Annotated in this window: 103 protein-coding genes (2 of these 103 cut by a window edge); 51 read left to right on the forward strand and 52 right to left on the reverse strand. The window is 75.0% G+C overall.

All coding sequences use genetic code 11. The annotated features are described in order from the left end of the window. From K1J57_RS26170 to K1J57_RS26185, 4 genes are all read right to left on the reverse strand, one after another. On the reverse strand, positions 1–494 hold the 5' portion of the coding sequence (locus K1J57_RS26170) for a glycosyltransferase family 2 protein (RefSeq protein ID WP_255646613.1). Its footprint begins 1,153 nt before the window's first position; only the first 494 of its 1,647 coding nucleotides appear in the window; its start codon is at positions 492–494; its stop codon lies beyond the left edge, outside the window. 219 nt (positions 495–713) lie between these two features. Continuing rightward, positions 714–1,718, reverse strand: a complete 1,005-nt coding sequence (locus tag K1J57_RS26175) for a C40 family peptidase (protein WP_220561381.1) — start codon at positions 1,716–1,718, stop codon at positions 714–716. A 474-nt stretch (positions 1,719–2,192) separates the two neighbouring features. Next, positions 2,193–4,091, reverse strand: a complete 1,899-nt coding sequence (locus tag K1J57_RS26180) for a S9 family peptidase (RefSeq protein ID WP_220561382.1) — start codon at positions 4,089–4,091, stop codon at positions 2,193–2,195. A gap of 186 nt (positions 4,092–4,277) precedes the next feature. Next, a complete protein-coding gene (locus K1J57_RS26185) occupies positions 4,278–4,799 on the reverse strand; it encodes an Rv3235 family protein (RefSeq protein WP_220561383.1) in 522 nt (173 codons plus the stop codon). A gap of 154 nt (positions 4,800–4,953) precedes the next feature. Between K1J57_RS26185 and K1J57_RS26190 the strand changes: the two genes are divergently transcribed. From K1J57_RS26190 to K1J57_RS26210, 5 genes are all read left to right on the forward strand, one after another. Then, positions 4,954–5,766, forward strand: a complete 813-nt coding sequence (locus K1J57_RS26190; protein ID WP_220561384.1) for a glycerophosphodiester phosphodiesterase — start codon at positions 4,954–4,956, stop codon at positions 5,764–5,766. A gap of 12 nt (positions 5,767–5,778) precedes the next feature. Continuing rightward, on the forward strand, positions 5,779–7,167 hold the full coding sequence (locus K1J57_RS26195; protein WP_220561385.1) for an MFS transporter: 1,389 nt from the start codon (positions 5,779–5,781) through the stop codon (positions 7,165–7,167). A 111-nt stretch (positions 7,168–7,278) separates the two neighbouring features. After that, positions 7,279–10,284 carry a DEAD/DEAH box helicase gene (locus K1J57_RS26200; protein WP_220561386.1) on the forward strand — a complete coding sequence of 1,002 codons (3,006 nt, stop codon included), beginning with the start codon at positions 7,279–7,281 and terminating at the stop codon, positions 10,282–10,284. Further along, positions 10,281–10,961, forward strand: coding sequence for a hypothetical protein (locus K1J57_RS26205; RefSeq protein WP_220561387.1), 681 nt, complete (start codon positions 10,281–10,283; stop codon positions 10,959–10,961). Before K1J57_RS26200 ends, K1J57_RS26205 begins: the two co-directional genes overlap by 4 nt. A gap of 343 nt (positions 10,962–11,304) precedes the next feature. Continuing rightward, complete coding sequence (locus K1J57_RS26210; protein ID WP_220561388.1) at positions 11,305–12,144, forward strand: SAM-dependent methyltransferase; 840 nt, start codon at positions 11,305–11,307, stop codon at positions 12,142–12,144. A gap of 42 nt (positions 12,145–12,186) precedes the next feature. Here K1J57_RS26210 and pcaD read toward each other — a convergent pair whose 3' ends face one another. Further along, the gene (gene pcaD / locus K1J57_RS26215) at positions 12,187–12,960 is read right to left on the reverse strand and encodes a 3-oxoadipate enol-lactonase (protein ID WP_220561389.1); all 774 of its coding nucleotides are present in this window, start codon (positions 12,958–12,960) and stop codon (positions 12,187–12,189) included. A 164-nt stretch (positions 12,961–13,124) separates the two neighbouring features. Between pcaD and K1J57_RS26220 the strand changes: the two genes are divergently transcribed. After that, positions 13,125–13,928, forward strand: coding sequence for an IclR family transcriptional regulator C-terminal domain-containing protein (locus K1J57_RS26220; protein ID WP_220561390.1), 804 nt, complete (start codon positions 13,125–13,127; stop codon positions 13,926–13,928). A gap of 13 nt (positions 13,929–13,941) precedes the next feature. Here K1J57_RS26220 and K1J57_RS26225 read toward each other — a convergent pair whose 3' ends face one another. The 4 genes from K1J57_RS26225 to K1J57_RS26240 form a co-directional block, all read right to left on the reverse strand. Next, complete coding sequence (locus K1J57_RS26225; protein ID WP_255646615.1) at positions 13,942–14,628, reverse strand: response regulator transcription factor; 687 nt, start codon at positions 14,626–14,628, stop codon at positions 13,942–13,944. 23 nt (positions 14,629–14,651) lie between these two features. Then, positions 14,652–15,830, reverse strand: coding sequence for a sensor histidine kinase (locus K1J57_RS26230; RefSeq protein ID WP_220561391.1), 1,179 nt, complete (start codon positions 15,828–15,830; stop codon positions 14,652–14,654). Beyond that, positions 15,827–16,051 carry a DUF5957 family protein gene (locus K1J57_RS26235; protein ID WP_220561392.1) on the reverse strand — a complete coding sequence of 75 codons (225 nt, stop codon included), beginning with the start codon at positions 16,049–16,051 and terminating at the stop codon, positions 15,827–15,829. Before K1J57_RS26235 ends, K1J57_RS26230 begins: the two co-directional genes overlap by 4 nt. A 123-nt stretch (positions 16,052–16,174) precedes the next feature. Further along, complete coding sequence (locus K1J57_RS26240) at positions 16,175–16,696, reverse strand: CGNR zinc finger domain-containing protein (RefSeq protein ID WP_220561393.1); 522 nt, start codon at positions 16,694–16,696, stop codon at positions 16,175–16,177. A gap of 25 nt (positions 16,697–16,721) precedes the next feature. On the opposite strand from K1J57_RS26240, the gene K1J57_RS26245 reads away from it, so the two are divergent. Beyond that, a complete protein-coding gene (locus tag K1J57_RS26245) occupies positions 16,722–16,859 on the forward strand; it encodes a hypothetical protein (protein WP_220561394.1) in 138 nt (45 codons plus the stop codon). A gap of 15 nt (positions 16,860–16,874) precedes the next feature. On the opposite strand, the gene K1J57_RS26250 is transcribed toward K1J57_RS26245, so the two are convergent. After that, positions 16,875–17,456 carry a TetR/AcrR family transcriptional regulator gene (locus K1J57_RS26250; protein WP_220561395.1) on the reverse strand — a complete coding sequence of 194 codons (582 nt, stop codon included), beginning with the start codon at positions 17,454–17,456 and terminating at the stop codon, positions 16,875–16,877. 69 nt (positions 17,457–17,525) lie between these two features. On the opposite strand from K1J57_RS26250, the gene K1J57_RS26255 reads away from it, so the two are divergent. Next, positions 17,526–18,392 (forward strand): NAD(P)H-binding protein, encoded by an 867-nt coding sequence (locus K1J57_RS26255; protein WP_220561396.1) that lies wholly within the window; start codon positions 17,526–17,528, stop codon positions 18,390–18,392. 118 nt (positions 18,393–18,510) lie between these two features. Continuing rightward, positions 18,511–19,389 (forward strand): aldo/keto reductase, encoded by an 879-nt coding sequence (locus tag K1J57_RS26260; RefSeq protein WP_220561397.1) that lies wholly within the window; start codon positions 18,511–18,513, stop codon positions 19,387–19,389. A 68-nt stretch (positions 19,390–19,457) separates the two neighbouring features. On the opposite strand, the gene K1J57_RS26265 is transcribed toward K1J57_RS26260, so the two are convergent. Beyond that, positions 19,458–19,979 (reverse strand): GNAT family N-acetyltransferase, encoded by a 522-nt coding sequence (locus K1J57_RS26265; protein WP_220561398.1) that lies wholly within the window; start codon positions 19,977–19,979, stop codon positions 19,458–19,460. Positions 19,980–20,269: 290 nt separating this feature from the next. Beyond that, complete coding sequence (locus K1J57_RS34060; RefSeq protein ID WP_220561399.1) at positions 20,270–23,464, reverse strand: bifunctional cytochrome P450/NADPH--P450 reductase; 3,195 nt, start codon at positions 23,462–23,464, stop codon at positions 20,270–20,272. A gap of 121 nt (positions 23,465–23,585) precedes the next feature. On the opposite strand from K1J57_RS34060, the gene K1J57_RS26275 reads away from it, so the two are divergent. Beyond that, positions 23,586–24,197: a TetR/AcrR family transcriptional regulator gene (locus K1J57_RS26275; protein ID WP_220561400.1), complete on the forward strand. Its 612-nt coding sequence runs from the start codon at positions 23,586–23,588 to the stop codon at positions 24,195–24,197. Between the two features lie 81 nt (positions 24,198–24,278). On the opposite strand, the gene K1J57_RS26280 is transcribed toward K1J57_RS26275, so the two are convergent. Next, positions 24,279–25,031, reverse strand: coding sequence for a thioesterase II family protein (locus K1J57_RS26280; protein ID WP_220561401.1), 753 nt, complete (start codon positions 25,029–25,031; stop codon positions 24,279–24,281). 195 nt (positions 25,032–25,226) lie between these two features. On the opposite strand from K1J57_RS26280, the gene K1J57_RS26285 reads away from it, so the two are divergent. Beyond that, positions 25,227–25,616: a very short patch repair endonuclease gene (locus tag K1J57_RS26285; protein ID WP_255647253.1), complete on the forward strand. Its 390-nt coding sequence runs from the start codon at positions 25,227–25,229 to the stop codon at positions 25,614–25,616. 37 nt (positions 25,617–25,653) lie between these two features. Here the strand turns inward: K1J57_RS26285 and K1J57_RS26290 are convergent, their stop codons facing one another. Continuing rightward, a complete protein-coding gene (locus K1J57_RS26290) occupies positions 25,654–25,947 on the reverse strand; it encodes a hypothetical protein (protein ID WP_220561403.1) in 294 nt (97 codons plus the stop codon). Positions 25,948–25,979: 32 nt separating this feature from the next. Between K1J57_RS26290 and K1J57_RS26295 the strand changes: the two genes are divergently transcribed. Next, the gene (locus K1J57_RS26295; RefSeq protein WP_220565804.1) at positions 25,980–26,663 is read left to right on the forward strand and encodes a hypothetical protein; all 684 of its coding nucleotides are present in this window, start codon (positions 25,980–25,982) and stop codon (positions 26,661–26,663) included. A gap of 4 nt (positions 26,664–26,667) precedes the next feature. On the opposite strand, the gene K1J57_RS26300 is transcribed toward K1J57_RS26295, so the two are convergent. Beyond that, the gene (locus K1J57_RS26300) at positions 26,668–27,675 is read right to left on the reverse strand and encodes a LacI family DNA-binding transcriptional regulator (RefSeq protein ID WP_220565805.1); all 1,008 of its coding nucleotides are present in this window, start codon (positions 27,673–27,675) and stop codon (positions 26,668–26,670) included. Positions 27,676–27,875: 200 nt separating this feature from the next. On the opposite strand from K1J57_RS26300, the gene K1J57_RS26305 reads away from it, so the two are divergent. The 10 genes from K1J57_RS26305 (at position 27,876) to K1J57_RS26350 (ending at position 36,743) form a co-directional block, all read left to right on the forward strand. After that, entirely contained in the window at positions 27,876–29,165 is a 1,290-nt protein-coding gene (locus tag K1J57_RS26305; protein WP_220561404.1) for an ABC transporter substrate-binding protein, read from the forward strand. After that, positions 29,162–30,070, forward strand: a complete 909-nt coding sequence (locus tag K1J57_RS26310) for a carbohydrate ABC transporter permease (RefSeq protein WP_255646616.1) — start codon at positions 29,162–29,164, stop codon at positions 30,068–30,070. The genes K1J57_RS26305 and K1J57_RS26310 overlap by 4 nt, the downstream gene beginning before the upstream one ends. Next, complete coding sequence (locus K1J57_RS26315; RefSeq protein WP_370634519.1) at positions 30,067–30,978, forward strand: carbohydrate ABC transporter permease; 912 nt, start codon at positions 30,067–30,069, stop codon at positions 30,976–30,978. The genes K1J57_RS26310 and K1J57_RS26315 overlap by 4 nt, the downstream gene beginning before the upstream one ends. A 121-nt stretch (positions 30,979–31,099) precedes the next feature. Next, on the forward strand, positions 31,100–31,723 hold the full coding sequence (locus K1J57_RS26320; protein WP_220561405.1) for a GTP cyclohydrolase II: 624 nt from the start codon (positions 31,100–31,102) through the stop codon (positions 31,721–31,723). Continuing rightward, positions 31,716–32,450 (forward strand): CDP-alcohol phosphatidyltransferase family protein, encoded by a 735-nt coding sequence (locus tag K1J57_RS26325; RefSeq protein WP_220561406.1) that lies wholly within the window; start codon positions 31,716–31,718, stop codon positions 32,448–32,450. Before K1J57_RS26320 ends, K1J57_RS26325 begins: the two co-directional genes overlap by 8 nt. Before the next feature lie 50 nt (positions 32,451–32,500). Next, positions 32,501–33,475: a zinc-binding alcohol dehydrogenase gene (locus tag K1J57_RS26330; RefSeq protein WP_220565936.1), complete on the forward strand. Its 975-nt coding sequence runs from the start codon at positions 32,501–32,503 to the stop codon at positions 33,473–33,475. A gap of 10 nt (positions 33,476–33,485) precedes the next feature. Beyond that, positions 33,486–33,869: a 6-carboxytetrahydropterin synthase gene (locus tag K1J57_RS26335; protein WP_220561407.1), complete on the forward strand. Its 384-nt coding sequence runs from the start codon at positions 33,486–33,488 to the stop codon at positions 33,867–33,869. Then, positions 33,866–34,897 carry a glycosyltransferase family 4 protein gene (locus K1J57_RS26340; protein WP_220561408.1) on the forward strand — a complete coding sequence of 344 codons (1,032 nt, stop codon included), beginning with the start codon at positions 33,866–33,868 and terminating at the stop codon, positions 34,895–34,897. Before K1J57_RS26335 ends, K1J57_RS26340 begins: the two co-directional genes overlap by 4 nt. Beyond that, positions 34,894–35,679, forward strand: a complete 786-nt coding sequence (locus K1J57_RS26345; RefSeq protein WP_220561409.1) for an SAM-dependent methyltransferase — start codon at positions 34,894–34,896, stop codon at positions 35,677–35,679. Before K1J57_RS26340 ends, K1J57_RS26345 begins: the two co-directional genes overlap by 4 nt. After that, the gene (locus K1J57_RS26350) at positions 35,676–36,743 is read left to right on the forward strand and encodes a lysylphosphatidylglycerol synthase domain-containing protein (RefSeq protein WP_255646617.1); all 1,068 of its coding nucleotides are present in this window, start codon (positions 35,676–35,678) and stop codon (positions 36,741–36,743) included. Before K1J57_RS26345 ends, K1J57_RS26350 begins: the two co-directional genes overlap by 4 nt. Here K1J57_RS26350 and K1J57_RS26355 read toward each other — a convergent pair. Next, positions 36,630–37,355, reverse strand: coding sequence for a creatininase family protein (locus tag K1J57_RS26355; RefSeq protein WP_220561410.1), 726 nt, complete (start codon positions 37,353–37,355; stop codon positions 36,630–36,632). The genes K1J57_RS26350 and K1J57_RS26355 overlap by 114 nt on opposite strands. Before the next feature lie 10 nt (positions 37,356–37,365). Next, entirely contained in the window at positions 37,366–37,971 is a 606-nt protein-coding gene (locus K1J57_RS26360; RefSeq protein WP_220561411.1) for a TetR/AcrR family transcriptional regulator, read from the reverse strand. 181 nt (positions 37,972–38,152) lie between these two features. On the opposite strand from K1J57_RS26360, the gene K1J57_RS26365 reads away from it, so the two are divergent. Both K1J57_RS26365 and K1J57_RS26370 read left to right on the forward strand, forming a co-directional pair. Further along, a complete protein-coding gene (locus tag K1J57_RS26365) occupies positions 38,153–39,685 on the forward strand; it encodes an MDR family MFS transporter (protein WP_220561412.1) in 1,533 nt (510 codons plus the stop codon). Between the two features lie 143 nt (positions 39,686–39,828). Then, on the forward strand, positions 39,829–40,380 hold the full coding sequence (locus tag K1J57_RS26370) for a dihydrofolate reductase family protein (RefSeq protein ID WP_220561413.1): 552 nt from the start codon (positions 39,829–39,831) through the stop codon (positions 40,378–40,380). 54 nt (positions 40,381–40,434) lie between these two features. Here the strand turns inward: K1J57_RS26370 and K1J57_RS26375 are convergent, their stop codons facing one another. Then, positions 40,435–41,034, reverse strand: a complete 600-nt coding sequence (locus K1J57_RS26375; protein WP_220565809.1) for a LysE/ArgO family amino acid transporter — start codon at positions 41,032–41,034, stop codon at positions 40,435–40,437. Positions 41,035–41,131: 97 nt separating this feature from the next. Here K1J57_RS26375 and K1J57_RS26380 point away from each other — a divergent pair, with 97 nt between their 5' ends. Next, the gene (locus K1J57_RS26380; protein ID WP_220561414.1) at positions 41,132–42,019 is read left to right on the forward strand and encodes a LysR family transcriptional regulator ArgP; all 888 of its coding nucleotides are present in this window, start codon (positions 41,132–41,134) and stop codon (positions 42,017–42,019) included. A gap of 15 nt (positions 42,020–42,034) precedes the next feature. Here the strand turns inward: K1J57_RS26380 and K1J57_RS26385 are convergent, their stop codons facing one another. Both K1J57_RS26385 and K1J57_RS26390 read right to left on the reverse strand, forming a co-directional pair. Then, on the reverse strand, positions 42,035–42,946 hold the full coding sequence (locus K1J57_RS26385) for a serine hydrolase (RefSeq protein ID WP_220561415.1): 912 nt from the start codon (positions 42,944–42,946) through the stop codon (positions 42,035–42,037). After that, positions 42,943–43,869 (reverse strand): LysR family transcriptional regulator, encoded by a 927-nt coding sequence (locus K1J57_RS26390; protein WP_220561416.1) that lies wholly within the window; start codon positions 43,867–43,869, stop codon positions 42,943–42,945. The genes K1J57_RS26385 and K1J57_RS26390 overlap by 4 nt, the downstream gene beginning before the upstream one ends. A gap of 147 nt (positions 43,870–44,016) precedes the next feature. On the opposite strand from K1J57_RS26390, the gene bla (K1J57_RS26395) reads away from it, so the two are divergent. Together bla (K1J57_RS26395) and bla (K1J57_RS26400) are read left to right on the forward strand one after the other, a co-directional pair. After that, on the forward strand, positions 44,017–44,931 hold the full coding sequence (gene bla, locus K1J57_RS26395) for a class A beta-lactamase (protein WP_220561417.1): 915 nt from the start codon (positions 44,017–44,019) through the stop codon (positions 44,929–44,931). Positions 44,932–45,018: 87 nt separating this feature from the next. Further along, entirely contained in the window at positions 45,019–45,948 is a 930-nt protein-coding gene (bla, locus tag K1J57_RS26400) for a class A beta-lactamase (RefSeq protein WP_220561418.1), read from the forward strand. Positions 45,949–46,032: 84 nt separating this feature from the next. Here the strand turns inward: bla (K1J57_RS26400) and K1J57_RS26405 are convergent, their stop codons facing one another. From K1J57_RS26405 to K1J57_RS26425, 5 genes are all read right to left on the reverse strand, one after another. Then, the gene (locus K1J57_RS26405; protein ID WP_220561419.1) at positions 46,033–46,494 is read right to left on the reverse strand and encodes a S26 family signal peptidase; all 462 of its coding nucleotides are present in this window, start codon (positions 46,492–46,494) and stop codon (positions 46,033–46,035) included. Continuing rightward, positions 46,491–48,497 carry an ABC transporter ATP-binding protein gene (locus K1J57_RS26410; RefSeq protein WP_220561420.1) on the reverse strand — a complete coding sequence of 669 codons (2,007 nt, stop codon included), beginning with the start codon at positions 48,495–48,497 and terminating at the stop codon, positions 46,491–46,493. Before K1J57_RS26410 ends, K1J57_RS26405 begins: the two co-directional genes overlap by 4 nt. After that, positions 48,497–49,048 carry a hypothetical protein gene (locus K1J57_RS26415; protein ID WP_220561421.1) on the reverse strand — a complete coding sequence of 184 codons (552 nt, stop codon included), beginning with the start codon at positions 49,046–49,048 and terminating at the stop codon, positions 48,497–48,499. Before K1J57_RS26415 ends, K1J57_RS26410 begins: the two co-directional genes overlap by 1 nt. Positions 49,049–49,062: 14 nt before the next feature. Continuing rightward, positions 49,063–49,629 carry a MauE/DoxX family redox-associated membrane protein gene (locus K1J57_RS26420; protein WP_220561422.1) on the reverse strand — a complete coding sequence of 189 codons (567 nt, stop codon included), beginning with the start codon at positions 49,627–49,629 and terminating at the stop codon, positions 49,063–49,065. A gap of 66 nt (positions 49,630–49,695) precedes the next feature. Next, the gene (locus K1J57_RS26425) at positions 49,696–49,908 is read right to left on the reverse strand and encodes a hypothetical protein (protein ID WP_220561423.1); all 213 of its coding nucleotides are present in this window, start codon (positions 49,906–49,908) and stop codon (positions 49,696–49,698) included. A 627-nt stretch (positions 49,909–50,535) separates the two neighbouring features. Between K1J57_RS26425 and K1J57_RS26430 the strand changes: the two genes are divergently transcribed. After that, a complete protein-coding gene (locus K1J57_RS26430; RefSeq protein ID WP_220561424.1) occupies positions 50,536–50,829 on the forward strand; it encodes a hypothetical protein in 294 nt (97 codons plus the stop codon). Positions 50,830–50,912: 83 nt separating this feature from the next. On the opposite strand, the gene K1J57_RS26435 is transcribed toward K1J57_RS26430, so the two are convergent. After that, positions 50,913–51,725: a siderophore-interacting protein gene (locus K1J57_RS26435; RefSeq protein WP_220561425.1), complete on the reverse strand. Its 813-nt coding sequence runs from the start codon at positions 51,723–51,725 to the stop codon at positions 50,913–50,915. 56 nt (positions 51,726–51,781) lie between these two features. Between K1J57_RS26435 and K1J57_RS26440 the strand changes: the two genes are divergently transcribed. The 3 genes from K1J57_RS26440 to K1J57_RS26450 all read left to right on the forward strand — a co-directional run bounded on the left by K1J57_RS26440 (position 51,782) and on the right by K1J57_RS26450 (position 54,628). Continuing rightward, a protein-coding gene (locus tag K1J57_RS26440) for an IS5 family transposase (RefSeq protein ID WP_255647210.1) occupies positions 51,782–52,578 on the forward strand; the annotation gives its coding sequence in 2 pieces (ribosomal slippage) (positions 51,782–52,118 and positions 52,118–52,578; 798 coding nt in all). 589 nt (positions 52,579–53,167) lie between these two features. Further along, positions 53,168–53,515 carry a DUF3817 domain-containing protein gene (locus K1J57_RS26445; RefSeq protein ID WP_220561426.1) on the forward strand — a complete coding sequence of 116 codons (348 nt, stop codon included), beginning with the start codon at positions 53,168–53,170 and terminating at the stop codon, positions 53,513–53,515. A 318-nt stretch (positions 53,516–53,833) separates the two neighbouring features. Further along, positions 53,834–54,628 carry a peptidoglycan recognition family protein gene (locus tag K1J57_RS26450; protein WP_220561427.1) on the forward strand — a complete coding sequence of 265 codons (795 nt, stop codon included), beginning with the start codon at positions 53,834–53,836 and terminating at the stop codon, positions 54,626–54,628. Here K1J57_RS26450 and K1J57_RS26455 read toward each other — a convergent pair. Continuing rightward, positions 54,618–57,731, reverse strand: a complete 3,114-nt coding sequence (locus K1J57_RS26455; RefSeq protein ID WP_220561428.1) for a BTAD domain-containing putative transcriptional regulator — start codon at positions 57,729–57,731, stop codon at positions 54,618–54,620. The genes K1J57_RS26450 and K1J57_RS26455 overlap by 11 nt on opposite strands. Before the next feature lie 101 nt (positions 57,732–57,832). Here K1J57_RS26455 and K1J57_RS26460 point away from each other — a divergent pair, with 101 nt between their 5' ends. Further along, positions 57,833–58,585, forward strand: coding sequence for an SDR family oxidoreductase (locus K1J57_RS26460; protein WP_220561429.1), 753 nt, complete (start codon positions 57,833–57,835; stop codon positions 58,583–58,585). A 75-nt stretch (positions 58,586–58,660) separates the two neighbouring features. On the opposite strand, the gene K1J57_RS26465 is transcribed toward K1J57_RS26460, so the two are convergent. Together K1J57_RS26465 and K1J57_RS33730 are read right to left on the reverse strand one after the other, a co-directional pair. Next, positions 58,661–59,122: a GNAT family N-acetyltransferase gene (locus K1J57_RS26465; RefSeq protein ID WP_220561430.1), complete on the reverse strand. Its 462-nt coding sequence runs from the start codon at positions 59,120–59,122 to the stop codon at positions 58,661–58,663. Positions 59,123–59,163: 41 nt separating this feature from the next. Further along, positions 59,164–59,478, reverse strand: a complete 315-nt coding sequence (locus K1J57_RS33730) for a hypothetical protein (RefSeq protein ID WP_255646618.1) — start codon at positions 59,476–59,478, stop codon at positions 59,164–59,166. 331 nt (positions 59,479–59,809) lie between these two features. Between K1J57_RS33730 and K1J57_RS33735 the strand changes: the two genes are divergently transcribed. Further along, positions 59,810–60,124: a hypothetical protein gene (locus K1J57_RS33735; RefSeq protein WP_255646619.1), complete on the forward strand. Its 315-nt coding sequence runs from the start codon at positions 59,810–59,812 to the stop codon at positions 60,122–60,124. Between the two features lie 157 nt (positions 60,125–60,281). After that, positions 60,282–63,227 (forward strand): BTAD domain-containing putative transcriptional regulator, encoded by a 2,946-nt coding sequence (locus K1J57_RS26475; protein WP_220561431.1) that lies wholly within the window; start codon positions 60,282–60,284, stop codon positions 63,225–63,227. Here the strand turns inward: K1J57_RS26475 and K1J57_RS26480 are convergent. From K1J57_RS26480 to K1J57_RS26495, 4 genes are all read right to left on the reverse strand, one after another. Beyond that, positions 63,190–63,804: a YHS domain protein gene (locus tag K1J57_RS26480; RefSeq protein WP_220561432.1), complete on the reverse strand. Its 615-nt coding sequence runs from the start codon at positions 63,802–63,804 to the stop codon at positions 63,190–63,192. The two genes, K1J57_RS26475 and K1J57_RS26480, sit on opposite strands and share 38 nt — an antisense overlap. Before the next feature lie 81 nt (positions 63,805–63,885). Then, positions 63,886–64,659 carry a GntR family transcriptional regulator gene (locus K1J57_RS26485; protein ID WP_220561433.1) on the reverse strand — a complete coding sequence of 258 codons (774 nt, stop codon included), beginning with the start codon at positions 64,657–64,659 and terminating at the stop codon, positions 63,886–63,888. Between the two features lie 56 nt (positions 64,660–64,715). After that, the gene (locus K1J57_RS26490) at positions 64,716–67,670 is read right to left on the reverse strand and encodes an FAD-binding and (Fe-S)-binding domain-containing protein (protein ID WP_220561434.1); all 2,955 of its coding nucleotides are present in this window, start codon (positions 67,668–67,670) and stop codon (positions 64,716–64,718) included. A 38-nt stretch (positions 67,671–67,708) separates the two neighbouring features. Then, positions 67,709–68,875, reverse strand: coding sequence for an alanine--glyoxylate aminotransferase family protein (locus tag K1J57_RS26495; RefSeq protein ID WP_220561435.1), 1,167 nt, complete (start codon positions 68,873–68,875; stop codon positions 67,709–67,711). A 328-nt stretch (positions 68,876–69,203) separates the two neighbouring features. On the opposite strand from K1J57_RS26495, the gene K1J57_RS34065 reads away from it, so the two are divergent. Continuing rightward, on the forward strand, positions 69,204–70,598 hold the full coding sequence (locus tag K1J57_RS34065) for an SLC13 family permease (RefSeq protein ID WP_220561436.1): 1,395 nt from the start codon (positions 69,204–69,206) through the stop codon (positions 70,596–70,598). Positions 70,599–70,647: 49 nt separating this feature from the next. Here the strand turns inward: K1J57_RS34065 and K1J57_RS26505 are convergent, their stop codons facing one another. From K1J57_RS26505 to K1J57_RS26520, 4 genes are all read right to left on the reverse strand, one after another. Further along, positions 70,648–71,493, reverse strand: coding sequence for an amidohydrolase (locus K1J57_RS26505; protein ID WP_220561437.1), 846 nt, complete (start codon positions 71,491–71,493; stop codon positions 70,648–70,650). Positions 71,494–71,866: 373 nt separating this feature from the next. Further along, positions 71,867–72,364, reverse strand: a complete 498-nt coding sequence (locus K1J57_RS26510; RefSeq protein WP_220561438.1) for a DUF4352 domain-containing protein — start codon at positions 72,362–72,364, stop codon at positions 71,867–71,869. 392 nt (positions 72,365–72,756) lie between these two features. Then, positions 72,757–73,404, reverse strand: coding sequence for a DUF4352 domain-containing protein (locus K1J57_RS26515; RefSeq protein ID WP_220561439.1), 648 nt, complete (start codon positions 73,402–73,404; stop codon positions 72,757–72,759). A gap of 520 nt (positions 73,405–73,924) precedes the next feature. Continuing rightward, positions 73,925–76,468 carry a M14 family zinc carboxypeptidase gene (locus tag K1J57_RS26520; RefSeq protein ID WP_220561440.1) on the reverse strand — a complete coding sequence of 848 codons (2,544 nt, stop codon included), beginning with the start codon at positions 76,466–76,468 and terminating at the stop codon, positions 73,925–73,927. 423 nt (positions 76,469–76,891) lie between these two features. Between K1J57_RS26520 and K1J57_RS26525 the strand changes: the two genes are divergently transcribed. From K1J57_RS26525 to K1J57_RS26535, 3 genes are all read left to right on the forward strand, one after another. Then, on the forward strand, positions 76,892–78,241 hold the full coding sequence (locus K1J57_RS26525) for a multidrug effflux MFS transporter (protein ID WP_220561441.1): 1,350 nt from the start codon (positions 76,892–76,894) through the stop codon (positions 78,239–78,241). Positions 78,242–78,311: 70 nt separating this feature from the next. Next, positions 78,312–78,830 (forward strand): pyridoxamine 5'-phosphate oxidase family protein, encoded by a 519-nt coding sequence (locus K1J57_RS26530; protein ID WP_220561442.1) that lies wholly within the window; start codon positions 78,312–78,314, stop codon positions 78,828–78,830. Positions 78,831–78,922: 92 nt separating this feature from the next. Continuing rightward, entirely contained in the window at positions 78,923–79,129 is a 207-nt protein-coding gene (locus tag K1J57_RS26535; protein WP_220561443.1) for a hypothetical protein, read from the forward strand. Between the two features lie 64 nt (positions 79,130–79,193). Here the strand turns inward: K1J57_RS26535 and K1J57_RS26540 are convergent, their stop codons facing one another. Then, entirely contained in the window at positions 79,194–79,805 is a 612-nt protein-coding gene (locus K1J57_RS26540) for a TetR/AcrR family transcriptional regulator (RefSeq protein ID WP_255646620.1), read from the reverse strand. Between the two features lie 144 nt (positions 79,806–79,949). On the opposite strand from K1J57_RS26540, the gene K1J57_RS26545 reads away from it, so the two are divergent. Further along, a complete protein-coding gene (locus K1J57_RS26545) occupies positions 79,950–80,582 on the forward strand; it encodes an FMN-dependent NADH-azoreductase (RefSeq protein ID WP_220561444.1) in 633 nt (210 codons plus the stop codon). Between the two features lie 61 nt (positions 80,583–80,643). Here the strand turns inward: K1J57_RS26545 and K1J57_RS26550 are convergent, their stop codons facing one another. From K1J57_RS26550 to K1J57_RS26560, 3 genes are all read right to left on the reverse strand, one after another. Continuing rightward, positions 80,644–82,935, reverse strand: a complete 2,292-nt coding sequence (locus K1J57_RS26550; protein WP_220561445.1) for a glycoside hydrolase family 3 N-terminal domain-containing protein — start codon at positions 82,933–82,935, stop codon at positions 80,644–80,646. 205 nt (positions 82,936–83,140) lie between these two features. Further along, positions 83,141–83,608: a hemerythrin domain-containing protein gene (locus K1J57_RS26555; protein WP_220561446.1), complete on the reverse strand. Its 468-nt coding sequence runs from the start codon at positions 83,606–83,608 to the stop codon at positions 83,141–83,143. A 67-nt stretch (positions 83,609–83,675) separates the two neighbouring features. After that, the gene (locus K1J57_RS26560) at positions 83,676–84,623 is read right to left on the reverse strand and encodes a PHB depolymerase family esterase (RefSeq protein ID WP_220561447.1); all 948 of its coding nucleotides are present in this window, start codon (positions 84,621–84,623) and stop codon (positions 83,676–83,678) included. Between the two features lie 217 nt (positions 84,624–84,840). Here K1J57_RS26560 and K1J57_RS26565 point away from each other — a divergent pair, with 217 nt between their 5' ends. Both K1J57_RS26565 and K1J57_RS26570 read left to right on the forward strand, forming a co-directional pair. Further along, a complete protein-coding gene (locus tag K1J57_RS26565) occupies positions 84,841–86,286 on the forward strand; it encodes a hypothetical protein (RefSeq protein WP_220561448.1) in 1,446 nt (481 codons plus the stop codon). Beyond that, the gene (locus K1J57_RS26570; protein WP_220561449.1) at positions 86,283–87,494 is read left to right on the forward strand and encodes a hypothetical protein; all 1,212 of its coding nucleotides are present in this window, start codon (positions 86,283–86,285) and stop codon (positions 87,492–87,494) included. Before K1J57_RS26565 ends, K1J57_RS26570 begins: the two co-directional genes overlap by 4 nt. A gap of 96 nt (positions 87,495–87,590) precedes the next feature. On the opposite strand, the gene K1J57_RS26575 is transcribed toward K1J57_RS26570, so the two are convergent. Beyond that, entirely contained in the window at positions 87,591–88,328 is a 738-nt protein-coding gene (locus K1J57_RS26575; protein WP_255646621.1) for a TetR/AcrR family transcriptional regulator C-terminal domain-containing protein, read from the reverse strand. 72 nt (positions 88,329–88,400) lie between these two features. Here K1J57_RS26575 and K1J57_RS26580 point away from each other — a divergent pair, with 72 nt between their 5' ends. Together K1J57_RS26580 and leuE are read left to right on the forward strand one after the other, a co-directional pair. Next, on the forward strand, positions 88,401–90,170 hold the full coding sequence (locus K1J57_RS26580; RefSeq protein ID WP_220561451.1) for a type II CAAX prenyl endopeptidase Rce1 family protein: 1,770 nt from the start codon (positions 88,401–88,403) through the stop codon (positions 90,168–90,170). Between the two features lie 58 nt (positions 90,171–90,228). Beyond that, the gene (leuE, locus tag K1J57_RS26585) at positions 90,229–90,888 is read left to right on the forward strand and encodes a leucine efflux protein LeuE (RefSeq protein WP_220561452.1); all 660 of its coding nucleotides are present in this window, start codon (positions 90,229–90,231) and stop codon (positions 90,886–90,888) included. 24 nt (positions 90,889–90,912) lie between these two features. On the opposite strand, the gene K1J57_RS26590 is transcribed toward leuE, so the two are convergent. The 6 genes from K1J57_RS26590 to K1J57_RS26615 all read right to left on the reverse strand — a co-directional run bounded on the left by K1J57_RS26590 (position 90,913) and on the right by K1J57_RS26615 (position 98,421). Beyond that, entirely contained in the window at positions 90,913–92,433 is a 1,521-nt protein-coding gene (locus tag K1J57_RS26590) for a fatty acyl-CoA synthetase (protein WP_220561453.1), read from the reverse strand. Positions 92,434–92,567: 134 nt separating this feature from the next. Further along, on the reverse strand, positions 92,568–93,440 hold the full coding sequence (locus tag K1J57_RS26595) for a carbohydrate ABC transporter permease (RefSeq protein ID WP_255646622.1): 873 nt from the start codon (positions 93,438–93,440) through the stop codon (positions 92,568–92,570). After that, positions 93,437–94,423: a carbohydrate ABC transporter permease gene (locus tag K1J57_RS26600; protein WP_220561454.1), complete on the reverse strand. Its 987-nt coding sequence runs from the start codon at positions 94,421–94,423 to the stop codon at positions 93,437–93,439. The genes K1J57_RS26595 and K1J57_RS26600 overlap by 4 nt, the downstream gene beginning before the upstream one ends. Further along, positions 94,420–95,682, reverse strand: a complete 1,263-nt coding sequence (locus K1J57_RS26605; protein ID WP_220561455.1) for an ABC transporter substrate-binding protein — start codon at positions 95,680–95,682, stop codon at positions 94,420–94,422. Before K1J57_RS26605 ends, K1J57_RS26600 begins: the two co-directional genes overlap by 4 nt. A gap of 187 nt (positions 95,683–95,869) precedes the next feature. Beyond that, entirely contained in the window at positions 95,870–97,687 is a 1,818-nt protein-coding gene (locus K1J57_RS26610; protein WP_220561456.1) for a hypothetical protein, read from the reverse strand. 89 nt (positions 97,688–97,776) lie between these two features. Next, positions 97,777–98,421: a VOC family protein gene (locus K1J57_RS26615; RefSeq protein WP_220561457.1), complete on the reverse strand. Its 645-nt coding sequence runs from the start codon at positions 98,419–98,421 to the stop codon at positions 97,777–97,779. A gap of 266 nt (positions 98,422–98,687) precedes the next feature. Here K1J57_RS26615 and K1J57_RS26620 point away from each other — a divergent pair, with 266 nt between their 5' ends. The 4 genes from K1J57_RS26620 to K1J57_RS26635 all read left to right on the forward strand — a co-directional run bounded on the left by K1J57_RS26620 (position 98,688) and on the right by K1J57_RS26635 (position 106,084). After that, a complete protein-coding gene (locus K1J57_RS26620) occupies positions 98,688–99,968 on the forward strand; it encodes a serine hydrolase (protein WP_255646623.1) in 1,281 nt (426 codons plus the stop codon). Between the two features lie 129 nt (positions 99,969–100,097). Continuing rightward, entirely contained in the window at positions 100,098–101,018 is a 921-nt protein-coding gene (locus K1J57_RS26625; protein ID WP_220561458.1) for a ketopantoate reductase family protein, read from the forward strand. Positions 101,019–101,080: 62 nt separating this feature from the next. Then, positions 101,081–102,484 (forward strand): VCBS repeat-containing protein, encoded by a 1,404-nt coding sequence (locus K1J57_RS26630; protein WP_220561459.1) that lies wholly within the window; start codon positions 101,081–101,083, stop codon positions 102,482–102,484. Positions 102,485–102,709: 225 nt separating this feature from the next. After that, positions 102,710–106,084, forward strand: coding sequence for a pyruvate carboxylase (locus K1J57_RS26635; RefSeq protein ID WP_220561460.1), 3,375 nt, complete (start codon positions 102,710–102,712; stop codon positions 106,082–106,084). A 370-nt stretch (positions 106,085–106,454) separates the two neighbouring features. Here K1J57_RS26635 and K1J57_RS26640 read toward each other — a convergent pair whose 3' ends face one another. The 4 genes from K1J57_RS26640 to K1J57_RS26655 are packed head-to-tail and all read right to left on the reverse strand — an operon-like array spanning position 106,455 to position 109,922. Continuing rightward, positions 106,455–107,474: a pyridoxal-phosphate dependent enzyme gene (locus K1J57_RS26640; RefSeq protein ID WP_220561461.1), complete on the reverse strand. Its 1,020-nt coding sequence runs from the start codon at positions 107,472–107,474 to the stop codon at positions 106,455–106,457. Then, positions 107,432–108,394: a GHMP kinase gene (locus K1J57_RS26645; RefSeq protein ID WP_220561462.1), complete on the reverse strand. Its 963-nt coding sequence runs from the start codon at positions 108,392–108,394 to the stop codon at positions 107,432–107,434. The genes K1J57_RS26640 and K1J57_RS26645 overlap by 43 nt, the downstream gene beginning before the upstream one ends. After that, positions 108,391–109,200 carry a Rossmann-like domain-containing protein gene (locus tag K1J57_RS26650; RefSeq protein WP_255646624.1) on the reverse strand — a complete coding sequence of 270 codons (810 nt, stop codon included), beginning with the start codon at positions 109,198–109,200 and terminating at the stop codon, positions 108,391–108,393. The genes K1J57_RS26645 and K1J57_RS26650 overlap by 4 nt, the downstream gene beginning before the upstream one ends. Beyond that, on the reverse strand, positions 109,197–109,922 hold the full coding sequence (locus K1J57_RS26655) for a methyltransferase (RefSeq protein WP_220561463.1): 726 nt from the start codon (positions 109,920–109,922) through the stop codon (positions 109,197–109,199). Before K1J57_RS26655 ends, K1J57_RS26650 begins: the two co-directional genes overlap by 4 nt. Before the next feature lie 298 nt (positions 109,923–110,220). On the opposite strand from K1J57_RS26655, the gene K1J57_RS26660 reads away from it, so the two are divergent. The 4 genes from K1J57_RS26660 to rpmB form a co-directional block, all read left to right on the forward strand. Continuing rightward, entirely contained in the window at positions 110,221–111,501 is a 1,281-nt protein-coding gene (locus K1J57_RS26660; RefSeq protein WP_220561464.1) for an MFS transporter, read from the forward strand. Positions 111,502–111,747: 246 nt separating this feature from the next. Next, positions 111,748–112,833, forward strand: a complete 1,086-nt coding sequence (locus tag K1J57_RS26665; RefSeq protein ID WP_220561465.1) for a GTP-binding protein — start codon at positions 111,748–111,750, stop codon at positions 112,831–112,833. 11 nt (positions 112,834–112,844) lie between these two features. Next, complete coding sequence (rpsR, locus tag K1J57_RS26670) at positions 112,845–113,090, forward strand: 30S ribosomal protein S18 (RefSeq protein WP_220561466.1); 246 nt, start codon at positions 112,845–112,847, stop codon at positions 113,088–113,090. Between the two features lie 17 nt (positions 113,091–113,107). After that, positions 113,108–113,171 carry the beginning of a 50S ribosomal protein L28 gene (rpmB, locus tag K1J57_RS26675; protein WP_220561467.1) on the forward strand. Its footprint extends 173 nt past the window's final position, so 64 of the gene's 237 nt are visible here — the first part of the coding sequence; the start codon lies at positions 113,108–113,110; its stop codon lies beyond the right edge, outside the window.

The following is a 113,171-nucleotide window of genomic DNA, read 5'->3' on the forward strand; positions in this document are numbered from 1 at the left end:
AAGGCCACCCGTCCCAGGGTGACGGCCTCGGCGTGCACGTGGTGCCAGCGGGCCTGGGCCTCGATGAACTCCCGGCCCACCACCGTGTCGGCGTCCAGCCACACGAGGATGTCGCCGGTCCCGGCGTGAGCGCCGTAGGCGCGGGCGTACCCGGCCCCCCAGGTGCCGTCGGGCACGGTGAGGACGCGGCACCGGCGGGGGCGCAGCTCCGGCAGGCGCAGGGGCGGGCGGGAGTGGTCGTCGACGACCAGGACCTCCACCAGGTGCTCGGGGTAGGTCTGTCCGGCCAGGGCGGCCAGGACCAGGTCGAGCCGGTCCTGTCCGCCGCGCGCCGGGATGACGACGCTGACGCTCAGGTCGGGGGTCCACCCGCCGATGTCGGGGGGCGTCAGCGCACTCCAGTCGTTGCGGAAGACCCGGGTGAGGACGCGCTCGACCCGGCCGCGGTGCGATACCCCGTCGACATGAGACCCTACGTGTTTATTCAGTGACACAGAGTCACTATAGCCCTGTTTCGCGTCACCGTGGGGAGCCTTGCCCCGGTGTCCCCCGTCCGTTCCGACCTCCCCGTATCGACACGGAACCGCCCTCGGACGCACGAGACGCCCCGCGGTCCGGAGACCGCGGGGCGTCCGCGCCCGCCGCCGGCACCCGGCAGGGGCGCCGGCGGCCCCGGGCGGAGGGCGCTCCAGGGGGCGGAAGGGCGCGCCCGGTCAGCCGACCCGGACGGCGGCCGTGAACACACCGTCCCAGTACGCCGCCAGCGACACCTCTTCCAGCGGCTTGGACGGGTTGGAGCCGTGGATCATCATGCCGTTGCCGGAGTAGATCCCCACGTGGCTGGGCGCCGACTCGCTGTAGAAGAACAGCAGGTCGCCGGGCTGCACCTGGTCGCGGGAGATCCGCGTCCCGGCGTTCACCTGGTCGTAGGTGGTGCGCGGCAGGTTCACCCCGGCCTGGGCCCAGGCGGCCTGCACCAGGCCCGAGCAGTCGTACCCGTCCGGGCCGGTGCCGCCCCACACGTAGGGCTTGCCGATCTGGGCGCGGGCGAAGTCCAGGACCGCCTGCACGTCGCCCGAGGCAGCGACCTCGGTCCCGCCGCCGCCCGAGCCGGCGACCTCCACCGACGTGGGGTCCACCCCGCCCAGGCTCTCCAGCACCTCGGCCTGCTCCTCCAGGGCCGCCTCGCCGTCCTCCTGGGCGGTCTCGGCCTCCTCGAGCGCCTCGGCCGCCCGCTCCTCGGTCTCGGCGGCCTCGGCGTGCAGCCTCTCGCTGTGCTCGACCTCCTCGATGTACCCGGCCAGCACGTCCTGCTGGCCCTCGGAGAGGTAGTCGAGGTCGGCGACGTTCTGCAGCGCGGCGTCGGGGACGCCCCCGAACAGGACGGTGAACATGCTGTAGGGCGAGCCGGTGTAGGCGACCTGCGCGATCCCGGCGACCTTGCCGGACATCTCCTCCAGCTCGTCCTCGGCCGCGGTCAGGCGCTCCTGGATCTCCTCCAGCTCGGCCTGGGCCGCCTCGTGGTCCTCCTCGGCCTGGTTGAAGGCCTCGTTGAGCCCCGACAGCTCCTCCTGGAGCTGCTCGTACCGTTCCTGGGCCTCCTCGGCGGTCGGCTCGGCGGCGGCGACGCCGGACGAGAGCACGACCGCGCCCAGCGCGGCGAAGCCGACCGTCGCGAAGCGGCGGCGGGCACCACCGGTGACAGGGTTGCGAGTCAAGGGACCGACTGCCTTCCTCCCACACCCGCCTACCGGCGCAGGGCATCCCGAGGGCGCGCCGGAGGGGCGCGCAGGGGATGCGGGAGCGAGGGGGTCCCGGCGTCGGGGGCGCGAGGGATCGCGCGGGTGCCGGGCGTTCTGCGGCGGCCTCCGCTCGTGGGAAAAGGACTCGGAGCGAGCGGAGCGCGGCGGCACCGGGTGCCGTCGCCCTGGTGGCGACTCACGGGGGCGACCCGGTCTGAGGGAACAGTAATCCACCCCCTGGACCGGACGCGACCCTTTCGTTACTTTTCCTTGGGCAACCTTCCGACCTGCGGGGTTGCTTCACGAATGCGGCAAAGCCCGCCGGTGCGCGGGAACGGCACCGTTTTCTGCCCCGGAGAAGAGCACCAAAACGGGGTCAAGTCAGCAGAAAATGTGACGTGCATCATGCGAACCGCGGGCGGGGGAGGCGGACCTCCCCCGCCCCGTGCGTCACAGGTGGCGCGACCACCACTCCAGGATCGCCTCGAACCGCGCGACCCGGTGGCTGGGCAGCCCCGATCGCGACAGCTCGTGGCCCTCACCGGGGAACAGCAGCATCTCCGTCTCGGCCCCGCGCGCCTTCAGCGCCGCGAACAGGCGCTGGGCCTGCTCCACCGGGCACCGCCAGTCCTCCTCCGAGTGGATGATCAGCACCGGGATACCGATCCGGTCCGCGTACGTGAGCGGGCTCTGCTCCGCCCACTTCTCCGCCGGCCCGTACAGCGGCTCGGGGAACAGCGACCCGATGTCGGAGGAGCCGCTGAAGCTGTCGATCGCGTTGACCGCCCGCTCGCTGATCGCCGCCCGGAACCGGTCGCTGTGGTGGCCCGCGATCCACGTGGTCATGAACCCGCCGTGCGAACCGCCCAGCACCCCCACCCGGGAGGCGTCCAGCCGCTCGTCCTTCAGGGCCTCGTCCAGGAAGGCCAGCAGGTCGGTGGCGCTCACCTCGCCCACCGCCCCGATGATCGCCCGGCCGTGCTCCTGCCCGTACCCGGAGGACCCGCGCGGGTTGCACATCACCACCGCGTACCCGGCGGCCGCGTACACCTGCGTCTCGTCGAAGACCTGGTGGCCGTAGGGCGCGAAGGGCCCGCCGTGGATCATCAGCAGCACCGGGTGCGGGCCCTCGCCCTCGGGGACCGCCACCCACCCGTGCACCGGGTACCCGTCGGCGGTGTGCGCCACCAGCTCCGTCATCGGCAGCGGCTCGACCCCGGCTGCCAGCGACGTCAGCGCGCGGGCGCCCGCCGCCTCCACCGCCACCAGCTCACCGCTGCTGCGCCCGTCGGCCACCGCGGCCACGGTCACCCCGGCCGCCGCGTCGAACGCCTGCACCTGCACCTTGTCGGCGAGCACCACCGCGGGCTCCCCGCCCCCGAACGGCACCAGCAGCAGGTCGACCGCCCCGCGCCGCTCGGCCGTGGCCAGCACGCCCTCCTGTGTCACCGCCAGGGAGCCGACGAAGCGCGGGTCCTCCTCGGGGGTGAGCCGGGTCGGGGCGGCCGAGCCGTCCGCGGGCACCGACCACACCGCCGTGGTCCGGCCGACGAAGTCGCGCAGGTCCTCGCCCAGCCGGTCGGCGAGGAAGAACACCGTCGCCCCGTCCGCGGAGTACACCGGCGCCCCGGCGCTCAGGGTGCCGTCGGTGACCCGCCGCGGCTCGGCCCCGGCCTGCGGCGCCACCGCCCACAGGTCCTCCACCAGGTCGGTGTCGTGGGTCTCGTGGCGGGCCGCGGAGAACACCAGCTCGCCGCCGTCGGGGCTCCAGGCCACCCCGGAGTGGTCGAAGTCGCCCTTGGTGACCTGCACCGGCTCCCCCGCCTCCGCGGCCGGGTCGATCGGCGCCGACACGAACACGTGCGAGTGCCGGTCGGTGAGGTAGCCCAGGCCGTCCAGCTTGTGCTTGAGGCGGGTGATCCGGCGCGGCGGCTCCTTGCCCGGCTCGCCGTCCACGTACCGCTTCTCCTCGGGGATCCGCGCCGTGTACGCCACCCGGGTCGAGTCCGGGCTCCACACCGGGGTCCCGGCGCCCAGCGGGTGCGCGGTGATCTTCCACGCCTCGCCGCCGTCGGCGGGCAGGACGTGGATCTGCGGCCGCTTGTCCCCGTCCGGGCGCAGGAACGCGATCCAGCGGCCGTCGGGGGAGAACACCGGCGACCGGTCCCGGTCGCCGCGGGTCAGCCTGGCCGGCGCGGCCGAGCCGTCGGTGGGGACCGACCACAGCGACCCGAGGTAGGCGTCCTCCTCCAGGTCGGGGCGGACCACGGAGAACACCGCGCGCGAGCCGTCGGGGGACAGGGTCGGCGCGCCGACGGTGTGCAGGTGAACGATGTCGGTGGGTTTCATGCAGATGTCGGCGTCCCGGCGCGGGGCCCGGGGGCGCCCCTCCTCGCTCGTCGGGCGGCGGGCCCGTGTGTCCGGGACCGCCGCGGTCCGGGCGCGACCGTGGGGGTGCGGTCGGCCGTGTCCGTCAGGGGCGGATCCCGCCCCTGACGGACCCTATCCGCGCACTCCAGGGAATATCCAGGGCATTTACGGCATCGGTCGGCGGAGCGAGCCATCGGTCTCCAGGTCGGTACAGATCCATACCCCGTCCCGGCGCCGGGCCCGGAACGCGAACACCCGCGCCCGCAGGTCGCAGGCGATCACCGCGCTGGCCTCCAGGCCCTCGCCCACCCGCTGGTGGAACACCCGCTCCAGGCGGGGCGCCGACCGGCAGGGCAGCGCGCCCCGCAGCCGCCGCAGCTCCTCGCGCACCGCCACCCCCACCCGGTCCCGCATCGCCTCGGGGGTGCGCCGCCCCGCCAGGACCTCCGCCATCTGCTGGGCCAGCAGGTGGACCTCCCCCGGGGTGCGGTGCCCCTCCAGAGGTGCGTGGCAGCGGCCCCGCGGCGTCCGCCGCGGCGGGGTCCGCGCCGGGGTGGCCGCCGGACGGTACGGGTTCGCCGGGGGCGGCGCGGCGGTGCGCCGGACGTGCGGGTCCTGCGCGCCGGAGCAGATCGGGCGGGGGCAGGCCCCGCGGGGCCCGTGGTGACGGTCGGGCGAGTGGGACATGAACGTTTCCCTTCCCAGGGGACGACATCCGGTCACACCCCCTCACAGAGCCCCCTCGTACGGCCCCGATCCACCTGGCATACCAGGTTTCGGTTCGGCCACCGCCCGACCCGCCCCCCGCCACGGCCTCCCCCGCAGGCGGCATACTGCCTGAGTGACTCACGCGTACCTTTCCTCCCCCGTGCCGCTGGCCCTCGCCCACCGGGGCGGGTGGATCACCGACGACCAGGGCGTGCGCCGCACCGAGCTGGAGAACACGGCCGTCGCCTTCCAGCACGCCGTGGACCTGGGCTACACGTACCTGGAGACGGACGTGCACGCCACCGCCGACGGCGTCCTCATGGCGTTCCACGACGACACCCTGGACCGCGCCACCGACACGGCCGGCGCCATCGCCGACCTCCCCTACCGCGAGGTCGCCCGCGCCCGGGTCGGCGGGCGCGAGCCCGTCCCCCTGCTGGAGGACCTGCTCGGGAGCTGGCCGCACGCGAGGTTCAACATCGACCTCAAGGCCGACAGCGCCGTCGCGCCCCTGATCGACGTGCTGCGCCGCACCGGCGCCTGGGACCGGGTGTGCGTGGGCTCCTTCGACCAGCGGCGCCTGGACCGCGCGCGGGCCCTCTTCCCCCGTCCGGTCGCCACCTCCTGCGGCCCGGTGGACGTGGCCCGGCTGCGCGTGGCCTCCCTGTCCCCGCTGCTGCGGCCGCTGGCCCCCCGCGCCCCGCTGTGCGCGCAGATCCCGATGTGGCAGGGGTCGTTCCCGGTGCTGAGCCGCGACCTCATCCACACGGCCCACCGGCTCGGGATCCAGGTCCACGTGTGGACCGTCAACGAACCCGAGGTGATGGAACACCTGCTCGACGCGGGCGTCGACGGGATCGTCACCGACAACACCACCGCGCTGCGGGACGTGCTGGTCCGCCGCGGCCGCTGGACCGGCGGCCCCGTCAGAGCGCACAACGGATAGGAAACCCCCACCATGACCGACCCCGCCCCGGAGGCCACCGCGCACTCCGAACCCTCCCCCGACCCGGCGCAGCGCCGCCGCGAACAGCGCGGCTGGTACCTGTACGACTGGGCGAACTCGGTGTTCATCACCTCGGTGGTGACCGTGCTCATCGGCCCCTACCTGAGCGGCCTGGCCTGCTCGTCGGTGGGCGCCGACACCTCGCAGGCGTGCCTGGACCCGGACCTGTCGCTGGGGCTGTTCGGCCTGCACCCCAACGCGCTGTACCCGGCGCTGACCACCGCCGCCATCCTCGTCCAGATCGTGCTCCTGCCGGTGTTCGGGGCGATGGTCGACCATTCGCAGAACAAGAAGCGGTGGCTGTTCTGGACCGCGTTCGGCGGCTCGGCGGCCACCGTCGGCCTGTACTTCGCCTCCGACGGCTACCTGGCGGCCTCGGTGCTGTTCCTGCTGGCCAACCTGCTGTACGGCTTCTCGATCGTGGTGTACAACGCGTTCCTGCCCGAGGTCTCCACCCCCGACGAGCGCGACCGGGTGTCGGTGTCCGGGTGGGGCATCGGCTACCTGGGCGGGGCGCTGCTGCTGGTCGTGCACCTGGTGCTGGTGCTCAACACCGACGCGCTGGGCATCGGCGCCGCGGACGCCGCCCGGATCGCGTTCGCGTCCTGCGGCGTCTGGTGGCTGGGCTTCACCGTCCTGGCGCTGCGCCCCCTGCGCAACCGCTACGGGGCGCTGGCCACCGGCGGGCCGCCCAGGATCGGGCAGTCGGTCAGGCAGTTCGGGCGCACGCTCAAGGACATGCGCAAGTACCCGAACACCATCCTGTTCCTGCTCGCGTTCATCTTCTTCAACGACGGCGTGCAGGCGGCCATCCGCTACGCCGCCCCCTTCGCCACCCAGGACCTGGGCCTGGAGCAGGGCACGCTGATCCTGACGATCCTCATCATCCAGTTCGTGGCCTTCGCCGGCGCCTTCGCCACCGGGTGGCTGTCCCGGTACCTGGGGTCCAAGCGCACGGTCCTGGTGACGCTGGTGGTCTGGGGCGGCCTGGTGTCGGCCGCCTACTTCCTGCCCGCGGGCGACGTACCGCTGTTCATCGCCCTGGGCGTGGGCATCGGCCTGGTGCTGGGCGGCACCCAGTCGCTGGCGCGGTCGCTGTTCTCCCAGCTCATCCCCAAGGGCCGGGAGGCCGAGTACTTCAGCCTCTACCAGATCTCCGACAAGGGCTCCACGTTCCTGGGGTCGCTGGCGGTGACGGTCGCGGTGTCGATCACCGGCGGCTACCGGGTGGCGGTGGTGTCGCTGATCGCGTTCTTCATCATCGGCGGCGTCCTGCTGTGGCGCACCCGCATGCGCGAGGGCATCCTCGCCGTCGGCAACGAGGTCCCCGAACGCCTCTGACCTCCCCGCGCACCCGAGGGCCCCGGCGTCCGCCGGGGCCCTCGTGCGTCCCCCCGCCCGGGGTGTCGGCGGGGACCGGGATACTGGGGCCCGACGGGAACGGGGGGACGGATGCGGGTGCTGCACGGGGTGTGGGACAGGGACGCGCTGGTGGTGTGGGGTGAGGGCGAGGCCCCCGGCACCGGGCGGGCCGGGGACCGGCCGCACCCGTTCGCGCTCGGGCACCGGGCGCTGGAGGCCCTGGCCGCCGGGGCGGAGGACCCGTCGCCCGACGCTCCCGGGGGAGGCGGCGGAGGGCGGGCGGTGCCGGAGCGGACCGTGCTGGAGCTGCGGCTGCCCGGGACGACCGCCGCCCCCGACCACTCCGCCCGGGCCTCGGGGGAGCCCGCCGCGTTCCACACCTGGACCGTGCCCGGCCTGCGGCTGCCGCCCGCGGCCGCCGACCGGCTGCTCGGCTCCCCGCCCGACGGGGCGGGCCCGTCCCTGCGCCACCTGGCCGCGGTGGACGCCTTCGCCCGCGCGCTGGTGGACGCCGGGTGCGTGCTGCCGGACCTGGTGGGCGCACCGCCCCGGGCGCGGTGGCGGCCCGCCCCCGCCTCCTGGGCCGAGGAGCACCTGGCCGCGCTCACCGCCTCCCTGCCCGCCTCCGCGCGGGCCCACCTGCCCGGCGCCTCCGCCGACGCCGTCGCCCGCGCCTGCGTGCTGGCACCCGTGGAACTGCTCACCGACGCCGTGGCCCGCCGCACCGCCCGCCCGTCGCCCTCCACCGCCCTCAACGGACGCCTCCGGCGGCAGAGCACCAGCCCACCGGGCACCCCGGAGGCGCTGCTGGCCGCCGCGCTGACCGGGGACGACCCCGTGCTGGACGCCGAGGCCGCCGCCCGGCTGCGGCCGGCCCTGAGGGAGTGGCGCTCCCGGGTGCGCGGCGCGGGCCGCGCCGGGCTGCTGTTCCTGCTGCGCGAACCCGAACGCGGCACCCCCTGGACCGTCGAGTTCTGGGTCCGCTCGGTCGCCGACCCCGGCCTGCGCCTGCCCCTGGAGCAGGTGTGGTCCGGCGAGGGTGCCGCCTGGCTGCCCCCCGACGTCTCCGTCACCGCCCTGGCCGACCTGCGCCGCGCCGCGCGCCACCACCCGCTGGTCGGCCGGGCACTGGGCGACCTGGCCCCCTCCCGGCTGCTGCTCGGTGTGGAGGACGCCCAGCGGTTCGTCGCCGAGGCAGCGCCCGCGCTGGCCGCCGCCGGTTTCGGGGTGGTCCTGCCCGAGCTGCGCAAGGGCCCCCGGGTGGGCCTGCGCATGACCGCCGAGCCCGTCAAGGGCCGCAAGGGCGTCGGCGGCATCGGCCCCTCCGACATCGTCGCCGTGTCCTTCGAGGCGGTGCTGCGCGGCGACCCCGACGGCGAGACCGCTCCCCTCACCGAGGAGGAGCTGGCCGAACTCGCCGAGCTGGCCCGCCTCAAGCGCTCCCTGGTGCGGGTGCGCGGCCGCTGGACCCAGCTGGACCCCGAGCGCCTGGAGGCCGCGCTGGAGTGGATCTCCACGCGCGGGCGCCGGATGCGCCCCGACGAGGCGGTGCGCACCGCGGTCGGCGCCGGCCAGGCCCCGCCGCTGCCGGTCGAGGAGGTCGTCGCCCCCGGCCCGCTGGGCGCCCTGTTCGACGGCTCGGCCGCCGCCGACCTGCGCCCCCTGGGCACCCCCGACGGGTTCAAGGCCCACCTGCGCCCCTACCAGGAGCGGGGCGCCTCCTGGCTGCGGTTCCTGGGCGAGCTGGGCCTGGGCGCGGTCCTGGCCGACGACATGGGCCTGGGCAAGACCGTCCAGCTGCTGGCCCTGCTCGCCGACGCCCGTCCGCTGGACACCGGCCCCACCCTGCTGGTCTGCCCGGTGTCCCTGGTCGGCAACTGGCGGCGCGAGGCCGAGCGCTTCGCCCCCGACCTGCGCGTCCACGTCCAGCACGGCCCCGACCGCCCGCACGGCAACGACCTGGCCCGCCTGGTCGGCCGCTGCGACCTGGTGATCACCACCTACGGGGTGGTCTCCCGCGACACCGGCGAACTGGCGGGCCTGCCCTGGCAGCGCGTGGTCTGCGACGAGGCCCAGGCCCTGAAGAACCACGACACCCTCCAGGCCAGGGCGGTGCGCTCCCTGCCCGGGCGCACCCGCATCGCGCTCACCGGCACCCCGGTCGAGAACGACCTGGAGGAGCTGTGGTCGATCATGGACTTCGCCAACCCGGGCCTGCTCGGCTCCGCGGCCGCCTTCCGCGAGGCCGTGGCCGGGGAGGACGGCCCCGACACCGCCCGGGTGCGGCGGATGACCGGCCCGTTCGTGCTGCGCCGCCTCAAGACCGACCGGTCGATCATCGCCGACCTGCCGGAGAAGGTGGAGATGCGCACCTGGTGCACCCTCACCCCCGAGCAGGCGTCCCTGTACAAGGCGGTCGTGGAGGAGATGACCGAGCGCCTGCGCGAGGCCGACGAGCGCGAACGCAAGGGCCTGGTGCTGGCGACCATGACCCGGCTCAAGCAGATCTGCAACCACCCCGCCCAGTTCCTGGGCGACGGCTCGGCGCTGGCGGGCCGGTCGGGCAAGCTGGACCGGCTGGAGTCGATCCTGGGCGAGGCCGCCGCCGAGGGCGACAAGGCCCTGTGCTTCACCCAGTACGCCCGCTTCGGCGACCGGCTGGCCCCCTACCTGCGTTCGCGGCTGGGGGTGCCGGTGCTGTGGCTGCACGGCGGCACCCCGCGCGCCGAGCGCGAGGAGATGACGCACCGCTTCCAGACCCTGGACGGCCCCGCGGTGTTCCTGCTCTCGCTCAAGGCGGCGGGCACCGGCCTCAACCTCACCGCGGCCAACCACGTGGTGCACGTGGACCGGTGGTGGAACCCGGCGGTGGAGGACCAGGCGACCGACCGGGCGTTCCGGATCGGGCAGCGGCGCGACGTGCAGGTCCGCAAGATGGTGTGCGTGGGCACCATGGAGGAGCGGGTGGACGAGATGATCGAACGCAAGAGCGCCCTGGCGCGGGGCGCGGTGGCCACCGGCGAGGCCTGGCTGGCCGGGCTGTCGGTGGACGACCTGCGCGAGGTCGTGCGCTTGGCCCCGGAGGCGGTGGCGTGAGCTGGTCGGAGCAGGTGGAGCAGTGGCTGGGCCCGTCGGTCCCGGGCCCGGTGGACCGGCTGTCGGTGCGCCCGGGCGAGGTCACCGCGCGGGTCGGCGGGTTCGAGGTGAGCCTGATCCGCGCGGTGCCCGACGACGCCCTGTGGGACCGCGTGTGCGAGGCCCTGGCCTCCCAGGAGGTGTTCCGGGCCCGGGTGCTGGCCGGCGAGCTGCCGGTACCGGTGGGGCGGGTGTGCACGATGTTCGGGGTGGACCTGGTGCCGCGGGGTTGGGACGCCCTGGTGGCCACCTGCTCCTGCGACCGCTGGGACGGGGTGTGCGCGCACCTGCGGGCGGCGGCCGCGGCCCTGGCCGCGCAGGCGGACCGGGACCCGTTCACGCTCACCCGGTGGGCGGGCATGGACAGGGGCGCGCTGCGCACCCGGGTGATGGCGGCCGGGCGCATAAAAGGACCTTCGGTCCCAGAGGAGACAGCTCGGGATAATGCCTCCGAGGCGATAATCGAAGACGTCACCGACCCCTCCGATCACGCACCGGACTCGGCGGCCGCGTTCTGGTCGGCGCCTTCCCCGCCGGGGCCGGTGGATATACCCTCGGGTTCCGGGGACCGCATCAGGGCCGCCGCTCCGGGCGCGCTGGCCGACGAACTGCCGCCATTCCCGCGCCCGGGAACATGAACACGGGCCGATCGAATACGCGATTTGCGATTTCCTCGGGAAAACGCCCGTGGGAAGTGACCGGGGCGGTTACGATTCGGCTCAAGATCACGTCGCACGGCGTGGCGGATTCCCGCACGGGAAAACGGGAACCCGTTCGGCGCGCGCGTCCCGCGCCGCCCGAGCACAGGAGGTCGACGATGCCGGTCCGCAGCCCCGCACCGCCCGTCCTCCGCCCCGTCCGTACGGGCCCTCTCTTCCTCACCGCCGCCCCCGCGCGCGACGACCGCACCCACACGACGAAGGAGGCAGGGGCGCCCTCTGCCCGGCGGTGTCGCCCGCCGGGTGCCGCCCCGGACCGCACATGGCCGACCGCTTCCCCCCCGACATCGACATGGAGACCCCCAGCGTCGCCCGGATGTACGACTACCTGCTCGGCGGCAAGGACAACTTCGAGGTGGACCGCAAGGCCTGTGACGTCCTCCTTGCGCAGCTACCGGAGTTCCTCACGCTCTCCCACCAGAACCGGGCGTTCCTGACCCGGGCGGTGGAGTACGCGGCCTCGCAGGGCATCGACCAGTTCCTGGACCTGGGGGCCGGGCTGCCCACGGCGGACAACACCCACCAGGTCGCCCAGCGGGTCTCACCGGACGCCCGGGTCCTGTACGTGGACAACGACCCGATCGTCATCGCCCACGGCCGGGCGCTGCTGGCGGGCGGCCGGGGCGCCGGGTTCCTGATGGCCGACATCTCCCAGGGGGTGGAGTCCGTCCTGACCGCCCCCCTCACCCGCGACCTGCTGGACACCGACCGGCCGCTGGGCGTCATGCTGGTGTCGATGCTGCACTGCATCCCCGACAGCGCCGACCCCTTCGGCATGGTGTCCCGGCTGATGGAGCGCGTGGCCCCGGGGTCCTTCCTGATCTACTCGCACATCGTGTCCGACGACCCCGAGACCGCCGCGTGGGTCACCGACAAGATGCTGTCCTTCGGCACCCCGTGGGGGCGGGTCCGCTCCCCCAAGGAGGCCGCGGCGGCCTTCGAGGGGCTGGACCGGGTGAGCGCCTGGTCCGACGACCGCGACGAGGAGCCGCGGGCGGTCGACTGCGCCAGCTGGCGCCACCCCGAGATCGCGCCGCGGACCCGGCCGGGCGACCTGACGGTCAAGCTGTGGGAGTACTCGGGGGTGGCGGTCAAGCGGTGAGGCGCCGGGTCCCGCCGGAGCGCTCCGGCGGGACCGGGCCCGTCACCCCTGCGCGGAGAAGTGCCGCAGGAGCAGGGCGTTCACCTCGTCCGGGCGCTGCCAGGACACCAGGTGCGCGGTGGCGGGCAGCGTCGTGTACCCGGCACCGGGGACCAGCCGGGCGATGACGTCCGCGTGCCGGTCGGCCGGGGTGGAGGGGTCCTCCGCCCCGGCCACGACCAGGGTGGGGGCGGTGACGCCGGGCAGGTCCCCGCGCACGTCGTAGCCCGCGACGGCCTCGCAACAGCCCGCGTAGCCCTCCGGGTCGGTGGCGGCGACCAGGTCGCGCAGGAGCGCGACGTCGCCGGGGTGCTCCCGGGCGAAGTCCGGGGTGAACCAGCGGCCCACCACGGTGTCGGCGACGGCGCCGGTGCCCCGGTCGCGCACCAGGGCGGCGCGTTCGTGCCAGGGCCCGGCCGGGCCCGCGTAGGGCGAGGTGGCCAGCAGCGCCAGGCGGTCGAGGCGCTCCGCGTGGTGGACCGCCAGCCACTGGCCCACCATCCCGCCCAGGGACAGGCCGGCGTAGTGGGCGCGCCCGATGCCCAGGCGGTCCAGCAGCGCCACCACGTCCCCGGCCAGGTCGGCCATGGTGAAGGGGCCGGCCGGGACCGGGGAGCGGCCGTGGCCGCGGTGGTCGAAGCGGATCACCCGGAACGCGGCGGACAGCGCCTCGACCTGGGGCTCCCACATCTCGGTGGTGGTGCCCAGCGAGCCGCCCAGCAGCAGCGGGGGCGCGTCGGCGGGTCCGCTCTCGACGTGGTGCAGGTCGACGCTCATGGGTCCGGTGTCCCCTTCCGTGGCGGTGTCCAGGTGCGGGCCCATCATCGCAGCGGCCCCGGGGGGACCGGGGCACCGGCACGGTGTGCGGTATGAGAACATCGCCGGGGGCCCTGTCGCCCGCTCCGGCCCTTTTCCCGTGCCCTCGTCCCCAGGAAGAGCAGATGCCCACCGAAGACGAACCGGAACGCGGCGCACACTTCGTGCAGTCGCTGGAACGCGGCCTGCTGGTGATCCGGGCGTTCTCCGCCGAGCGCCCGTCGATGACCCTGAGCGACGTGGCCCGCGAGACGCACCTGACCCGGGCCGCGGCCCGCCGCTTCCTGCTGACCCTGGCCGACCTGGGGTACGTGCGCACCGACGGGCGGCTGTTCTCGCTGACCCCGCGGGTGCTGGAGCTGGGGTACGCCTACGTGGCCTCGGCGGGGCTGCCCGACGTGGCCCAGCCGCACCTGGAGGACCTCTCGGCGCGGGTGCACGAGTCGGCGTCGGTGTCGGTGCTGGACGGCGACGACGTCCTGTACGTGGCCCGCGTGGCGACCTCGCGCATCATGACCGTGTCGATCCGGGTGGGCACCCGGTTCCCGGCGGTGGCCACGTCGATGGGGCGGGTGCTGCTGGCCGACCGCGACGGGGCCGAGATCGACGCCTTCCTGGAGCGGGTGCGCCTGGAGCCGCTGACCCGGTTCACCGTCACCGACCCGGAGCGGCTGCGCGCCGAGCTGCTGCGGGTGCGCGAGCAGGGGTACGCGATCGTGGACCAGGAGCTGGAGGAGGGGCTGCGGTCGATCGCCGCCCCCGTCCGCGACACCGCGGGCCGGGTCATCGCGGCCGCGAACGTGTCCGCGCAGGCCAACCGGTCCTCGATCGAGGACGTGCGCCGCGACCTGCTGCCCGCCCTGCTGGAGGCGACCGCGCGCATCGAGGCGGACCTGGCGTCGGTCTCCCGCCGCGACGCGGGCCTGTGACCCGTCGGCGGGGTCAGGAGAGCCAGCCCGGGCGGACCACTCCGGTCTCGTAGGCGATCACCACCAGCTGGGCGCGGTCGCGGGCCCCGAGCTTGGTGAGCACCCGGCTGACGTGGGTCTTGGCGGTGGCCGGGGAGACCACCAGGCGGGCGGCCAGCTCCTCGTTGCTGAGCCCGGCCGCGACGGCGGCCAGCACCTCGCGCTCGCGCTCGGTGAGACCGGCCAGGCGGGTGGCGGGCGGCGGCTCCTTGATGCGGTCGGCGAACTCCGCGATGAGCCTGCGGGTGACCGCCGGGGCCAGCAGGGCGTCGCCCCGAGCGGCCACCCGCACGGCGTGCAGCAGCTCGGCGGGCTCGGTGTCCTTGAGCAGGAACCCGCTGGCCCCGGCGCGCAGCGCCGAGTACACGTACTCGTCGAGGTCGAACGTGGTGAGGATGACGACCCGCACCCCCGCCAGGCGCGGGTCGGCGGCGATCCGGCGGGTGGCCTCCAGCCCGTCCGTGCCCGGCATGCGGATGTCCATCAGCACCACGTCGGGGCGGGTGCGCGCGGCGGCCTCCACCGCCTGCGCCCCGTCCCCGGCCTCGGCGACCACCCGCAGGTCGGGCTCGCCCTCGACGATGGAGCGGAAGCCCGCCCGCACCAGGGTCTGGTCGTCGGCGATGAGAACGTCGATGGTGTCGGGGCCGGCGTCGTGCACGCTGCGGTTCCTCTCCGGGGCGGTCAGTCGTCTCGGTCCACCGGCAGGCGGGCCCGTACCCGGAAGCCGCCCCCGGTCCCGGGGCCGGCCTCGAAGGTACCGCCCAGGGCGGTGACGCGCTCGCGCATCCCGGTCAGGCCGTTGCCCTCGACCGGTTCCGCGGTCGCCGACCCGTCGTCGGACACCCGGACCGTGACCGCGCCCGGTTCCGTGGTGAGGGCGACCTCGACGGCGGTGGCGTCGGAGTGGCGGCGCACGTTGGTGAGCGCCTCCTGCACGATCCGGTACAGGGCGGCCCCCACCGGAGCGGGCACCGCGGGCATCTCCGCGGGGCCGCCGGCGGGGGCGCCGTCCACGGTCAGGCGCGCCGGCGGGCCGCCCTCGGCGGCGGCGCGCACCAGGTGGGGCAGCCGGTCGGTACCGGGCACCGGCGCGTTGCCCTCGGCCTCGTCGACCTGGCGCAGCACCCCCAGGGTGGCGCGCAGCTCGCGCAGGGTGTCCTTGGTGATGGCCTTGATGGCCTCCAGCGCCTCCAGGGCCTGCTCGGGGTCGCGTCGGTGCACGGCCGCCGAGGCCTGCACGTTGACCAGGGAGATGTCGTGGGCGATGACGTCGTGGAGCTCGCGGGCGATGCGCAGCCGCTCCTCGGTGGCGCGCCGGCGGGCCTCCTCCTCACGGGTCCGCTCGGCCTCCAGGGCGCGTTCCTGGGCGGCGCGCAGGTGCGCGGCGCGCTGGTGCAGGACCGCGGCCACCGCCGCGATCGCCACCGTCCAGGCCAGCACCAGCAGGGCCCGCCACGGGTTGAACGCGAACGCCTCGGCGACGGCGAACAGCCCCAGCGCCACCGCGACGGTCACCACGGGGGCGGTCCGCAGCCCCACCGCGGCCATGCGCAGCACCGCGACCAGGAGCAGCAGCCACGCCGCCCACGTGTCGGCGGTGCCGGCCACGTAGTAGAGGGGCAGGCACAGGCCCACCGCGACCGCGGTGACCAGCGGGCGGCGGCCGACCAGCGCCAGCGAGGCGGCGCCCAGGGCGAGCACGGCCAGGGACTGCGGCTGCGGCGCCGACCCGCGGTCCAGCGAGAAGAAGGTCTCGGCGCCGAGCAGGGCCAGGGCGGTCACGGCCGCGATGGCGGCGTCCGCGCCGGCGCCGAAGACGTGTTCGCCCGTGTCCCGTTCGCCCGTGTCCCGCCGTGTCATACGTCCTGTCGCCCCCCGCGCGCCGCCAGCAGCGGTCCGCCCACCAGGCCGGCGGCGGCGCCCACCACGATGAGGTACTTGACTCCGGGTGCCCACGAGGGCAGGTCGCCGCCGCCGAACAGGAGCAGCGAGACGGCGACCACCTCCGACAGGACGAATCCGGCGACCGTGCCGACGACCAGCCCGAGCAGGGACGCGCCGAGTGCCTTCCAGCCGTTCAAGGGCCTCTTCCTTCCTCCTTGTACCACAGGTGCCCCCTCATCCTGCGGGGGCGGGAGGGGGCACGGCGTCGGCCCCGGGTGGACACCCCGCGTCCGCCGGGGGATGTACGCCGCCCGGGGCGCCTACGCCCGGCGGCGGGCGCGGTGGCGGCGCACGGCGTCGCGGTTGCCGCAGGCGGGCGAGCAGTACCGCTGGCGGCCGTTGCGGGAGAAGTCGGCGAAGACCCGGTCGCAGTCGGGCGCGGCGCACCGGCCCAGCCGGTCCATGCCCCGCCCGGTCAGGTGCAGGGCGGTGCCCACCGCGATGAGCGCGGCGATCTGGCGGTGGGCCGGCAGGTCGTCGGGGCGGTAGTGCAGGTGCCAGCCGTCACGGGTGTGGTCGGTCAGGCGCGGCGCGGACGCGAACTCGACGAGCAACGGGTTGAGGCGGTCGGCCCGCTCTGGGGGGTCGGCGGCGTCGACCACGCCGGTCCACTCCCGGAGGAAGGCGCGGACCCGGGCGAGGTCGTCCGCGCCGACCTCGCGTTCCAGGACGAACCCCACATCGGCGCAGCGCCGCGCGAGGTCGTCGGTGTCCTCCGGTGGTTGGTTGACCAGGTCGACGGCGAGCCCCACCGGATCCTGGCCGTAAGGGTTGATATGCATAATGCCATTACATCAGACTGGCGGCATGCGTACCGAGCACGAACACCTCTGGACCACCGAATCCGCCCACACCACCAGCGAGGGCCTGGTCTCCTACCAGCACTGCGCCTGCGGCCGGCGCCGCGTCACCCTGACCCCGCCCGTCACCGTGGCCGCCCCCTGACGCGCGCACGGGGCCTCACCGGCGGGCGGTGACGCCGTTCTCCAGGGTGCGCAGCACCAGGGGGGCCACGGCCTGCGGGGAGATCCGCCCGGCCCGGGCCCGTTCCAGGCCGGTGAACAGCAGGGCCCACATGACGTGCACCAGCCAGGCCGGGTCGGCGTCGGGGTCGAAGACCCCCTCGGCCTGGCCCCGCTCGAACAGCCGCACCAGCACCTCGGGCTCCTCGGGCTCGCCGGAGCGGAGCCCGCCGTAGCGGCGCACGGTCGCGGTGTCGCCGAAGGCGAACAGGATCCGGTCGCCGACCTCGACGTGCCCGTTCACCACCCGGCACAGCGCCTCCTCCGCCGGACCCTCCTCCGGACGCACCTGCTCCATGACCCGGCCGAGTTCGGCGATGGAGTCCTCGAAGGTCGCCTCGACGAGCTTCTCCCGGTCGGGGAAGTAGCGGTGCAGGGTACTGCGGCCCACGTCGGCGGCCTCGGCGACGGCGGCCATCGGGGCGTTGCGGTCCCGGCCCAGGACGGAGGCCGCGGCGGCCAGGATGGCGCGCCGGGTCCGGTTGCGGGCCCCTGACCTCGGGTTGTCGGTGGTCGTCATGGCGCCAACCTACCCCCTCCTCCCATAACGGACTTGCACACTTCCATAGTGGGACACTACTGTCCCACTATGGATAACAAGAATTCCGAAAAGATCGAACACGTCCTGGTGACCGGCGCCGGCGGCACCGTGGGCGGGCTGGTCGTGCCGGGGCTCCGGGAACGCGGACTGCGCGTCCGCGCCCTCACCCGCGACCCGTCCCGCCGCACGTTCCCCGCCGGGGTCGAGGTCGCGGCGGGCGACCTCGCCGACCCCGCGACCCTGGACGGGGTCTTCGACGGCGTGGACGCCGTGTTCCTGTTCCCCGTCGCCGAGACCGCCGCGGCGGTGGTGGACCTGATGCGCCGGGCCGGGGTCCGGCGCGTGGTCGTCCTGTCCTCGACCTCGGTCTCCGACGGCGACGACACGGACTTCGGCTACCGCCACCACCGCCCGGTCGAGGAGGCGGTGGAACGTTCCGGCCTGGAGTGGACCCACCTGCGCGCGGGCGAGTTCATGGCCAACGACCTGGACTCCTACAGCGGATCCGTGCGCGCCGAAGGCGTCGTCCGCGCCCCGCACGGCGACCGCCCCTGGGCCCCGGTCCACGAGGCCGACCTCGCGGACGCCGCCGTCGCCGCCCTCACCGGGTCCGGCCACCACGGGAAGGCGTACACCCTCACCGGCCCGGAGACGGTCACCGCCGCCGAACGCGCCGCCGCCATCGGCGCGGCCCTGGGCCGCGAGGTCCGGTTCGTGCACCTGAGCGACGAGGAGGCCCGGGAGCTGTGGATCTCCCAGGGCGTCCCGCCGGAGATCTGCGACTGGCTGCTGTGGGAGGCCCCCGACGGCTGGGACCCCTCCGGCCTGGTCTCCGCCGACTACGAGAAGGTCACCGGCCGCCGGGGGCGCACCTACGCGCAGTGGGCCGTCGACCACCGCTCCGACTTCTCCTGAGCCCGGTCCGGGCGGGGCTTCCGTGGCGCCTTGCGGGCACCGCCGCCTCCTGAGATCCTGCCCGGAACACCGGCCCGGCCGCGTTCCCGGCGGTGGGCCGCACACGAAAGGGACATCCGTGACCGACCAGTACGACGCGGCGGAGCCCGCCGCCCTCTCGGGGACCCTCGCCCTCGGCGGCGACCTGCCGATCCACCGGCTCGGCTTCGGCGCCATGCGGATCGTCGGCGAGGGGGTGTGGGGGCCGCCCCGCGACCGCGACGAGGCGCTGGCGGTCCTGCGCAGGGCCGTCGAACTGGGCGTCACCTTCATCGACACCGCCGACTCCTACGGCCCGCAGATCAGCGAACAGCTCATCCGCGAGGCCCTGCACCCCTACCCCGAGGGCCTGGTCATCGGCACCAAGGCCGGGTTCGTGCGCACCGGTCCGGGCCTGTGGCACCGGCTGGGCCGCCCCGAGTACCTGCGCCAGCAGGTGGAGATGAGCCTGCGGACCCTGGGCCTGGAGCGCATCGACCTGTTCCAGCTGCACCGCATCGACCCCGAGGTGCCGCTGGCCGACCAGCTGGGCGAGCTGGCCGACCTGCGCGCCGAGGGCAAGATCGGCCACATCGGGCTGAGCGAGGTGAGCGTGGACGAGCTGTCGGCGGCCCGCGCGATCACCCCGATCGCCTCGGTGCAGAACCAGTACGCCCCCTCCTTCCGGGAGTCGGAGGACGTGCTGGAGCAGTGCGAGAAGGACGGGATCGCGTTCCTGCCCTGGGCCCCGGTGGACCGCGGCGCGCTGGCCGGGCCGGACTCGCCGCTGGCGGCGATGGCCGCTGAGCGCGGGGTCACCCCGGTGCAGCTGGCGCTGGCCTGGCTGCTGCACCGCTCGCCGGTGATGGTGCCCATCCCCGGCACCTCGCGGGTGGCGCACCTGGAGGAGAACGTGGCGGCGGCCGCGCTGCGGCTGTCCGAGGAGGAGACCGAGCGCATCGGCAGCCACCTCGGCTGAGCCGGCGCGCGCGGGCGGCCCGCCGGGACCCTGCTCCGGTCCCGGCGGGCCGCCCGCGTCCCGATCCGTCAGCTCGGCCGCAGGCGGAAGACCTGGAGGCGCATGTCGTAGTACTTCTCGGTCTCGCCCACCCACTCCATGCCCAGCCGCCGGGCCACCCCGACGGCGCGCACGTTGTTGGGCCGGGCAACGGCGAAGATCTCCTCGATGCCCTGCCCGAAGGCCCAGGTGATGACGGCCCGGCTCGCCTCGGTGGCGTACCCCTGCCCCCACACGTCGGGGCGCAGCGCCCAGGTGAGCTCGAAGTCCTCCTCGTAGGGCGGCAGGAGTTTGAGGGACAGCCCGCCCACCAGCTCGCCGTCCTCCTTGCGGACGATGGCCCAGCGCCCGGCGGGCGGGATGAGGTTGGGTCCGGCCTCGATCCAGGCGTGCAGGACCGAGCGCATCGCGTTCGCGTCGTTCACCGGTTGCCATTCCGGCGTGAGCCAGTGCGCCACCTCGGCGGCCCCGTAGATCCTCAGGGCGGCTTCGGCGTCGTCCAGCTCCCACTCCCTGATCTGGAGTCGTTCGGTCGGCAGCTCAAGGCTCATACCACAACGGTAGCGGCCGTGCGAGCACCGGGACAGGGGTCGGGGGACAAGAGTGGGCATCCGTTGGGGCAGGGCGCCGGGTCCCGGCCGGGGTCCGGCCTACCCGCTCCGGCCCAAGCCGGGGGAAACGGTTCGTCATCCCCTCTTTACCCAGGGTCTTCGGATCGCCTATCGTGGAATCCCGGCCTGGGAGCGCTCCCAGTCGTGGGGGGCGCCGCGGCCGACTCCCCCGCCACCCGGCCGGGACCGCGCCCGGGTCCGCCGTGGGGGACGGGCCCGGGCGCCCCGTTTCACCCGGCCCACACATCCTCGGTGTGGCGGCCCCGCCCGATCAGCCCGTCCAGCCAGGCCCGGGCCTCCTCCTCGCCGCACCCGGCGGCCTCCCGGCGGATCCGGACGAAGGCCGCCCGCACCCCCGGCGCCATGGCCCGGCCGTCACCGCACACGAACACGCGCCCGCCCGCCTCCAGCAGCCCCAGCACCTCGTCGGCCTCGGCCAGGATCCGGTCCTGCACGAACCGCGCGCCCTCCCGCGGGGCCGCCGAGAACACCGGGCGCAGCCGCACCGCCCCGGCCCGCTCGGCGGCCTCCAACTCCTCGCGGTACAGGTAGTCGGCGTCGGGGTGGTCGCAGCCGAAGTACAGCAGCGCCCTGCCGCGCACCCCGCGGTGCACGCGGTCGGCGACCGCGCCGCGGAAGGGGGCCAGGCCGGTGCCCGCGGCGACCATGATCACCGGCACGTCCGGTTCCTCGGGGACCCGGAAGGCGTCGGCGGCGGGCAGGACGCGCGCCCGCACCTCGTCCCCCGGTTCCAGGGCGGCCATGAAGTGCGAGGCGGTGCCGAGGTAGCGGCCCTTCCCCGAGCGGTGCGGGGCGGTGAGCGGGGAGACCATCAGGTCCACCGTTCCGGGGGCGGCCGCCGCGCCGGAGGAGACGGAGTAGGAGCGCGGGGCCAGGGGCGCGAGCATGCCCAGGTAGTGCTCGAAGGGCAGCGCGCAGGCCGGGTGCTCCTCCAGCAGGTCCAGGACGCTGCGCCCGGCGATCCGCTCCGCGGCGTCGGGGGCGCCGGCCAGATCGGCCAGGGCCCGGGAGGTGAAGGGGCAGGGGGTGTGGTCCGCCAGGGTCCGCACCTGCTCGCGGGTGGCGGGGGCCTGGAGTTCGACGGCGCCGGCGAGCAGTTCGCCCAGGGCGACCGGCCGGTCCACCGGGAGCGGGGACCGCGTGCCCCCGCGGGGCTCCAGCCGGACGGTGCGGCCGGGGTCCACACCGAAGCGGGCGGCCACCCGGCCGACGAGGGCGTCGGGGTTGCGGGGCAGCACGGCCAGGTGGTCGCCGGTGCGGTAGGAGGTCCCGGCGGGTAGTTCCAGGCGCACGAACCGCTTGGGCCGCCCGGCGGGGTGGGCGGTGTCGGCGAGGTCGCCGGTCTCCAGGACCCTCATGGGCCGCAGCCCGTAGCGTTCGGCCAGGCCGTCCAGGGCGGTGGCGGGCGCGTCGACCAGTGTGTAGGGCGGGGCGCCGGCGGCCTCCGGGTCCGCGGCCGCGCCGGGTCCCGCGCCGGGGCCGGCGGGCTCCCCGTAGGCGTCCAGCAGGGCGCCCAGGGCCCGGGCGGACCAGTCGGCGACGGCGGTGGTGAAGTCGCCGGAGGTGTCGGCGGCGGCCCGGTCGGCCAGGCGCTCGGCCCCCGCCGCATGCAGCAGGTCGTCCACCAGGGCGGGGACCCGCTGGTAGGTGGCCGACCAGTTGCGGTCGCCCACGCCCAGGACGGCGTACCGCACGCCCTCCAGCCCGTCGGCCGGCAGGGTGGGCAGCCACTCCAGGAAGGCGGCCGCGTCGTCGGTGGGGCGGCCGTTGTAGGAGGCGGTGACGATCAGGACCGGTCCGGGGCCGAGGTCTCCGACGGCCCCGTCCAGGGAGGCCACCCGGGGCGTGAAGCCCGCCTCGGCGGCGTCGGCGGCCAGGTCGCGGGCCAGCCCGGCGCAGGTGCCCAGGTTGGAGCCGTACAGGACGTTCAGCGCCGTGCCGGGTGCGCGCCGCGCGGCGCCGCCGGCCGCCGCCGGGGCGTCGGCCGCGGGCGCCGGGGCCCGGAGGCGGTCGGCCGCGGTACGGCGGCGCAGCCGCAGGGTGAACCCGTCCGGCTTGATGGTGAGGGTCTCCTTGACCTTCAGCCGGTAGTGGGCGTGGTCCAGGAACCGGAACCGGTGCACCAGCAGCCCCAGCACCAGGACGGCCTCGTGCAGCGCGAACTGGCGGCCGATGCAGGCGCGCTCGCCGCTGCCGAACGGTTTGAACAGGTGGGCGGGGCGCTCGCTCTCGCGCTCGGGCGAGAACCGCTCGGGGTCGAACAGCTCGACGTTGTCGCCCCAGCCGGGGTCGCGGTGCAGCCCCGGGGTGAGGACCAGCAGGGTCTCGCCCCTGGAGACGCGGTGGCGTCCGCCGATGACGGTGTCCTCCAGGGGTTCGACGGCGTAGGCGGGGGCGGTGGGCCACAGCCGCAGCGACTCGTTGAGGACCTGGCGCAGGTAGCGCAGCCGCCCCACGTCGTCGTGGCCGGGGTCGGGGCGGTCGGTGTCGCCCCACAGGGCGTCCGTCTCGGCGCGGGCACGGGCCAGCGCCTCGGGGTGTTTGACCAGGTGGTACAGCGCGAAGGACAGGGCGCCGCTGGTGGTCTCGTGCCCGGCCACCAGGAAGGTGATGACCTGGTGGCGGATGTTGACGTCGTCCAGGGGCTCACCGGTCACCGGGTCGGGGGTGTGCAGCATCCGGCCGAGCAGGTCGTCGGTGGAGGTGTCGCCGGAGGCCCGGCGGGCCCGGACGACCTCGTCGACGACCTCCCCCATGTAGGCGATGTCGCGGTGGAAGGCCCGGTCGGCGCCCGCGAAGAGCAGGCCGGTGCCGGGCGGCCGGGCCGAGTGCTTCTGGGCGTGCTCCAGGGCGCGGGCGAGGGCGGCGACGAACGGGTGGGGGTCGGGGGCGCCGAAGGAGTCGAAGTCGAAGCCGAAGCCGCACAGGCCGATGGTGTCGAAGGTCAGCCGGGTCATGTCGGCGGCGACGTCGACCTCGGTGCCCGCGGCGGCGGCCCGGTCCCAGGAGGCGGTCAGGCTCCGGGCGACGCCGAGCATGGTGGCGTGGTAGCCGCGCATGGCGCCCAGGGAGAAGGCGGGCAGCAGGACGTCGTGGGCCTTGCGCCAGTTGGGCTCGTCGCCGTAGGCGGTGAACAGGCCGTCCCCGGCCAGGGCGCGCAGGTACTCCAGGTCCTGGTGGACGTTCTTGCGGAACCGGGTCTGGTCGGACAGCTCGGCGACCAGGTCGCCGCCGGTGACCACGATCAGGCTCTGGCCGGGCAGGCGCATGCGCATGATCGGGCCGGTCCGGCGGGCCAGCTCCACGAGCTCCCCCAGGTCGGAGGAGAGGTCGAGCAGGTGTCCCAGCAGCGGCAGGCCGGGGGGTTCGGGGATGGGCAGGGTCTCCGGGGTGGTCGTGGTCACAGCGTGCCCCTTCGGTTCGGCCGGCCACGCCTTCCCGAGAGGCGTGCAACCAACTTTGTCACATGACCAAGTTAATCAACTATGTCAAGCGACCAAGTCACGTGTTCGGTAGCATGGGGGCATGGCCCACGTTCCCGCCGCCCAGCGGCGCCCCCAGCTCATCGACGCCGCGATCGACCTCATGCGACGCGAGGGGGCGGCGGCGGGGAGCACGCGCGCCGTCGCCGCGGAACTGGGCGTGGCGCAGATGACGGTGCACTACGTATTCGGCTCCAAGGCGGAGTTCACCCGGGCCGTGTTCGAGGAGCTGGGCCGCCGCATCGTCGACCAGGTGCGGCCGTTCGCCGAGCACGCGGCCGGCGGCGGGTTCGCCGGGTCCCTGGCCCACACGGTGCGGGTGCTGTGGCGGGTCAGCACCGAGGACCGGGGGGTGGCGATCCTGTGGGACGAGCTGTCGGTGCAGGCGCTGCGCGACCCGGTGCTGCGGGAGGCCTACGGCGAACACGCCATGGACATGCTCCGGGTGACCACCGAGCTGCTCACCACCCTGGCCGAGCGCAACGGCACCGCGCTGGCGGCCCCGGCGCCGGTGGTGGCGCGGTTCTTCCTGGCCGCGTTCGAGGGGCTGCTGTCCCAGCACCTGGCCGCCCCGGACGAGGCGGCCGAGCAGCGCTGCCTGGAGCAGGTCATCGCCGCCACCGTCGCCCTGGCCACGGGCGACCTGCCCTCCTAGACCGCGTTCTCCCGAACCGCCGCGGACGGCCCGCGGCCGCGGTACCGCCCGGCGCCGCGGTAGAGCACCCGGGAACGGACTCTAGGCGTCGGCCCCGACGGCGGCGCGGACGTCGGCGGTGATCAGCCCGGCCACCTCACCGATGCGGCCGACGAAGTAGAAGTGCCCGCCGGGCAGGGTGTGCCGCGCCAGCGGACCGGTCACGTGCTCGCGCCAGGCGTCCATGCGCGCGGGCGGCATCCCGGTGTCCTCGGCCCCGGCCAGCGCGGAGACCGGTATCGGCAGCGTCGGGGTGTCCGGGCGCGGGCGCCAGGTGTCGACCAGTTCCAGATCGGCGCGGATCAGCGGTTCGGCGGCCCGCCACCGCTCGGGGTCCTCCAGGGTGGCCGCGGGGGTGCCGCCCATCCGGGCCAGCCCCGCCCGCAGGCGGTCGGCGGGCAGCAGGTGGCGGGGTTCGATCCACTCCGGCCCCGGTGCCGGGCTCCAGCCCGAGACCCCCAGCCAGGCGGGGGCGGGACCGTCCCCGGCCAGGGCCAGCAGCGCGGTCTCGTAGGCGGCCAGCGCGCCCATGCTGTGCCCGAACAGCCCGAAGGGCCGGTCGTGGTCGGCGCTGATCAGGGCGTACAGGTGCCGGGCCAGCGCGCGGGCGTCGCGGAACGCGGTGCCGTCGGCCCCGCGGCCGGGGGCCTGGAGCAGGCACACGTCCCAGTCGTCGGGCAGGTGGCGCACCCAGGGGCGGTACGCCTGTGCCGAACCGCCCGCGTGGTGCAGGACGAACAGCCGGAAGCCCGCCTCGGGCACCGGCCGGATCCGGATCAGGGCGTCCCGACGCACCGCACTCCCCCCTCGAAGGCCATGGGAACGGCATGCCCGCCGCACCAGCGGCAAACCTACCAGTCAGTAATACCCACTGGTAACACCGGCCGGTAACATCCGGCGGCGGCAACGGCCCGCCCGGGCCGGCCTAGGATGCGGCGCATGGCTGTTCCCCGGCCCGCCAGGGCGCTCAACGAGGGCGTGCGCAAGAGCATGCGCGCGAACAGGGGCCGCGACACCGGCCCCGAACTGGCCGTGCGGCGGCTGGTGCACGCCGCCGGGCTGCGCTACCGGGTCTCGGCCCGGCCGCTGCCCGCGCTGCGCCGCACCGCCGACCTGGTCTTCACCCGCCGCCGGGTCGCGGTGTTCGTCGACGGCTGCTTCTGGCACGGCTGTCCCGAGCACCACACCACGGCGCGCACCAACGCCGCCTACTGGGCCGAGAAGGTGCGCGCCAACCGCGAGCGCGACGCCGACACCGACCGGCGCCTGGGCGAGGCCGGCTGGACCGTGCTGCGCTTCTGGGAGCACGAGGAGCCCGCCGCGGTGGCGGAGCGGATCGTCGCGGCGGTGCGGGGGGCGCGGGACACGCGCGGGGGGTGACCGGATCCGGCCACGCCCCGCAGGGCGCGGACCGGCCTCAGCGGCCGGTGGGAGCCGGGGACCGGCGCCGGAGGCGCGCGGCCAGAGCGCGCACGCGGCGCGCGAGCCGGCTCAGCGCCGACCCCGCCCTCCCCTGCCCGGCCTCCGGGGGAACGTCCTGGTCGGGGGCCTGGTCGGCGGCGTCGGAGACCTGCGCCACGCGGTCCCGCAGCCGGTCGCGGACCTGGTCGGGGGTGTAGGCGCGGCGCTGGCGCTCCGCGCGGGCGATCGCCACGCCCGTGGCCGCCACACCCACGAAAGCCGCCGCTCCGAGTACTTTCCACCATCGCATGTGCCTAGGCTAGCGGTGTGGCCGATAGCGAGATCTCTTTGGACCGGGCGCTGGAGCTGACCCGCACCGGCGATGTGTGGGTGTTCCGCGGAACGAGCGCGGCCGACCGCGCCATCCAGATCACCACCAACAGCCCCGTCAACCACGTGGGCATGTCGGTGGTCATCGAGGACCTGCCCCCGCTGATGTGGCACGCCGAACTGGGCCGCTCCCTGCCCGACATGTGGACGGGCAGGCACCAGCGCGGCGTGCAGCTGCACGACCTGCGCGACGCCGTCCTGGTGTGGGGGCGCAAGTACGGCCAGCGCGGCTGGCTGCGCCAGATCGACCCCGAGGTGGGCCGGGAGGCCGAGGACGCCGTGCTGCGGGCGATCGCGCGCCTGGACGGCACACCCTTCCCCTCCACCGCGCAGATGGCCGGGCGGTGGGCGCGCGGGCGGCTGCCCCTGCGCCTGCCCTCCTTCCTGCGCCGCGGCGAGGACGCCGGGCATTCCGAGCGCGCCCTGGAGTCGGCCTACTGCGCCGAGGTCATCGCCCTGACCTACGAGGCGATGGGGCTGCTGCCCGCCGGGCGCCGCCCCGGGTACTACGACCCGGGGCGGTTCTGGAGCGGGGACCGCCTCAAGCTGGAGGGCGGCCACTCCCTGGGCGGGGAGATCGCCGTGACCCTGCCCGACCAGCCGGAGCAGACCGCACAGGCCGAACAGGCCGGGTAGGCGCTCAGCGCCGGGGCGGCGCCGCGGTGCTGCCGCGCACCACCAGGGCGGTGGCCAGGTCCAGGCGCAGGTTGGCCGGGCGCCCCCCGCGGGCCAGCACCAGGGCCATGCGGGTGGCCTCCTCCGCCATCTCGGTCAGGGGCTGGCGGACCGTGGTCAGCGGCGGCCCCACCCAGCGGGCCACCGGCAGGTCGTCGTAGCCCACGACGCTGAGGTCCTCGGGGATGCGCACCCCCAGCTCGCGCGCGGCCTCGTACAGGCCCATGGCCTGGAGGTCGCTGCCGGCGAACACCGCCGTGGGCGGGTCGTCCAGGGCGAGCAGCTCCCGGCCCCGGTCGCGCCCGCTCTCCACGTGGAAGTCCCCGTGCCGGATCAGGTCGGGGTCCACGGGGATGCCCGCGGCGTCCAGGGCCGAGGTGTAGCCGTCGATGCGGGCCTTGCTGCACAGCACCTCGCGCGGCCCGCCGATGACGGCGATGCGCCGGTGCCCCAGGTCGACGAGGTGGCGGGTGGCGGCCAGCCCGCCGCTCCAGTTGGCCGAGCCCACCGCCGGCATGTCGGGCCCGGGGTCCCCCGCGGGGTCGACCACCACGAAGGGGATGCCGCGCGCCGACAGCCGGGTGCGCTGCTCGGCGGCCAGGTCGGAGAAGACCAGGACGACGGCGGTGGGGCGGCGGGCCAGGACCGCGTCGACCCAGTCGTCGCGCGGGGTCTGGCCGCCGGACTCGGTGAGCACGACGCTCAGCCCCTCCTCGCGGGCGATGTTCTCCACCCCGCGCACCACTTCGATGGCCCAGGCGCTGTCGAGCTCGTGGAACACCAGGTCGATGAGGGCGGAGCGGCCTCCCCCGGAGGCGCGCCGGCGCCGGTACCCGTGCGTGCGGATGAGCTCCTCCACACGGGCACGGGTGTCCTCGGCGACGTCGGCGCGGCCGTTGAGGACCTTGGAGACGGTCGGGACGGAGACCCCGGCGGCCTCCGCAATTTTCGCGATGGTCACCGGCCCGGTGATCGCTCCGTCGGGGGCTTCCTGGTTCGACTGAGTACTCACGCCGCCCGATACTACGCGCCCCGGCGCTGTTCAGCACCGCCGCTCCCGATCGGGTGGTGATCGGGGCCACAACGGATATTGACGTGGTTCACGCCGCGTCGTACATTCGGGCACCACAAGTTTCGGAACAAATTCCGAAAGTTTCGACCAAGGGATACGCGATGACCACCCCCCGAGTCGGCACGGCCGCCGCACTGGCCGCGCTCACCCTGCTCACCGCGACCGCCTGCGGCGGCCGGGGAGCCGCCCAGGGCTCCGATGAGATGCACGTGTGGATGTACCAGGACACCCTCGTCGTCGTGCAGGAGGGCGCCGTCGAACGCTTCAACGCCGACCAGGGCGCCGACGGCGTCCAGGCGGTCATCGACCAGGTGCCCGGCGACAACTACGTCGAACGCCTGCGCACCGCCATGGGCTCCCCCCAGCGGCCCGACGTGTTCTTCAACTGGGGCTCGGGCAGCATCGCCCCCTACGCCGAACAGGGCCTGCTCGAACCCCTCGACGACCTCCTGGCCGAGGACCCCGAACTCGCCGAGGCGTTCCTGCCCTCCGTCCTGGAGTCGGGCAAGGTCGACGGCGTCCAGTACGGCATCCCCCTGCGCGGCACCCAGCCCGTCGTCCTCTTCTACAACCGGGCCGTCTTCGAGGATGTCGGCGTCGAACCCCCGCAGACCTGGGACGACGTGCTGACCCTGGTCGACGAGTTCGACGAGGCCGGCGTCACCCCCTTCGCCCTGGCCGGTGCCGACCCCTGGACCGAGCAGATGTGGCTCCAGTACCTGGTGGACCGCATCGGCGGCCCCGAGGTGTTCGCCCGCATCGCCGGGGGCGACTCCGAGGGCTGGCGCGACCCGGCCGTGCTGGAGGCCGCCGAGATGGTCGCCGACCTGGTCGACCGCGGCGCCTTCGGCGACTCCTACGCCTCGGTCAGCTACACCGAGGGCGGCGCCTCCACCCTGCTCTCCGAGGGCCGCGCCGCCATGCACCTGATGGGGTCGTGGGAGTACTCCACCCACCTGGACCAGGCCCGCGAGTTCGCCGAGAACGACCTGGGCTACGTCGCCTTCCCGCCCATCCCGGGCGGCGAGGGCGACCCCGCCAACATCGTCGGCAACCCCACCAACTACTTCTCCGTCACCGCCGACAGCCCCCACCTGGAGCACGCCCTGGAGTTCCTCTCCTACACCGCCCAGGACGAGTACGTGGCCGACATGGTCGCCAACGGCGAGGTGCCCACCACCGCCGACGCCGAGGAGGTCCTGGCCGACAGCCCCAACCCCGAGTTCGCCGTCTTCCAGTACGAGCTGGTCCGCGACGCCCCCCACTTCCAGCTGTCCTGGGACCAGGCCCTGACCCCCGAGGTCGCCACCCCGATGGTCACCGAGATCGAGGCCCTGTTCAACGGACAGCGCACCCCGCAGGAGTTCGTCGACGCCCTGGCCGCCCTGTGAGCGCGCGCACCCAGGGCCGGGCCGCCCCCCGCACCGGGCGGCCCGGCCCCCTGTGGGCCCTGCCGGGCGTCGTGTTCTTCGCGCTGTTCGCCGCCCTGCCCATGCTGCTGGTGGCGTACCTGTCCTTCACCCACTGGGGCGGGCTGGGCACCCCGGCCTTCGCCGGGCTCGACAACTGGACCCGGCTCGCCGGCGACCCGCTCATGCACCGCGCCGTGGGCCTGAGCCTGCTGCTGACCGTCGCCAGCTGGGCCCTCCAGACACCGATCAGCCTGCTCCTGGGCGTGTGGGCCGCCGGGCGCCAGCGCGGCCGCGCGATCCTGTCCGCGGTCTTCTTCCTGCCGCTGCTGCTGTCCTCGGCGGCGGTGGCCATCATCTGGCGGGCCCTGCTGGACCCCAACTTCGGCCCGCCCGCCTGGCTGGGACCGGCCCTGGGCCTGGGCACCCTGGACCCGCTGGGCGGGGGCGGCAGCGCGTTCTGGGTGATCGTGTTCGTCGCCGCCTGGCAGTTCATCCCGCTGCACATGCTGCTCTACCAGGGCGGGGCCCGGCAGATCCCGGCGACCCTCTACCAGGCGGCGCGCATGGACGGGGCCGGGCGGCTGGGCATGTTCTGGCACATCACCCTGCCCCAGCTGCGCAACACGATGACGACCTCCTCGGTGCTGATGGTCGTCGGGTCCCTCACCTACTTCGACACGGTGCTCATCATGACCGACGGCGGCCCGGGCACCGACACCACCATCGTCCCGTACCTGATGTTCCGGGCGGGCTTTCGCAGCTGGGAGCTGGGCTACGCGAGCGCGATCGCGTTCACGCTGGTCATCGTCGCGACCCTCATCGCCCTGGTGATGGTGCGCCTGACCGGGTTCGGCTCGATGCGCAGCACCAGGGAGGGGATGTGAGCGTCGTGGAGGAACGCACCGCTGTGGAGGGGCGCCGCACGGCCGCGCCCCGGCGGGCGCGCGGCGGCGCGCCGGTCCGGTACCGGGGCGTGGGCGAGCGCCCCAACGTCCTGGGCGGGCTGGGCGCCCTGGTCTGGCTGGTCGTGGTGGCGCTGCCGCTGTACGCCCTGCTCGTCGCCACGATCCAGCGCGGCGAGAACTACGTGCCCGAGGGCCCGCTGGCCCTGCCCTCGGACCCCACCCTGGGCAACTACGCCACCGCCATCGACAAGGGCCTGCTCGGGTTCGTGGGCAACACCGCCCTGGTCACCCTCGCCGTCGTCGCCCTGGTCGTGGTCCTGTCCGCCACCACCTCGTACGCGGTCGTACGCTCGCGGACCCGCGTCACCGACGCCGCCTTCCGCGTGTTCCTGCTGGGCCTGGCCATCCCCGCCCAGGCCGTCATCATCCCCGTCTACCTCATCATCGTCCGCCTGGGGCTGTACGACACCCTCACCGCGATCGTGCTGCCCACCGCCGCCTTCGCCCTGCCGGTGTGCGTCCTGATCCTGGTCGGGTCCATGCGCGACATCTCCGAGGAGCTGTACGAGGCCATGGCGCTGGACGGCGCCGGGCCGGTGCGCACCTTCCTGCAGCTGGTCGTCCCCATGTCCCGGTCCGGGCTGGGCACCGTCGCCGTCTACTCCGCGCTCCAGGCCTGGAACGGGTTCCTCTTCCCGCTCATCCTCACCCAGTCCGCCGATCGGCGGGTCATCACGATGGGCCTGTACGAGTTCCAGGGCGAGTACCGGGTGGACGTGCCCGGGCTGCTCACCGCCGTCGTGGTCTCCACCGTCCCGCTGTTCGTCGTCTACCTCGTGGCACGCCGCTCCCTGGCGGACGGCCTGATGGGAGTGGGCGGCAGGTAGCACACGCGTTTCGGATCGCGAAAGCCCGGGCAAGCGCTGGTTGTACCGGGCGGGTCCGAGAACAGGCCGAGCGGCTCCCCCGTCCGCAGTCCCTTGCAGACACGGCCCGAGGGGATCGCAGATGAACGACGACGCGCTGGACGAGGCCGCCGAGGCGGAGCTGGCGACCCGGTGGGGGCCGTTCCGCCTGGTGGCCTTCCGCGATCCCGGGGACCGCGGGGAGCACCTGGCCCTGGTGCACGGCGAGGTCCGCGACCGCGACGAGGTCCCGGTCCGGATCCACTCCGAGTGCGTGACCGGCGACGTGTTCGGGGCGCTGCGCTGCGAGTGCGGCGACCAGCTGGCGGCCGCCGTCGGGGTGGTCACCGCCGCGGGCCGGGGTGTGGTGGTGTACCTGCGCGGCCACGAGGGCCGGGGCATCGGCCTGCTCGACAAGGTCCGCACCCTGGCCCTTCAGGACGCCGACGGGCTCGACACCGTCGACTCGGCCACCGCCCTGGGCCTGCCCGTGGACGTGCGCGACTACGGCCCCGCCGCCCGGGTGCTGCGCCACCTGGGGGTGCGGTCGGTGCGGCTGCTGTCCAACAACCCGGACAAGGCGCGCGCCCTGGAGACGCACGGGGTCAAGGTCGCCGTGCGCGAGCGCCTGCTCGCCCCGGTCCGGCCGGAGAACCTCCCCTACCTGGTGGCCAAGCGCGAGCGGCTGGGGCACGACCTGCCCGCGCCGGAGCTGCCCGATGCCTGAGCCCGCCGCCACCGCGCCCGCGCCGCCGCCGGCGCCCGGACGCGGCCCGGACCGGCGCTCACCGCGCCGGGCGCTCGCCTGCGCGGCGGCGGGACAGTTCGCGGTGCTGGCGGTACTGACCGCCACGGTCGGGCTGGACCCGGCCGGCTGGGCGGTCGCGGCCGCCGTCGCCGGTGCCGGCGCCGCCCTGCTGGCGCGGGCCGCCGCGCGGGCCCGGCACCGGTTCGGGCCCGCCGACGCGATCACCCTGGCCCGGTGCACCCTCATCGCCGCCACCGCCGGGCTGCTGGCCGACGGCGCCGGCCCCTGGCCGGTGGTGGCCGTGGCCTCTCTGGCCCTGGCCGGGGACCTGGTGGACGGGCCGGTGGCCCGCCGCACCGGCACGGCCACCGCCTTCGGGGCCCGCTTCGACATGGAGGCCGACGCGTTCCTGCTGCTGGTCCTGAGCCTGGCCGCCGCGCCGCTGCTGGGCCCCTGGACCCTGGGGATCGGCGCCATGCGGTACGTGTTCGCCGCGGCCGCCCGGTGGGCGCCCTGGCTGTCCGCGCCGCTGCCGCCGAGCAGGGCCCGCAAGGCGGTGGCCGCCGTCCAGGGGGTGGCGCTGGTGGCCGCCCTGGCGCCGGTGGTCCCGACCGCGGTCGCCGCGGCGGTGGTCGCCGCCGCCCTGGCCCTGCTGGTGTGGTCCTTCGGCCGCGACATCGCCCGGCTGCACCGCGACCGGGCCTGACGGCTGAGAGGGTGGGGCGGGTGGCGTCCACGAGCACGACGAGGAGGACCATGGCACGGACAGCGCGGGCGTTCTGGATCCGGTCCCCCGGCCGCGGGGAGATCCGCGAGGAGCCCCTGGCCGACCCCGGGCCCGGCGAGGTGCTGGTGCGCACCCGCTGCTCCGGGATCAGCCGCGGCACCGAGACCCTGGTGTTCGGCGGCGGCGTCCCGCCCGGCCAGTACCGGGTGATGCGCGCCCCCTTCCAGGAAGGGGACTTCCCCGGCCCCCTCAAGTACGGGTACCTCAACGTGGGCACCGTCGAGGAGGGGCCCGGCGACCTGGTGGGGCGTACGGTGTTCAGCCTCCACCCCCACCAGGACCTGTTCACCGTCCCGGCCGACGCGGTCCTCCCGGTGCCCGAGGGGGTGCCCGCCGAGCGGGCGGTCCTGGCCGGGACGGTCGAGACGGCCGTGAACGCCCTGTGGGACGCCTCCCCCCTCGTCGGCGACCGCATCGCCGTGGTGGGCGCCGGGATGGTGGGCTGCTGTGTGGCCCGCCTGGCCTCACGGATCCCCGGCGCGCGGGTGCAGCTGGTGGACGTGGACCCCGGGCGGGCCCGCACCGCCGCCGCGCTGGGGGTGGGGTTCGCCGCGCCCGCCGAGGCCATGGGCGACTGCGACCTGGTCTTCCACGCCAGCGCCACCGAGGCCGGGCTGACCCGCTCCCTGGAGCTGCTCGCCTCCGAGGGGGAGGTCGTGGAGCTGAGCTGGTACGGGGACCGGCGCGTCATCCTGCCGCTGGGCGGGGACTTCCACTCCCAGCGGCTGGCCGTGCGCGCCAGCCAGGTCGGGATGATCTCGCCCGCCCGCCGCTCCCGCTACGACCACGCCGAACGCCTGGGGCTGGCGCTGCGGCTGCTCGCCGACCCGGCCTTCGACGCCCTACTGACCGGGGAGAGCGCCTTCGAGGACCTGCCGTCGGTGCTGCCGCGGCTGGCCGACGGCTCCCTGCCCGCCCTGTGCCACCGCATCGTCTACCCCTGAGAGGACCCCGGTGTTCAGTGTGACGGTCCGCGACCACATGATGGTCGCCCACAGCTTCCGCGGCGAGGTGTTCGGGCCCGCCCGGGCCCTGCACGGCGCGACGTTCGTCGTGGACGCCACCGTGTACCGCGCGGAACTGGACGCCGACGGGGTCGTGGTGGACATCGGCGAGTTCTCCCGGGTCCTGGCCGGGATCGTGGGGGAGCTGAACCACCGCAACCTGGACGAGGTGCCCGGGTTCGCCGGGGTGAACACCACCACCGAGTTCCTGGCCCGGGTGGTGGCCGACCGGCTGGTGGAGCGGCTGGACGCCCCGGCCCGGGGGCTGGCGAGGGTGGCGGTGACGCTGCACGAGTCGCACGTGGCGTGGGCCTCCTACGAGAGGGACCTTTGACCGTCTTCGTGGTGCCCGAGCCCTCCGCCCCCAGCGGCGGCCACACCTACGACCTGCGCCTGGCCGAGGTCCTGGGCCTGGACCGGGTGGAGGTGCCCGGGGCGTGGCCGCGGCCGGGCGAGCGCGACCGGGCGGGCCTGGAGCGGCTGCTGGCGGGCCTGCCCCGGGGGGCGACGGTGCTGCTGGACGGCCTGGTGGCCTGCGGTGTGCCGGAGGCGGTCCTGCCGTGGGCCGGGCGGTCGCGGATCGTGGTGCTGGTCCACCTGCCGCTGGCCGACGAGACCGGCCTGGCCCCCGCCGAGGCCGCCGACCTGGAGGCCCGGGAGCGGGCGGTGCTGCGCGGCGCGGCGGCCGTCATCGCCACCAGCGGGGCGGCGGCCCGGGACCTGGCCGCCCGCCACGGCCTGACCGGGGTGGCCGTCGCCCCGCCCGGGGTGGACCCGGCCCCCGAGGCCGTCCCCGGCGACGGGACGCGGCTGCTGTGCGCGGCCTCCCCCACGCCCCGCAAGGGCCACGACCTCCTGTTCGCCGCCCTGGACCGGGTGCGCGACCTGCCCTGGACCTGTGCCTGCCCCGGCCTGCCCGCCGTCGGCGGCGGCGCGTGGGCGGCCCGTGTCCGGGAGGCGGCCCGGCCCCTGGGCGGCCGCGTGTCCCTGCCCGGTCCGCTCACCGGCGCCGACCTGGACGCCGCCTACGCCGCGGCCGACCTGCTGGTGCTGCCCACCCGCGCCGAGACCTACGGCATGGTCGTCACCGAGGCCCTGGCCCGTGCCGTCCCCGTCCTGGCCTCCGGCGTGGGCGGGGTGCCCGAGGCCCTGGGGCGCGACCGGGCCGGCGCCCGGCCCGGCCTGCTCGTCCCGCCCGGGGATCCGGACGCCCTGGCCCGTGCGCTGCGCCTTTGGCTCACCGATCCGGCGCTGCGGGAACGGCTTCGGCGTTCGGCCCGCCGGCGCCGCGCCGACTTGGCAGGATGGGAGGAGACGGCCCGCTCGGTGAGCGCCGTCCTCGACCGGGAGGTGACCCCGTGAGCACCGCGGACACCCAGGAGTTCACACCGCGCTGGCTGGCCGCCCGCGAGGACGCCGACGCCCGCGCCCGTTCCCGCGGCCCGCTGTCGGCCCTGGCGGCACACGGCGCCGTCGTCGCCGACCTGGGCTGCGGCACCGGGTCGCTGGCCCGCTGGACCGTCCCGCGCCTGGCCGGGGTACGGCACTGGATGCTGTTCGACCGCGACCCGCGCCTGCTGGCCCTGGCGGGCGGCCGGGTCCCGGCGCCCCGGGTGGAGGCCCGCCTGCTGGAGCTGGCCCGGCTGCGCCCGGACGACCTGGCGGGGGCCACGCTGGTGGCCGGCTCGGCCCTGCTGGACGTCCTCACCGGGGAGGAGGTCCTCGCCGTCGCCGACGCGGTCGCGGGCACCGGCCGCCCCGCCTGGTTCACGCTGTCGGTGGCGGGCCGGGTGGCGCTCACCCCGGAGGACCCGCTGGACGCGGCGGTCGCCGCCGCGTTCAACGCCCACCAGCGCCGGGGCGGGCGCCTGGGCCCCGACGCCGTGGAGGCCGCGATCGGGGCGTTCGCCCGCCGGGGGTACCGGGCGACGACCTTCCCCAGCCCGTGGCGGCTGGGGCCGGACCCGGCGCCGGTGACCCGGATGTGGCTGGAGGGCTGGGTGGGCGCCGCCGCCGAGCAGGAGCCGCGCCTGCCGCTGGAGGACTACCTCGCCCGCCGCCGGGAGCAGCTGGACGGGGAGCGGCTGACCGTCGTCGTCCACCACGACGACCTGCTGCTCATGCCCCCCGGGGACCGGCCGTGACGCTGCGCCCGCACCCGCCCGCGCCCGCCGCGCCCGGCGGTGCCGGTGCCCGCGGCGCACCGGTCCCCGGCGCGCGGGGGTGGTGGCGCCGCTGCCGGGGCGCGGTGCTGCGGGCGGGCGCGGGCGCCCTGATCCTGGGCGGGGTGCTGTGGTGGTATCCGCTGGAGGCGTTCACGGCCGCGCTGGCGGTGGTGGACGCCGGCGCGGTCGCCGCGGCCCTGGCCCTGGGCGCCGTCACCACGGTGCTGTGCGCGTCCCGCTGGCTGGTGGTGGCGCGGGCGGTGGGCCTGCGGCTGTCCCCGGCCCGGGCGGTGGCCGACTACTACCTGGCGCTGCTGCTGAACGCGGTGCTGCCCGCCGGGTTCCTGGGCGACGCCCACCGGGCGGTCGGCCACGGCCGCGCCAACGGCGACCTGGGCCGCGGGGTGCGCGCCGTGGTGCTGGAACGCCTGGCCGGGCAGGTGGTGCTGTGCCTGGCCGTGGCGGTGCTGGTGCTCACCCTGCCCTCGGCCCTGTGGGGGCCGGGCCGGGCCGCGGCGGTCGCCTCCCTGCTGCTCCTCGCGGCGGTCGCCGCCCTGCTCGCCGCGGCGGCCCTCCTCCCCCGGCGCCGGGACTCCCGTCCGGGCCGGCTCCTGGCCTCGACGGTCCGCGACGTGCGCGCCGGGCTGCTGGGGCGGGCCCCGGCGGTGCTGGCGCTGTCGGCGGCGGCGCTGGCCGGGCACGTGGCCCTGTTCCTGGTGGCCGCCCACCTGGCGGGCGTGGACGCCCCGCCGCCGCGGCTGGTGCCGCTCGCGCTGCTGGCGCTGGCGGCGATGAGCCTGCCGGTGAACATGGGCGGGTGGGGCCCGCGCGAGGCCGCCACGGCGGCGGCGTTCGGCGCCGCCGGGCTGGGGGCCGGCCAGGGCCTGACGGTGTCGGTGGTCTACGGGGTGCTGGCGCTGGTGGCGGCGCTACCGGGCGTCGCCGTGGCGGCGGCGCGCCTGTTCCAGGGCGGCCAGGTGTCCGGCGGCCCGCCGGGTGAGGTGGGCGAGCAGGGCGTCCCCCTTGGCGGCGCTCGCCCGTGAGGGCAGGCCCACCACCCCGTTGGCGGTGTAGGCGGCCAGCCCGAGGGTGCCCATGTGGTCGCGTTCGTCGGCCCGGTGGTCGGCCCGCGCGTAGTCGGGGCGGACCAGGCCGGGGTGGGTGTGCAGCAGCACGGAGGTCTCCAGCTCCCCGGCGTGCATGTCCTGGTCGTTGGTGGTGGTGATGCCCGCCGCGGTGCGGGCGGCCTCCCATTCGCCGGGGCCGGGGAAGAGGGCCATGCGACCGCCCGACTGCTGGACGGTGTTGGCGAGCACGTGGTTGCCGCCGTGGCCGTTGACGATCAGCAGCGGGACTCCGTCCAGGGAGTCGGCGATGTCGGTGACCAGGGCGTGCAGGGTGGCCGCCGAGACGCTGACGGTGCCGGGCCAGGCGGCGTGCTCGTGGGAGCAGCCGAACGCCAGCGGGGGCAGCAGCCGCAGCGCGTGGGCTTCGGCGACGCGTTCGGCCAGAGCGCAGGCGATGAGGGTGTCGGTGGTGAGCGGCAGGTGGGGGCCGTGCTGTTCCAGGCTCCCCGCGGGCAGGACGGCGGCGGCCGGGGTGCGTGCGCCCTCCTGCGGTGCGGTGGTGGCGGGCAGCGGAGGGCGTTCGTCCATGCCCCCAGTATCAGGGCGGCGGTGCGGGATCGGTGAAGGCGGCGCCGACCTCGTCCAGGACGGAGTCCATCACCCCGTCCAGGGTGCCGGTGCCCTCCTGGGTCCACTCGTGCAGGGCGTGCAGCAGGGCGGACAGGAACACCGAGGCCAGCAGTCCGGGGCGGTGCATCCCGGCGGGCAGGGCGCGGTCCCCCAGGAGCGCGGTCATCTCGTGCAGGAAACCCTGCTGTCCGGCCAGCCGCCGTCCCAGCAGGGCGGGGTGCTTGAGGGCCAGGCGGGTGCTCTGCGCCCACTCCCGGTCCGGTGACAGGTCGCGGGCGTCGTAGACGGTGCGGACGGTGGCGCGCAGCGCGGTCCAGGCCGACTCGTGCGCGGGGCGGGTGCGCAGGACGGTGAGGAAGTCCTCCATGTGGGCGGTGTCGCCGTACAGGCAGGCGTCCTCCTTGCCCGCGAAGTAGTTGGAGAAGGTGCGCCGGGAGACCTCGGCGGAGGCGGCGATCTCCTCGACGGTCACCGCGTCCAGGCCGCGTTCGACGATCAGTCGCAGCGCGGCCCGGTGGATGCGCAGCCGCGTCCGCTCCTTCTTGCGTTCGCGCAGACCGGGGGAGACGTCCATGGTGACATGTTACACGGACTGAAAAATTGCCTGGAAGGCATATTTGCGCGGCGTGCATGTAAGCTGGTGAGCAGGTCAACTCCGTTTACTTTTCTTCGCAGGGGTGCATGTGAGCGCAGCACGTCCGTTATCCGATACCGGGGCCCGCCCGACCGTCCTCCGGTCCCTCACCGGGCTGCTCATGGTCCTGGGCGTCACGATGCTCAGCGGCACGATCGTCTCGGTCGCCCTCCCCCAGATCGTCGGCTCCCTCAACGGCACCCAGTCGCAGTACACCTGGGTCGTCACCGCCGCACTGCTGGCCTCCACCGCCTCCACCCCGGTCTGGGGCAAGCTCGCCGACCTCTTCGACAAGAAGCGGCTGCTGCAGCTCTCCATCGTCATCTTCATCGTCGCCTCGCTGCTGTGCGGCCTGGCCCAGACCACCGGCCAGCTGATCGCCTTCCGCGCCCTCCAGGGCCTGGGCATGGGCGCCTCGCAGGTCCTCGTCCAGGTCGTCATCGGCAGCCTGGTCAGCCCCAAGGAACGCGGTAAGTTCAACGGCTACATCGGCGCCATCATGGCCGTGGCCACCGTCGGCGGCCCCCTCATCGGCGGCGCCATCACCGACGTCTCCTGGCTGGGCTGGCGCTGGTGCTTCCTCATCGGCGTGCCCTTCATGCTCGTCGCCATGGTCGTCCTGGCCCGCACCCTGCACCTGGAGGACGTGCGCCGCCCCGACACCAAGGTCGACTACGTGGGGGCCACGCTCATCGCAGCCGGGGTCAGCGTCCTGCTGCTGTGGATCACCTTCGTCGGCGGGGACTTCGCCTGGATCTCCTGGCAGAGCGCCGCCATGGTCGGCGGTGCCGCGCTCCTGCTCGGCCTGGCCGTGTGGGTCGAGTCCCGGGTGTCGGAGCCGGTCATCCCGCTGCACCTGGTGGCGCGCCGCGAGACCGCCGTCGCCATCCTGGCCAGCGTCGCCGTGGGCATGGCCATGTTCGGCGGCGCCGTGTTCCTGGGCCAGTACTTCCAGCTCGCCCGCGGCTACTCGCCCACCGAGGCCGGCCTGCTCACCATCCCGCTGATGCTGGGCGTCCTGGTCTCCTCCACCGTCTCCGGGCGCATGGTCTCCCGCTCCGGCCGGGTCAAGTCCTACGTGATGACCGGCCTGGTGACCCTGTCCGTCGGGTTCTTCCTGCTGTCCACCATCGACGCCGAGAGCCCCCTGCCCTACGTGGGCCTGGGCATGCTCCTGGTGGGCACCGGCGTGGGCCTGTCCATGCAGAACCTGGTCCTGGTGGTGCAGAACTCGGTGCCCCTGCGCGAGCTGGGCGCCGCCAGCGGCGCCATCACGTTCTTCCGCTCCCTGGGCGGCACCATCGGCGTCTCCGTCCTGGGCGCCGTCCTGGCCAACCGGGTCGCCACCGGCATCACCGAGGGCCTGACCGCCGCCGGGGTGGACGCCTCGGGAGCCGCCGCGTCCGGCAGCGGCACCCTCAACCTGGACGCCATGCCGCCCTTCCTCCGCGACATCGTCGCCGGCGCCTACGGCTCCGCCACCGGCGATATCTTCCTCGTCGCGACCGGCATCGCCGTGGTGGGCGTCCTCGTCGGCGTCCTGCTGCCCCGCGTGCGCCTGCGCGACAGCCTGGACCTGCCCGAACCCGTGGAACAGGTCGTCGCCGAGGCCGAGGACTCCGGTCCCGGCCGGAGCCCGCAGACCGCCGGCTGAGCCCGCCGCCGAGCGCCCCGCCCCGGACCGCCCGGGGCGGGGCGCCGCGCTGTCGGGGGGAGGGGGCCGGTTGTCGCAGGGAGGCGTTAGCGTGGGCGCGCGCCCGGCGGACAGGACCGGGCACCGAACCCGCAGGAGCCCCCATGGCCGAGCTCACCTACTTCGTCCACCAGTCGCTCGACGGCTACATCGAGGGCCCGAACGGAGAGTTCGACTGGCCGGTCATGGGGCCGGAGCTGTCCGAGGACTCCCGGGCCCTGGGCGAGCGCGCCGACGCCTTCCTCTACGGCCGGGTCGTCTGGGACATGATGTCGGGCTTCTGGCCCGAGGCGGAGAAGCACTCCGACGACCCCCACGACCTGGCCTTCGCCCCCATGTGGCGGGAGAAGCCCAAGGTCGTGGTGTCGCGCACCCTGGACAAGGCCGACTGGAACACCCGGGTGGTGGACGGCGTGGACAAGGTCGCCGAGCTCAAGGCGGCCGGGGAGGAACTCGTCCTGTTCGGCGGCTCGGCCCTGGCGGCCGATCTCACCCGGCACGGGCTCGTCGACGAGTACCGCGTCTTCGTGCACCCGGTCGTCCTGGGCGGCGGCAGGCCCGCCTTCCCCGCCTCCGTCGGCCGCCTGGGCCTGGAGCTCGTGGAGTCCCGGGTGTTCGACTCCCAGGCCACCCTGCTGCGCTACCGCCGCGCCTGAGGCCCGACCGCGCGCCCGGCTCCGCCGACCGGAGCCGGGCGCGGCCGTGTCCGGTCAGCCGCCCAGGGCCATCCGCGCCCCCAGCGCCAGCATGACCACCGCGATCACCCCGTCCAGCACCCGCCACGCCCCCGGACGGGCGAACACCGGCCGCAGCAGCCGCGCGCCGAAGCCCAGGGAGAAGAACCACAGGAAGCTGGCGCTGACCGCGCCGGCCGCCCACCACCAGCGGGCCCCGTCGTACTGGTTGGCCAGGGAGCCCAGGAACAGCACCGTGTCCAGGTACACGTGCGGGTTGAGCCAGGTCAGCACCACCGCGGTCGCGATGGCCGCGCCGCGCCCCACCACCTCGCCCGTGCTCGCCTCCAGCGAGCCGCCGTCCGGGCGCAGCGCCCGCCGGGCCGCCATCGCCCCGTACACGAGCAGGAACCCCGCCCCCAGTACCCGGACCACCGTCACCAGCCCGGGCAGGGCCGTGATCACCGCGCCGATGCCCAGCACGCCCAGCGTGATGAGCAGCGCGTCGGACAGGGAGCAGACCAGCACCACCGGCAGGACCGTGGCGGTGCGCCCGGAGATGCCCAGGCGCAGGACGAAGGCGTTCTGGGCGCCGATGGCCACGATGAGGGCGAGCCCGGTACCCAGACCGAGCATCGCGGGGAGAAGAGTCGCGTTCACGGAGAGAACGCTAGGCCCGCGGCCGATGTGCAGTAAAGCTAAACTTTCTTAGAACCCCTAAGAGAGGCTTAATATGCCCTTCCAGTTCGAGCACCTGCGCACCCTCACGGCCCTGGTGGACGAGGGCACCTTCGAGGCGGCCGCCCGGGCCCTGCACGTGACCCCCTCGGCGGTGTCGCAGCGCGTCCGGGCCATGGAGCAGGCCGTCGGCAAGGTGCTGGTCCGGCGCACCACACCGGTCGCCACCACCCCGGCCGGGGACGTGGTCCTGCGCCACGCCCGCCAGGTCCTGGCACTCGACGAGGACGCTCTGGGAGAGCTCGGCGCGGACGAGGGGGACCGCCTGCTGCCCGTCGCCGTCAACGCCGACAGCCTCTCCACCTGGTTCCTGGAGGCGCTGGCCGTCGTGACCGAGGAGCTCGGGGTGGCGTTCGAGGTCCACCGCGAGGACGAGGAGCACACCACGTCCCTGCTGCGCTCGGGGACGGTCATGGCCGCGGTCACCTCCACCCCCGAGGCCGTCCAGGGCTGCACCGTGGAGGGGCTGGGCACCCTGCGCTACCTGGTGGTGTGCACGCCGGAGTTCCACGACCGCCACCTGGGCGGCCGCCGCGACCCCGGACTCCTGGCGAACTCGCCCATGGTCACCTTCGACCGGCGCGACGACCTCCAGGACCGCTTCCTGCGCGAGGCCCTGGGCCTGGCCCCGAGCGGGCCGCGCCACTACATCCCCGCCTCACAGGACTTCGCCCGCGCCGTCCACCTGGGCATGGGCTGGGGCGCCGTGCCCGAGGGGCAGTGCCGGGACGCCCTGGCGGCCGGGGAGCTGGTCCACCTGGCCCCCGACCACCCCGTCGAGGTCCGCCTCTACTGGCAGCGCTGGAACCTGCGCTCCCCCGCCCTGGACCGGCTCACCGAGGTGGTCCGCCGCCACGCCGCCGCCGGCCTGCACCCGCTGTGACCCGGCCGGGCCGCCTCACCCGGACCGGAGCCGGTCGCGCAGGGTGCGCGCCACCCGTGCCATCAGCGCCTCCGCGCCCGGCTGGTGCACCGCCGGGACCCGGGACTCCGTCAGGGCCGCCACCGCGAACACCGCGCCGTCGGCGTGCTCCACCACGCCCACCTCGTGGCGCAGGTTCAGCAGGCTCCCCGTCTTGGACGACCACGTCGTGGCGTCCGACACGAAGTCCGGGGTCAGGCGGTGCCGCAGCACGTTGTGCGCCATCAGCCCCCGCACCCGCGCCGCCACCTCCGGGTGGATCTTCGACGGGGTCCACAGCGCCTGGAGCAGGTCGGTGAAGGCCCGCGCGGACCCCGTGCTCGCGCGCGCCACGTCCAGCTGCGGGATCCGGTGCCCCCGCCCCGCCGTACCCGCCTCGATGGCCAGGCTGTGCGCCAGGTGGCCCTCGTCGGGGTTCAGTCGGTCGACCGGCGTGTGGTGCAGCTCCTCCATCGTGTGCCGGACCGTGATGCCCGCGATCCCCGCCGCCCGCAGCGAGGCCGCCACCCGCTCCGGCGGGGTGAGCGCCAGCAGGGCGTCCGCGGCCGCACCGTCGCTCAGGCACGTGCTCAGGTAGACCAGGTCCTCCACCGCCACCCGGGCCGGGTGGCGGAACCGGGAGATGCCGATCGGCCCGAAGGTCTCCACCCTCCCCGGGTCCACGGGGACCTGCTCCGCCCCGTCCAGCTCCCCGGTCTGCACCCGCTCCAGCACGGCGATCGCCAGCGGCACCTTCACCAGCGACGCGGACGGGAACTCCTCCTCGGGCTCGATCCCGATCTCCTCCCCCGTCCGCAGGTCCCGCACCAGGAAGGAGCCCCGCAGTCCCCCCTCCTCCAGCTCACGGCGCAGCCCGCGCAGCAGGGCGGTGGTGGTGGCGACGGTCACGGGGTCCTCCCGGGGTCGGGGACGGCGGCGGGCTCGGGGGCGGCGGGGTCGGGGACGGCGTCCAGGCAGTGGGCCAGGGCCGCGGCCAGCGGAGCCCGCAGCCGCTCCGTCTCCTCCTGCCCCTGGGCCACCAGATCGTAGCCGCGTTCCACCACCGGCTCGCCCAGCGCGCACCAGTACAGCCCCAGCGCCTCCGCCTGTCCCGCCGGGCACAGCAGCAGGTCTCCGCGGACCAGGACCTCCGTCGCCGCGTCCGCCAGGGACGACGCGACCAGCACCTGTCCGGGCCCCAGTCCCAGGGCGTCGCGCGAGCGCGACAGCGGATCGCGCACGTGCGGCACGTCGTCCTCCGGCTGGATCCACAGCCGGCGGCCGCCGCCGGGGCGCTCCCCGCGCCCCACCCGCAGCGTCCCCAGGTACAGGGTCCGGACCTCGAACGCCGTCGCCGAGCCGACCCCCAGCGGCACCCGCCACGCCGCGTCCACCGGCGGCACCGCCACCACCGCCGCCCGCACCTCGCGGTCGCGCAGCGCCGCCGCGCGCACCGCGGGCGGCCCCGGCCGGAAGTCCAGCCGCAGCCCCGCGTCGCGTCCCGCGGCGCCCAGCGCCGCCAGGTCCCGTGTCGCGCACGTCTCCGGCACCGCCAGCCGCAGGGGGCTGTGCCGGGCCCGTTCGGCGTCGTACTCCAGCTCCTCCGCCAACCGCACCAGGCGCCGCGCCGCGGGCAGCACCTCCCGCCCGAACGGCGTCAGCACGGCCCTGCGCGTGGACCGGTCGAACAGCTGGCCGCCCAGATGGCGTTCCAGGGCCGCCACCCGGCGGCTGGCCACCGGCTGCGGAATGCGCGCGGCGGCCGCGCCCGGCGTGAAACCGCCCCGATCGCTCACGTACACGAAGGCCCGACAAGCACCCACCAGATCCATGAGCCGAGATTATGCCGGAAACGCATGGAAACGGCGATTGCCGTCTTGGACGGCATGAGGTCTCGGGGGACAGACTGCTGGCGAGGCCGCACCGGCCCGGCGTTCCCCGGACCCGGCACGCTCATCCGCAGACGAAAGGCACCACCGATGCTCACCCGCACCACCCGTCTCAACGGACTGCGACCGGCCGCCGCCACCCTGGCGCTGCTGGCCCTCACCGCCTGCGGCACCTCCGAGGCCGAGCCCCAGAGCGCGTCGGCCGCGCCCTCGGAGTCGCCCTCGGCCGACCCCGGGTTCGCGGCCCTGGAGGCCGAGTACGGGGCCCGCCTCGGCGTCTACGCCGTCGACACCGGCACCGGCGAGGAGGTCGCCTACCGCGCGGACGAGCGGTTCGCGTACGCCTCCACCTTCAAGGCCCTGGCCGCGGGGGCGCTGCTCGCCGAGCACACCCTGGAGGAGATGGAGGAGGTGGTCACCTACACCGAGGACGACCTGGTGGAGTACTCCCCCGTCACCGAGCAGCACGTCGACACCGGGATGACCCGCATGGAGATCATCGACGCCGCGGTGCGCTTCAGCGACAACACCGCCGGCAACCTGATCCTGGAGGGGCTCGGCGGCGTGGAGGGCTTCAAGGAGGACCTGCGCGCGATCGGCGACGATGTCACCGAGCCCGCCCGCTACGAGACCGAGCTCAACGAGGCCACCCCGGGCGACGTCCGCGACACCAGCACCCCGCGGGCGATGGCCGACAGCCTGGAGGCGTACACGCTGGGCGACGCCCTGTCCGAGGAGAAGCAGGACGTCCTCATCGACCTGCTGGTCCGCAACACCACGGGCGACGACACCATCCGCGCGGGCGTGCCCGAGGGCTGGACCGTCGGCGACAAGACCGGTTCGGCCGGCTACGGCGGCCGCAACGACATCGCGGTCGTGTGGCCGGAGGAGGGCGCCGACCCGATCGTCATCTCCGTCTTCACCGCGCAGGACGCCCAGGACGCGGAGCCGATCAACGAGCTCGTCGCCGACGCCACCGAGATCGTGGTCGACGAACTCGGCTGACTCCCCCCCCCGGGGGGCGCGGCGCGGCCGGCGGCCGCCCGCGCCCCCACACGGACACCCTCCGAACACGAATGGATCCTTTGAGCAATGACCCGTTCCGTGCGACACCTGGCCCCGGCCGCCCTGCTGACCCTGCTCCCGCTGGCCGGCTGCGGGGGCGCCGGCCCCGAACCCTCGGCGGCGCCGTCCCCGTCGCCGTCAGCGCCCGCCTCCGCCGTCTCCGCCGCGCCCGTCGACGTCTCGGCGGAGCTGACCGCCCTGGAGGAGGAGTTCGACGCCCGCCTGGGGGTGTACGCGGTCGACACCGGCACCGGGGCGGAGATCGCCCACCGCGCCGATGAGCGGTTCGCGTACGCCTCCACCCACAAGGCCCTGTCCGCGGGGGCGCTCCTGGAGCGCAACACCCTGGAGGAGATGGAGCGGGTCGTCACCTACACCGAGGACGACCTGGTGGGGTGGACGCCCATCACCGAGCAGCACGTGGACACGGGGATGACGCTCCTGGAGGTCGTCGACGCCGCGGTCCGCTACAGCGACAACACCGCCGCCAACCTGGCGCTTGAGGAGCTGGGCGGCCCGCAGGGGTTCGAGGACGCGCTGCGCGGGATCGGCGACGAGGTGATCGAGGCCGAGCGCTGGGAGCCGGACCTGAGCGAGTACACCCCGGGCGACGTCCGCGACACCAGCACCCCGCGGGCGATGGCCACCAGCCTGCGGGCGTACACGCTGGGCGACGTCCTGCCCGAGGACCGCCGCGAGGTGCTGGTGGACATGCTGCTGCGCAACACCACGGGCGACGCGACCATCCGCGCGGGCGTGCCCGAGGGCTGGACCGTCGGCGACAAGACCGGCGCCGCCAGCCACGGCACCCGCAACGACATCGGCCTGCTGTGGCCCCGGGAGGGCGACGAGCCCATCGTGGTGGCCGTCATGTCCAGCCGCGAGGAGGAGGACGCCGAACGCCGCGACGAGCTCATCGCGGCCGCCGCCGGGGTCGTCGCCGACGCCCTCCGCTGAGCGGCCGCCCCCGCGCGGGGCGCCGTCCCCCGCCGGCGCCCCGCGCCCCCGTGCGGACCGCCCGCCCTCCCGGGCGGGCGGGGGTCAGGGGGTGGTCTGCGGGGGCGGTCCCAGCCTGCGGACCACCACCCCGAGGACCTGGTGCTCGGGGCAGGGCCCGTGGTGCCGGGAGTCGATGCTGCCGGTGTTGTCGCCGAGCAGGGCGAGGTGTCCGGCGGGGACCGGGCCGTCGATGCCGACGGCCGCGGGGTAGTCCTCCCCCGCCCTGGCGGCGACGCGTTTGATGTACCAGCCCTGTGCGGCGACCCGGCGGCCCAGCGGTGCCGCGCCGCGCCACCCGCTCTCCGGCGAGGGCCGCCCGACGACGACCACCGTCCCGCGTTCCAGGCCGCGCCGACCGCGCCGCACCAGGACCCGGTCGCCCGCGGCGAGGGCGGGCGCCATGCTCTGGCCGTCCACGGTGACGACCACGTAGGCCCCGCGCAGGTACACCGCCGCCAGCACCGGGAGCAGCGCGGCCGCGGCGAGCCAGCCCGCCGCCGTCATGCGATCGCCTCCACGGCGGGACCGGAAGCGGTCCCGGGCAGGTCCCGCCCGGTGCCCCCATGGCCGCCGTCCCCATCGCCGGCGCCCTCGGGCCCGGCGTCCTCGTTCCCGGTGCCCCCGTTCCCGGCGTCCTCGCCGGGCCCGGTGTACCCCTCGGCCTGGAGGGCGAACAGCCGGGCGTACTCCCCGCCCAGGGCCATCAGCTCCGCGTGCCGCCCCTCCTCCGTGATCCGCCCGTCCTGGAGCACCACGATCCGGTCCACGCCCCGGATCGCGCCCAGGCGGTGCGACACCAGCACGGTCGTCGTCCCGTTCCGCAGCGCCCGCAGCCGGTCGTGGACCTCCCGTTCGGCCTGGGGGTCCAGGCCGGAGGTCGGCTCGTCCACGATCAGCAGGTCCCTGCCCCGGCGCATGAGCGCCCGCGCCACGGCCAGCCGCTGCCACTGCCCGCCGGAGAGGGTGACGCCCGACTCCTCGTCCGCCTCCCCCTGGTAGAACTCGCGGGAGAGCATCGTGTCGTAGCCGCTCGGCAGGTCGGCCGCGAACCCGTCCGCCCCGGCGTCGCGCGCCGCCTCGCGGATCCGCCCGGTGTCGTCGGCGTGCTCCAGGGCGCCGATCGCGATGTTCTCCCGGACGGACAGGTCGTAGGCCATGAAGTCCTGGAACACGGCGCTCATCCGCGCCCGGAGTTCCCGCGGGTCCGTCTCCCGGATGTCCTCGCCGTCCCAGAGCACGCGCCCGCGCGTCGGGTCGTACATGCGGCACAGGAGCTTGACGAGGCTGCTCTTGCCCGCGCCGTTGAGCCCGACCAGCGCCAGGGACCGCCCGGCGGGGATGGTGAGGGAGACCCCCCTGAGCACCCACGGCCCGTCGTCGGTGTAGCGGAACCACACGTCCTCCAGGCGGACGGCGGTGCGCAGCGGCCCGACGGGGCGCGGGAAGCGGGGCACGGGCAGGTCCGGAGGGGTGTCCATGACGTCGTCGTAGTGGCCCATGAGCAGGAGCGCCTGGTAGGCGCGGGAGAGGGTCTCGACCGTTCCCGTCAGGGCGCTCTGCACCCCGGCGACCGCGGCCACGAAGGCGGACACGTCCCCGATGGTGAAATCCCCCCGCACGGCCGCGCCCACCATCCACACCAGTCCCCCCGCCGGCACGAGGGCCCCGAGCAGGGCCAGCGGCGCGTGGGCGGCCACCGTCCTGCGGTCCACCCTCTCCTCCGCCCGGTTGACCTCCGCGGTCTCCCGGCCCATCCGGTCCAGGAGGAAGCCGCCGGCCCCGAACAGGCGCGCCTCCTTGATCGCCGCCGGGTTCACCATGAGGGCGCGGTAGAACACCTGGCGGCGCAGGCGGGGGCTCATCCGCCACATCATCCCGGCCCGGCTGCGGTTGAGCGAGAGCTGGACGAAGAGGGCCGGGAGCGCCGCCAGCACCGTGACCGCGGTGACCACCGGGCTGATGGTCACCAGGATGCCGAGGAGGCCCGCGATCATCAGAGCGGTGGTGACGATCCCGAAGAGGGATTCGATGATCTCCTCGGGGGCCGAGCTCGCCGACGTCTGCGCCAGGCGCAGCCGGTCCAGGAACGCCGGGTCCTCGAAGCGGCGCAGTCCGCCGAGCCCGTCCACCTTGGCGTAGAGGCGCTGCTGCACGAGCAGTCCCACCTCGCGGCGGATGCGCCCTCCCAGGTAGGTGACCAGGTGCCCGGACAGGGCGGTGGAGAGGGTGCACACGCCCAGGAGCACGACCACCCTGACCGGCTCGCCCGCCAGCGCCCCGGGCACGCCGGGGGCCTGGGCGCCGAACTGGAGGGTGTCCAGCAGCCACTTCGTGAGGAGGGTGACGGCCGCGGGCAGCAGCCCGGCCGCGACGTTCAGCAGCCCGTAGGCCGTCAGAGTGGCCGGGGCCGCCCGCCAGGCGATCTCCAGGGAGCGCCGGGTCCGGGCGAACACGGCGCGCGGCCCCGGGCCCTGCGGGCGGGCGCGGTCGGCCCCGGAGCCGCCCATCACACCCCCACGAGCGCGGCCCGCAGGTCCTCGACCGCCACCGCGGAGCGGGCGACCCGGCCGGAGGCGTCGGCGAAGACGAAGGCGGGGATGCCGGTGAGCGAGAACGCCTGCCCCGCCTCGTGGTGGATGGTCTGCATGACGACGGTCGTGTGCCCTTCGAGGACCGAGGTGTAGGCGTCGGCCTCTCCCCGGGAGTCGCCCACGAACGCGATCACCTGCTCGCGGGGCAGTCCCACCTCGCGGGCGAAGTCCACCAGCGGGCGCAGCTGCTCCTCGCACGAGCCGCAGCCGGTGTCGAAGAAGGCGTACAGGGCCATCCGGCCGCGCAGCCCCGCCGAGGTGACGGCCTCCCCCGTGGTGCTCACACCGCTGAAGTCGGGGATCTCCATCCCGGCGGGGATGTCCGCGAGGTCGGCGGGCGGGGCGGCCCCGCCGGCCCGGGGGGACCCCTCCGACTGCCGCAGGCGCCGTACGACGGCCAGGGTGAGCATCAGGTTGAACAGGGTCAGGGCGGTCAGCAGCACGACCGCCGCGATGAGGATTGCCACGGTTGTCTCCAGGTTCACGAACGGGGGGTCCGGGCGCCGGGCCGTTCCCCGGTGCCGGCGGCGAAGAGGTCGACCAGGTCGTCGAAAGAGACGGTCGCGGCCGTGACCGCGGCGGCCGCGGCGGCGGCCAGCCCGATCTCCCCCCACGAGGCGGGGGGCGCCCCGGCGGAGGCCCACGCGCAGCCCAGGCCGGCCGCCGCCGCGCAGGTCAGGGCGAGGTTGCGCCACACGTGCGGCCAGCCCAGGTCGGTGCGCGCCCTGCCGAAGCAGGAGCAGGGCACGGCGGTCCCGGCGCGGGCGGAGTACAGGGCCAGCAGCGTGAACGCCGCGAACAGTGCGGTGGCCGCGGCGAGTGCGGGCACACGGGCCCAGGTCCCGGTCAGCAGGACCAGCCCGATCGCCAGCTCGACGGCGCTGTGGGCGGCGGAGGCTGTGCGGACGGGGAGCCGGGTCAGGCGCAGGCGCTCCGCGAGGACCGCCCAGGTGGTCTCGTTGTCGCGGCCGCGGACCTTGGCGAGCCCGGAGGCGAGGAAGATCCCGGCGACGGCCAGTTGCAGGAAGAGTGCGGTGAGCGGGAGCAAGGTGTGCCTCGGGAGGGGAGTGTGCGGAGCCGGTGGCGGCCCGCTGCCGGGCCGCCACCGAGGGGGTCAGCGGCAGCAGCCGACCGGGTCCCAACGGTAGCTGCCGTCGCTGCACTGGTACTTGTAGTCGCGCGAGAGGTAGTAGCCGCTGCCGCCGCAGTACGGCAGGCGGCAGCGGTAGGTGGTGTAGCTGCACTCGAACTGGTCGGCCTTGGCCGTGGCCTTGGGCGCCAGCCCCTCCAGGAGGCGGTCGCCGATGCGCGCGAGAGAGGCCTTCATGGTTTCTCCTGAGTCTCGGGGGCGTGTCGTGGTTCACACTCCGGCCGGAGCGAGAGCAACTGTAGGCCCGGGGCCGCGCCGGACGGCCGGGGCGGGAGTCCGGTTGAGCAAAATTTGAGCTTCGCCGGAAATCACCGGGGAGAACCCCGCGGGAGAGAAAAGGAGGAGGCCCCTTTTTTTCGGGTACAGAAAGGGGCCGACCCTATATTAGGGACTCCCGGATTCCCCCTCGACGGCGGAGGCGACCATTTGAGCTTTATTTGAGGACGGACGCCGCCGCGGCGCGGGGCGTCCCGCCCCGGGCGGAGCGGAGCCCCGGGACCCCGGCCTTCGGACTCCGCATATCCGCAGGTTGGAAAGGTGTGAACGGCACGGTCGGACCGCCGGGACCACCGGCCCCCTCTGCGGTCGGCGCCGCGGCAGGGGCCTCGCGCCTCCCCCGCGCCACCCCCGGCCTCGGGGCGACGAGCAGGGAAAAGCCCCCCGCATCGGCTTTCCCCGGGAAAGGGAAATCGGCCTTGTTTTTTCTCCGGCCCTCTGCTTGCATGACCGTGCCCCGGAGGTCGGCCTCCCGGGATTTCACCGCTTCATTTCCGTTTTCGCGACGGACCGAGGAGAGGACCCCCCGTGAAGAGCATGCTCAAGAAGGTCGGTGCGGTGGCGGCGGCCGGCGCGCTCGCCGTGACCCTGATGCCCGCGCCCGCGTGGGCCTACGTGTACGGCTACCCGGTCACCACGGCCCCGGTGCGCACCGAGCCGTACGCGAGCGCGCACGCCGTCGACACCGTCGCGCCCGGCGAGTACGTGCTCCTGGAGTGCTCCCTGATCAACAAGCACGGGAACCACTGGTACCGCACCCGCGGGGGCAAGTTCTACACCTACGCGGGCCACTACCCCTCGTACAACCTGCCCAACTGCTGACCCGCCCGGCGGGAGGGCACGCGGCCGCGCCGTGCCCCGGACGGCGATCCGTCCGGGGCGCGGCGCGGTCGTGCGGGGGCCGGCTACTCGTCGTCGTCGGCCTCGTGGTGGTCGAGGTTGGAGGTCCCCCGGCGCCAGTACCCGTCCACCTCGCAGGTGACGTTGCGGACGAACCCGCGCTCCTTGAGCAGGCGGCGGATCGGCTTGAGGGTGGTCGCCTCCCCGGCCGCGTACACCATCCCGTCGCCCTCGGGCAGTTCCAGCGCCCGGAACGCCTCCAACAGCAGGTCGGTGGTACCGGCCTCGGCGTCGCCCCGGTGCAGCCAGGTGATCCGCGCCCCCTCGGGAGCGTCGAGCTTCTGCTCCTCGGCGGCGTCCACCACCTCGAAGAACGCGAACACCCGGGCGTCGGCGGGCAGCTCCTCCACGTAGCGGGCGGCGGCGGGCAGCGCCGTCTCGTCCACCAGCAGCACGTGGTAGTCGAACCCACCGGTGATCCACGCCGTGCCGCGCGGGCCCAGCACGCCTAGTCTGTCGCCGGGCCGGGCGGCCTGCGCCCAGCGGCCGGCGGGGCCGTGGTCGTGGGAGACGAAGTCGACGGTCAGGCGCTCGCCGTCCAGGGCCCGTACGGTGTAGTCGCGGAAGACCACGCCCGGGGCGCGGAAGTTGAGGCAGCGGTCGTCCTCGACCACCGGCAGGACGTGTTCCCCGTCCTCGTTGGGGAACCACAGCTTGACGTGGTCGGCGAAGTTGTCGCTGCGCATCCCCTCCAGGTCGGGGCCGGACAGGTGGACGCGGATCATGCGCGGGGTGATGCGCTCGACCTCGGCGACCTCCAGCACGCGCGGCCTCAGCGGGTACATCTCGAGGCGGCGCTCGTGGGTCGGGGTGGTCATTCCATGCTCCTTAGAGCTCATCTCATTTGGTTTCTCGGTAGCCTGCTCCTGTGTCGATGGTGGAACGGCTGGTGCCGGACGAGCTGTGGGAACTGTTCCAACGGGTGGTGCCCGAGGCGCCCACCCGCCCCCAGGGCGGTGGGCGGCGCAGACACGGTGACCGGCAGGTGCTGGCCGCGATCATCTTCGTGGCCACCAGCGGCTGTACCTGGGCTCAGCTCCCGCCGGTGTTCGGCCCCTCCGGGCCCACCGCGCATCGGCGCTTCACCGAGTGGACCCGGGCCCGGGTGTGGGCCAAGCTCCACCGCCTGGTCCTGGACGAGCTCGGCTCCCAAGGCGAGCTGGACTGGTCGCGGTGCGCGATCGACTCGGTGAACATGCGGGCCCTCAAAGGGGGGACCTGACGGGTCCGAATCCTGTCGACCGAGGCAAGAAGGGGTCGAAGATCCACCTGATCACCGACCGGCAGGGTTTGCCCCTGTCCATGGCTATCTCGGGGGCCAACACCCACGACAGCCAGGCGCTGCAGCCCCTGGTGGAAGGGATCGCTCCGATCCGCTCCCGTCGCGGACCCCGGCGGCGCAGACCGGGCAAGCTGCACGGCGACAAGGGCTACGACTACGCCCACCTGCGCCGCTGGCTCCGGCGCCGGGGGATCGTGCACCGTCTGGCCCGCCGGGGTGTGGAGTCCTCGCAGCGGTTGGGCAGACACCGGTGGCAGGTGGAACGCACCATGGCCTGGCTGGCCGGATGCCGCCGACTTCACCGCCGCTACGAGCGCAAGGCCGACCACTTCCTGGCCTTCGCCGGCATCGCCTGCACGCTGATCTGCTACCGCCGACTCACCAAATGAGATGAGCTCTTAGCGGTCGGGGCTCCGTTACGGGACGGAGGGGTCTTCGGGCCGGGCGGTGAGCACCCGGCCGGTGCGCAGGCCGGCGAAGGCCAGGGCGATCAGCGCGGTCGAGGCGAGGGTCAGGGCGCCGCCCGCCGGCCCCCGCGGCCCCGGACGGGGCCACCCCGAGCCGGGGCCCGTGCGGCGGGGACCGGGGGGAGGGGCTCGGCGGCGGCCTGCGCGCCGCCGCGCGGGCGGGTCGTCCGGGGTGTCACCGCCGTCGCTTCCTGAGTGTCGGGATGGGGGCCGGGGCGGGCCGCGGGGCGGACAGGCCGTCCCCTTTCGACCGACCTGTACGGATAAGGCCAGCCTAGCCTAACCGCCCAGAGCGCCCCGGGGCCGCTCCCCCGCGGAACGGCGGCCCCCGCCGCGGGGAGCGCGGTGCGGGCGGGGCCGCCGCCGTCCTCCCCGGTCCTCCGGGAGGTGCGGGAGGGGACCCGCGACCCCGGAATCGGGCGTCCGGAACCGTGCCCTAGCCTGGGACCGATCCCGGTACGAACATGGACGGGATCACCCGTGTCCACACCATCGTGACCAAAGGGAATCCGTGAACATCGCAGCCCTGGTGAACGCGATCGCCTTCCGCGTGATCGCCGTTGTCGAGGCCCTGACCTGGGTCGGCCTATTGGCGGGCATGTACGTCAAATACCTCGGGAGCGGAAACGAACAGGGCGTGGCGCTCTTCGGCATGCTGCACGGGATCGCCTTCATCCTCTACGTGGTGGCCTGCCTGGTCTCGGCCGTCCACCTGCGCTGGGGCGTGTGGCCCACCCTGCTGGCGCTGGCCGCCTCCGTCCCGCCCCTGTTCACGCTGATCGCCGACTGGTGGCTGCACCGCAGCGGCCGGCTGCCCAGGATCTTCGGCGGCGCCCGCACCCCCGAGCCCGTGGGCTGAGACCTGGCGGTGCGGCGGGCGCGGTCCTTTCCCGGGAAAGGACCGCGCCCTTCCCTTTCCCCGGGCACCGGAGGGCCGGCGGGGAATGGCGCCCCGAACGGTCCGGAAAGCGCGGGGAACGCCGATGGTAAAGCCCTTCGCGATACACCCGGAAGCGCCGTCGTGTCACCTCCGCACGGGCCGGGAGCGCTGACCGGAACCGGTCAGAAAAGGTACCGGGTCACCCTTTGACCATCTTTCACGGCCGTGTTGCAGTGGTGCGTGTTCCACTTCCGCAGTGGAACGGACACGAACCGTGAGATAGCGAGGGAACCCCCCATGTCATACCCCCACGGACCCGGTCGGCGCGCCGTCCTGCGCGGCGCCGCGCTGACCACCGGCGCCGCTGTCCTCGGCGGTGCCGCCCTGCTGGGCCCCGCCTCCCCCGCCGCGGCCGCGCCCTCGGTGCACGGCCGCGCGGCCTGGGGCGCGCGGCCCCCGTCGAGCCCGGTCCAGGTGCTGGCCTCCCCGCCGCTGTACATCGTGGTGCACCACACCGCGACCGCCAACAGCACCGACCACTCGCTGGCCCACGCCTACTCCCTGTCCCGGGCGATCCAGAACCACCACATGGACACGAACGGCTGGGCGGACACGGGACAGCAGCTCACCATCAGCCGCGGCGGGCACGTGATGGAGGGCCGCGACCGCACCCTGCCCGCGATCGCCGCGGGGCAGCACGTGGTGGGCGCGCACGTCGCCGGCAACAACAGCACGTGCGTCGGCATCGAGAACGAGGGCACCTACACCTCGGTCGCGCCGACCGCTCCGCTGCGGGACTCCCTGGTGGAGACGCTGGCGTGGCTGTGCGCGGCCTACGGGCTGAACCCGCGGAGCGCGATCCTGGGGCACCGCGACTTCAACGCGACCGCCTGCCCCGGCGACGTGCTGTACGCGATGCTGCCGGAGCTGCGCGACGCGGTGGCGGGACTGCTCGCCGCCCGGGGCGTGGAGGCGGCCGCCGACCGCCCGGTCCCGGCGGACCTGCGGCCCTCGTACCCGCCGGTGCCGGACGAGCCCTGGCGGGAGTTCGACCACGGGCCCGCGCACGGCCCGGACGACATCACCCGCTGACCGCGGGGACGGTTCCCCGTTCACCGTCCCCTCCACCCGCGCCCGTGTGCGCCGCCAGGCGCGCGCGGGCGCGTTCCACGTCCCACCGCTCGATCCCGGCCAGCGGCGCCCCTGCGCTCGCGCGCAGGGCGGCGGCCCGGTCGAGCAGGTCCGCGGCCGCGGCGTGCTCCCCGGCCAGGGAGCGCGCCCCGGCCTCGCCCTCCAGGGCGAGCGCCAGGGCCCGGGGGTCCCCGCTGCGCCGGGCGTGCTCGTGGCCGCGGGCGTGCAGTTCCAGGGCGCGGGCGGGTTCGCCGCGCTGCTCCGCGATGTAGCCGAGCTGGGTGTGCAGGAACGCCGCGCCGATGTGCCCGTCGGTGCGCCGGTTCCATTCCAGCCACCGGGTCAGGGACGCCTCGGCGCGGTCCAGGTCGCCCCGGCGGCGCGCGGTGAGGGCGATGCCCGCGTCGGCGTACTGGGCCGCGACCGTGTCGTGCTGTTCCTCGGCCAGCCGCAGGGCGCGTTCGTGCAGGGTGTCGGCCCGGTCGAGGTCGCCGGTGAGCAGGGCCGTGCGCCCCAGTCCGGAGGCGTGCCGGGACACGTCCCGCCACAGCCGCAGGTCCTCGGCGATCCGCAGGCCCTCGGCGTGCAGCCGGGCGGTCTCGTCCAGGTCGCCCAGCGCCTCGGCGGTCTGGGCCAGGACGTCGAAGGCCTGGAGCAGGCCCCAGGGGTCCCCCAGGTCGCGCAGGTCGGCCTCGGCGGCGCGGCCGTCGGCCAGGGCCGCGGCCAGGTCCCCCCGCCCGAACGCCGCCAGCGCCAGCAGGACCCGCGCCAGCGCGGCGCTCCAGCGGTCCCCGGCGGCCAGGGCCGCCGCGTGCGCCGCCCGGACCCGGGCCGCGGCCGCTGCCGGGTCCCCCAGTCCCGACCGGGTGAACGCGGCGAACCAGGCCAGCCGGGCCCGGACCGCGGGGTCGGCGACCCCGTCCAGGCGGGCGTCCGCGTCGTCGTGCCACCACTCGTCGTCGGAGGCGGGCCTGGCCAGCGCCGCCCGCAGCACCGTCGCCCGCGCCCGCGTCTCCCCCTCCCCGGCGGTCCCGGCGGCGCCGTCGGCGGGGGACGGCAGGGCCAGGGCAGTGTCGAGGGCGGTACGGGCCAGGGCGGTGCGGCCGCGCAGGTAGCGGTACCAGGTGAGGGCGACCGCCAGGCGCAGGGCGGTGGCGGCGTCGCCGTCCCGGACGGCGAAGTCGGCGGCGGCGCGCAGGTTGGCCTCCTCCCGGTCCAGCAGGGCGAGCGCCTCCGCCTGGCCCGGGCCGCGCAGGCGGGCGTCGGCCCCCTCGGCCAGGCCGGCGTAGTACGCGGCGTGCCGGGCCCGGGCCCGGTGCTCCCCGCCCGCCGCGGCCAGGTGCTCCAGGGAGTACACCGCCACCGACTCCAGCAGCCGGTAGCGCGTCCCCTCCTGGCGGGTGGACGCCACGACCAGCGACCGGTCCACCAGGGCGCCGACCAGGTCCAGGGAGCCCTCGCCGACCTCCTCGGCGGCGGCCGGGTCGCAGCCGTCGGCGAACACCGCGAGCCGGGACAGCAGGGCGCGCTCGGGGCCGGTGAGCTGGTCCCAGCTCCAGTCGATGGCGGCGCGCAGAGTGCGCTGGCGGGCGGGCGCGTCCCGGCGGCCCCCGCCCAGCAGGGCGAACCGGTCGTCGAGGCGGGCGGCCAGCTCGACGGCCCCCAGGTGGCGCAGCCGGGTGGCGGCCAGCTCCAGGGCCAGGGGGATGCCGTCCAGGCGGCGGCAGATCGCGGCGACGGCGGCGACGGTGCCCGGGTCGGTGCCGGGCCGGGCGCCCGCGGCGTCGGCGCGGGCCAGGAAGAGGCGGGCCGCCGGGGAGGCGGCCAGCGCGGCCGGGGTGTCGTCGGCCGGGGTGTCCAGGGGCGCCAGCGGGTACAGGTACTCGCCCGCCACGGCCAGGGGGACCTGGGAGGTCGCCAGGATCCGCAGGTCGGGCAGGGCCGCCAGCAGGACGGAGGCCAGGTCGGCGACCTCGTCCACGACGTGCTCGCAGTTGTCCACGACCAGCAGGGCGCGGCGGCCGCGCAGCCGCGCGGCGATCCGGCCGGTGAGGTCGCCCTCCCCGTCTCGCACGCCCAGGGCGGTGGCCAGCGCGGCGCACGGGTCCCGGTCCAGGGCGGCCAGGTCCAGCGGCAGGGCCGGGTCGGCGGTGCCGCGGGCCGCCGCCAGGGCCAGGCTGGTCTTGCCCACCCCGCCGGGCCCGGTGACGGTGACCAGGCGGTGGCGTTCCAGCAGGCCGCGCACGGCCGCCACCTCGGTGTCGCGCCCGACCAGCTCGGCCGCGGGGGCGGGCAGGTTCCCGGCGGGCGGCGCGGGCGCCCGCTTCAGCGCCGGGTCCTGGAGCAGGACCGCCCGGTGCAGCGCGGTCAGCTCCGGCCCGGGGTCCGCCCCCAGGTCGTCGGCCAGGCGGGTGCGCAGCTCCTCGAAGCGGGTGAGCGCCTCGCCCTGGCGTCCGGCGGCGTACAGGGCGCGCAGGAGGGCGGCGTGCAGCCGCTCCCGGTAGGGGTGCTCGCGGGCCGGGCCCGCCAGGTCGTCGGCCAGCCCGGCGTGCTCGCCCAGCTCCAGGCGGGCCTCGGCGAGGTCCTCCAGCGCCGTCAGCCGCCGCTCCTCCAGGCGGGCGGCGTCCTCCCGGACCCCGTCCAGTTCGGCGAACCCGGCGGCGGCCGGGCCCCGCCACAGGTCCAGGGCACGGGAGAGCAGGTCGGCGCGCTCGCGCGGGGCGGCCCCGCGGGCCCGGTCCAGCAGGTCCTCGAACCGGTCCAGGTCCAGGTCGGCGCCCTCCAGCAGGTAGCCGGGCGGCCGGTGGCGCACCAGGGCCCGTCCGCCGGGTTCGCCGCGTTCCAGGGCCCCGCGCAGCTGGGAGACGCGGGCCTGGAGCACCGCCGCGGGCCGGGCCGGCGGGCGCTCGCCCCACAGGTCGGCGACCAGCCGGTCGGCGGACACCACCCGGCCCCGGGCCAGCGCCAGGAGCACCAGCAGGGCGCGGACCCGGGTGTCGGGGACCGCGACGGGGCTCCCGTCCCCCGCCCGGACCTCCAGCGGACCCAACACCCCCACGCGCATGCGTCAACCGTAGCGTTCCCGTAGGGCACCCGTGGCGGCCGCGGGCACCGTGGTCCCATCGAGGGCGGCGACCGGCCGCCCCACGAGCGAACGGGGACGACATGGGCGTCTACGAGGGCCGCCGGGCCGTGGTCATCGGCGGTACGCACGGCATGGGTCTGGGCGTGGTCGAGGAGCTGCTGGCCGGCGGGGCCCGGGTGCTGCTCACCGGCAACAACGAGAAGAACCTGGAGGAGGTGCGCGGCAGGTTCGGCCCGGCCGTGCACGCGGTGCGGGCGAACGCCGCCGACCTCGCCGACACCGACGCCCTGGCCGAGAGCGTGCGCGAACACCTGGGGGGCATCGACTTCCTGCACGTCAACGTCGGTGTCTCCGGGCTCGGTCCGGTGGCCGAGACCACCGAGGAGTCCTACGACTGGATGTTCTCGATCAACGCCAAGGGCCCGTTCTTCACCGTGCAGCGGCTGCTGCCGCTGCTGGCCGACGGCGGGTCGATCGTGTTCACGACCTCGGTGACCAACCTGACGGGTACCGCGGGCATGGGCGTGTACAGCGGGACCAAGGCCGCGGTGAGGGCGTTCTCCCGGGTGCTCGCCTCGGAGCTGCTGCCGCGCGGGATCCGGGTGAACACGGTCGCGCCGGGCTTCATCCACACCCCCTCGGGAGGGTTCACCAACGCCACCGAGGCCGAGAAGGCGGAGATGGGGCGGATCGGCGACGAGGCCACCCCGATGAAGCGGCACGGCACGATCGCCGAGGTGGCGCGGGCCGTCCTGTTCCTCGGCTTCGAGGCGACCTTCACCACCGGCGTGGAGCTGCCGGTGGACGGCGGCCTGGGGCAGAGCCTGCACTGACCGGGTGGCGGTGGCCGGATACGGCCACCGCCGCCCCGGCGTCCCCCTTATCGCGCCCCGGCCCCGGGGTGAGGCTCACTCCAGGAGGAGTTCGCCCACGGTCTCGCCCCCCACCACCCGGCCCGTTTCACGGAAGCCCAGCCGGAGGTAGAACTCCTCGGGCGAGCCCTCCCCCGGGACCCAGGAGACGGTGACCCGCTTGTGCCCGCGGCGGCGGGCCTCGTCCAGGACGGCCTGCACGGCGAAGCGGCCGTAGCCCCTGCCCTGCTCGTCCCCGGCGACGTTGAGCCGCCAGATGCCGCAGCGGCGGTCGGGGTCCTCCCTGTCGGGGTCGAAACCGGCCATGACGAAGGCGACGGGCCGGTCCCCGTCCAGGATCAGCCGGGGCCAGGCGGTCGCGCGGGAGGCGTAGGCCTCGGCGAGGGAGAGGACGACGGGGGCGACGAAGGCGTCCTGGTCCGCGCGGACCCGGATCCCGGTCGCGGCGCGGACGTTGTCGGGGGTGATCTCCACGGCGCGGAGAGAGGGGGTGCTCATGGGCGACCACTCTAGATCGTTGATGGGGAAATGTGTCCTGGTCAGTGGTCGTAGGCGATCAACGACCGCTTGACCGGGGCACCCACCAGCCAGTTGTGCCAGATCGCGGCGTTGAGCGCGCAGATGCGCTGGCACACCCGCGCCCACAGCCCCTCACTGGTGCGAGCCTGGTGGCGCTCCAGGCCGAGCTGGTTCTTCAACGTCCAGATGACGGCCTCGATCCTCTGACGCAACCAGCCCGGGAACCGGCCCTCGACGGATTCGCCCTTGAGCGCCGGACGCACCAGGGCAAACCCCAACCCGGCGGCCGCCGTCTCGATACCGACCCCGGCGAAGCCCTTGTCGCACACGATCACCGCTCGACCCCGGAGCGCACGGTCGGACGTGCAGCAGGTGCAGTGCCTGTTTGCGTTCGTCCAACTCCTTGGGGTGGGCCAGGGAGAACGCGCACACCGACCCCTCCGCGGTAGTGATGAGCACGAGCTTGGCACCCCAGTAGAAGGCGTGGTGGGACACGTCCCGCCCGTACCCGGCCACCTCGCCCGGGCCGGAGCGGTCCACCGTCACGCGAGAGGCCCCGCACCGCACCGGGGTGCCGTCCATCAACCGCAGGTTCTCCCACCAGGTCGGGACGGAGCGGGCCAGCCACATCGCGGCCTTGAGCAGGACCGGGGCCGCATCGCGCAGGTGGCGGTTGTACTCGGACTGGCCGGGCAGGCGGGGGAACAGGTGCCCGATCCGGGCCGGTGCCGCCCGCATCCAGTGGCGTTCGGAGTCACACCTGAGCAGGACCTGGGCCAGGGCGACACAGACGAGTTCGGCGTCGGTGAGCTTTCGGGGGCGGCCCGGGCCGCGGCGCTGGTTCGCCGAAGGGAGCACATGGTCGTCGAGATGGACGTAGAGTGCTGTCAGAAGGGCGTCAAGGTCATTGGTCACACTCTGATCCTCGACGCCCTTCGCCATGCGCGCAGCGGGTTCAGGGATTTCCCATCAACGATCTAGGGCGTGTTCGGCGGATCATTCCGCGTCGCCTGTGCTCGGACGGCCGGCCCCGGTCCGGCCCCACCGGGCGCCGCACGAATGCACCCGCTGAACACGCCCCGGGCCCGCCCCCGGCCCCCGCGGCACGGGCCCTCCTCCCGTGCGGGAGAATACGGGCATGCGTGTGGGGGTGCTGGGACCGGTCCGCGCGGACGGGCGGGCCGTGGGCGGGGCACGGGCACGGGCCCTGCTGGCCCGGCTCGCCCTGGAGGCGGGGCGGCCGCTGACCCACGGCGCCCTCATCGGCGCCCTGTGGACCGCGGCGCCCGAGCACCCCGAGGCGGCCCTGCACTCGTCGGTGTCCCGGCTGCGCCGCGCCCTGCCCGACCCCTCGGTCCTGCGCTCGGTCCCCGCCGGGTACCTGCTGGACGTGCCGGCCGACGCCGTGGACGCCCTTCTCTTCGAGCGCCTGGTCCGCGAGGGCCGGGAGGAGCTGCGCCGGGGGCGGCCCGCCGCCGCGGCCGGGAGGCTGGACCGCGCCCTGGGCCTGTGGCGCGGGGAGCCCCTGGCCGACGCGGGTGATCCGCCCTACGCGGCCGCCGTCGCGCAGCGGTGGACGGGGCTGCGGCTGGACGCCCGCGAGGACCGGGCCGGGGCGGCGCTGGCGCTGCCCGGCGCGGACCCGGCCGCGCTCGCCGCCGAACTGGAGGAGCTGGCCGCGGCCCGCCCCCTGCGGGAGGGGCCCCTGGCGCTGCTCATCGAGGTGCTCGCCGACGACGGGCGGACCCCCGAGGCCCTGGCCGCCTACGAGGCGCACCGGGCCCGGCTGGCGGAGGAGCTGGGCGTGGACCCCGGCCCCCGTGTCCGGCGGGCGCACCTGAGGGCGCTGCGCGGCGAACCGGCACGGAGCGTCCCGGGGGAGCCGCCCGCACCGCTGACCTCGTTCGTCGGCCGGGAGGCGGACCTGGCCCGGCTGCGGGAACGGCTGGCCGGGCACCGGCTCGTCACCCTCACCGGGCCCGGCGGGGTCGGCAAGTCGCGGCTCGCGGCCGAGGCCGCCCGGACCGCCTCGGGGGTGCGGGTGCGGACCGTGTCCCTGACCCCGGTGGCCGCCGGGCAGGACGTCCCCCACGCCGCCGTCCGCGCCCTGGGGCTGCGCCCGTCCCGCTCCCCCGTCGAGACCCTGGCCGACGCGCTGGGCACGACCGAAACGCTGCTGGTGCTGGACGGGTGCGAGCACGTGGTCGACGCGGCCGCCCGGCTGGCCGCCGACCTGGCCGCCCGCTGCCCGGGGCTGCGCATCCTGGCCACCGGCCGCGAGCCGCTCGGGGTGGCCGGGGAGGCCCGCCTCCCGGTGCCGCCGCTGGCGCCCGAGGCGGCCGGCCGGCTGTTCACCGACCGGGCGCGGGCCGCCGACCCGGACTTCTCCCCCACGGAGGAGGCCGCCGCCGTGTGGCGGGCGCTGGACGGGCTGCCGCTGGCCATCGAGCTGGCCGCCGCCCGGCTGGGGTCGATGCCCCTGGCGGACCTGGCCGCCCAGATGACCGACCGGCTGGCCGTGCTGACCGGGGGCGACCGCACCGCGCCGCCGCACCAGCGGACCCTGCGCGGGGTCATCGCCTGGAGCTGGGACCTGCTCGCCCCGGCCGAGCGGGAGGCCGCCGAGGTCCTGTCGGTGTTCGCCGCCCCCTTCACCGCGGGCGCGGCCGCCCGGCTGGGCGTGCCCGCGCCGGCGCTGTACGCCCTGGTGGACCGTTCCCTGCTGGACTCCGCCGGGGGCCGGTACCGCATGCTGGACACCGTGCGGGAGTTCGGCCGGGAGCGGCTGGCCGCCGCCGGGCGGCTGGTGGGGGCGCGGGCCGCGCACGCCGCCGCCCTGCTGGCGGTGGCCGAGGACCTCGGGGCGGGGCTGCGCGGTCCGGGGCAGCGGGAAGGGACTGCGGCGCTGGCCGCCGGCCTGGACGACCTGGTGGCCGCGCTGGCCTGGGCGTACGAAAGCGGTGACACCGGCACGGCCGAGCGGCTGGGGTCGGTGCTCGGGCTGTTCTGGCTCGTCCGGGACGAGCACGCCGCGGCCGCCCGGCTGCTGCGGCCCACCGGGCCGCGCACCTGCGCCCTGTACCTGCTGAACGTGCTGTTCGCCGGGGAGCCGGCCGCCGGGTCGGCCCCCGCTCCGGGGGACGGCTCCCCCGAGGGGGCGGTCGCGACCGCCCTGCTCGCCCTGGCCGACGGCGCGCTCATCGACGCCGGAGCGGCGCTGGCCCCGCACCTGGACGCGCCCGACCCGTGGGAGCGGGGCCTGGTGCGGCAGGTGTCGTCCTTTCTCCAGGGGGCCGCCGGGAACGCCGCGGGGGTGCGCGCGGACCTCGAACGGGCGCTGGCCGGGTTCACCGAGGCGGGCGACCCCTGGTGGACGGCCACGGCCTCGCTGTCCCTGGCCGCGGCCTGCTCGGCCGCCGGGGCGTTGGAGGAGGCGCGCGGGCACCTGGCGCGGGCCCGCGGGCTCGGGGTCGGGGAGCCGGTGTGGCGGGCGATGATGGCCGTGGACGCCGGGGACCCGGAGACCGCCCGCGCCGAGCTCCGGGAGGCGGCCGCCGGGGGCGGGTCCGCCCGGCGGGCGGCGCGCGCCCGCGTGTGCCTGGCGGACCTGGCACGCCACGAGGGGGACCTCGCGGCCGCCGGGGAGCTGCTGGACTCCTGTTCCCACCTGGCGCGGGACTCCCAGGCGCCGGACCGCATCCTGTACGCGACCGCCGCCGGGTTCCTGGAGGTGGCGCGCGGCGCGGCCGACGCCGCGGCGGCCCGGCTGGCCGAGGCGTTCGACCTGGTCGTGTCCATGGCGGATCCGCCGATGCTCGCCCATGTGGGCGTGGGTGTGGCCGACCTGCTGCTCCTGGCCGGCGCCCCGGAGCGGGCGGCCCGGGTGCTGGGGGCCGCCCGGGTGGTCCGCGGCGGGCCGGGCGACGGGCACCCCGACGTCGTCAGGGTCACCCGCGCCCTGGCCGGCCACCTCCCGCGGATCGAGGCCGGGGCCGCGCCGACCCCGGAGGCGGCGCTCGCCCTGCTGCGCCGCGAGCGGGCCGCGCTCACGCCCGGGCCGCCGCCTTCTCCTCCTTCTCGATGAACGCGTCCCGGCACCCGGCGCAGCAGAACCCGTGCAGGACGCCGTCCCGCTCCAGGGTGACCGCGCTCTCGTCGAGCACCACGTAGACCCCGCAGAGCGGATCGACCACGGCCCGGCCCTGTTCGTAGTCCTCCCGGTAGGGCTCGTTCATCAGCTCCACGATGCCGTCCGAGTCAACGGACCGGCCCAGGACGCCCAGGGAGCCCTCGGCCACGCCCACCACCTGGACCTGCACCACCGGTTCCCGGTAGGGGCGGCGCGGGTCGTCCTCGATCTCGGCCACGGCCTCGGTGACGTGCTCGACCAGGCTCTGCGCCATGGACTTGCGCCACGGCCCGGGGACGTGGGCCCGGACGACGTACCGGGGCGCCCCGTCGGCGGCGACGCCCTGGTCGACCACCCAGACCTCGGGCTCGTGCACCACCACCTGGAGCAGCGAGCCCATGACCCGCTTCCAGCCCTCCTGCATCTCCTCGCCCCGGGCCAGCCGGGTGACGTCGCCCAGGGCCTCGGCCAGCCGGCGGCGCCGGTCCCCGTCCAGGGTGCCGCGGGGCACGAACAGTTCGATGAAGATCATCGCTGGATCACCTCCACCGCGCACTCTTCCGCGGCCGCCTGCCGTCCCCCTGCCGGACGCCTGCCGCCTCCGGGGCGCCCCTCAGCGAGCGGTCCCGCCGCCCCCGGCCTGCTCCCTCTTCAGCCAGGCCAGGGCCTGTTCGCTGCCGGCCTCCAGGTCGCCGGGCAGGTCGTCGAGGAAGGTCCGGTCGCCGTGCCGGGCCAGTTCGGCGAGCACGGCCCCCGGGTCCCCCTCCTCGATGACCCGCAGCAGGCGGTGGTGGCGCAGCACGTTGCTGGCGGCGGTCTCGTTGCGGTGCGCCCGCGCGTGCCGGTTGAGCACCATGCACAGCTGCATCTGCAACTGGATCGACCGGTAGGCCTCCTCCAGGCGCCGGTGGCCCGACAGGCCGACCACGGCGGTGTGGAACTCGAACTTGGACTCCGAGAGCTCGGCCTCGTCCAGGGCGTCGGCCGCGGCCTCCATGCGGCGCAGCGCCGCGCGGCAGCGCTCCAGCCGTCCGGGGTCGGTGACGGGCACCCCCAGTTCGACGGCCATGTGCTCCAGCCGCTGGCGCAGGGTCATGATCTCGTAGACGTCGTGCAGGGTCAGGGGGGTGACCACCGCGCCGCGGTGCGGGGACTGGCGGATCAGCCCCTCGTGCTCCAGGCGGCGCAGGGCCTCGCGCAGGGGCGGCCGGCTGATGCCCAGCTGCCGGGTGAGCCGGTTCTCCACGACCCGGTCGCCGGGCAGCAGCTCCCCGGCCAGGATCATCCGCCGGATGGAGCGGGCGGCCAGGTCCACCATGCTCGGCGGCTTGACGATGCGCTGGTCGCCGGTTCCGGCGCCGGTGCCGGTCGCGGTGGACCGGTCCATGGTCCCTCCCTCGTCTCGATCGCGCGGGGCCCCGGCCGGGGCCCCGCCGTCCGGTGTCACCGCCGCCCGGAGCCGCCGCCGTCCGGGTCCCGGGGCGCCAGCGCCACCGCGACCAGTTCGACGGGGTGCCAGGCCCGCCGTTCGGTCCCGTGCCCGATCTGCTGCCGGCAGGAGACGCCGGTGGCCGCGACCACGGTGTCCTCCCCCTCCGCCTCGATCGCGGGGAAGAGCCGGTCGGACCCGACCTTCATGGACATCTCGTAGTGTTCGGCCTCGAACCCGAACGACCCGGCCATCCCGCAGCACCCGGCGTCGAGTTCGACCACCTCGGCACCGGGGATGCGGCGCAGCAGCTCCACCGTGGCGCCCGTACCCACCTCCGCCTTCTGGTGGCAGTGCCCGTGGAAGAGGATACGCCGACCGGCGGGCCAGGAGTCGGCGGACAGGGCGATCCGGCCCGCGTCCAGGGCCTCGGTGAGCAGTTCCTCCACCTGGCGCACCCGCCCGGCGACGTCGGCCACCCGGGGGTCGCCCGGCAGCATCGACTCGGCCTCGTCCTTGAGGGTGAGCACGCACGAGGGCTCGCAGCCCACGATGGGCGTGCCCGCCGCCGAGCCCTCGCTGAGGAGCCCGACGAGGCCGCCGACCTTGGCCTTGGCGTCGTCGACCAGGCCCTTGGAGAGGCTGGAGCGCCCGCAGCAGCCCCGGCTCTCCAGGCGGACCCGCCACCCGGCGTGCTCCAGGAGCTCGACGGCGGCCCGCCCGATCCCCGGTTCGGTGTAGGTGGCGAAGGAGTCCGCCAGGAACGTCAGCTCCCCCATGGGCGCCGGGCCCTCCGGGGCGCTCCGGCGCCGGAACCAGCGCACCAGGTTCCGGCGCTCGAAGGCCGGCAGGGGCCGCCGGGCGGTGATGCCGGTGGCCCGCTCCATGAGGCGGCGCAGCACCGGCCACCGGTTCGGCAGGCCGCTGAGCGGGGCGGTGGCCGACCCCAACCGGTACAGGGTGCGGACCGAGCCGAAGATGCGCGTGCGCAGCGGGACGCCGTGCACGTCGTGGTAGTGGGACTGGGTCTCGCTCTTGAGCTTGGCCATGTCCACGCCGAGCGGGCATTCGCTCTTGCACGCCTTGCACATCAGGCACAGGTCCAGGACCTCGTGCAGGCGCTCGCCGCCCAGCGCGGCGGCCGGGTCGGGTTCGGACAGGGCCTTGACCAGGGCGTTGGCCCGCCCCCGGGTGGCGTGCTCCTCGTCGCGGGTGGCGATGTAGGAGGGGCACATGGCCCCGGTGGAGGTCTTGCGGCACAGGCCGATGTTCATGCACCGGTCGGCGGCCCCGCGCATGCCGCCCACGACCTCGAAGGACAGCCGGGTCCGCAGGGGCGGGGCCGGCGGCAGGGCGGCGTCGCGCAGGTGGTCGGTCATCGGGGGCGCGTTGACGATCTTGCCGGGGTTGAGCAGGTCGTCCGGGTCGAAGATCCGCTTGACGTCCTGCATCGCCGCGTACAGGTCGGGCCCGAAGATCTTCCGGTTGAACTCGCTGCGGGCCAGGCCGTCGCCGTGTTCGCTGGAGTTCACGCCCCCGTACTCGGTGACCAGGTCGCGGACCTCCTCGGCGACGGCGCGCATCCGCTCGGCCTCGCCGGGGACGGCCAGGTCCACGAAGGGCCGGATGTGCAGGCAGCCCACGGAGCAGTGGCCGTAGAACCCCGCCTCCATCCCGTGCCGGTCCAGGATCTCCTTGAACCGGGTGGTGTACTCGACCAGGTGCACGGGGTCGACGGCGGTGTCCTCCACGAAGGCCAGCGGGCGCCGGGTGCCGCTGCCCGCCGCCATGAGCAGGCCCAGGCTGGACTTGCGCACCTTGAGCAGGGCGGACTGCTGGGCCGGGGTGACCGCCTCCAGGGTGTGGTAGCCGTGGCCGTTCGCCTTCCACGCCTTGGCGAGCCGGCGCAGCCGGTCGGCCAGCTCGGCCTCGTCGTCGCCGGTGAAGGAGACGAACAGCAGGGCGTCGGGGTCGCCCCGCAGGATGCTCCCCAGCGAGGCGTACTCGATGCGCTGCCGGGACAGGTCCAGGATGGTGCGGTCCATCAGCTCCACCGCGGCGGGGTCCAGCTCCAGGGCGTCCCCGGTGGCGGCGATCGCTTCGGGCACGCTCGTGAAGTGGCCGACGGCGATGACGGTCCGCGCGGGTCGGGGGACGAGGTCCACCAGCGCCTCGGTGACCAGCGCCAGGGTGCCCTCGGAGCCGACGACGAACCGGGCGAGGTCGAAGCCGGGGTCCCGGGCGAGCCGGTCCAGGCGGTACCCGCAGGCGCGCCGCCAGAAGTCGGGGAAGCCGGTGGCGATGGCGTCGGCGTTGTCCGCCAGGACGCGGGCCAGCCCGCGGTGGATGTCGCCCTCCAGGCCGGGGCGGGCGGCCAGGGCGGCGCGGCGCTCCGCCGTGAGCGGCCCCAGGGTGGTGCGGGAGGCGTCGGCCAGGACCACGTCCAGGGTGCGCACGTGGTCGATGGTCATGCCGTAGCGCAGGGAGCCGCTGCCCGCGGAGTTGTTGCCGATCATCCCGCCGACGGTGGCGCGGTTGCTGGTGGAGGTGTCGGGGCCGAACATCAGGCGGTGCGGGGCGGCCGCCGCGTTCAGCTCGTCCTGGACGACGCCGGGCTGGACGCGGGCCCGGCGTGCCTCGGGGTCGAGGTCGAGGATGGCACGCATGTGCCGGGACATGTCGACCACCAGACCGGCGCCCACGGTCTGGCCGGCCAGGCTCGTGCCCGCGCCGCGGGGGGTGAGGGCGACGCCCAGGCGCCCGGCCACCGAGGCCACGGCGGCCACCTCGTCGGCGTCGCGCGGGAAGACGACCCCCAGCGGGGTGATGGTGTACATGCTGGCGTCGCGGGAGAACAGGTGGCGCGAGTAGTCGTCGAACCGCGCGTCGGTCACCCCCTCCCTGCGGAGCAGGTCCGCGGCCTCCCCCGCGAGCCCGTCGGCGGCGGTCGTGTCGGTGGTGCTGGTCATGTGGCCTCCATCGCTCCTGTGTCCGTTGCGGGGACGGGTCAGTGCTCGTCCAGCAGTTCCAGTGCCGCCGCCAGGCCGTCGCCGGCGACCTTCACCCCGGCGTGGCCCAGCCCCATCTGCACCCCGGCCAGGGCCCCGGCGATGGTGAGGTCGTTGGTGTGGCCCAGGTGGCCGATGCGGAAGACCCGTCCGGCCAGGCGGCCCAGCCCGGCGCCCAGCGACATGTCGTAGCGGTCGAGGATCACCCTGCGGACGTGGTCGGCGTCGTGGTGTTCGGGCACGAGGACCCCGGTGAGCACACCCGAGTACTCGCGCTCGTCGGCGCACAGCACCTCCAGGCCCCAGGCGCGGACGGCGGCGCGGACGGCCCGGCCGTAGCGGTCGTGCCGCGCGAAGACGGCGGGGAGCCCCTCCGCGTTCAGCAGGCGCAGCGCCTCGCGCAGGCCGTAGAGGAGGTTGGTGGCCGGGGTGTAGGGGGTGAAGCCCCGCCCGTTGGCCTCCAGCATCGGCGCCCAGTCCCAGTAGGACCGGGCCAGGCGCGCGGTGCGGGAGGCCTCCAGCGCCTTGGGGCCCACGGCGTTGAAGGCGAGCCCGGGGGGCAGCATGAGGCCCTTCTGCGAGCAGGAGACGGTGACGTCGACGCCCCATTCGTCGTGGCGGTAGTCGACCGAGCCGAGCGAGGAGATGGTGTCGACCAGCAGCAGGGCGGGGTGGCCGGCGGCGTCGATGGCCTCGCGGACCTCCTTGATACGGCTGACCACGCCGGTGGAGGTCTCGTTGTGCACGGCGCACACGGCCCTGATCCCGTGCCCGGTGTCGGCGGCGAGGACCTCGGCGAGCCGGTCGGGGTCGGCCCCGCGCCGCCAGTCGCCGGGGATCACCTGGACGTCGAGGCCGATCTTGGCGGCCATCTCGCCCCACAGGGTGGAGAAGTGGCCGGTCTCGAAGACGACCACGCGGTCGCCCGGGGAGAGCGTGTTGACCAGGGCCGCCTCCCAGGCCCCGGTGCCCGAGGAGGGGTAGACGATGACGGGTTCGGCGGTGCCGAAGACCGGTCGCAGGTCGCGCAGGAGTTCGCCGAACAGCGCGCTGAAGTCGGGGCCCCGGTGGTCGATGGTCGGCGCGGACATGGCGCGCAGGACCTCGTCGGGGACGTTGCTGGGGCCGGGGATCTGGAGGAAGTGGCGTCCGGTGGTGTCATCCATGGCGATCCTCTCGGAGAACATCCGCATTGTGGAAATTTGATTCCACTAAATGGATCCTAAAAGTTCACGCCGACCACCACAACCCCCTTGCGAGCCTCTCGTGGCGCCACTTTACTGTGACTCACATCTCAAGCAACAGTTGACGCAGCCAAAACCGGAAGACATACTTCTGCTAAGCAGAATCAATATTTCACATAGTGAAATATCGCAGTGATGTCGGTGTCAGCCACGCGCCGGTCCCCCCGACCCCCGCGGCCGCCGCATCCGGCCCACCGGGCCATGTTCGACCGACTCTCCGCCGTCGAGCCTTCACAAGGGGGCCGCGCACGTGCCAGCAGAAGTCATCTCCATCCTCGTTCTCGTCCTGGTCTTCCTCCTCGCCACCGTCACCTCCGTCCACATGGGCGCCCTCGCCCTGTTCGCCGCCTTCGTCGTCGCCCTCACCGTCGCCGGGGAGACCACCGACGACGTGTTCGGGGGCTTCCCCGGGGACCTGTTCGTCGTCCTGGTGGGCGTCACCTTCCTGTTCGCCATGGCCCGGAACAACGGCACCGTCGACTGGCTGGTCCAGGTGGCCGTCCGCGCCGTCGGCGGACGCGTCGCCCTCATCCCCTGGGTGATGTTCGGCGTCACCGCGGCCCTCACCGCGGCGGGCGCGGTGGTCCCCGCCGCCATCGCGATCGTCGCGCCGATCGGCCTGGGCTTCGCCCGGCGCCACCGGATCGACCCGGTGCTCATGGGCCTGCTGATCATCAACGGCGGCAGCGCGGGCGGGTTCTCGCCGATCAGCATCTTCGGCACCATCACCAACGGCGTCGTCGCGCGCAACGGCCTGGAGGGGTCGCCGCCGCTGCTCTTCGCGGCGTCGTTCGTCTTCAACCTGCTGCTCAGCGTGGCCGTCTTCTTCATGTTCGGCGGCCGCGAACTGCTGGGCCGCCGCGAGGGCGACGCCCCCGCCGCCGGGACGGCCCCCGCCCCCGCACGGTCCGGGGACGGACCCGGAACCGGGGACGGTGGCGGCGGGGCCGCCCCGGCCTCCGGCGGCACGGCGGCCCGGACCGCCACCGCGACCAGGACCGACGCCGGCGGCGGGGGCACCGCCGTGGCACAGGAGGCACCGATCGCGCTGGACCGGGACCGGGGGCTGACCCTGCTCGGCATCGTCGCCCTGGGCGTGGGCGTGCTCGCCTTCGGCCTCGACGTCGGCCTGACCGCGATCAGCGTGGCGGTGGTGCTGAGCGTGTTCTCGCCCCGCAGCGCCAAGGGCGCCGTCGACCGGGTCGCCTGGTCCACCGTGCTGCTGATCTGCGGGATCGTCACCTACGTGAGCCTCATGGAGCGCATGGGGACGATCGACTTCCTGGGCGGCAGCGTGGCCGCCATCGGCGTCCCGCTGGTGGCGGCCCTGCTGATCTGCGTGATCGGCGGAGCCGTCTCCGCGTTCGCCTCCACCACCGGCATCCTCGGCGCCCTGATCCCGCTCGCCGTGCCGTTCCTCCTGGCGGGCGAGGTGGGGGCGGTCGGGATGATCGTCGCCCTGGCGATCTCCTCCTCGGTGGTCGACTCCTCGCCCTTCTCCACCAGCGGGGCGCTCGTGGTGGCCAACTCCGCCCCGGACCAGCGCGACCGCGTCTTCCGGCGGCTCATGCAGTGGGGCATGTCCATGATCCTGGTGGCGCCCCTGCTGACCTGGGGGGTCTTCGTGGTCCCCGGCTGGCTGTAGGACCGCTCCGCCGCGGCGGGAGGGCCCGGGCCCTCCCGCCGCGGCGCGCCTACCCGGCGATCCCGTACCAGTGGCGCGCGGTGCCGCCCTCCACCCGGGCGAGCCCGGCCGCCGAGGTCGCGGCGGCGACGGCCGCGCGCAGCGAGCCCCAGGCGGTGGCGTGGTCGGCCGCGAGGCGGACGACCGGCCAGTTCCCGGCCAGCATCGCCCGTTCCGGCCCGAAGGCCTCCAGCGCCCATCCGACGTAAGGAGCCAGGGCGCCGGCGTCCCAGTCCCACCCGGTCAGCACGTCGCCCCCGACGGAGACCTTCACCGCGACCGAGGGCAGAGCCGCCAGACGGTCGATCCACTCCCCCCACGCCCCGGCGTCGGGGCGGCCCAGCGGCGGCGTGGCCAGGTGGTCCACCACGATGCCCAGGGACGGGTGGACCGCAGTCACCTCCTCCACCAGCCGCACGTGGGACGCGTCGGTCACGACGATCTCCCACACCAGCCCGGCCTCCCCCGCCGCCGCCATCACCCGCAGCAGCTCCCCGTCGGCGCGGGTGCCCGGCGGGACGGCCGCCCGCAGGCCCCGGACCAGCGGCGTCAGGGCGCGCACCCGCGCCAGCTCCCGCTCCGCGGCGCCGGCGTCGTCCAGCGGCAGCCAGGCCACCACGGCCCCGACCGGCGCGAAGGCCGCCGCGTACGCGGCCAGCCGGTCGTTCTCCGCGGGCCCGGCCGCGCACTGCACCAGCACCGTGCGCGCGATCCCGCCGGCCAGTTCGCGTTCCAGGTCGGCGGGGGCGAACGCGCGGTCGAGCACCGCCATCCGCGGGTCCCTCGGGCGCACCCCCGCGGGCCAGAAGTGCTGGTGGGCGTCCACCGCCCCGGACGGTGGTGAAGAGGTCTGCACGGGGGGTCTCCTCGCTCTGGACGACCGGTCCCCAAAATTGTAGACAATAGATCGCTAGCTGATAGTCGAACCAACCCCACGCTCTCCCCTCCAGAGACGGTGAGAGCGGATGAGGCCTCATCGTCGACCCCTGTGTGCTTCGGCATGGCGGCCGAGCCGCCGGTGCGGTCCAGGCCGGCCTCCCCGGAAAGCGGCCGTTGGAGCCGGCGGCACCGAATCCGGAAGGGGGCGAGGAATCCGGGGCAGGTGCCCGGCACCACCGCGATCCGCACTACAGGCCGACCCCGGCCGGAACGTCTTCAGGGGCCGCCCGGTCACCCGGGCGGCCCCTGATCGGCGCCCTCCGAAGCCTTTGTGGAGAACGCCGGCCGATTCAGTCGACCTGGACCGTGACGGGGTCCTCCATGGAGAACGTGTCCTGGATCTCGACGGCCGTGATCTCGGTCCCTTCGGGAACATCGAAGACAGCGGTTCCGGACTTCTGGTTCCCGGGGTTGATCTGCTCCAGGAACAGGGAGTCCTCACTCCCCGTGGTCGACGCCGAGTGCGTGTTGCCGTCGGCGTCGATGAGGGACAGCGCTCCACTGTCGAAGATCGTCGACTCGGTACCGATGTTCTCGACGGTCAGCGCCACGAGTTTGAACTCGCCCTGAGGGCTCGTCTCTTCGTAGCTCGACGCCGTTTCGATCGATTCGATCGTGACGCGCCACTGCCCCAGATCGGCGGGCTCCCCGAGACCGACAGGGGTCTCCTGGGCCCCGTCGCCGGAAGTGTCCTCCGCAGGCCCCGTGAACGCGGAGAAGAACGCCCCCGTGCACGCGACCGCCAGAACGATGACCAGCAGGGCCGCGATCCCGCAACCGAGCAGCACCCAAGGCCACTTCTTCTTTCGCGGAGGGGGCGGTCCCTGCTGCCAGGGTGGCTGTGGCCCGTTCGGCGGGTGTGCTCCGCTCGGTGGTTGCTCGTACATGGGCGTACTCCTTCGAGAACGAAGGGACCGACCGGCCATCGATTCCTCCAGCCTTCACACAAGGATCGCCCAGCGACAGCCGAAAAATAGAATAAAAGCCCCAAAAACCACCGAAGGAGATCACAGATCAGCGGAAATTCCTGTGAATATCTCACCCACAGGAACAACCACAACAGACCGCATTCTCTCAACCGCAAAGGGCGACGACTTTCCCGAAAAACCGAATCACCCACTCCTGGACGGATTCCTCGGAAAAAGACCCGCGGGCCTTCGCTCCTCCCGAGGCGACAACCCTAGTCCAATAGGATTTCCAGCGGGGCTCCGGCCCCGGAGACCTCCAGGACGGTGGGCTGCGCCCCCTCGGGAAGGTCGAAGGCGACCGTGCCCATCACCCGGTTCCCGGGGTTCACCTGCTCCGAAGACAGGGCACCGTCGGCGAGGATCGAAGTGTCGGCCTCGTGCCTGTTGCCTTCCGCGTCGATCAGGGTCAGATCCTCCTCGGAGAAGTGACCGACCTCGCGCCCGATGTTCTCGACGGTCAGGCCGACGAGGTGGAACTCGCCTTGGGCTTCCTCCAGGGAGTACCCGTCGCCGTAGGTGGGAGAGGTCTCCACCGAATCGACGGTGATGCGCCAGTCGGCCATGACCCCGGGCTCTCCGATGCCTATGTCCTGGCTCTCGCCTTCGGCACTGATACCACCGTCACCATCGCCGGGGGCATCAGGGCCTTCCGAGGTGTCCTCGGAGGTTCCGACCCCGCCGTCACCGCTCCCCGAGGGGCTCAGGACGGTACCGAAGAACGAGGCCGTGCAGGCGACCATCAGGATGAGGACCAGCAGAGCGGCGATCCCGCAGCCGAGAAGGACCCAGGGCCAGTTCTCCTGAGACCGCGGGGGTCGCTGCCACGGTTGCTGTGGCTCGCCGGGGGGTTGCTCGTACATGGACGCCCCTTCCCGAAAGACGGCGGAATCGACTCTCCACCGACCGCTCGATCCTCATTCAAGGATCGTCCATCCGAAGAAGAAAAACCGGCAATCCCCTCCAAAGATTCATTGAAGGGTCTCCAAGCCCAGGAAAACCCCTATTCATATACCACCCCAGGACGGCCCGACCCTCCCAGCATTTCTCCAGACCCCCCGGCAGGGTCGACTCAGTTTTTCAGAGTAGACCCCGCGCAACGCCCATCCGAACAGAATTCGGAATCGATCGGTTTCGGATTTCCGATGCCGCGCATAATTCAGGAGAGCACGCGATCGCGCGGGGCGGAAGCAGGGTCCAACAGGTCCTGGGCACCGTCTCGGCTTTTCGAACGTGTTCGACCATGGGCTCGTCCCGATGCCCTCCATGACCGGGAGATGGTCCTCACGGCAATGCCTCGCGCCGATCCACGGACGCCTCTGACCCATCACCGCCCCGCCGTCCGCCCCGGGGAGGTTCCCGGGGCGGACGGTGGGGTGGGGGTCAGGCCGGCGGGGCCGAGGCCGTCCAGTACAGGGCCTGGGCCACCTGGGCGAAGAGGCCCTTGGGGTGGTGGCGGAACATCGGCTCGGTGCCGAAGAGCACCACCGCGGCGCCGTCCGCCGTGCCGCTGACGACCGCGGCCCGTCCGGCGGCCGCGTCCGGGCCGCCCGCGCCGTTCGCGTCGGCCCGCCAGTGCCCCGCCACCAGCGGGTCGTCGGCGTAGGTCTGCTCCACCGCGACCCCGGCGCCGAGGTCGGTGAACCAGCCCGGCGAGTACACGAACGTGTGCCCGCCGGTGCCGGTGAGCACGCCCTCGCCCGCCTCCGCGGCCACCACGCCGTTGGCGTCGGAACGGCCCGCGGCGCGGGTCACGTCCAGCAGCCCCGCCTGGTCGTTGAGCCGGGCGCCCGTCGCGCCGCGGCCGACCAGGCCCCCGCCGCCGACGAGGAACCCGTCCAGGGCCGCCCGGGCGTCGGCGTCCAGGTCGGCGTACACCAGGCCCGAGCCCGCGTACAGCACGTCCACGCCCGACCAGTCGAACCCGCCGTTGAGCACCGCGGTGGACACCGGAACCAGCTCGAAGCCGAGCGCCTGCAGCGTGAACACCTCGTCGGCGGCGCCCGCCACCGCCACGGTCACCGGTTCCAGGGCGGTCCCGCCCGGCTCGTCGGCGGCCGCGAACACCGCCCCGTGCCGGTCGGCGGCCTCGGCGACCGCCCCGGCCGCCTCCGGTGCGACCACCGCGCCGCCCCCGTCCCAGGTCACCGCGGCCCCGGCCGCGAGCAGGCCGTTGAGGGCCGCGGCGTCGGAGCCGTCGGCCACCTCCAGCCGCCACCCGGCCGCGCCGGGCTCCTCCACCCGGCCGGTGGGCGCGGCCGCGGCCACCGGCCCGGTCGGCGCCGCCACCGCCTCCTGGACGGGGTCGACCCGGGCGCCCCACAGCAGGCCGTGGCTCCACCCGGAGATGTCGTACATCGCCTCCACGTCGCCGCTGATGTCGCGGCCCGCCTCCAGCAGCACGTTGGCCATGCCGCGTTTGGGCTGGTGCATGTCGACCACGTAGGACCCCGCCGGGTAGGTGCTCCCCCCGGCGGTGAAGCCCTCCTCCGCGCGGTCCACCCGCACGTCGTTGGCGATGAGGAAGTCGACCAGCCGCGCGGTGGCGCGGTCCCGCCCCGGGAGCACGTAGGCCCGCGGGAACTCGGTGGTGTACACGTCCTCGGGGCCGAACCCGGGCACCCACTCCTCGGGCGGGACCACCTGCTCCTCGCCGGCCGCGCCGCGGCGGAACACCTCGATCTGGTCGGCGATCAGCTCCTCCCGGTTCTCCCGGGCGAACTCGATGGTCGCCTCGATGGTGGCGGCGGAGATGTCGGTGTTGATGGACGAGCGCCGCCGCAGCTCCTCCTCCGGCAGGTCCCTGTAGTCGGCGTTGTTGACCCGCATCGGGAACTCGACCGTGGCCGAGGCGACCGCGCCCTGGTAGGGCGCGTACATGGGCGTGAAGATCGGCGGCCAGTCGTCCCAGCCGTCGGCGCTGTCCCGGAACGGGATCTGCGGCGGCCGCACCCCGTCGTCCTCGGGCGTGTAGCCCAGCTCCAGGATCGCCTCCTCCATGGCCAGGGCGTTGGCGTAGGTGTTCTTGATGAAGAGGTCGTACTCGTAGTTCTGGCCGTGCGGGGGCGTGCACGGCTCGATGAGGGTGCCGTTCACGTACCCGTGCTGGTCGACCATGACGAGCGGCTGGGTGTCGATCATGACCTGGCGCACCGCCGCCGTCTCCGGCTGGGACACCGTCACGAAGTCGCGGTTGAGGTCGAACCCGGCCGCGTTGGCCCGGGTCCCGGCGGCCCGCCCGTCGGGGTTGGCGGTGAGCACGAAGTACAGCCGCGCTCCCTCCAGCAGCTCCTCGGTGGCGGGCTCCTCGCTGTGGGCCAGCTCCTCGATGACGCGCAGCGAGGCGTCGGTGCCCTCCCACTCGTTGCCGTGGATGTTGGCGTTGACGAGCACCGGGGTCTTGTACCGGTCGGGCAGGGTGCGGTCGCGGGCGGCCCGGGCGGGGTCGTCGGCGATGAGCTCGCGCATCCGCCGCTGCTGGTCGGCGCGGGCCCGGTTCTCCGGCTCGGTGAGGGTGACCAGGTACAGGTCGCGGCCGCGGGTGCTGGTGCCGATGATCTCGGCGCTGACCCGGTCGGAGTCGTCCATCAGCTCGTTGAGGGCCGGTGCGAGGTCGTGGTACGGGGTCAGGCCCAGTTTGACGGAGTGGTCGCCGGGGTCCTCGGGGTGGACCGGCAGTTCGCTCTGGCGCGGGTAGGGGGTGTCGGGGTCCACCCCGGGCACCTGCGGCGGGGCGGGGGCGGTGAGGGTCCGGGCGGGGTCCTGGAGCGGGACGGCCGCGACGTCGTTGCGTTCGGGTCCGTTGCCGTGCTCGCGCAGGGCGGGGTCGGCCAGGACCGGGGCGGGGGCGCCGAGCACGCCGGCGGCGACCACTGCGGCCACGGCCGTCAGGGCGGCCCTCCGGCGGAGGGGCGGGGGTGGGTACACGGGGGTCCTTCCTGGGGGCTTCCCTGCTTCCTACCCGCGAGTGGCCGGTGGGACAAGGCGGTCCGCCGTGAAAACCGTGTTGCGTGCGGCGTTCCGCCGGATGACCACTCCTTGGGGCGGGCCCTGCGCCGGCATGGGCCGCCGTTTACCCGCTCCTGGGGTCCGGACGGTACGGATCCGCCGTGGGGGTCGCCACGCTCCCCCGGATCCCCTGTCCTGTAGGGGATCGCGCCGACGTAATCCGGATCACGGAATTCCTCGGGGAAAGCGGGGATTTTCCCGGCCCCCGACCCTTGTTGGAGCCGGGAGTGCGGCCCTTCGGGGTCAGTCCACGGCGCCCCGTCCGAAGACGGTTCACGGCGCCCGCGCACCGCGCGTTCAGCGCACCCCTGACCATCCCGATCCGGTAATGGAGATTCCCCGGTGACCCTTGCCTCCGTGCGCCCCGATCGCCGCCACGCGGCGACCCCGACAACCGTTCCCGCGCCCCCGGCCCCGACCGTCCCGGCCCCCGCGCCGACCCCGGCCTCCGCGGCCCCGACCGCTCCGGCGGCCCGCCCCGCGCCGGGCCGGGCCCGCGCCCTGCTGCTCGTCATCGTGCTGGGCGCCCTGTCCGCCGTCGGCCCGCTGGCCACCGACCTGTACCTGCCCGCGCTCCCGGCCATCGCCGCCGACCTGGGCACGAGCGAGTCGGCCGTCAAGCTCACCCTGACCTCGGTCATGGCCGGCATGGCCCTGGGCCAGCTGGTGGTGGGCCCGCTCAGCGACCGCTGGGGGCGCCGCCTCCCGCTGCTCGCCGGCACCGCCGTGTTCACCGCAGCCACGGTCGCCATCGCCTTCTCGCCCACCGTGGAGGTCTTCACCGTCCTGCGGTTCCTCCAGGGGCTGTCGGCGGCCGCGGGGCTGGTCGTGTCCCGCGCGATCGTGAGCGACGTCTTCGACGGCGAGGCCGCCGCCGTGTTCTTCTCCCGGCTCGTGCTGCTGTCGGGGCTGGCCCCCATGCTCGGGCCGATCCTGGGCGGGCAGCTGCTGCTCCTGGGCCCGTGGCCGGTGCTGTTCGGCGCCCTGGGCGCGGTCGGCCTGCTCACCACCGTCCTGGTCTGGTGGGCGCTGCCCGAGAGCCTGCCCCGGGAGCGCCGCACCGCCGTGGACCCGCGCGGCCAGCTGCGGGTGTTCGGCGCGCTGCTGCGCGACGCGCGGTTCCTGCTGCCGACCCTGACCCTGGCGCTGGGCTTCGGCATGTCGTTCACCTACATTTCCGCGTTCTCGTTCGTGTCCCACAACGAGCTGGGCGCCGACGCCCAGCGGTTCGCCCTGGTGTTCGCGGTGACCACGCTCGGGATGATCCTGGGCAACCAGGCCAACGCCCTGCTGGTGCGGCACGTGGAGATCCACCGGCGGCTGCTGCTGGGCCTGGCCGGCTCGATCGCGTCGGTGGGGGCGCTGGTCGCGCTGGACGCCGCCGGCGCGGCGTCGCTGCTGTCGGTGACCGCGGCCCTGTTCGTGATGATGCTGTTCACCGGGCTGGTCTCGCCCAACGCCACGGCGCTGGCGCTGGCCCACCTGCCCGCCGACCGGGCCGGGAGCGGCTCGGCGCTGCTGGGGACCCTCCAGTTCGGCCTGGGCTCGGCGGTGGCGGCACTGGCCGGCTGGGGCGGCGCGGTGACCCTGGCGGGAATGAGCACGGTGATGCTCGCCTCCGCGGTGGGCGCCGCCGCGGTGTTCTCCCTGACGGCGGTCGGCGCGCGACGCGCCCGGACGCGCGCCGCGTGAATACCGGGTGGATGTCGGCACGGGCCGTTAACCTGGGCGGTTCGTGCAAGGCGACCAGGGGGGTAGCGGCATGTCCACCTTTCCGAACCCGCAGGCCCGTCCGCTGACCGGGCGGGGACCGGCCGACTGGCAGGAGGCGCTGGCCCGCTTGTCCCGGGGGGCGGGGGCCGCGTGGCTGACGGCGGTGCGCCCGGACGGGTCGCCGCACACCCGGCCGGTGCTGGCGGTGTGGGTGGACGGCCAGCCGTTCTTCGCCTCCGGCGCGGGCACCGCCAAGTCACGGCTGCTGGCCGGGGCCCCGCGGGTGAGCCTGGCGTGCACGGTGGCGGGCATGGACGCGGTCGTGGAGGGCACGGCCGAACCGGTCCGCGACCGCGACCGCCTCGCCTGGGTGGCGGCCGCCTACGCCGAGCACCACGGCTGGGCCCCGGTCCCGGGTGAGGGGGAGCTGACCGGCCCGGAGGGCGCCCCGACGGCGGGGCCGCCCCCGTACGGGGTGTACACGGTGGTGCCCTCCGACGTGTACGCGTTCCCCACCGACGAGGACGGCCCGGCGCCCACCCGGTGGCGGTTCGACGTGTGGCCGTGATCACCGGGAGGTGAAACGCCCGATCTCGGGGGTAAGGGTTCGCTGAAGACAAAGGACGGTACAGCCTCGACCCCCCTTGTGGAGGCGGACCCATGCGAACGAAGATCGTCATCTCCACCCTCGTCGTCGTCTGGCTGGTCATCGGCGTGATCGCCGTGTTCCAGCGCGGACTGTTCAGCGACGAGCCCTCGTGTTCCAACGTCGGCTACACCCTGGGCACCGTATTCGTCGGGCCGTTGAACTACATGGGCGTGAACCCGACCATCGAGTGCCCGCCCCTGCCCGAACCCTCGGAGTGACCCGGGATCGCGGATGTGCCGGGGGCCCGCCCCCGGCACTCTTCTCCCCCGGTCGTGGTCCCCCTCAGTCCAGCAGGCGCTCGACGAGGGTCTGCCAGCTGTCCGCCAGCGGGTGGCAGGCGCCCGGCTCCGGCGGGACGGCGTCCTCGCCCATCGCCAGGGACAGCAGCAGGGGCCCCTCCAGAGCCCCGGTGAGCTGGAGCGCGATGCCGTCCAGGTGCGGCGGGGGGACGGGGAGGGCGGCCAGCAGCATGCGGAAGTGCGGGAGGGTCATGCTCACCGCTCCGCCCGGGGCGGGCTGCGCGTAGTCCACCGCGGCCCGGGCGACGGCCAGGTGCTCCAGGAGGAACCCGGTGCGCAGGCGCCCGTAGGCGATCAGCCGCTCCCGGGGCGGTGCGCCCGGTCCCAGGGGCGGCGGCCCGGACAGGACGCGCTCCTGGAAGCGGTACTCGCTGTCGTCGAGCAGTGCCCGGAAGATGCCGGCCCGGGTGCCGAAGCGGCGGAACACCGTGCCCTTGCCCACACCGGCGCGCTCGGCGAGGGCGTCCATGGTCACGTTCTCCACGCCGTTCTCGGCGATCATCTCGCGGGCCGCGGCCAGGAGGAGTTCGCGGTTGCGCGCCGCGTCCGCGCGTTCGGGGCGCGGTTTCCCGAAGGGCACCACTGGGAGGTTCACGGGGCCAATCTACCCCGGGAACAATAAGCGGGGTGAAGTCCGTTTATGATGGCGTGCGAACGCGCGACCGGGCCCTCCCGGCGTGCCGCCGCACCGTGCGCCGTACCCGGCGCTCCGCGACCCCGGCTGAAAAGAGTGAGTTCCGTGAACCTGTTCCGTCTGGACGCCAGCATCCTGCCCGCCGCCTCGGCGAGCGCCGAGATCGCCGACCGGGCCGAGGCCGAGTGGGCCGCGGCCCACCCCGGCGGCACCGTGGTCCGCCGCCACCTGGGCACCGACCCGCTGCCCTCCGACGCCTGGGCCCTGGCCACCACCGCGGGTTTCACCCCCGAGGCCGACCGCACCCCGCAGCAGCGCGGGGCGCTCGACCTGGCCGCGGGCCTGGCCGCCGAGCTCCAGGACGCCGACGCCGTCATCCTGGCCGTCCCGCTGTACAACTACGGCGTCTCCCAGCACTTCAAGGCCTGGGCCGACCTGGTGATCACCGGTGGCGGGACGGGCACCCCGCTGCTCAAGGGCACCCCGACCGTGCTGGTCACCACCCTGGGCGGCGGCTACGGCCCCGGCACCCCGCGCGAGGGCTGGGACCACTCCACCCCCTACCTGCTGCGGCTGGTCTCCGACCTGTGGGAGGCCGACCTCACCCTCATCAAGCGCGAGCTGACCCTGGCGGCCACCACGCCCGCCATGGAGGGGCTGCGCGGCCTCGCCGAGGAGCAGCGCGCCCGGGCCCTGGAGACCGCCCGCGACGCGGGCCGCGCGCTCGCCGCGGGGTGAGCGCGGGGCGGCCCGCCGGGGCGGGCCCGCGGGCCCGCCCCTCCCGGCACCCGCCCCGCCGTCAGGCGCGGACGGTGAAGGGGGCCCGCAGCAGGTCCTCCTCGCGGGAGGACGGGCCGACCCGCAGCTCGAAGCCGCCCGGCTCCACCCGCCGCACCCCGGCGGCGTCCACCAGGGTGCAGTCGGCCACCGGCACCTCCAGCACCACCCGCCGGACCTCCCCCGGGGCCAGCTCCACCTGCCGGAAGGCCTTGAGCTCCCGGTCGGCCCAGGTGACCGAGGTGACGGTGTCGGAGACGTACACCTGCACGGTCTCCAGCACCGGCCGGCCGCCGGTGTTGGCGACGGTGACCTCGGCGCGCACGGTGTCGCCCGGGCCCAGGTCGGCCTCGGCGACCACCAGGTCGGAGTACTCCACCCGGGTGTAGGACAGCCCCTCGCCGAACGCGAACGCGGGCCGTTGGGTGAGGTCGGCGTACCGGTCCCCGTGCTGGCCGCGCACCTGGTTGTAGAAGGTCGGCTGCTGCCCGGCGTGGCGGGCGTAGGAGACGGGCAGCCGGCCGGACGGCTCGATCAGCCCGAGCAGCAGTTCGGCGACCGCCCGGCCGCCCTGCATTCCGGGGTTGGCCGCGTGCACCAGGGCGGCGGCGTTCAGGGCCGACTCCGGCAGCACCAGCGGCTTGGAGGAGACGACCACGACCGTCATCGGGGTGCCGGTGGCGGCGAGCGCGTCCAGCAGGGCGGTCTGGGCGCCGACCAGCTCCAGGGTGGCGGTGGAGCGCCCCTCCCCGACCAGCTCGATGCGGTCGCCCACGACCGCCACGACGTGGTCGGCGGCCTCGGCGGCGGCGACCGCCTCGGCGATCATCGCCTCGTCCGGCTCGGCGGGGTGGACCACGGGCGGCCGGGGCTGGCCGTCGGGGAAGGCGGCCCCGGCGGGGTCCGGTCCCAGGCTGCAGATGTCGGCCCCGCGGGCGTGCACGACCTTCCAGCCCTCGGGCGCGTGGTCGCGCAGGCCGTCCAGGACGGTGCGGGTCAGTTCCCGGGGGTGGCCCTCGGGCAGCCAGTCGACCTGGCCGGAGGCGCCCGCCCAGTCGCCGAGCTGGGTGTGGGGGTCGTCGGCGTTGGGGCCGACGACGGCGATGGTGCGGGCGGCCTCGCCGGTGCGGGCCACGGCGCGGCCGCCGGGGCCGGGGGCGCGCTCGTCGGTGAGCGGCAGGGTGCCGTCGTTGGCGAGCAGGACCAGGGAGCGGCGGGCGACCTCCAGGTTGAGGTAGGTGTGCTCCCGGCGGCCGATGACAACGCGCTGGCGGGCGGGATCGGGGTGGCGGGGGTTCTCGAACAGGCCCAGCTCGAACTTGAGCGCGAGGATGCGCGCGACGGCGGCGTCGATCTCCTCCTCGGCGAGCATGCCCCGGGCGACGGCGTCCTGGGCTCCCTCGAAGAAGCCCGGGGTGGTCATGACCATGTCGTTCCCGGCCCTGACGGCGGCGGCCGCGGCGTGGGTGTGGTCGGGCTGGATCTTCTGCTCCCACACCATGCGGCCGACGTTGTCCCAGTCGGTGACGAGGGTGCCGGTGTAGCCCCACTCGCCGCGCAGCACCTCGTCGAGCAGCCAGGAGTTGACCGTGACCGGCACCCCGTCCATGGACTGGTAGCCGAGCATGAAGGTGCGGCAGCCCTCGCGGGCGACCCGCTCGAACGGGGGCAGGAACCAGGAGCGCAGCTTGCGCCGGGAGATGTCGGCCTCGGTGGCGTCGCGGCCGCCCTGGGTCTCGGAGTACCCGGCGAAGTGCTTGGCGCAGGCCAGGATCGCGGTGGGGTCGTCGAGGCCGTCGCCCTGGTAGCCGCGGACCATGGCCGAGGCGAACTCGCCGATCAGGTGGGGGTCCTCGCCGAAGGTCTCGCCGACCCGGCCCCAGCGCAGGTCGCGGGTGATGCACAGGACCGGGGAGAAGGTCCAGTGGATGCCGGTGGCGGCGACCTCGACGGCGGTAACGCGGGCGGCGCGCTCGATGAGCCCGGGGTCCCAGGTGGCGGCCATGCCGAGCTGGGTGGGGAAGACGGTGGCGCCCTCCCAGAAGGAGTGGCCGTGGATGCAGTCCTCTGCGATGAGCAGGGGGATGCGCAGCCGGGTCCGCTCGGTGAGGGCGGCGGCCTCCAGGACGAGCTCCGGGGAGGTGTGCAGCAGGGAGCCGGCGTGCATGTCCTCGACCAGGGGGCGCACCCCGCCCCGGGCGTCCAGCTGGAGCATCTGGCCGACCTTCTCCGGCAGGGTCATCCGCGCGACCAGGTCGGCGACCCGGTCGGCGACGCTCAGCGCGGGGTCGAGGTAGGGGTGCGGGGCGTTCACCAGGGGTTCCTCCTGCGGTGGCGGATTGTAGCGATCGGTCACGGAAAGCCATGGGAGCGATCCCACGGCGTCTACGCTACGACATCGGACCATGGGACGAGGGGGCGGGGAGGCGCCATCCCCTCACCGGCCGCACGGCCCGCCCCTGCGGACGGGTGCCCGCTCCCCGCGGGCCCGCCCCGCGCGCTCCGAGAGGGGCCGGGGCTCAGGCGATGGGGCCGAACAGGTCGGTGCGGTCCAGGTCCCCGGCGTCCAGGGCGTCCAGGGCGGCGCCGATCCTGCGCTCCTCGTACCCGAAGTGGGTCTCCATGACCGCCTCGATGCCGTCGAGGTGGCGGTGCAGTTCCTCGGCGTCCCCGCCCCGCTCCAGGGCCTTCTCCAGGGCGCCGATGAGGTGGTCGAGCATGGAGTGGTCCTGCTTGAGCTGCGCGACGACCGGGGCCAGCCCCGGGTCGGCGGCGACCAGCAGGGGGAAGAGGGTGGCGTCCTCGCTGCGGTGGTGGCCGGTGAGGGCTCGGCAGAACCCGTGGCAGTAGAGCAGCAGGTCCTGTGCCGCGCTCCCGGTGTCCTCGCCGCGGTCGACGGCGGCCCGTGCGACGCCGATCGCGTCGCGCAGCCTGCGGTGGACCGCCTCCAGCTCCCGCCGCCACGCCGCGGCGCGTTCCCCGCCCATCGTCCCCCTCGTCGCCTCGGTCCCCGTGAAGAACCTCCGGAAGGCTAGCAGCCGCCCGGCTGCGGGGTCAGGCGGCGGGCAGGCGGTGGCGGGCCGCGAACAGCCACAGCTCCCGGTACGCCGGGACGGTGTCGGTGGTGCGGCCCGGACCACTGGCGGAGACCGCCCCCGGCCAGGTGTGCCCGCCCCGGGCCACCACCAGGTGCCGGACGTCGGCGCCGCCGGCGCAGCCCGTCCACTCCAGGGCGGTCACGTCGGGTCCCAGCCGCTCCGTCCGCGGCCCCCGGAGGCAGCCGTTGGCCGCGGCCCGGTCGGCGTTCCACCGGGCGACGTCGGGCAGCCCGCGCCCGGGGTCCCCGGTGTAGGGGATGGTCTCGTCCGCGGTGCCGTGGAAGGAGACCACCGGCACCGCCCGGGAGGTGTCGCACTCCAGGCCGTGCGGGTAGAAGGCCGCCGCCACCGGCGCGATCGCCGCGATCCGCCGCGGCGCCGCGCAGGCCAGCACGGCGGTGAAGCCGCCCCCGTTGGACATGCCCGCGGCGTAGACCCGGGTGCGGTCCACGCAGGTCCGCGACTCCACCGTGTCCAGGAGCGCGTGGGTGAAGGCGACGTCGTCGGCCCCGGGCGGGGAGTAGGGGGCGCCCTGCCAGGCCGACCGGTCGTCCTCGCCGGTCAGCGCGTCGGGCAGCACCACCACCGCGGGCAGCCCGGTCAGCCCCGAGTACCCGGCCATGCCCTCGGCGCTGCCTCCGCGCCCGTGGTAGGCCAGCAGCACCGGCCAGGCGCGGCCGGGCGTGTACCCCCGGGGCAGGTGGACCAGGTACTCGCGCTCCACACCGTCGCTGACCAGGGAGTACCGCACCGCCTCCCCCGGTTCCTGGGGCGCGGGCAGCCCGCAGCCCGTGGAGCGGTACCCCGGGTCCGGGTCGTGCGGGACCGCCGCGCCGGGGGCGGCCACCGCCAGGGCCGCCAGGGCGAGCACCAGCACCGAGCGGACGAGCATGCGCAGGGGCACGCGGTGCTCCTTCCGGCGACGGCATTCGGACAACGAAGACGTTATCGACTTCCCGGTTATAAATCGGTTCTGCTGCGCGCGGCTGTTTTGCTACGTTCGACCCGCGGGCCGTGGGACTTGGGCCGCGACTTCCGAGAACTGCCTTGTACGCACCATTCACGCCGGTCGCGCCAGCACTCCCCGGCCCGCAGCGCGCCGGCCGGAGGCGGCCCCGAACATGACCGACACCTACACCGACCTGCTGGCCTGCGAGGACCTGCTGCTCTTCGCGGCCGCGGCGGTCTCCTCCACGGGTCAGCGCGAGTTCCACACCGGCGCCGACGACCAGCGCCCCGCCCTGGACTTCCTGCACGAGTACGTGCACGGCACCCTGCCCGACCTGTACGGCCTGATGCTCGCCCTGCACGTCAACGACCACAACGCCGCGCGGATCGTGCACACCCTGCTCTCCCGTCCGCGTCCGTCGGCCGACCCGGCGACGCGCGTCCGCGAGAACGGGCTGATCGGCCGCAGGCTGGCGCTCATGCCCCCGCAGCGCGTGTACCGCCTGTTCCGGCGCCTGGCCGCCGAGCGCGTCAACAACCGCCGCACCCGCGCGGTCATGCGCGCCTGGCTGGCCCGCCGCCCCCTGGCGCTGGACGCCCTGAAGTACCGTGCCGGTCTGCGCGCCGCCGCCCGGCACGCCCGGGTGCCGCTGCCGGCCGAGGTGGCCCGGTTCCTGTTCTCCGGCCCCGCCGCCCGCCGCGCCCGCCCCTACACCACCCCTCTACTGGAGTCCCACCGCCGCGCCCACTACGCGGCCCGGGAGCTGTACGGCCTGCCCTTCACCGTCGCCGAGGGGTTCGCCACCCACCACCGGGTGCCCCGGGCCGTGTTCCTGGAGGGCATCGCCGAGCGCACCACCGCCGCCGAGCGGCTGCGCCTGGACCGCGGCGCACGGCGGCTGGGCCTGGACGCCCCGCTGACCGACCTCGGCTCGGCCCCGCTGCTGCGGCTGTGCGTGTACGTGCTCGGGCTGCCCGTGGCCGAACGCCGCGAGCGGCGCGCCGAACTGGAGGCCGCGCTGGAGCGGGCCGCGCTGCGCACCGCCGGCCCGCTGGCCGGGACCTGGCCGCGCACCGCCGCCGTCCTGGACGACAGCTACTCCTCCATCGGTTCGCCGGTGCGGCGCAACCGCCCGCTGGCGCTGGCCCTGGCCTGCCACCACCTGCTGCGGGCGCTGTCCCCGGACGGGTCCTCGCACTGGCTGTCGGGGCGCGCCGACCCGCTCACCGCCCGCCCCGCGGGCCCCACCCGGCTCACCGAGACGATCCTGGACGCCCTGGACACCGGGCCCTCCCGGGTCGTCGTGGTGTCCGACGGCTACGACGACACCCCGCCGCTGCTGTCCGACGCCCTGCTGCTGTGGCGGCGGCGCGTCGATCCCGAGCGGTCGGTGACGATGGTGCACCTGGCCCCGGTGCTGGACACCGACTCCCTGGCGCCGCACCGGCTGTCCCCGGCGGTGCCCACCATCGGGCTGCACGACCCGGCGGTGCTGCCCTCCCTGGTGGAGCTCGCCCGGTTCGGGGAGGAGCGGCTGGGACTGGCCGACCTGCGCGCGCACCTGCTCGCCACCGCCGACACCCTGCTGGCCGCCGACCGCCCCGAGGAGGCCCCGTGACCGAGGCGCAGAGCCTGGACCTGGCCGGGGTCGCCACCGGCACCGCCCAGCAGTGGGGCGGCATCCGCCTGGTGCCGCTGCTGCGCGACGCGCCGGTGCCGGGGCTGCGGCTGCACCCGCTGGCCGACGACGACCTGCGCGACGACCCGTCCGCGGCCCGGGGGTACGGGGGCGCGTGCTGCTACGTCCCGCACGCCTACCTGCTGACCTGGGAGGGCGACGACGCGCCCAGTGCCTCCTACGGGACCCGCATCGTCCCGCCCAAAAGCCCGTCACCGCCCCGGCGCGTGTACCCGCACCCGCGCGCCCACGGGGCGCGGAGGGCCGAGCGGGGGCGGAGCCGGTTCCTGCCGATGCGCCAGGCCGTGGACGGGCTGCTGACGCTGTTCTCCGGCGGCCCCGAGATCGCCTGGGCGGAGTGGTCGCGGAACCTGGTCCACCGGGGCGTCCCCTCCCCCGTCCCCGACGCCCTCCCCGGCAGGGCGATCGGCGGCCTGGCCGAGGCGCTGCGGGTGTTCGAGATCCACCCGGACCAGTGCGGCGTGGCGGTGTACGTGGCCGACGCCCTGGCGTCGGTGCACCTGTACCCCCACCCGGACGACTACCGGGCGCTGCACATGAGCATGCTGCTGGACCTGTTCGGCGAGACCCTGTACACCTACGGGCTGCTGCGGGCGACGGTCCCCCCGCTGTACACGCCGCTGCGGGAGACGCGGGTGCGCTCCCTGGCGGACCTGCGCCGGGAGGTCGCGCGCAGCCGCGACCGGACGCGGGAGGGCCACGACACCCTCATGCTGTCCTCGCTGACCGCCGGGCTGTACCGGAGCGGGCGCGGCACGGACTTCGGCGGGTGGGAGTACTCCGACCCGGACGGCGGGGGCCGCCGGTACCGGTTCCGCACGGGGTGGCTGGCCCCGGAGCCGACCCGCGGGGACGACCTGCACGTCGGCGAGGTGATCGAGGACGGGCGCGGCCGGGCCGCCTACCTCAAGACGCTTCGGCTGTCGGCCGCCCAGGCGCGGCAGGCCCGCCTGCTGTACGCGCTGGGCGCGGCGCAGTGGCGGCTGGAGCAGGCCGCGGCCGACCTCGGGATCACGGAGCCGGCGCTCGTCGACCGGCTGGACCGGGCGGGGCTGGGCCACCTGCTGGCCCCGGGACTGCTCCAGGCCCACCGGGCCGAGCGCCGCCGCGCCGCCCGGCGCCGCTGACACGGGCGCCCGGCCGAGCCACCCACGGGCGACGTGCGGCGGCGGACAGGCCGACGTGCGACGGCAACAGGCGGGCCGGGCGGCGGGCACGGCCGCTCAGCGGTCGGCGGACCGGCCGTCGGCGATGCGGCGTTCGACGCCGTCGAGCAGCCAGGACAGGCCCTCCTCGAAGACCTCCTCCGTCCCCGGCCCCGGTTCGGTGAGGCGCTCGACCGCGGGGAACCGGCCGGAGGGCACGCGGTCGGCCAGGTACTCCAGCTGGGCGTCCGACCAGGCGCGGCCGTCCGGGGCGACCCGGCGGGCGGTACGGTCGGCGTCCACCGCCCGGGCGGCGTGGCCGCGCACGTAGCCGTCCACGGCCCCGATCACCGCGAGGGCCTCGCGGTCGGCCAGGCCGGTGCCCCCGAACACCCGCAGCGCCGAGTCGGTCCAGGCCAGCGCGCCCGGGCCGACGGGGCGCTCCGCGCCCATGAGGTCCACCAGCCAGGGGTGGGCGCGGTAGCCCTCCAGGTCGGCGCGGGCCCAGGCCGCCACCTTGTCCCGCCAGGTCCCGGGCAGGGTGTGGGGCAGCGGCGCCTCCGCGATCACCGTGTCCACCATCAGGGCCAGCAGGGCCGCCTTGTCCGGGATGTAGGTGTACAGGGTGGCCGCGCCCACGCCCAGGGCGGCGGCGACGCGGCGCATGGACAGGGCGGCCAGGCCCTCCACCTCCGCAACCGCGGTGGCGGCGTCGACCACGCCCCGGACGGTGAGCCGGTGCCGGGGCCCGCGCCGGGGCGGGTCGATGCCGTTCCACAGCAGGTCGAGGATCGGCCGCGGGTCGTCCTCGGTCACCACTGGCGCCTCCCGTCCCCTCGACGTACATTGAAACTCCGAACGTTGTACGGAGTATAGCCGGGAGGCCCCATGACCACCCCGCCACCACCCCCTTCCCCCGGCCGGGCGCGGGCCGGGGCGGTGGCCGCGGCCGCCGGGTTCGCCCTCCTCGCCGCCTTCGCGCCCCCGCCGGCGGTCCCGCCCGGCGCTGCGCTGCTGCTGTGGGTGCTGCTGCGCGCCACCGGGACGCCGCTCCCGGCCCTGGGCCTGACCGGCGGAACCCGGTCCGCGCTGGCGGCCGCGGGGACCGGGCTGGCCGCGGCGCTGGCCGGGGCGGTCCCGGTCCTGGGCGCGGCGCTGGCCCTGGGCGCCTGGACCCCGGCCGCACCGCCCGCGGCGGCCTGGGGCGCGGCCGCGCTGGCGCTGGTCGCGGTGGTGCTGCCCGAGGAGGCGGTGTTCCGGGGCTACGTCCAGTACGCCCTGGGCACCCGCCGGCGGGGACTCGGCGCGGTGGCGGCGCAGGCCGCCTTATTCGCTCCGGCCGCCGCACTGGTGCAGGGGGACCCGGGCGCGCTCGCCACGGGTTTCGCCTTCGGGTTCCTGCTGGGGTATCTGCGGCTGCGCTCGGGCCGACTGTGGACCGCCCTGGGGGTGCGCGCCGGCCTGCTCCTGGCCGGGATCTGGGCCGCCGGGCTGTCCCCCGGCTGGGCGGCGGCGCTGTCGGCCGCCGCGGGCCTGGCCGCCCTGGCGGCCGTCCGCCCGGCGGCCCCGGCCCGTTCCGCGGCGGCCGGGGACCCGCCCCCGCGCCGCGCCCTGGCCCAGAGGGGCGTGCTGTACGACGTCGGCTCCTCCTACCTGCCGGGGCAGCACTCGCGGGAGCGGTGGCGGCCCGACGTGGTGGCCGGGGAGATGCGGGTCATCGCCCAGGACCTGCGCTGCAACGCCGTCACCGTGTTCGGGCACGACCTGGGCCGGCTGGAGGAGGCGGCCCGGTCGGCCCTGGACCACGGGCTGTTCGTGTGGGTGCAGCCGCGCCTGGTGGACGGGACACAGGACGAGATCACGGAGCGGCTCGGCCGCGCCGCCGCCTTCTGCGAGCGGCTGCGCGCCGACCACCCGGACCGGGTGGGGCTCAACGTCGGCTGCGAGCTGTCGGTCTTCGCCCAGGGCATCGTCCCCGGGGACACGTTCGCGGTGCGCACCGCCCGGCTCGCCTGGCTCTTCCCACTGTCGCCGCTGTTCGACCGGAGGCTGGACCGGCTGCTGCGGCGGCTCGCCCGCACCGCCCGGGCCGGGTTCGCGGGCCCCCTCACCTACGGGTCGGGCGGCTGGGAGAACGTGGACTGGTCCCCGTTCGACCTCGTCGGCGTGGACCACTACCTCGACGGCAGGGGCCTGCGCGCCTACCGGGACGGGCTGCGGGCGCTGCGCGGCTGGGGCAGGCCGGTGCTGGTCACCGAGTTCGGCTGCTGCGCCTACGAGGGCGCCCGCGAGGCGGGCGGGTCGGGCTCCGACATCCTCGACTGGAGCGACCCGGGCGACCGCAGGGTGCGGCCGGGGTACCGGCGCAGCGAGAAGGTGCAGGCCGACACCCTGGACGAGCTGCTGGACGTGTTCGAGACCGAGGAGGTGCACGGGGCGTTCGTGTGCATGTTCATCGAGGGCGACTGCCGGTACTCCGAGGACCCCGAGCGCGACCAGGACAAGGCGTCCTTCGGGATCGTGCGCCCGCCCTCCCTGGAGTCGGGCCTGTCCCCCGACGACGGGCACTGGGAGCCCAAGGAGGCGTTCCACCTCCTGGCCCGCCGCTTCGCCGCCGCCCCGGAACCCGGTCCCGGCACCGGCCCGCGGCACGGGTGAGGGGTGTCACGGGGTGCCCGGGCTCCCGCCGGGAAAGGTGGGATGACAGACTTCCACCATGCTCGGCATCACCGACCTGCCCACCTACCTGGCAGGCCTCGTCCTCATCGTGCTCCTGCCCGGCCCCAACTCGCTGTACGTGCTCTCCGTCGCCGCGCGCGGCGGGACCCGTGCCGGGTACACGGCCGCCGCCGGGGTCTTCACCGGCGACGCCGTGCTCATGCTGCTCGCCGCGGCCGGGGCCGCCACCCTCCTGAAGACGAACCCGGTCGTGTTCGCGGTCGTGAAGTTCGCGGGCGCCGCCTACCTGGTCTGGATGGCCTTCGGCATGCTGCGCTCCGCCTACGCCATGTGGACCACCCGGCACCGGCGCAGCCTGGAGCAGCAGGCCGCCGACGCCTCCGGGGCCGAGGCCGCCGAGCGCCCCTACCGGCGGGCCCTGGTGGTGTCGCTGTTCAACCCGAAGGTGATCGTCTTCCTGATCTCCTTCTTCGTCCAGTTCGTCGACCCCGCCTACCCCTACCCCGCGGTGTCCTTCCTGGTCCTGGGCCTGCTGTTGCAGCTGGTCAGCTTCCTGTACCTGTCGGCGCTGATCTTCAGCGGCACCCGCCTGGCCGCCGCCTTCCGGCGGCGGCGCAGGCTCTCGGCCGGGGCCGCGTCCCTGGCGGGCGCCCTGTTCCTGGGCTTCGCCGTGAAGCTGTCCCTGAGCTCCGCCTGACGCCCGTCGCCGGTGCGGGCCGGCTCAGGTACCGCGCAGCTCGCGCTTGAGGATCTTGCCGGAGGCGTTGCGCGGCAGGTCGTCGACCAGCCGGACCGCCTTGGGCGCCTTGAACGCCGCCAGGCGTCCGCGCACGTGCTCGGCCAGCGCCTCCTCCAGACCCTCGGTGTCCGCCCCGGCGGCGGGCACCACGAACGCCGTCACCGCCTCGATCCACTTCTCGTCCGGCGTGCCCACGACGGCCGCCTCCGCCACCGCCGGATGGGTGTACAGGGCGTCCTCCACCTCGCGGGAGGCCACCAGCACCCCGCCGGTGTTGATGACGTCCTTGATCCGGTCCACCACCTCGATGTAGCCCTCGGCGTCGGCGCGAACCAGGTCGCCGGAGTGAAACCAGCCGCCGCGGAACGCCTCCTCGGTCTCCTCCGGCTTGTCCCAGTACCCCTGGCACAGCTGCGGCGACCGGTACACCACCTCGCCCGGCTCCCCCGGCGGGACGTCCTCGCCCTTGTCGTCGACCACCCGCAGCTCCACGAACAGGGCGGCCCGCCCCGCCGACGCGGGCCGGTCGGCGTGCTCCTCCGGGCGCAGCACGGTGGCCAGCGGACCGATCTCGCTCTGCCCGAAGCAGTTGTAGAACCCCAGGTCGGGCAGGGCGCCGCGGAGCTTCTCCAGGACCGGCCCGGGCATGATCGACGCCCCGTAGTAGGCCTTGCGCAGGCTGCCCAGGTCGCGTTCGGCGAACTCGGGGTGGTTGGCCAGCGCCACCCACAGGGTGGGCGCGGCGAAGAACGCCCCGTGCCGGCCCGCCTCGATGCGGCGCAGCAGGTCGGCGGGGTCGGGCGCCTCCACCAGGGTGTTGCGCGCGCCCACCGCCAGCCACGGCATGAGGAAGACGTGCATCTGGGCGCTGTGGTAGAGCGGCATGGCGTGCAGGGGCTCGTCGTCGGCGCGCAGGTCCAGGCCCACCACGCACGACAGGTACTCGTGCACGAGCGCCCGGTGGGTCATCATCGCGCCCTTGGGCCGGGAGGTGGTCCCGGAGGTGTACAGCAGCTGCACCAGGTCGGTGTCGGCGGTCTCCACCCCCAGGTCGGGGACGGGGCCCTCCGAGGCCGCGGCCAGCAGGCCGCCGGGGGTGTCGCGCAGCTCCACGACCTGTTCCACCCCGGCGCCGTCGCGGACGGCGTCGACCGCCGAGCGCAGCGCGGGGTCGGCGAGCACCATGGTGCTGCCGGACTGCTCCAGCAGGTAGAGGAGCTCCTCGCCCTGGAGGGCGTGGTTGACGGGGACGTGGACCAGTCCGGCCCGCGCGCAGGCCAGGAACCCGATGAGGTAGGCGTCCGAGTTGCGGCCGTAGGCGGCGACCCGGTCCCCCCTGGCCGCCCCCAGGGCCAGCAGCCGGGCGGCGGCCCGGGTGACGGCCGCGTCGAGCCCGGCGTAGGTCCAGGTGCGGTCGCCGAAGACCAGCGCGGTGCGGTCGGGGGTGCGCGCCGCGCTGCGGTGCAGGACGCCGTCGACGGTGCTGGAGGTGGTGGGGCTCAAGTCGCCTCTCCCTGTTCGCCGGTGCGCCCCTCCGCGGGGCGCGGACACCCCCATCCTGGTGTGACCGGGGCCACTCGGACAAGGGCCGCCCGGCCGGCGGGGCGGCTCCGCGCCCGGGCCCCGCCGGCCGGGCGTCAGCCCTTGAGTGCCCCGGCCATCAGGCCGCGCATGAAGTAGCGGCCCAGCACCAGGTAGACCACCAGCGTGGGCAGCGACGCCAGCACCGCCGCGGCCATCTGCTGGTTGTAGGGCACCACCATCGACCCGGCGACGTTGTTCAGCTGCACCGTCACCGGCCAACTGTTAGGGCCGGTGAGGAAGACCGCGAACAGGAAGTCGTTCCACGCCGAGGTGAACTGCCAGATGAGCGTCACCGCGAACGCCGGCGCCGACACCGGCAGCACCACCGACGCGTAGGTCCGCAGCATGCCCGCCCCGTCCACGCGCGCCGCCTCGATCAGGGTCCGCGGGATGCTCGCGTAGTAGTTGCGGAAGATGAGCGTGCAGATGGGGATCCCGTACACGGTGTGCGCCAGGATCAGCGGGAACACCCCGCCCATCAGGTTCGCGCCCACCAGCATCTGCTGGAGCGGGATCATCACCGCCTGGTAGGGGATGAACATCCCGAACAGGAACAGCGTGAACACCGTGTCCGCGCCGGGGAACCGCCAGCGCGCCATCACGAAGCCGTTCATCGACCCCAGCACCGCGGAGACCGCCGCGCTGGGCACCGCCACCGCCACGCTGTTGCGCAGCCCCGAGGACAGGGCCTCCCAGGCCGCCGCCCAGCCCTCCGTGCTCCAGGTCTGCGGCGGCGACCACGCCCGGGCCGCGGTCGCCTCGGCGAAGGGCTTGAACCCGGTCACCAGCAGCACGTACATCGGCAGCAGGAACAGCACCGCCAGCGCGAACAGGACGGCGAACCTGACCGCCTGCCCGCGGCGGGTGGTCCCCGCCGCCCGGCCGCCGGGCGCGGTCACCCGGTCGGGCGCGCTCTGAACACTCAACGGCCCTCGCTCCGTTCCTTGCGCACCGTCCACACCAGGTAGGGGACGACGAACAGCGCCACCGCGAACAGCAGGTAGGAGGCGATGGTCGCGCCCTTGGCCGGGTCGCGGACCTCGAACACCATCGCCCACATGTACACGGCGGGCACGTCCGCGACGATCTGCTGCCCGGCGATGGCGATGATCAGGTCGAACACCTTCAGCGACATGTGGCCCAGGATGATCACCGCGCTGAGCAGGACCGGCCGCAGCTGCGGCATGACCACGTGCCGGTACACGCCCCACTCCGAGCAGCCGTCCACCCGGGCCGCCTCGCGCAGCTCCTCGGGCACCCCGCGGAACCCGGCCAGGAACAGCGCCATGATGTACCCGGCCAGCTGCCAGATCGCGGGCAGCGCCATCGCCGCCATCCCCAGGTCCGGCGCGGTCCACCAGTCGTTGACCAGGAAGTCCAGGTTGAAGTGGACGAACAGGGCGTTCAGGCCGGTGGCGCGCTCGGCGGGGGCCGGGTTCATCAGCCACCGCCACACCACACCGGTGGCGATGAAGGACACGGCCATCGGCGCCAGGAACAGGGTGCGGAAGACCGGCTCGCCGCGGATGCCCTTGTCCAGCAGCAGTCCCAGCAGCCAGCCCAGCACCAGGGCGCCGCCGACGAACACCACCGTGAACACGACCGCGTTGCCCACCGCGGCCGGCCAGCGGGCCTCCTGCCACAGCGCGACGAAGTTGACGAGGCCGACGAACTCGCCCTCCTGGATCGGCGCGTGCTTGTCGCTGAGCGCCAACCGGAGGTTCCAGCCGATCATGCCGTAGACGAAGACGCCGATGAGCAGGATCGACGGGGAGACCAGCAGCAGCCCGGGCAGCCAGGCGCGGGCCCGGTGCAGCGCGCGGCGCGGCGCCGGGCGCGGGCCTCCGCCGGAGGTGCGGCCGGGGCCGCCGCCGACGGCGGCCCCGGACCGGTTCGGCGACGTGCTCATTCGGCCCGCGCGGCCGTGACCAGCGCGTCCTGGAGCGCCTCGACGTCGCCGTCGCCCAGGTAGAGGCCGACGGCGGTGTCGACGTCGTTCTTCCACCGGTTGCCGACCGTGACCCCGTGCCAGAACGAGCCCGCCAGCTCCGGCCCGGACTGCCACTCGGCCAGGGCCGACTCCAGGTAGGGGCTGTCGGCGTAGTTGGCGGGGTCGGCGTCCTCGCGGGCGGGGATGGAGCCCTTGAGGGGGTTGAAGATGTCCTGGCCCTCCCGGCTGCCGACCAGCTCGAGCCAGGTCAGCGCCGCCTCCTCGTTGGGCGCGCCCACGGGGAGGGTGAAGCTGTCGGAGAGCCACATGTAGGTGCCCTCGGTGCCGGGGGAGGCGGCCCAGTCGTAGTCCTCGCCCGGGACCGCTCCCAGTTCGTCGAAGTACCCGGCGGCCCAGTCGCCCATGATGTTGAAGGCGGCCTCGCCGTCGGCGACCCGGCGCGCGGCCTCCTGCCAGTCCTCGGCGGCCGACTCCTCCTGGGTGTGCTCCATGATCCGGTCGAACGTGGCCAGCGCCGCGGCGACCTCGGGGGTGTCCCAGTCGGCGCCGGGCTCCCACAGGGCGTTGTAGGCGTCGGTGCCCAGCGAGCCCAGCAGCACCGACTCCAGCAGGTGGTCGACCGTCCACTGGGCGCCCACCGCCATGGGGATGGCGTCGGTCTCCTCGGCGACGGTCTCCAGCGCCTCCACCAGCTCCTCGGGGGTCTGCGGCGGGGCCTCGATCCCGGCCTCCTCCAGCACCGCGGGGCTGTACCACATCACGTTGGAGCGGTGGATGTTCACGGGAACGGAGTAGACGCTGCCGTCGTAGGTGATCTGCTCCACCAGCTGGTCGGGCAGGGCGTCGTGCAGGCCCTGCTCCTCGAAGAAGTCGTCCAGCGGGCTGAGGTAGCCCGCCTCGATGTAGTCCTGGAGCTCGGCCCCGGCGTGCCCCTGGAAGGAGTCCGGCGGGTCCTGGCTCTGCAGGCGCCCCTCCAGGACCGCCTGGGCGTTGGTGCCCGAGCCGCCGGCGACGGCGGCGTTGACGAACTCGATGTCGGGGTTCTCGTCCTCGAAGCGCTCGATGAGCGCGTTCAGGCCGGCCTCCTCGCCGCCGCCGGTCCACCAGGAGAACACCTCGACCCGGTCTCCGCCCCCGTCCCCGCCGCCCCCGCACCCCGAGGCCACGAGCGCCAACCCGAGCGCCCCCGCCGCGACCGACCACCGCCGTGCACGCATGATCTCTCCTCCCGGAGCGGCGGGGCCGTCTCACGAAGGCGCCCGCCCATCGTGTCGTGGATCACAAAAGCCGTCTGCCGTGCCATCCTTTGCAGTCCGCGCACAACGGGTCAAGGGCTGTAGGGATCCGACGCCGAGGCGTGACCTGACGGCCGTTCCCGTATATGGGAGCGTGACCACACCCGCCTCAGGGCACCAGCCCGTTGACGACCACGGACCCCACGCCGACCCCTATACCGCTGTCCCGGCGGGAGTAGGCGACGACCGCGCCGGGCACCGGGACGACCAGGGCCCGCCCGACCTCGGGGCCGGCGTCGATCCCGATGCGCCGCGGTTCTCCACCGGCGGCACCGTCCAGATCGATGACCAGCACCGTGTCCGAGCCCTGCGTTCCCACCATCGCCTCCCCCAGGGGCAGGCCCCGGGCCACCTCCTCGTACCGTTGCGAGAGCTCGGTGGTGCCGACCACTTCCCCGGCTGCGCTCGTGCGGTGCATCAGCACGGGTTCGGAGCCGCCGGGGTCCTCCATCACCACCGCGCCCCCCGTGTCCAGGCGCAGGTAAGCGCTCCGGTCCGGTATGCCCCCATTGGCGAACAGCAGGTGGTCGGGGACGATGCCGACCTCCTCCCCGGTGTGCACGTTCAGGGCGACGTCCGAGGTCAGGACCACCGGATCGGTCCCGGGGCGGGCCGGACCGCCCAGGACGAGGATCGGGGCCGCCTTGTCCGGATCGCCCGGACGCTCGTCCCGCCACAGCAGCTCACCGGTGGCCAGGTCGTACCCCGTCACCACGGCCCTCTCCCCGAGGCGCTCCATCTCGTCGCGCTGCTCCCCGTACTCCAGGTCGGCCCAGCGGGGTTCGGCGCCGGGGTCGCGGTCGGTGCACTGCGCACCGACCAGGACGACCCCCTCCTGGACCGCGAGCCCGCCTGTGTCGGCCGTACAGGCGCGGTCGGGGTCCGACGACCCCACCGGCAGCCGCCACTCCCCGCCGCCGAAGGGGTCGTAGAAGGTCAGGACCTCCTTCCACTCCGAGATATAGGAGGGAGAGTGCTGCGGGAAGCGGGCCACCGAGAAGGCCGGCCCGTCCGATTCCCGCTCCTCGAAGGGCCCCTCCTCGACCACCCGGCCGGTGGCGGTGTCCAGAACGGTGCGGATCCACTCCGTCTCCCCGGCCGACGGCTCCTGCTGCGGGTGCGGAGCGTGAACCACGTAGGCGCGCTCCGGCCCGTCGGGGAGTACCCCGGTCTCCAGCACCGGGCTGTAGGGCCTGCGGTAGGTCCACAGCACCTCACCGGTCTCTCCGGCCAGGCCGACCAGGCCGTCGTCCAGAACGACCAGTGGACCGTGCGTCCCGGCCTCCACCCGTCGCACCGCGGTGCTCTCGGGGGACCGCCAGGTCCACCCCGCCCGGGTGATGTCGGTGGGCACCTCGGGGGCGGCCCCCGGGGCCGCGTCGAGGAAGGTGTGCTCCAGCGGCCGGTACCGGGCCGCGGGCCCCACCAGCGCGGCGCACAGCGCCACCACCAGCACGCCGGCCGCCAGGCCCCCGTACCGGTACCGCCGCGCCCTCTCCGGCCACCTGGCCGATCCGGCCAGGAACAGCACCGCTCCCAGGGAGACCAGCGGCAGCACCGCCCACAGGGCGAGCGTCCGCTCCGACTCCCCGAACACCGTCGGGTCCGCGGTCGGCGCGAAGGAATCCGCGGGGAAGGCCGGGACAGAGCACAGCACGGCGAGGGCGGCCGCCCCCGCCGACCACAGCACCAGGCTCCGGGGCGGCGGCTCCTCCGGCCGGCTCATCCGGTACCCGGCCGCGACCGCGACCACCGTGGCGGTGATCAGCGCCACCGGCACCGCGAACACGCCGTTGCGCACATCCTCGTGGGGACCCTCCGGCGGTGCCCCCGGGGGCAGAGTGAACGCCCACACCCCGAACACCACCGCGGCCGCCGTCACCCCGATCCCCGCCCATCCGAACGCCGACCGCACCCGAGCGCCCATCGGCGGCCCCCTGTCCCTCGTGTCCCGATTCCGCACGCGGGAGGACAGCGTAGACCGCCGGTGGGTGCGCGTTCACAGCGGGTCGCGGTTCACCGGAGGGTGAACTCCCCCTTCGGGCCGCGCAGGACGGCCTCCAGCAGGGGCTCCGGGCCCTGTGCCAGGTCCAGGTCCACGCCCAGCGCCGCCAGCGCCCGGCCCGCCGCCCCCGGGTCCGGGTGCTCGGCGCGCAGCGACACCAGCTCCAGCGCGGGCAGGTCGCCCAGCCCCGGCTGCGGGGTGCCGCCCCAGTCGATGAGGAACGGCACCGGCTCCGGGTACCGCTCGCTCTCCTTCTTCGCCAGCGACCACCGCAGCTCGCGCCCGTCCGGGGTGGCCCGCGACCACGGCTCGGCGTCGCCCGGGTCGTGGCCCGCGGCGCGGGCCCGCGCCACCGCGGCGGCCAGGTCCGCGACCCCCACCGCGAACGTGGCCAGGTGCGGCCGCTCCAGCGACGCCAGCCCGAACACCCGCACCGGCCCCGGGTCGGCCCGCTCGGGGTCGGGCCCGATGACCTCCAGGTAGTGCGGCGCCCGCTCGCCCTCCACGGTGAGCGCCACCAGCGCGTTCGCGCTCCCCACCGGGTGCCGCCCGCCCGGGGCCGGCCGCACCCCGGTCAGCTCCTCGAACGCGTCGACCCCCTCCGCCAGGTCGGGCACCGCGTACACCAGGTGGTCGAGCGCCTTCGGGAATCCCATTCACTGCTCCTCGGTCGGTCGGGGCCGGCCGCCCCCGCGGCGGCCGCGTCGGGCGCGCGGTCGGGCCGCGGAGCGGCCGCTCCACGACCGGGCCCGGTACGGTCCCGGCCACGGTATCCCCCGGTCCCGGGGCGCCGCCGCCCGGACCCGGGGAACAGCGTTGACCCGGCGCGCCGGGATCGGTACCTTCTCCGGGTTCCCCCGCTTCTCCCCGTGCCCCCGCCAGAGAAGGCCCCGCAGCCCCACCTTCTTTGAAAGGCCCCTCCTTGCCGTACGGCACCCACGAGCAGCAGGCCCCCGCCCCCTCCCGCCGCAGGGCCCTGGCCCTGGCCGCCGGGCTCGGCGCGGCGGTCCTCGCCGCCGACGCCCTGCCCGCGCACGCCGCCGAGCGGACCTGGCGCACCTCGGGCCCGAACGTCCCCGCCATGGCGCACTTCGACACCGTCATGCGCGACTACATGCAGGCGCGCGGGATCAGCGCCGGATCGCTGGCCGTGTCCCGCCAGGGCAGGATCGCCCTGGCGCGCGGCTACACCTGGGCCGACCCCGCGGTGGCGACCACCCGGGAGACCGACGTGTTCCGCATCGCCAGCCTGAGCAAGAACATCGCCGGGACCGCCGCGATGCTCCTGGCCCAGCGCGGCGACCTGGACCTGGACGCCCCCGTCGGCGACTTCGTCGACCTGTCGCCGCTGCCGGGCCGGACCGCGGACCCCCGCCTGGGACAGGTCACCGTCCGGCGCGCCCTCCAGCACCTCGGCGGCTGGAACCGGGACGTCTCCGGTGACCCGCTGTGGCGCGACCACGCCCTGGCCGCCGAGTCGGGGTTCGGGCTGCCGCTCTCGGAGGAGGACGTGGTGGCCCATGTCAGCGGCCTCCCGCTCGACGCCGCCCCGGGGACGGCGTACTCCTACAGCAACTACGGCTACCTCCTGGTGTCGCGGGTGATCGCGGCGGTGACCGGCTCGACCTTCGAGGACTTCACGGTCTCGGACGTCCTGGGGCCGGTGGACGTGGCGCGCATGCGCGCCGGGCGCTCGCTCGCCCAGGGCCAGGCGGGCGAGGTGCGCTACGAGTCGAAGTACACCGCGACCACCGTCCTGGACGCCTCCGGCGCGAAGGTCCCCACCCCCTACGGCGGGTTCAACCTGGAGAACCAGCTGGGCAACGGCGGGTGGGTGGCCTCCGCCGTCGACCTCGTGCGGTACTGCACCGTCTACGACACCCCCGGCGCGGCCGGGGTGCTGACCCCCGCGTCCATCGACGAGGTGATGGCGGTCCCGGAGACCGGCGGCGGGGCCACCCACTACGGGCTGGGCTGGTACGTGCGGCCGACCGCGAACGGGCGCAACACCTGGCACTTCGGCAGCATGCCCGGCACGTACACGTTCCTGGCCCGGTCCAACGGGTACACGATCGCGGCGCTGTTCAACCGGCGCGGTGAGGGCGACGGGCTGAACTGGGGCGAGATCGACCCCAAGCTGTGGTCGGCGGTCAACGCGGTCGGCACCTGGCCGTCCGAGGACCTCACCCCCCGCTACTTCTGACCGGCGACGCGGGCGGGGCCGGGGCGGCCCCGCCCGCGCGGGACGGCGGGACCCGCGCCGGCCTTGCCGCGAGCCATCCCATGGCCCTACGTTGTTCGATGTTCAACGAACCACTCCATGGGAGCAACAGTGAGAATCCTTGTCGTGGGCGCGGGCGCCGTCGGCGGCTACTTCGGGGCCCGCCTGGTCCAGGCGGGCCGGGACGTCGACTTCCTGGTCCGCCCGGCCCGGGCCGACCTCCTGAACGAGCACGGCCTGCGGGTGCGCGACCTGGACGGCTCCGTGGAGGCGGTCCCCGTCACCGCGGTCACCGCCGACACCCTCGCCCCCGACTACGACCTGGTGGTCCTGGCCGTGAAGTCCTACGGGTTCGACGCGGCGCTCAAGGACATCGCCCCCGCCGTGGGCCCCGGCACGGCCGTGCTGCCCTTCCTCAACGGCATGCGGCACATGGACGCCCTCATCGACCGGTTCGGCGCCGACCGCGTGTACGGCGGAGTGGCCATGGTGCAGACCCGCCTGGGCGAGAACGGCGAGATCGTCGAGGTCGGCAGGATGGCCCAGCTCATCTACGGCCCGGTCTCCGACACCCCCGTCGTCCCCCTGGACGCGGTGCACGCCGCCCTGGACACCGGGACGTTCTCCGCGACCGCCGCCGAGGACGCGGTGCAGGAGCTGTGGGACAAGTGGGTGTTCCTGGCGAGCATGGGCGCCTGCAACTGCCTGATGCGCGGCCCCATCGGCCGCATCAACTCCGCCGAGGGCGGCCGGGAGTTCTCCCGGGCCGTGTTCGAGGAGGCCGCCGCCGTCGCCGCCGCGTCCGGGTACCCGGTCCGGCCGAAGGTGCGCGAGCGCGCCGACCGGATGCTGGGCGACACCACCGCCGGGACCACGACCTCCCTGTACTGGGACCTCACCCACGGCAACCCGGTGGAGGCCGACCACATCATCGGCGACCTGGTGGCGCGCGGCCGCGCCCTGGGCGTGCCCACGCCGATGTTCGCGCTGGCCGACCTGCACCTGCGGGTGTACGAGGCCGGGCGCGCCTGAACCGCCGCGTGCCCGGCGGGGCGGCGGGTATCCTCCCCGCACACCCCCTCGATCGGAGTCCCATGCCCCGCCGCCACCGCCCCCTCCCCCTGCTGCTGTGCGCCCTGCTCGCGACCGCCTGCGGGAGCGGCCCCGCCGCCGACGGTGATCGGGAGGAGGGGGCGGAGCAGGTGCGCGACCACCCGTCGGCCCCCGTCCCCGAGGGCACCGGGTCGCGGACGGCCGGGGACGTCAACGGCGACGGCTACCCCGACCTGGTCTTCGCCGCCGGCATGGACACCGAGAGGCTGACCGACACGGCCGACCGCGTCATCGTCGTGTACGGCTCCGCCCGGGGCCTGGACCCCGCCACGCGCACCGTGCTGGACCCGGGGCCGGTCCGCGCGGTGGCCGTTCCCGGCACCGGCGGCGACGGCACCCGCGGGGAGGCCGCCGACCTGGACGGGGACGGGTTCGCCGACATCCCCCTGGTCCACCACCCGGAGGGGGAGGACGGCCCCGCGGTGCACGCGGTGTACCGGGGCGGCCCCACCGGGCCCGGCGCCGACCCGGTCCCGCTGGCCCTGCCCGAGGACGGGATGTCGCCGTCGGGCTGGCCCCCGGCCGCGGTCGGCGACTTCGACGCCGACGGGGCGGCCGACCTGGCGCTGGTCCGCGAGGACGGCACCGGCGGGCAGGAGGAGATCACCGTGCTGTACGGCCCGATCGGCCCGGACGGGGCCCCGGCCCGTACCGGCTCGCGCCCCTTCCCGTCCTGGATCGGCTCCCTGGTCGCCGGCCCCGCCGGAACCGGCGGTTCCCCGCTGCTGGTGCAGCACTCCAGCGACGGCGAGCAGACGAGCAACACCCTGCTCCTCACCGGCCCCGGCGACCCGGCCGGCTGGGCGCAGGCCGACACGGTGGGCGGGTCCATGGCCGCCTTCGGGGACCTGGACGGGGACGGCGCCGCCGACCTCGTCGTGGGCGACGACGGCAACCGCAACAACGAGCCCGGGTACGAGACCGAGCCCCCCGAGATCCACCACCGCCTCAACCTCTACCCCGGCCCCCTCACCGCGGACCCGGGCGACCCGGTCGGCCTCGACCTGCCCGGGGAGGCGACCGCCGCCTACGGCGGCACCCGGGCCCTGGCCCTGTGCGACACCGACGGCGACGGCACCCGGGAGGCCGCCGTGGGCCGCGCCGGGCACGGGGTCGACACCGTGCACTGGGCCGACGGGGCCCTGCGGGTCGCCGACACCCCGCCCCTGGTGCGCTCGGGCCCCGAGGAGGGCCCGCTGGCCGGCGGCTCCGGGACCGAACACGTGGCGGGCCTGGAGGGCTGCGCCGACCACGACGCGAACGGCTCCGACGAACTCCTGCTCTCCTACTCGCCCGGGCCCCGGTCGCCCTCCCCGGCCCGCTGGTGGGTCACCGACGGACGCGAGGACCTGGCCTCCTTCGACAGCGCGGCGTTCGGGGACTGACCCCGCGCCGCGGCGGGGTTCGGCGGGGCCCCGCGGCGGGCAGGACCCTGGGAACGCACCGCGCCCCGCCCCGCCGCCGGGGGCCGGTCGCCGGCCCCGGGGACCGCGCCGGTTAGGTTACCCCTGCAAACGTGCGGGGCGTACACGGGATGCGCCCACCGTCGACGGGGCCGGTGGCGCACGCGCGATGCGGCCCGTGCCGTTCCCACCGACCAGAAGGACACCATGTTCCGTACAGTGCTTGTGGCCAACCGGGGCGAGATCGCCATCCGGGCCCTGCGCGCCGCCTACGAACTGGGCGCCCGGACCATCGCGGTCTTCCCCCATGAGGACCGCAACTCACTGCACCGGCTCAAGGCCGACGAGGCCTACCAGATCGGTGAACCGGGCCACCCGGTCCGCGCCTACCTTTCCGTCGACGAGATCGTCCGCGCGGCCCGCGAGTCCGGGGCCGACGCCGTCTACCCCGGGTACGGGTTCCTGTCGGAGAACCCGCAACTGGCCCGCGCCTGCGCCGAGGCCGGGATCACGTTCGTGGGCCCGCCCGCCGACGTCCTGGAGCTGACCGGCAACAAGGCCACCGCGGTGGCCGCCGCCCGCGAGGCGGGCGTGCCGGTCCTGGCCTCCTCCGCCCCCTCCGCCGACGCCGACGCCCTGGTCGGGGCCGCCGCGGAGATCGGGTTCCCGCTGTTCGTCAAGGCGGTCGCCGGGGGCGGCGGCCGCGGCATGCGCCGGGTGGACCGCCCCGACCGGCTGCCCGAGGCCCTGGCCGCGGCCATGCGCGAGGCCGAGTCGGCGTTCGGCGACCCCACCGTGTTCCTGGAGAAGGCGGTCGTCGACCCGCGCCACATCGAGGTGCAGATCCTCGCCGACGGCGAGGGGAACGTGGTGCACCTGTACGAGCGGGACTGCTCCCTCCAGCGCCGCCACCAGAAGGTGATCGAGCTGGCCCCCGCGCCGGGCCTGGACCCGGAGCTGCGCGCGCGGATCTGCGACGACGCCGTCCGGTTCGCCCGGCGCATCGGCTACCGCAACGCCGGGACCGTGGAGTTCCTGGTGGGCGCGGACGGCTCCCACGTGTTCATCGAGATGAACCCGCGCATCCAGGTCGAGCACACGGTGACCGAGGAGGTCACCGACATCGACCTGGTGCAGTCCCAGATGCGCATCGCCTCCGGCGAGACCCTCGCCGACCTGGGCATCTCCCAGGACACCATCGTGGTGCGCGGGGCCGCGCTCCAGTGCCGCATCACCACCGAGGACCCCGCCAACGGGTTCCGACCCGACACCGGCATCATCAGCGCCTACCGCTCCCCCGGCGGCTCGGGCATCCGCCTGGACGGCGGCACCGCGGCGGCCGGCACCGAGATCAGCCCGCACTTCGACTCGCTGCTGGTCAAGCTCACCTGCCGGGGCCGGGACCTGACCACCGCCGTCAACCGTGCCCGCCGGGCGGTGGCGGAGTTCCGCATCCGCAGCGTGGCCACGAACATCCCGTTCCTCCAGGCGGTGCTGGACGACCCGGACTTCCAGGCGGGTCGGGTCACCACGTCCTTCATCGAGGAGCGCCCGCACCTGCTGACGGCGCGGCCCTCCGCCGACCGCGGCACCCGGCTGCTCACCTACCTGGCCGACGTCACCGTCAACAAGCCGCACGGGGAGCGCCCCCACCTCATCGACCCGTCGGTGAAGCTGCCGGAGCTCCCGGCCGGGTCGCCGCCCGCCGGGTCGCGGCAGAGGCTGGCCGACCTGGGCCCGGAGGGGTTCGCCCGGTGGCTGCGCGAGTCGCCGCGCGTCGCGGTCACCGACACCACCTTCCGCGACGCCCACCAGTCGCTGCTGGCCACCCGGGTGCGCACCAAGGACCTGCTGGCGGTCGCCCCGGTGGTGGCGCGCACCCTGCCCGAGCTGCTGTCCCTGGAGGCGTGGGGCGGGGCCACCTACGACGTGGCGCTGCGGTTCCTGGCCGAGGACCCCTGGGAGCGGCTGGCCGCGCTGCGCGAGGCCGTCCCCAACATCTGCCTCCAGATGCTGCTGCGCGGGCGCAACACCGTCGGCTACACCCCCTACCCCACCGAGGTCACCGCGGCGTTCGTGGAGGAGGCCGCCGCCACCGGCGTCGACATCTTCCGGATCTTCGACGCCCTGAACGACGTGGAGCAGATGCGCCCGGCCATCGAAGCGGTCCGCGCCACCGGCACCTCCGTCGCCGAGGTCGCCCTGTGCTACACCGGCGACCTGTCCGACCCGGCCGAGGAGCTGTACACCCTCGACTACTACCTGCGCCTGGCCGAGAAGACGGTGGAGGCCGGAGCGCACATCCTGGCGGTCAAGGACATGGCGGGCCTGCTGCGGCCCCCGGCTGCGGCCACTCTGGTGGCGGCGCTGCGCCGGGAGTTCGACCTGCCCGTGCACGTCCACACCCACGACACCGCGGGCGGCCAGCTGGCCGCCTACCTGGCCGCCGTGGACGCGGGCGCCGACGCCGTGGACGGCGCGGTGGCGTCCATGGCCGGGACCACCTCCCAGCCGTCGCTGTCGGCGATCATCGCGGCCTTCGACCACACCGACAGGAGCACCGGGCTGAGCCTGGCGGCCGCGGGCGACCTGGAGCCGTACTGGGAGGCGGTACGGCGCGTCTACGCCCCGTTCGAGGCGGGCCTGTCCTCGCCGACGGGCCGGGTGTACGACCACGAGATCCCCGGCGGCCAGCTGTCCAACCTGCGGACCCAGGCGATCTCGCTGGGGCTGGGCGACCACTTCGAGGAGATCGAGGCGATGTACGCCGCCGCCGACCGGATGCTGGGGCGGCTGGTCAAGGTCACCCCCTCCTCCAAGGTGGTGGGCGACCTGGCGCTGCACCTGGTCGGCGCGGGGGTGTCCCCGGCCGACTTCGAGGCCGACCCGTCCCGGTTCGACATCCCCGACTCGGTGGTGGGGTTCCTCCGCGGCGAGCTGGGGGTGCCCCCGGGCGGCTGGCCCGAGCCGTTCCGCACCCGCGCCCTCCAGGGGCGGCCGGCGGCCCGCCCGGTGGTGGAGCTGGACGAGGAGCAGCGCGAGGGCCTGGAGAAGGACCGGCGCGCCACGCTGAACCGGCTGCTGTTCCCGGGGCCGACGGAGGAGTTCCAGAAGCACCGCTCGGCCTACGGCGACACGAGCGTGGTCTCCAGCGCCGACTTCTTCTACGGCCTGCGCCAGGGCCGGGAGTGCACGGTGGACCTGGACCCGGGGGTGCGGCTGCTCATCGAGCTGGAGGCGGTGGGCGAGCCGGACGAGCGCGGGGTGCGCACCGTGCTGGCCCGGCTCAACGACCAGCTGCGGCCGCTGCAGATCCAGGACCGGTCGCTGGCCTCGGCGGTGCGCGCCGCCGAGAAGGCCGACAAGAACGTGCCCGGGCACGTGGCGGCGCCCTTCGCGGGCGTGGTGACGCTGGTGGTGGGCGCCGGTGAGGCGGTCGAGGCCGGTGCCACGGTCGCCACGATCGAGGCGATGAAGATGGAGGCGGCGATCACCGCGCCGGTGGCGGGCACCGTCGCGCGGGTGGCGGTCGACCGCGTCCAGCGCGTGGACGGCGGCGACCTCCTGGCCGTCCTGGAGTAGCGCCCGGCGGGCACCCCGGCGGTGCGCCCCCGCCGCGTCGCGGCGGGGGCGCACCCGCGTCCGGGGACGAAGAAGGGGAAAGGAGAGGGAGGGGGCCTGTGTGGTGAGGAGACGCCGTCCGGCCCCGCCCGGGGAGGACGCGCGCGGCGCCGTTCCCCAACCTGATGGAGCCCCCTCACCCGGCAACCGAATCCGTTGCCTCCAACAAATCCTACAACCATCTCCGTTTTTCAGAGCAAAATCCAGACAGATTTCCATTGCCCGGACCTTGACTCACAACGGTGCGCACAGCGCCTGCCCGCAGCCGTACGCGGGTGCGGCGCCCGCCCGCGGCCGGGCGCGGTCCGGCCCCGGCCGCGGGCGGGGCCGTTCACTCCTCGGCGTGCACGGCGCGGGCCGGGGCGGGCGCCCGCCCCCACTCCATACGCGACCACGGCGCCGTCAGCCCGGCGGTGTCGCGGACGGCCACCGGCTCCAGTGTGCTCACGTCCGGCGCCTCGCCGTGGCGGGCGAACACCGACTCCACGTACCGGTGCCCGGTGTCGGCGGCCACGAACACCACCCGCCGCTCCGGCGCCCGCCTCGCCTCCCAGCGGGCCACCAGGTGCGCGGCCCCGCCGGACAGCCCGGCGAACACCGCGTGCTCGCGCAGCAGCGCCACGCTCCCGGCCAGGGCGGCGTCGAACCCCACCCAGTGCACGACGTCGTACAGGGTGTGGTCCACGTTCCCGAAGGGGATGGAGCTGCCGATCCCCGCGATGATGATCTCCTTGTCGCGCACCGCCTCCCCGCCGAAGGTGACGCTGCCGAAGGGCTGCACCCCCACCAGTTCGGTGTCGGGCGCCCGCTCGCGCAGGAACGTCGCCAGCGCCCCGGTGGAGGCGCCCGACCCCACCCCGCCGACCACGGTCAGCGGGGCGGGGTCCAGCTCCTTGGCGATCTGGTCGGCCACCGCCCGGTACCCCAGGTAGTGCACCGAGTCGTGGTACTGGCGCATCCAGTGGTAGTCGGGGTGCTCGGCCAGCAGCTCCCGCACCCGGGCGACCCGCCGGCTCTGGTCGAACCGCAGGTCGTCGGAGGGCGGCACCTGCTCCAGGGTGGCGCCCAGGATCTCCAGCTGCACCCGGGTGGTCCGGTCGATGGTGGTGGACCCCACGATGTGGCAGCGCAGCCCGTACCGGTGGCAGGCCAGGGCCAGGCCGTAGGCGTAGATACCGCTGGAGCTGTCCATCAGGGTGTCGCCGGGGCGCACGACCCCGGTGTCGAGCAGGTGGCGTACGGCCGCCGCGGCCGAGGCCACCTTCATGGATTCGAACCGCAGGCACACCAGCCCGCCGCCGAGGTCGATCAGGTCCGGTCTGCCAAGGGTCTCGCACACGTGGTCGTCCACGTCGTCTCTCCAGGGGTCGGGGGGCTGGTGGGAAAGACCCGGGTGGGGACGAGGCCCGCCCCGCGCAGCCGTTCCAGGGCGGTGTCGATCCGGGCCCCCAGGTCGTCGGCTCGGGCGTCGAAGAGCACACCGGCGACGTTGCCGCTGTGCGCGACCTGGACGCCGACCGCCCCGCACAGGCGGGCGACGCCCTTGAGCGTCCCCAGTTCCGGCTTGGGCAGAACCCGTTGGTTCAGGACGGCGCTCTCGGTGCTGATCCGCCCCACCTCGGCGGCGTCCTGGGCCGCCACCGCCGCGCGCAGGGCGGCGCGCAGGCGCTCGTGGACCGCGGCCTCGCCCCGGTCCACCCGGGCGCGCAGGCCCAGGGTGTTCACCGGTGCGCCCCCGCCGGTGAGGCAGCCCACCACGACCAGGGGCGGCAGCGGGGCGCCCAGGTCCTCCAGGACCCGGCCCTCGCGCTGGGCGAACAGCAGCGCCCGGCCGCCCTCCCACATGATGGGGTCGCTGGCCCCCTCGGCGGCGACGGCGATCCGGGCCACGGTGGCGGGGGCGGGGTCCACCCCGAACGCGGCGCACACCGCGCGCACCGCCGCGGTGACGTCGCTGGTGGAGGAGCCCAGGCCCAGCCCGGTGGGGGCGCCGCCGCGCAGCCGCAGCGTCCCCCCGCACACCCGGGCGCGGCGGGCCGCGCACTCGGCGGCGGCCAGGGCGGCGGCGCGGGCCGCCTTGACCCGGCCCGGCGGGTACACCCTCATGCGGTGGGCGGGGGTGCCGGGCCGGGGGGTGAACACCGCCTCGGTGACGGGGTCGGCCATGGGCAGGGTGACCAGGCCCCGGCGGGGGCGGCCGCCCCGGTCCAGGAACACCCCCTGGACGATCTCTCCGTGGTGGCAGGCGGCGCGGCCGGTGCCGGTGGTCACGAACCGGCCCCCGCCCCGTCGGCGCGGTACCGGTACAGGGCGGTGGGGACCGCGCTGAACTGGGAGAACGGGAAGGGTTCGGCGGACAGGGCGGTGACCCCCTCGCCGAGCAGGGCGCGGGCGGCGGCGGCACCGCTCTGGGCGTACACCACCAGCGGGATCCCGCGCTCGCGGCAGCGCGCGAGGATGGTGTCGAAGCTGCCGTTGCCCAGGGTCATGCCGGTGGCGACCACGGCGTCGGCCTCCTCCAGCACCCCGTCCATGGACGGGGCGACCTCGTCCCCCCACCGGGTGCGGCGCAGGTTGAGGTCGCAGGGCAGGCACTCGCCGCCCCGTTCGCGGATGGCGGCCACCAGCGGGTCGACCACCCCGATCAGCCCGATCCGGCGGCCCTCGGGGTCGGGCAGCAGCCCGGCGATGGCGGCGTCGCGGGCGACAGCGCGCTGCTCGGGGGTGCCCTCGGGCAGGGTGACGGCCTCGGCGCGCGGATCGCGGTGGTGGGGCAGTTCCGCGGCCAGGTGGGCGTCCAGGGCCGCCAGGCGCAGCGGCTGCGGGAGGTCGTCGGCGAGCAGCTCGCCCAGGGGCCGCCCGGACGCCTCGGCGCACACCGCCGGGTCGAGTTCGCCGTCCTCGAAGGCGCAGGCGCCGAAGGCGGGGCCGACCCGGACCAGCACGTACCGGTTGAGGTAGGTGACGTCGCCCCCGGCCAGGCGGGTGCCGTGGTGGACCCAGAACACGCTGGTGGCCACCGGCAGCGGGACCGGGGAGGTGCGGGCCGCCTCGAACAGGTCGCTGAGGGTCTTCACGCGTTCCCTTCCCGGGTCAGGCGGAACAGGTAGGTGAGCACGCCGTCCTCCCAGTCGTGCAGGTGGGCGACCTCGGCGGTGAACCCCAGGTCGGCGGCGCGTCCGATGATGGCGCGCAGGTCGGCGGTGTTGGAGACGATGAGGTGGACCTCCCCGCCCGGGGCGAGCAGGCCGCGTTCGGCGATCTGGGTGAAGAACGCGTCGGTCACCGGCGCGCCCACGCACACGTTGCGCACCACGTCGGGGTCGGTGCTCACCACCTGGCTGACGGCGGGCGGGTTGAAGGTGACGACGTCGAACACGGTGCCGGGGGGCACGGCGGAGAACTGGTCGGACACCCGGGCGGTGAACTCCGTGCCGGGCGCGGTGTCTCCGACGACGGTCCGGTACACAGCCTCGGCGGCGGCGACGCTGGCGGGGTGCACGTCCAGGGCGTGGACGGTGCGGGCGCCGCGCAGGGCGGCCACGGCGGCCTCCACGCCCAGGCCGCAGCCCATGGCGGCGTAGCGGCGGCCGCGCACGTCGATGGCGTCCTCCAGGATCCTCTGGTGGATCATGCGGCTGGTGGCGCCGGGCAGGAAGACGCCGGGGGGAACGTCCAGGGCCCACCCGTTCCACTCGTGGGTCCGGTGGGTGGCCAGGTCGGCGCGGGGCCGGTTGAGGTCGATGATCTGCGCGGCCGGGAGCGGGGGCGGCAGCGTGGCGATGAGCGAACGGTCCACGCGGTTCCTTTCGGGAAGGGGGTCGTCCTGAGCGGCACTATAGAGGAAATGAAAATCGTTGTCATCGAATCGTGAGAACACGGAACGTGATCCGCCCCGCACCCACCGGCGCGGGGTGCCGCGCCCGGAACGGACATTCCCACTTCTCCCCCCGCGAAAGCGGACCACTTCCGGCCCGCCGACCCCACCGCAGACCCGCCGCGGGAGCGAATGTCCCCGACAAGGTCGCTACTGATAATCGTTTTCACTACAGTGGACGAGCAGCCATCACCGCCTTCCGGAGAGTGAGAAACACCGCGTGTCCTCGACAACGGCGCCGAACACCGAACCCGCCGCCCGCCCGGGCGGCCCGCTGCGCGACCCCGCCTTCTGGCGCCTGTGGAGCGCCACCACGGCCTCGGGGCTGGCGACCTGGGCGCTCCCCTTCATCCTGGGCCTGGCCGTCCTGGACGGCTCCCTCACCGCCATCGACCTGGGCCTGGTCCTGGCCCTGCGCACCGCGGGCTTCCTGGCGGCCGTCCCGGCGGGCGGCCTGCTCGCCGACCGGTACTCCCGGCGCGCGGTCGTGCTCTGGTCGGGACTGGCCGCCGCCCTGGCCACCCCCGTCCTCGTCCTGGGGATGGGCTCCTCCACCGCCCTCATGGCGGCGGCCGCCACCGTGGTGGGCGCCGGCCAGGGCGCCTGCCGCCCCGCCTTCCAGGCGCTGACCGCCGAGGTCGTCCCCGAGCACCACCGGCAGCAGGCCAACGCCGCCCTGACGTTCTCCACCCGGGTCAGCACCCTGGTGGCGCCGGGGCTGACCGCCCTGCTGGCGCTGGTCACCGGGCTCTGGGTGCTGCTGCTGGGCACCGCAGCGCTGTGGCTGGTCGCCGCCCTGGCCCCCGCCCGCGGCGCCTCCGCCCCGCCCGCCCGCGCCCGCGCGCCCTTCCACACCGAGTTCCTGGACGGCCTGGCCGAGGCCCGCCGCCACCCCTGGTTCCTGGCCGGGCTGGGCGCGCTCACCGTCGTCATCGCCACCGGCTACTCCGCCACCGGCGTCCTGCTGCCGGTGGCCGGCCGCGACCACTACGGCAGCGAGGCCGTCCTGGCCGGGGCGCTGACCGCCTACACCGCCGGCGCGCTGCTGGGCGCGGTCATCGTGTCCCGCTTCAAGCCCCGCGCCCAGGGGTGGACGGCCCTGGCGGGCCTGGGCCTGTACGCCCTGGCCCCGCTGAGCCTGGTCGCCCCGGTGGGCCCGGTCGTGGTCATGGCCGCGTACGCGGTGGTGGGGGTGGGCATCGAACTGTTCAACGTGCCCTGGTTCACGGCCGTGCAGCGCGAGGTCGCCCCGGACAAGCTGGCCCGGGTGTCCTCCCTGGACTTCCTGTTCTCCTACGGGCTGGCCCCGGTGGGCCTGGCGCTGATCGGCCCGGCGGCCGCCGCCTGGGGCGCCGGCCCGGTCCTGGTCGCCTGCGCCCTGGCCTGCGTGGCCGCCCCGGCCCTGGCGGCGCTGGCCCCGGGCGGGCGCACCTTCTCCTCCCCCCGTCCCGCCCCGGCCCGGAGTACCGCGGACCCCGCCACCGAGCCCGCCGCGGGCTGACCCGCCCGCCGGGCCGTGCCCGCACGAACCCCCGGGGGCCAGCACGCGCCCGCCGACCTCCGGGCACGCCCGCGCGAACGCGCCTCCCGGAGGCCCGGCGTCCGCCGAGGAGCAGGCCGGCTCCGCGGGCGCGTCGGCGCTTCGGGCGGCCGGGCGGGAGGCGGCTCGCACCCCCGGGGTCACGGTCCCGGGCGGTGTCGTGTATGTTTTGAAAACGGTTTTCATTTTCAATGAGAGGAGGCGACCATGCGCGTGGCCGTGATCACCGGCCTGCACCGCCGTGCGCGCGAGCGCGCCGTCGAGGCAGCCCTGGGCCTGCCCCGCACCCTCGTGGTCCACCACGACCTGTCGGAGATCGGCGAGGGAGCCGTCACCCGGGTCACCCGCGACCACCGCGGCGAGCTCGGCCGCGACCCCGTCCACCTGGTCCACGCCTGTGCCTCGTGCACCCTGCGCGAGGACCTCGTCCCCTTCCTGCTGGCCACCGCCGCCATCGGCGAGTACGACCTGTGCGTGGTGGAGGCCTGGGACGGCGTCGAACCCCGCACGGTCTCCGAGGCCGTGGCCGCCCAGCCCGAGCTGACCCTCACCGCCGTCGTCACCGCCGTGGACGCCGACCGGCTGCTACCCGACCTGGCCTGCCACGACGACCTCGTCGACCGCGGCCTGGACATCGCCGAGAACGACGAGCGCGCCGTCAGCGAGGTGCTCACCGCCCAGATCGAGTACCCCACCGCGATCGCCCTGCACGGCCGCCGCCACCTGGCCGAGGCCCGCGCCCTGGTCGAGCACCTCAACCCGGCCGCCGCCGTCCTGGACCCCGACGACACCTCCGCCCTCACCGCGGGCCGGTTCGACACCGCCGCCGCGCACAACCGCTGCGACCCGCTGGGCGCCCACCACTGCGGCCGCACCACCGGGCGGGTGAGCACCGTGGTGTGGTCGCGGCGCCGCCCGCTGCACCCCGCCCGCCTGCACGAGGCCATGGACGACCTGGTGTCGATGACCCTGCGCGGCCGCGGCCGCCTGTGGCTGGGCAGCCGCCCCGACACCGTCCTGGTGTGGGACTCCCACCGCGACCTGGCCACCGTGGCCGCCGCGGGCCCCTGGCTGGCGGCACTGCCCGAGGCCGCCCTGGAGATGGTGCCCGAGGCCCGGCGCACCGCCGCCCTCCTGGACTGGGACCCGGCGGTGGGCGACCGGGGCCAGCACCTGGCGTTCACCGGCGTGGACCTGGACGCCGGCCGGCTCACCGCCCTGCTCGACTCCTGCCTGACCACCGACGACGAGACCGCCTTCGCCGACGACCCGTTCGCCGCCGCCGAGAACTGAGAGGACACCCCGTGGCCGACCGCCGCCCCGACAAGAAGAGGGCACCCCGCAAGTTCGCCAACCCGCTGGGCGAACTGGACTACGTCGACTACAAGGACGTCGACCTGCTGCGCCGGTTCATCTCCGAGAAGGGCAAGATCCGCAGCCGCCGCGTCACCCGGGTCACCGCCCGCCAGCAGCGGCTCATCGCCGCCGCGGTCAAGAACGCCCGCGAGATGGCCCTGCTCCCCTACCCCGGGCCGCAGTCCGCCCGCTGACCCCGAAGGAGTCCACCATGTCCCGTATCTGCCAGGTCACCGGCAAAGCGCCCGCCTTCGGCCACACGATCTCCCACTCCC

Source organism: Nocardiopsis sp. MT53, assembly GCF_019598965.1.
GTDB classification, from domain to species: domain Bacteria; phylum Actinomycetota; class Actinomycetes; order Streptosporangiales; family Streptosporangiaceae; genus Nocardiopsis; species Nocardiopsis changdeensis.

What these genes read in the sequence shown, in the direction of transcription:
- K1J57_RS26405 (WP_220561419.1), bottom strand. Translation starts at nt 46,494, where the DNA reads ATGACGGCGGCGGGCTGGCTCGCCGCGGCCGCGCTGCTCCCGGTGCTG.
- K1J57_RS26555 (WP_220561446.1), bottom strand. Translation starts at nt 83,608, where the DNA reads ATGGGCGGGGAACGCGCCGCGGCGTGGCGGCGGGAGCTGGAGGCGGTC.
- K1J57_RS26615 (WP_220561457.1), bottom strand. Translation starts at nt 98,421, where the DNA reads ATGGGATTCCCGAAGGCGCTCGACCACCTGGTGTACGCGGTGCCCGAC.
- bla (WP_220561418.1), top strand. Translation starts at nt 45,019, where the DNA reads ATGACCCGTTCCGTGCGACACCTGGCCCCGGCCGCCCTGCTGACCCTG.
- K1J57_RS26635 (WP_220561460.1), top strand. Translation starts at nt 102,710, where the DNA reads ATGTTCCGTACAGTGCTTGTGGCCAACCGGGGCGAGATCGCCATCCGG.
- K1J57_RS26275 (WP_220561400.1), top strand. Translation starts at nt 23,586, where the DNA reads ATGGCCCACGTTCCCGCCGCCCAGCGGCGCCCCCAGCTCATCGACGCC.
- K1J57_RS26515 (WP_220561439.1), bottom strand. Translation starts at nt 73,404, where the DNA reads ATGTACGAGCAACCCCCCGGCGAGCCACAGCAACCGTGGCAGCGACCC.
- K1J57_RS26455 (WP_220561428.1), bottom strand. Translation starts at nt 57,731, where the DNA reads ATGCGCGTGGGGGTGTTGGGTCCGCTGGAGGTCCGGGCGGGGGACGGG.
- K1J57_RS26450 (WP_220561427.1), top strand. Translation starts at nt 53,834, where the DNA reads ATGTCATACCCCCACGGACCCGGTCGGCGCGCCGTCCTGCGCGGCGCC.
- K1J57_RS26480 (WP_220561432.1), bottom strand. Translation starts at nt 63,804, where the DNA reads ATGATCTTCATCGAACTGTTCGTGCCCCGCGGCACCCTGGACGGGGAC.
- K1J57_RS26375 (WP_220565809.1), bottom strand. Translation starts at nt 41,034, where the DNA reads ATGCTCGGTCTGGGTACCGGGCTCGCCCTCATCGTGGCCATCGGCGCC.
- K1J57_RS26465 (WP_220561430.1), bottom strand. Translation starts at nt 59,122, where the DNA reads ATGAGCACCCCCTCTCTCCGCGCCGTGGAGATCACCCCCGACAACGTC.
- K1J57_RS26495 (WP_220561435.1), bottom strand. Translation starts at nt 68,875, where the DNA reads ATGGATGACACCACCGGACGCCACTTCCTCCAGATCCCCGGCCCCAGC.
- K1J57_RS26665 (WP_220561465.1), top strand. Translation starts at nt 111,748, where the DNA reads ATGCGCGTGGCCGTGATCACCGGCCTGCACCGCCGTGCGCGCGAGCGC.
- K1J57_RS26240 (WP_220561393.1), bottom strand. Translation starts at nt 16,696, where the DNA reads ATGCATATCAACCCTTACGGCCAGGATCCGGTGGGGCTCGCCGTCGAC.
- K1J57_RS26290 (WP_220561403.1), bottom strand. Translation starts at nt 25,947, where the DNA reads ATGCGATGGTGGAAAGTACTCGGAGCGGCGGCTTTCGTGGGTGTGGCG.
- K1J57_RS26565 (WP_220561448.1), top strand. Translation starts at nt 84,841, where the DNA reads ATGACCGACACCTACACCGACCTGCTGGCCTGCGAGGACCTGCTGCTC.
- K1J57_RS26535 (WP_220561443.1), top strand. Translation starts at nt 78,923, where the DNA reads ATGCGAACGAAGATCGTCATCTCCACCCTCGTCGTCGTCTGGCTGGTC.
- K1J57_RS26475 (WP_220561431.1), top strand. Translation starts at nt 60,282, where the DNA reads ATGCGTGTGGGGGTGCTGGGACCGGTCCGCGCGGACGGGCGGGCCGTG.
- K1J57_RS26305 (WP_220561404.1), top strand. Translation starts at nt 27,876, where the DNA reads ATGACCACCCCCCGAGTCGGCACGGCCGCCGCACTGGCCGCGCTCACC.
- K1J57_RS26210 (WP_220561388.1), top strand. Translation starts at nt 11,305, where the DNA reads ATGGCCGACCGCTTCCCCCCCGACATCGACATGGAGACCCCCAGCGTC.
- K1J57_RS26580 (WP_220561451.1), top strand. Translation starts at nt 88,401, where the DNA reads ATGACCACCCCGCCACCACCCCCTTCCCCCGGCCGGGCGCGGGCCGGG.
- K1J57_RS26370 (WP_220561413.1), top strand. Translation starts at nt 39,829, where the DNA reads ATGGCCGAGCTCACCTACTTCGTCCACCAGTCGCTCGACGGCTACATC.
- K1J57_RS26605 (WP_220561455.1), bottom strand. Translation starts at nt 95,682, where the DNA reads ATGCGTGCACGGCGGTGGTCGGTCGCGGCGGGGGCGCTCGGGTTGGCG.
- K1J57_RS26490 (WP_220561434.1), bottom strand. Translation starts at nt 67,670, where the DNA reads ATGACCAGCACCACCGACACGACCGCCGCCGACGGGCTCGCGGGGGAG.
- K1J57_RS26245 (WP_220561394.1), top strand. Translation starts at nt 16,722, where the DNA reads ATGCGTACCGAGCACGAACACCTCTGGACCACCGAATCCGCCCACACC.
- pcaD (WP_220561389.1), bottom strand. Translation starts at nt 12,960, where the DNA reads ATGAGCGTCGACCTGCACCACGTCGAGAGCGGACCCGCCGACGCGCCC.
- K1J57_RS26410 (WP_220561420.1), bottom strand. Translation starts at nt 48,497, where the DNA reads ATGGGCGGCTCCGGGGCCGACCGCGCCCGCCCGCAGGGCCCGGGGCCG.
- K1J57_RS26185 (WP_220561383.1), bottom strand. Translation starts at nt 4,799, where the DNA reads ATGTCCCACTCGCCCGACCGTCACCACGGGCCCCGCGGGGCCTGCCCC.
- K1J57_RS26425 (WP_220561423.1), bottom strand. Translation starts at nt 49,908, where the DNA reads ATGAAGGCCTCTCTCGCGCGCATCGGCGACCGCCTCCTGGAGGGGCTG.
- leuE (WP_220561452.1), top strand. Translation starts at nt 90,229, where the DNA reads ATGCTCGGCATCACCGACCTGCCCACCTACCTGGCAGGCCTCGTCCTC.
- K1J57_RS26320 (WP_220561405.1), top strand. Translation starts at nt 31,100, where the DNA reads ATGAACGACGACGCGCTGGACGAGGCCGCCGAGGCGGAGCTGGCGACC.
- K1J57_RS26365 (WP_220561412.1), top strand. Translation starts at nt 38,153, where the DNA reads ATGGTCCTGGGCGTCACGATGCTCAGCGGCACGATCGTCTCGGTCGCC.
- K1J57_RS26250 (WP_220561395.1), bottom strand. Translation starts at nt 17,456, where the DNA reads ATGACGACCACCGACAACCCGAGGTCAGGGGCCCGCAACCGGACCCGG.
- K1J57_RS26220 (WP_220561390.1), top strand. Translation starts at nt 13,125, where the DNA reads ATGCCCACCGAAGACGAACCGGAACGCGGCGCACACTTCGTGCAGTCG.
- K1J57_RS26380 (WP_220561414.1), top strand. Translation starts at nt 41,132, where the DNA reads ATGCCCTTCCAGTTCGAGCACCTGCGCACCCTCACGGCCCTGGTGGAC.
- K1J57_RS26195 (WP_220561385.1), top strand. Translation starts at nt 5,779, where the DNA reads ATGACCGACCCCGCCCCGGAGGCCACCGCGCACTCCGAACCCTCCCCC.
- K1J57_RS26285 (WP_255647253.1), top strand. Translation starts at nt 25,227, where the DNA reads ATGCGCGCGAACAGGGGCCGCGACACCGGCCCCGAACTGGCCGTGCGG.
- K1J57_RS26435 (WP_220561425.1), bottom strand. Translation starts at nt 51,725, where the DNA reads ATGACCACCCCGACCCACGAGCGCCGCCTCGAGATGTACCCGCTGAGG.
- K1J57_RS26330 (WP_220565936.1), top strand. Translation starts at nt 32,501, where the DNA reads ATGGCACGGACAGCGCGGGCGTTCTGGATCCGGTCCCCCGGCCGCGGG.
- K1J57_RS26610 (WP_220561456.1), bottom strand. Translation starts at nt 97,687, where the DNA reads ATGGGCGCTCGGGTGCGGTCGGCGTTCGGATGGGCGGGGATCGGGGTG.
- K1J57_RS26355 (WP_220561410.1), bottom strand. Translation starts at nt 37,355, where the DNA reads ATGGACGAACGCCCTCCGCTGCCCGCCACCACCGCACCGCAGGAGGGC.
- K1J57_RS26485 (WP_220561433.1), bottom strand. Translation starts at nt 64,659, where the DNA reads ATGGACCGGTCCACCGCGACCGGCACCGGCGCCGGAACCGGCGACCAG.
- K1J57_RS26325 (WP_220561406.1), top strand. Translation starts at nt 31,716, where the DNA reads ATGCCTGAGCCCGCCGCCACCGCGCCCGCGCCGCCGCCGGCGCCCGGA.
- K1J57_RS26180 (WP_220561382.1), bottom strand. Translation starts at nt 4,091, where the DNA reads ATGAAACCCACCGACATCGTTCACCTGCACACCGTCGGCGCGCCGACC.
- K1J57_RS26255 (WP_220561396.1), top strand. Translation starts at nt 17,526, where the DNA reads ATGGATAACAAGAATTCCGAAAAGATCGAACACGTCCTGGTGACCGGC.
- bla (WP_220561417.1), top strand. Translation starts at nt 44,017, where the DNA reads ATGCTCACCCGCACCACCCGTCTCAACGGACTGCGACCGGCCGCCGCC.
- K1J57_RS26360 (WP_220561411.1), bottom strand. Translation starts at nt 37,971, where the DNA reads ATGGACGTCTCCCCCGGTCTGCGCGAACGCAAGAAGGAGCGGACGCGG.
- K1J57_RS26200 (WP_220561386.1), top strand. Translation starts at nt 7,279, where the DNA reads ATGCGGGTGCTGCACGGGGTGTGGGACAGGGACGCGCTGGTGGTGTGG.
- K1J57_RS26265 (WP_220561398.1), bottom strand. Translation starts at nt 19,979, where the DNA reads ATGAGCCTTGAGCTGCCGACCGAACGACTCCAGATCAGGGAGTGGGAG.
- K1J57_RS26530 (WP_220561442.1), top strand. Translation starts at nt 78,312, where the DNA reads ATGTCCACCTTTCCGAACCCGCAGGCCCGTCCGCTGACCGGGCGGGGA.
- K1J57_RS26230 (WP_220561391.1), bottom strand. Translation starts at nt 15,830, where the DNA reads ATGACACGGCGGGACACGGGCGAACGGGACACGGGCGAACACGTCTTC.
- K1J57_RS26460 (WP_220561429.1), top strand. Translation starts at nt 57,833, where the DNA reads ATGGGCGTCTACGAGGGCCGCCGGGCCGTGGTCATCGGCGGTACGCAC.
- K1J57_RS26390 (WP_220561416.1), bottom strand. Translation starts at nt 43,869, where the DNA reads ATGGATCTGGTGGGTGCTTGTCGGGCCTTCGTGTACGTGAGCGATCGG.
- K1J57_RS26600 (WP_220561454.1), bottom strand. Translation starts at nt 94,423, where the DNA reads ATGAGCACGTCGCCGAACCGGTCCGGGGCCGCCGTCGGCGGCGGCCCC.
- K1J57_RS26630 (WP_220561459.1), top strand. Translation starts at nt 101,081, where the DNA reads ATGCCCCGCCGCCACCGCCCCCTCCCCCTGCTGCTGTGCGCCCTGCTC.